The sequence below is a fragment of the Nocardioides sp. OK12 genome (assembly GCF_024341885.1).
GTDB classification, from domain to species: Bacteria; Actinomycetota; Actinomycetes; order Propionibacteriales; family Nocardioidaceae; genus Nocardioides; species Nocardioides marinisabuli.
On the sequence record NZ_BNET01000002.1, the window covers coordinates 509385 to 624490 of the forward strand.

103 protein-coding genes (1 of these 103 only partly in view) are annotated in these 115106 nt (G+C 73.1%); 68 read left to right on the top strand and 35 right to left on the bottom strand.

All coding sequences use genetic code 11. The features are described 5' to 3' along the window. The 5 genes from OCU29_RS06570 to OCU29_RS06595 form a co-directional block, all read left to right on the top strand. A partial coding sequence (locus OCU29_RS06570; RefSeq protein ID WP_261819276.1) for a TatD family hydrolase occupies nt 1-774 on the top strand: 774 nt, incomplete at its 5' end. Nucleotides 775-1120: 346 nt separating this feature from the next. Then, nucleotides 1121-2245, top strand: coding sequence for a transglycosylase family protein (locus OCU29_RS06575; protein ID WP_306799010.1), 1125 nt, complete (start codon nt 1121-1123; stop codon nt 2243-2245). 30 nt (nt 2246-2275) lie between these two features. Further along, complete coding sequence (gene rsmA / locus OCU29_RS06585) at nt 2276-3169, top strand: 16S rRNA (adenine(1518)-N(6)/adenine(1519)-N(6))-dimethyltransferase RsmA (protein ID WP_261819277.1); 894 nt, start codon at nt 2276-2278, stop codon at nt 3167-3169. Beyond that, entirely contained in the window at nt 3166-4074 is a 909-nt protein-coding gene (locus OCU29_RS06590) for a 4-(cytidine 5'-diphospho)-2-C-methyl-D-erythritol kinase (protein ID WP_179615430.1), read from the top strand. The genes rsmA and OCU29_RS06590 overlap by 4 nt, the downstream gene beginning before the upstream one ends. Next, the gene (locus OCU29_RS06595; RefSeq protein ID WP_261819278.1) at nt 4074-5885 is read left to right on the top strand and encodes an ABC-F family ATP-binding cassette domain-containing protein; all 1812 of its coding nucleotides are present in this window, start codon (nt 4074-4076) and stop codon (nt 5883-5885) included. Before OCU29_RS06590 ends, OCU29_RS06595 begins: the two co-directional genes overlap by 1 nt. A gap of 3 nt (nt 5886-5888) precedes the next feature. On the opposite strand, the gene OCU29_RS06600 is transcribed toward OCU29_RS06595, so the two are convergent. Next, on the bottom strand, nt 5889-6374 hold the full coding sequence (locus OCU29_RS06600) for a MarR family winged helix-turn-helix transcriptional regulator (protein WP_179615432.1): 486 nt from the start codon (nt 6372-6374) through the stop codon (nt 5889-5891). 308 nt (nt 6375-6682) lie between these two features. Between OCU29_RS06600 and OCU29_RS06605 the strand changes: the two genes are divergently transcribed. The 4 genes from OCU29_RS06605 to OCU29_RS06620 all read left to right on the top strand — a co-directional run bounded on the left by OCU29_RS06605 (nt 6683) and on the right by OCU29_RS06620 (nt 8889). Further along, on the top strand, nt 6683-7468 hold the full coding sequence (locus tag OCU29_RS06605) for a methyltransferase domain-containing protein (protein WP_261819279.1): 786 nt from the start codon (nt 6683-6685) through the stop codon (nt 7466-7468). Then, the gene (locus OCU29_RS06610; protein WP_261819280.1) at nt 7468-7863 is read left to right on the top strand and encodes a VOC family protein; all 396 of its coding nucleotides are present in this window, start codon (nt 7468-7470) and stop codon (nt 7861-7863) included. The genes OCU29_RS06605 and OCU29_RS06610 overlap by 1 nt, the downstream gene beginning before the upstream one ends. 171 nt (nt 7864-8034) lie before the next feature. Next, nucleotides 8035-8277: a metal-sensitive transcriptional regulator gene (locus OCU29_RS06615; RefSeq protein WP_179617330.1), complete on the top strand. Its 243-nt coding sequence runs from the start codon at nt 8035-8037 to the stop codon at nt 8275-8277. 135 nt (nt 8278-8412) lie between these two features. Then, the gene (locus tag OCU29_RS06620; protein ID WP_261819281.1) at nt 8413-8889 is read left to right on the top strand and encodes a hotdog fold domain-containing protein; all 477 of its coding nucleotides are present in this window, start codon (nt 8413-8415) and stop codon (nt 8887-8889) included. Between the two features lie 30 nt (nt 8890-8919). On the opposite strand, the gene OCU29_RS06625 is transcribed toward OCU29_RS06620, so the two are convergent. The 5 genes from OCU29_RS06625 to OCU29_RS06645 form a co-directional block, all read right to left on the bottom strand. Next, nucleotides 8920-9816, bottom strand: a complete 897-nt coding sequence (locus tag OCU29_RS06625; protein ID WP_179615436.1) for an amino acid ABC transporter permease — start codon at nt 9814-9816, stop codon at nt 8920-8922. After that, a complete protein-coding gene (locus OCU29_RS06630) occupies nt 9813-10454 on the bottom strand; it encodes an amino acid ABC transporter permease (protein ID WP_258016866.1) in 642 nt (213 codons plus the stop codon). The genes OCU29_RS06625 and OCU29_RS06630 overlap by 4 nt, the downstream gene beginning before the upstream one ends. An 81-nt stretch (nt 10455-10535) precedes the next feature. Next, nucleotides 10536-11417 carry a glutamate ABC transporter substrate-binding protein gene (locus tag OCU29_RS06635; protein ID WP_261819282.1) on the bottom strand — a complete coding sequence of 294 codons (882 nt, stop codon included), beginning with the start codon at nt 11415-11417 and terminating at the stop codon, nt 10536-10538. A 79-nt stretch (nt 11418-11496) separates the two neighbouring features. Then, the gene (locus OCU29_RS06640; RefSeq protein ID WP_370463657.1) at nt 11497-12276 is read right to left on the bottom strand and encodes an amino acid ABC transporter ATP-binding protein; all 780 of its coding nucleotides are present in this window, start codon (nt 12274-12276) and stop codon (nt 11497-11499) included. 52 nt (nt 12277-12328) lie between these two features. Continuing rightward, entirely contained in the window at nt 12329-13987 is a 1659-nt protein-coding gene (locus OCU29_RS06645; RefSeq protein ID WP_261819283.1) for a CehA/McbA family metallohydrolase, read from the bottom strand. Between OCU29_RS06645 and miaB the strand changes: the two genes are divergently transcribed. Further along, nucleotides 13986-15503 (top strand): tRNA (N6-isopentenyl adenosine(37)-C2)-methylthiotransferase MiaB, encoded by a 1518-nt coding sequence (gene miaB / locus OCU29_RS06650; protein WP_261819284.1) that lies wholly within the window; start codon nt 13986-13988, stop codon nt 15501-15503. The genes OCU29_RS06645 and miaB overlap by 2 nt on opposite strands. A 162-nt stretch (nt 15504-15665) precedes the next feature. Here the strand turns inward: miaB and OCU29_RS06655 are convergent, their stop codons facing one another. The 5 genes from OCU29_RS06655 to OCU29_RS06675 are packed head-to-tail and all read right to left on the bottom strand — an operon-like array spanning nt 15666 to nt 17211. Further along, nucleotides 15666-15947: a hypothetical protein gene (locus OCU29_RS06655; RefSeq protein ID WP_179615441.1), complete on the bottom strand. Its 282-nt coding sequence runs from the start codon at nt 15945-15947 to the stop codon at nt 15666-15668. Further along, on the bottom strand, nt 15944-16204 hold the full coding sequence (locus OCU29_RS06660) for a hypothetical protein (protein WP_179615442.1): 261 nt from the start codon (nt 16202-16204) through the stop codon (nt 15944-15946). The genes OCU29_RS06655 and OCU29_RS06660 overlap by 4 nt, the downstream gene beginning before the upstream one ends. Further along, entirely contained in the window at nt 16201-16767 is a 567-nt protein-coding gene (locus OCU29_RS06665) for an NUDIX domain-containing protein (RefSeq protein WP_261819285.1), read from the bottom strand. The genes OCU29_RS06660 and OCU29_RS06665 overlap by 4 nt, the downstream gene beginning before the upstream one ends. Nucleotides 16768-16774: 7 nt before the next feature. Continuing rightward, a complete protein-coding gene (locus OCU29_RS06670) occupies nt 16775-16951 on the bottom strand; it encodes a hypothetical protein (protein ID WP_261819286.1) in 177 nt (58 codons plus the stop codon). Further along, on the bottom strand, nt 16948-17211 hold the full coding sequence (locus tag OCU29_RS06675) for an antitoxin (protein ID WP_261819287.1): 264 nt from the start codon (nt 17209-17211) through the stop codon (nt 16948-16950). Before OCU29_RS06675 ends, OCU29_RS06670 begins: the two co-directional genes overlap by 4 nt. A 47-nt stretch (nt 17212-17258) precedes the next feature. On the opposite strand from OCU29_RS06675, the gene miaA reads away from it, so the two are divergent. The 6 genes from miaA (at nt 17259) to OCU29_RS06705 (ending at nt 22028) form a co-directional block, all read left to right on the top strand. Then, on the top strand, nt 17259-18230 hold the full coding sequence (gene miaA / locus OCU29_RS06680; protein WP_261819288.1) for a tRNA (adenosine(37)-N6)-dimethylallyltransferase MiaA: 972 nt from the start codon (nt 17259-17261) through the stop codon (nt 18228-18230). Further along, the gene (locus OCU29_RS06685; RefSeq protein WP_179615445.1) at nt 18227-18769 is read left to right on the top strand and encodes a dihydrofolate reductase family protein; all 543 of its coding nucleotides are present in this window, start codon (nt 18227-18229) and stop codon (nt 18767-18769) included. The genes miaA and OCU29_RS06685 overlap by 4 nt, the downstream gene beginning before the upstream one ends. Nucleotides 18770-18779: 10 nt before the next feature. Beyond that, nucleotides 18780-19442, top strand: a complete 663-nt coding sequence (locus tag OCU29_RS06690) for an MSMEG_1061 family FMN-dependent PPOX-type flavoprotein (protein ID WP_261819289.1) — start codon at nt 18780-18782, stop codon at nt 19440-19442. Then, a complete protein-coding gene (gene dapF, locus OCU29_RS06695) occupies nt 19439-20305 on the top strand; it encodes a diaminopimelate epimerase (protein WP_261819290.1) in 867 nt (288 codons plus the stop codon). Before OCU29_RS06690 ends, dapF begins: the two co-directional genes overlap by 4 nt. 190 nt (nt 20306-20495) lie before the next feature. Continuing rightward, nucleotides 20496-21272, top strand: coding sequence for an SDR family NAD(P)-dependent oxidoreductase (locus tag OCU29_RS06700; RefSeq protein ID WP_261819291.1), 777 nt, complete (start codon nt 20496-20498; stop codon nt 21270-21272). 75 nt (nt 21273-21347) lie between these two features. Next, nucleotides 21348-22028: an alpha/beta hydrolase gene (locus OCU29_RS06705; RefSeq protein ID WP_261819292.1), complete on the top strand. Its 681-nt coding sequence runs from the start codon at nt 21348-21350 to the stop codon at nt 22026-22028. A 100-nt stretch (nt 22029-22128) separates the two neighbouring features. On the opposite strand, the gene OCU29_RS06710 is transcribed toward OCU29_RS06705, so the two are convergent. Beyond that, on the bottom strand, nt 22129-22728 hold the full coding sequence (locus OCU29_RS06710; RefSeq protein WP_261819293.1) for a nucleoside/nucleotide kinase family protein: 600 nt from the start codon (nt 22726-22728) through the stop codon (nt 22129-22131). Nucleotides 22729-22818: 90 nt separating this feature from the next. On the opposite strand from OCU29_RS06710, the gene hflX reads away from it, so the two are divergent. Then, a complete protein-coding gene (gene hflX, locus OCU29_RS06715; RefSeq protein WP_370463658.1) occupies nt 22819-24393 on the top strand; it encodes a GTPase HflX in 1575 nt (524 codons plus the stop codon). A gap of 7 nt (nt 24394-24400) precedes the next feature. On the opposite strand, the gene OCU29_RS06720 is transcribed toward hflX, so the two are convergent. Further along, nucleotides 24401-25861: a PhoX family phosphatase gene (locus OCU29_RS06720; RefSeq protein WP_261819294.1), complete on the bottom strand. Its 1461-nt coding sequence runs from the start codon at nt 25859-25861 to the stop codon at nt 24401-24403. A 163-nt stretch (nt 25862-26024) separates the two neighbouring features. Here OCU29_RS06720 and OCU29_RS06725 point away from each other — a divergent pair, with 163 nt between their 5' ends. Together OCU29_RS06725 and OCU29_RS06730 are read left to right on the top strand one after the other, a co-directional pair. After that, nucleotides 26025-26720, top strand: coding sequence for an SGNH/GDSL hydrolase family protein (locus OCU29_RS06725; RefSeq protein ID WP_261819295.1), 696 nt, complete (start codon nt 26025-26027; stop codon nt 26718-26720). Nucleotides 26721-26951: 231 nt separating this feature from the next. Next, complete coding sequence (locus tag OCU29_RS06730; RefSeq protein WP_261819378.1) at nt 26952-28862, top strand: ATP-dependent DNA helicase; 1911 nt, start codon at nt 26952-26954, stop codon at nt 28860-28862. A gap of 80 nt (nt 28863-28942) precedes the next feature. Here the strand turns inward: OCU29_RS06730 and OCU29_RS06735 are convergent, their stop codons facing one another. From OCU29_RS06735 to lexA, 3 genes are all read right to left on the bottom strand, one after another. After that, nucleotides 28943-30262, bottom strand: coding sequence for an alkaline phosphatase family protein (locus OCU29_RS06735; RefSeq protein ID WP_261819296.1), 1320 nt, complete (start codon nt 30260-30262; stop codon nt 28943-28945). Further along, the gene (locus OCU29_RS06740) at nt 30262-32013 is read right to left on the bottom strand and encodes an alkaline phosphatase (protein WP_261819297.1); all 1752 of its coding nucleotides are present in this window, start codon (nt 32011-32013) and stop codon (nt 30262-30264) included. Before OCU29_RS06740 ends, OCU29_RS06735 begins: the two co-directional genes overlap by 1 nt. A 101-nt stretch (nt 32014-32114) precedes the next feature. Then, complete coding sequence (gene lexA / locus OCU29_RS06745) at nt 32115-32849, bottom strand: transcriptional repressor LexA (protein ID WP_179615454.1); 735 nt, start codon at nt 32847-32849, stop codon at nt 32115-32117. Nucleotides 32850-33184: 335 nt separating this feature from the next. On the opposite strand from lexA, the gene OCU29_RS06750 reads away from it, so the two are divergent. Together OCU29_RS06750 and OCU29_RS06755 are read left to right on the top strand one after the other, a co-directional pair. Continuing rightward, nucleotides 33185-33556 (top strand): LysM peptidoglycan-binding domain-containing protein, encoded by a 372-nt coding sequence (locus tag OCU29_RS06750; protein ID WP_261819298.1) that lies wholly within the window; start codon nt 33185-33187, stop codon nt 33554-33556. A gap of 185 nt (nt 33557-33741) precedes the next feature. Continuing rightward, a complete protein-coding gene (locus tag OCU29_RS06755) occupies nt 33742-34569 on the top strand; it encodes a methyltransferase domain-containing protein (protein ID WP_261819299.1) in 828 nt (275 codons plus the stop codon). Here OCU29_RS06755 and OCU29_RS06760 read toward each other — a convergent pair. Continuing rightward, nucleotides 34493-34897, bottom strand: a complete 405-nt coding sequence (locus OCU29_RS06760) for a hypothetical protein (protein WP_261819300.1) — start codon at nt 34895-34897, stop codon at nt 34493-34495. The two genes, OCU29_RS06755 and OCU29_RS06760, sit on opposite strands and share 77 nt — an antisense overlap. 368 nt (nt 34898-35265) lie before the next feature. On the opposite strand from OCU29_RS06760, the gene nrdR reads away from it, so the two are divergent. The 3 genes from nrdR to OCU29_RS06775 all read left to right on the top strand — a co-directional run bounded on the left by nrdR (nt 35266) and on the right by OCU29_RS06775 (nt 40103). Then, entirely contained in the window at nt 35266-35745 is a 480-nt protein-coding gene (gene nrdR / locus OCU29_RS06765) for a transcriptional regulator NrdR (protein WP_179615458.1), read from the top strand. A 190-nt stretch (nt 35746-35935) separates the two neighbouring features. After that, nucleotides 35936-38878, top strand: coding sequence for a vitamin B12-dependent ribonucleotide reductase (locus OCU29_RS06770; protein ID WP_261819301.1), 2943 nt, complete (start codon nt 35936-35938; stop codon nt 38876-38878). 382 nt (nt 38879-39260) lie between these two features. After that, nucleotides 39261-40103 carry an LAGLIDADG family homing endonuclease gene (locus OCU29_RS06775; protein WP_261819302.1) on the top strand — a complete coding sequence of 281 codons (843 nt, stop codon included), beginning with the start codon at nt 39261-39263 and terminating at the stop codon, nt 40101-40103. Nucleotides 40104-40158: 55 nt separating this feature from the next. Here the strand turns inward: OCU29_RS06775 and OCU29_RS06780 are convergent, their stop codons facing one another. From OCU29_RS06780 to OCU29_RS06790, 3 genes are all read right to left on the bottom strand, one after another. After that, nucleotides 40159-41967 carry a DUF2075 domain-containing protein gene (locus OCU29_RS06780; protein WP_261819379.1) on the bottom strand — a complete coding sequence of 603 codons (1809 nt, stop codon included), beginning with the start codon at nt 41965-41967 and terminating at the stop codon, nt 40159-40161. A 272-nt stretch (nt 41968-42239) separates the two neighbouring features. Next, nucleotides 42240-42611, bottom strand: coding sequence for a PH domain-containing protein (locus OCU29_RS06785; protein ID WP_261819303.1), 372 nt, complete (start codon nt 42609-42611; stop codon nt 42240-42242). Nucleotides 42612-42619: 8 nt separating this feature from the next. Next, a complete protein-coding gene (locus tag OCU29_RS06790) occupies nt 42620-45706 on the bottom strand; it encodes a DUF3427 domain-containing protein (RefSeq protein ID WP_261819304.1) in 3087 nt (1028 codons plus the stop codon). 160 nt (nt 45707-45866) lie between these two features. On the opposite strand from OCU29_RS06790, the gene OCU29_RS06795 reads away from it, so the two are divergent. The 9 genes from OCU29_RS06795 (at nt 45867) to OCU29_RS06835 (ending at nt 57011) form a co-directional block, all read left to right on the top strand. Next, nucleotides 45867-46763 (top strand): sulfite exporter TauE/SafE family protein, encoded by an 897-nt coding sequence (locus OCU29_RS06795; protein ID WP_261819305.1) that lies wholly within the window; start codon nt 45867-45869, stop codon nt 46761-46763. A 58-nt stretch (nt 46764-46821) separates the two neighbouring features. After that, nucleotides 46822-49137, top strand: coding sequence for an alpha/beta hydrolase (locus tag OCU29_RS06800; RefSeq protein WP_261819306.1), 2316 nt, complete (start codon nt 46822-46824; stop codon nt 49135-49137). Nucleotides 49138-49212: 75 nt separating this feature from the next. Next, the gene (locus OCU29_RS06805; protein WP_261819307.1) at nt 49213-49623 is read left to right on the top strand and encodes a hypothetical protein; all 411 of its coding nucleotides are present in this window, start codon (nt 49213-49215) and stop codon (nt 49621-49623) included. A gap of 65 nt (nt 49624-49688) precedes the next feature. Further along, nucleotides 49689-53036, top strand: coding sequence for a DEAD/DEAH box helicase (locus OCU29_RS06810; protein WP_261819308.1), 3348 nt, complete (start codon nt 49689-49691; stop codon nt 53034-53036). 118 nt (nt 53037-53154) lie between these two features. Continuing rightward, entirely contained in the window at nt 53155-53436 is a 282-nt protein-coding gene (locus tag OCU29_RS06815) for an SAV_915 family protein (RefSeq protein ID WP_261819309.1), read from the top strand. Beyond that, nucleotides 53433-53711: a hypothetical protein gene (locus tag OCU29_RS06820; protein ID WP_261819310.1), complete on the top strand. Its 279-nt coding sequence runs from the start codon at nt 53433-53435 to the stop codon at nt 53709-53711. Before OCU29_RS06815 ends, OCU29_RS06820 begins: the two co-directional genes overlap by 4 nt. A gap of 1 nt (nt 53712) precedes the next feature. Then, nucleotides 53713-54885, top strand: coding sequence for a hypothetical protein (locus OCU29_RS06825; RefSeq protein ID WP_261819311.1), 1173 nt, complete (start codon nt 53713-53715; stop codon nt 54883-54885). Nucleotides 54886-54894: 9 nt separating this feature from the next. After that, nucleotides 54895-55671, top strand: coding sequence for a hypothetical protein (locus tag OCU29_RS06830; protein WP_261819312.1), 777 nt, complete (start codon nt 54895-54897; stop codon nt 55669-55671). Between the two features lie 107 nt (nt 55672-55778). After that, nucleotides 55779-57011 (top strand): hypothetical protein, encoded by a 1233-nt coding sequence (locus tag OCU29_RS06835; RefSeq protein WP_261819313.1) that lies wholly within the window; start codon nt 55779-55781, stop codon nt 57009-57011. A gap of 4 nt (nt 57012-57015) precedes the next feature. Here OCU29_RS06835 and OCU29_RS06840 read toward each other — a convergent pair whose 3' ends face one another. After that, on the bottom strand, nt 57016-57771 hold the full coding sequence (locus OCU29_RS06840; protein ID WP_261819314.1) for a DUF4386 domain-containing protein: 756 nt from the start codon (nt 57769-57771) through the stop codon (nt 57016-57018). Between the two features lie 276 nt (nt 57772-58047). On the opposite strand from OCU29_RS06840, the gene OCU29_RS06845 reads away from it, so the two are divergent. Then, nucleotides 58048-58833, top strand: coding sequence for a class I SAM-dependent methyltransferase (locus OCU29_RS06845; protein WP_261819315.1), 786 nt, complete (start codon nt 58048-58050; stop codon nt 58831-58833). Between the two features lie 45 nt (nt 58834-58878). Here the strand turns inward: OCU29_RS06845 and OCU29_RS06850 are convergent, their stop codons facing one another. Further along, nucleotides 58879-59286 carry an STAS domain-containing protein gene (locus OCU29_RS06850; protein WP_261819316.1) on the bottom strand — a complete coding sequence of 136 codons (408 nt, stop codon included), beginning with the start codon at nt 59284-59286 and terminating at the stop codon, nt 58879-58881. 188 nt (nt 59287-59474) lie between these two features. On the opposite strand from OCU29_RS06850, the gene OCU29_RS06855 reads away from it, so the two are divergent. Both OCU29_RS06855 and OCU29_RS06860 read left to right on the top strand, forming a co-directional pair. Next, nucleotides 59475-60179, top strand: a complete 705-nt coding sequence (locus tag OCU29_RS06855) for a DUF4265 domain-containing protein (protein WP_261819317.1) — start codon at nt 59475-59477, stop codon at nt 60177-60179. A gap of 9 nt (nt 60180-60188) precedes the next feature. After that, complete coding sequence (locus OCU29_RS06860; RefSeq protein ID WP_261819318.1) at nt 60189-60689, top strand: mismatch-specific DNA-glycosylase; 501 nt, start codon at nt 60189-60191, stop codon at nt 60687-60689. A gap of 31 nt (nt 60690-60720) precedes the next feature. Here the strand turns inward: OCU29_RS06860 and OCU29_RS06865 are convergent, their stop codons facing one another. Together OCU29_RS06865 and OCU29_RS06870 are read right to left on the bottom strand one after the other, a co-directional pair. After that, complete coding sequence (locus tag OCU29_RS06865) at nt 60721-61383, bottom strand: hypothetical protein (RefSeq protein ID WP_261819319.1); 663 nt, start codon at nt 61381-61383, stop codon at nt 60721-60723. 29 nt (nt 61384-61412) lie between these two features. Further along, nucleotides 61413-62000, bottom strand: a complete 588-nt coding sequence (locus OCU29_RS06870; RefSeq protein WP_261819320.1) for a cysteine hydrolase family protein — start codon at nt 61998-62000, stop codon at nt 61413-61415. 84 nt (nt 62001-62084) lie between these two features. On the opposite strand from OCU29_RS06870, the gene OCU29_RS06875 reads away from it, so the two are divergent. The 3 genes from OCU29_RS06875 (at nt 62085) to OCU29_RS06885 (ending at nt 65228) form a co-directional block, all read left to right on the top strand. Next, entirely contained in the window at nt 62085-63557 is a 1473-nt protein-coding gene (locus OCU29_RS06875) for a hypothetical protein (protein ID WP_261819321.1), read from the top strand. A gap of 4 nt (nt 63558-63561) precedes the next feature. Continuing rightward, a complete protein-coding gene (locus OCU29_RS06880) occupies nt 63562-64269 on the top strand; it encodes a hypothetical protein (protein ID WP_261819322.1) in 708 nt (235 codons plus the stop codon). 80 nt (nt 64270-64349) lie between these two features. Then, nucleotides 64350-65228: a bile acid:sodium symporter family protein gene (locus OCU29_RS06885; RefSeq protein WP_261819323.1), complete on the top strand. Its 879-nt coding sequence runs from the start codon at nt 64350-64352 to the stop codon at nt 65226-65228. A 25-nt stretch (nt 65229-65253) separates the two neighbouring features. Here the strand turns inward: OCU29_RS06885 and OCU29_RS06890 are convergent, their stop codons facing one another. Both OCU29_RS06890 and OCU29_RS06895 read right to left on the bottom strand, forming a co-directional pair. Continuing rightward, nucleotides 65254-65592: an STAS domain-containing protein gene (locus tag OCU29_RS06890; protein ID WP_261819324.1), complete on the bottom strand. Its 339-nt coding sequence runs from the start codon at nt 65590-65592 to the stop codon at nt 65254-65256. Between the two features lie 178 nt (nt 65593-65770). After that, a complete protein-coding gene (locus OCU29_RS06895; protein ID WP_261819325.1) occupies nt 65771-66802 on the bottom strand; it encodes an App1 family protein in 1032 nt (343 codons plus the stop codon). Nucleotides 66803-66864: 62 nt separating this feature from the next. Here OCU29_RS06895 and OCU29_RS06900 point away from each other — a divergent pair, with 62 nt between their 5' ends. Further along, entirely contained in the window at nt 66865-67959 is a 1095-nt protein-coding gene (locus tag OCU29_RS06900; protein WP_261819326.1) for an NAD(P)/FAD-dependent oxidoreductase, read from the top strand. A 19-nt stretch (nt 67960-67978) separates the two neighbouring features. Here the strand turns inward: OCU29_RS06900 and OCU29_RS06905 are convergent, their stop codons facing one another. Further along, the gene (locus OCU29_RS06905; RefSeq protein WP_261819327.1) at nt 67979-68395 is read right to left on the bottom strand and encodes a VOC family protein; all 417 of its coding nucleotides are present in this window, start codon (nt 68393-68395) and stop codon (nt 67979-67981) included. Nucleotides 68396-68586: 191 nt separating this feature from the next. Here OCU29_RS06905 and OCU29_RS06910 point away from each other — a divergent pair, with 191 nt between their 5' ends. Next, on the top strand, nt 68587-69978 hold the full coding sequence (locus OCU29_RS06910) for a hypothetical protein (RefSeq protein ID WP_261819328.1): 1392 nt from the start codon (nt 68587-68589) through the stop codon (nt 69976-69978). A gap of 94 nt (nt 69979-70072) precedes the next feature. On the opposite strand, the gene OCU29_RS06915 is transcribed toward OCU29_RS06910, so the two are convergent. Further along, complete coding sequence (locus tag OCU29_RS06915) at nt 70073-70342, bottom strand: GlsB/YeaQ/YmgE family stress response membrane protein (RefSeq protein ID WP_261819329.1); 270 nt, start codon at nt 70340-70342, stop codon at nt 70073-70075. A 155-nt stretch (nt 70343-70497) separates the two neighbouring features. Between OCU29_RS06915 and rlmC the strand changes: the two genes are divergently transcribed. From rlmC to OCU29_RS06935, 4 genes are all read left to right on the top strand, one after another. After that, nucleotides 70498-71661: a 23S rRNA (uracil(747)-C(5))-methyltransferase RlmC gene (gene rlmC / locus OCU29_RS06920; protein ID WP_261819330.1), complete on the top strand. Its 1164-nt coding sequence runs from the start codon at nt 70498-70500 to the stop codon at nt 71659-71661. Between the two features lie 190 nt (nt 71662-71851). After that, nucleotides 71852-72337: a winged helix-turn-helix domain-containing protein gene (locus OCU29_RS06925; RefSeq protein ID WP_261819331.1), complete on the top strand. Its 486-nt coding sequence runs from the start codon at nt 71852-71854 to the stop codon at nt 72335-72337. Nucleotides 72338-72514: 177 nt separating this feature from the next. Beyond that, nucleotides 72515-74218 carry an ABC-F family ATP-binding cassette domain-containing protein gene (locus tag OCU29_RS06930; protein ID WP_261819332.1) on the top strand — a complete coding sequence of 568 codons (1704 nt, stop codon included), beginning with the start codon at nt 72515-72517 and terminating at the stop codon, nt 74216-74218. Continuing rightward, nucleotides 74215-75243 (top strand): GNAT family N-acetyltransferase, encoded by a 1029-nt coding sequence (locus OCU29_RS06935; RefSeq protein ID WP_261819333.1) that lies wholly within the window; start codon nt 74215-74217, stop codon nt 75241-75243. The genes OCU29_RS06930 and OCU29_RS06935 overlap by 4 nt, the downstream gene beginning before the upstream one ends. A 32-nt stretch (nt 75244-75275) precedes the next feature. Here OCU29_RS06935 and OCU29_RS06940 read toward each other — a convergent pair whose 3' ends face one another. Further along, entirely contained in the window at nt 75276-76568 is a 1293-nt protein-coding gene (locus tag OCU29_RS06940) for a S1C family serine protease (protein WP_179615490.1), read from the bottom strand. Between the two features lie 121 nt (nt 76569-76689). On the opposite strand from OCU29_RS06940, the gene OCU29_RS06945 reads away from it, so the two are divergent. Further along, nucleotides 76690-78339: a long-chain-fatty-acid--CoA ligase gene (locus OCU29_RS06945; RefSeq protein WP_261819334.1), complete on the top strand. Its 1650-nt coding sequence runs from the start codon at nt 76690-76692 to the stop codon at nt 78337-78339. A 170-nt stretch (nt 78340-78509) separates the two neighbouring features. Next, nucleotides 78510-81047, top strand: a complete 2538-nt coding sequence (locus OCU29_RS06950) for a collagen-binding domain-containing protein (RefSeq protein WP_261819335.1) — start codon at nt 78510-78512, stop codon at nt 81045-81047. Nucleotides 81048-81077: 30 nt separating this feature from the next. Here OCU29_RS06950 and OCU29_RS06955 read toward each other — a convergent pair whose 3' ends face one another. Next, complete coding sequence (locus OCU29_RS06955; RefSeq protein ID WP_261819336.1) at nt 81078-81734, bottom strand: HAD-IA family hydrolase; 657 nt, start codon at nt 81732-81734, stop codon at nt 81078-81080. Further along, the gene (locus tag OCU29_RS06960; protein WP_179615493.1) at nt 81725-83014 is read right to left on the bottom strand and encodes a citrate synthase; all 1290 of its coding nucleotides are present in this window, start codon (nt 83012-83014) and stop codon (nt 81725-81727) included. Before OCU29_RS06960 ends, OCU29_RS06955 begins: the two co-directional genes overlap by 10 nt. Before the next feature lie 294 nt (nt 83015-83308). Here OCU29_RS06960 and rplM point away from each other — a divergent pair, with 294 nt between their 5' ends. The 3 genes from rplM to glmM are packed head-to-tail and all read left to right on the top strand — an operon-like array spanning nt 83309 to nt 85693. Continuing rightward, complete coding sequence (rplM, locus tag OCU29_RS06965) at nt 83309-83752, top strand: 50S ribosomal protein L13 (protein WP_179615494.1); 444 nt, start codon at nt 83309-83311, stop codon at nt 83750-83752. A gap of 32 nt (nt 83753-83784) precedes the next feature. Next, nucleotides 83785-84306: a 30S ribosomal protein S9 gene (gene rpsI, locus OCU29_RS06970; protein ID WP_370463662.1), complete on the top strand. Its 522-nt coding sequence runs from the start codon at nt 83785-83787 to the stop codon at nt 84304-84306. Between the two features lie 25 nt (nt 84307-84331). Next, entirely contained in the window at nt 84332-85693 is a 1362-nt protein-coding gene (gene glmM / locus OCU29_RS06975; RefSeq protein WP_261819380.1) for a phosphoglucosamine mutase, read from the top strand. Nucleotides 85694-85779: 86 nt separating this feature from the next. Here glmM and OCU29_RS06980 read toward each other — a convergent pair whose 3' ends face one another. Then, a complete protein-coding gene (locus OCU29_RS06980) occupies nt 85780-90471 on the bottom strand; it encodes a fibronectin type III domain-containing protein (RefSeq protein ID WP_261819337.1) in 4692 nt (1563 codons plus the stop codon). 175 nt (nt 90472-90646) lie between these two features. Between OCU29_RS06980 and OCU29_RS06985 the strand changes: the two genes are divergently transcribed. The 3 genes from OCU29_RS06985 (at nt 90647) to OCU29_RS06995 (ending at nt 93220) form a co-directional block, all read left to right on the top strand. Then, the gene (locus OCU29_RS06985; RefSeq protein WP_261819338.1) at nt 90647-91579 is read left to right on the top strand and encodes an ATP-binding cassette domain-containing protein; all 933 of its coding nucleotides are present in this window, start codon (nt 90647-90649) and stop codon (nt 91577-91579) included. Beyond that, nucleotides 91576-92388 (top strand): ABC transporter permease, encoded by an 813-nt coding sequence (locus OCU29_RS06990; protein WP_261819339.1) that lies wholly within the window; start codon nt 91576-91578, stop codon nt 92386-92388. The genes OCU29_RS06985 and OCU29_RS06990 overlap by 4 nt, the downstream gene beginning before the upstream one ends. A 76-nt stretch (nt 92389-92464) precedes the next feature. Then, entirely contained in the window at nt 92465-93220 is a 756-nt protein-coding gene (locus OCU29_RS06995) for a hypothetical protein (RefSeq protein WP_261819340.1), read from the top strand. Here OCU29_RS06995 and coaA read toward each other — a convergent pair. Then, a complete protein-coding gene (gene coaA / locus OCU29_RS07000; RefSeq protein ID WP_179615497.1) occupies nt 93196-94188 on the bottom strand; it encodes a type I pantothenate kinase in 993 nt (330 codons plus the stop codon). The two genes, OCU29_RS06995 and coaA, sit on opposite strands and share 25 nt — an antisense overlap. Before the next feature lie 68 nt (nt 94189-94256). Between coaA and glmS the strand changes: the two genes are divergently transcribed. From glmS to OCU29_RS07015, 3 genes are all read left to right on the top strand, one after another. After that, complete coding sequence (glmS, locus tag OCU29_RS07005; RefSeq protein WP_261819341.1) at nt 94257-96101, top strand: glutamine--fructose-6-phosphate transaminase (isomerizing); 1845 nt, start codon at nt 94257-94259, stop codon at nt 96099-96101. A 7-nt stretch (nt 96102-96108) separates the two neighbouring features. Then, nucleotides 96109-96462 (top strand): holo-ACP synthase, encoded by a 354-nt coding sequence (locus OCU29_RS07010; protein ID WP_179615499.1) that lies wholly within the window; start codon nt 96109-96111, stop codon nt 96460-96462. A gap of 141 nt (nt 96463-96603) precedes the next feature. Then, entirely contained in the window at nt 96604-99171 is a 2568-nt protein-coding gene (locus tag OCU29_RS07015; protein ID WP_261819342.1) for an amidase family protein, read from the top strand. 38 nt (nt 99172-99209) lie between these two features. Here the strand turns inward: OCU29_RS07015 and OCU29_RS07020 are convergent, their stop codons facing one another. Beyond that, a complete protein-coding gene (locus OCU29_RS07020) occupies nt 99210-100148 on the bottom strand; it encodes a hypothetical protein (RefSeq protein WP_261819343.1) in 939 nt (312 codons plus the stop codon). Between the two features lie 123 nt (nt 100149-100271). Between OCU29_RS07020 and OCU29_RS07025 the strand changes: the two genes are divergently transcribed. The 8 genes from OCU29_RS07025 (at nt 100272) to OCU29_RS07060 (ending at nt 110704) form a co-directional block, all read left to right on the top strand. Next, nucleotides 100272-101714 carry an NAD(P)H-hydrate dehydratase gene (locus OCU29_RS07025; RefSeq protein WP_261819344.1) on the top strand — a complete coding sequence of 481 codons (1443 nt, stop codon included), beginning with the start codon at nt 100272-100274 and terminating at the stop codon, nt 101712-101714. A 25-nt stretch (nt 101715-101739) separates the two neighbouring features. Beyond that, the gene (gene alr / locus OCU29_RS07030) at nt 101740-102897 is read left to right on the top strand and encodes an alanine racemase (protein ID WP_261819345.1); all 1158 of its coding nucleotides are present in this window, start codon (nt 101740-101742) and stop codon (nt 102895-102897) included. 2 nt (nt 102898-102899) lie between these two features. Further along, a complete protein-coding gene (locus OCU29_RS07035; protein WP_261819346.1) occupies nt 102900-103985 on the top strand; it encodes an alpha/beta fold hydrolase in 1086 nt (361 codons plus the stop codon). Next, nucleotides 103982-104962: a tRNA (adenosine(37)-N6)-threonylcarbamoyltransferase complex ATPase subunit type 1 TsaE gene (tsaE, locus tag OCU29_RS07040; protein ID WP_258016870.1), complete on the top strand. Its 981-nt coding sequence runs from the start codon at nt 103982-103984 to the stop codon at nt 104960-104962. Before OCU29_RS07035 ends, tsaE begins: the two co-directional genes overlap by 4 nt. Nucleotides 104963-104972: 10 nt before the next feature. Further along, nucleotides 104973-105515, top strand: coding sequence for a hypothetical protein (locus OCU29_RS07045; protein ID WP_261819347.1), 543 nt, complete (start codon nt 104973-104975; stop codon nt 105513-105515). Between the two features lie 147 nt (nt 105516-105662). After that, nucleotides 105663-109304 carry a transcription-repair coupling factor gene (mfd, locus tag OCU29_RS07050; protein WP_261819348.1) on the top strand — a complete coding sequence of 1214 codons (3642 nt, stop codon included), beginning with the start codon at nt 105663-105665 and terminating at the stop codon, nt 109302-109304. An 81-nt stretch (nt 109305-109385) separates the two neighbouring features. Further along, nucleotides 109386-110072, top strand: coding sequence for a hypothetical protein (locus tag OCU29_RS07055; RefSeq protein ID WP_261819349.1), 687 nt, complete (start codon nt 109386-109388; stop codon nt 110070-110072). A 14-nt stretch (nt 110073-110086) separates the two neighbouring features. Beyond that, nucleotides 110087-110704, top strand: a complete 618-nt coding sequence (locus OCU29_RS07060; RefSeq protein WP_261819350.1) for a MazG family protein — start codon at nt 110087-110089, stop codon at nt 110702-110704. Nucleotides 110705-110810: 106 nt separating this feature from the next. On the opposite strand, the gene OCU29_RS07065 is transcribed toward OCU29_RS07060, so the two are convergent. Next, nucleotides 110811-112298, bottom strand: coding sequence for an amidase (locus OCU29_RS07065; protein ID WP_261819351.1), 1488 nt, complete (start codon nt 112296-112298; stop codon nt 110811-110813). Nucleotides 112299-112450: 152 nt separating this feature from the next. Here OCU29_RS07065 and eno point away from each other — a divergent pair, with 152 nt between their 5' ends. The 4 genes in view from eno to OCU29_RS07085 are tightly spaced (at most 15 nt apart) and all read left to right on the top strand, a layout consistent with a single transcriptional unit that may run on beyond the window. Beyond that, entirely contained in the window at nt 112451-113728 is a 1278-nt protein-coding gene (gene eno / locus OCU29_RS07070; protein WP_261819352.1) for a phosphopyruvate hydratase, read from the top strand. A gap of 15 nt (nt 113729-113743) precedes the next feature. After that, nucleotides 113744-114322 (top strand): septum formation initiator family protein, encoded by a 579-nt coding sequence (locus tag OCU29_RS07075; protein ID WP_179615510.1) that lies wholly within the window; start codon nt 113744-113746, stop codon nt 114320-114322. Further along, entirely contained in the window at nt 114319-114834 is a 516-nt protein-coding gene (locus OCU29_RS07080) for a DUF501 domain-containing protein (protein WP_261819353.1), read from the top strand. Before OCU29_RS07075 ends, OCU29_RS07080 begins: the two co-directional genes overlap by 4 nt. Beyond that, a protein-coding gene (locus OCU29_RS07085; protein WP_261819354.1) for a Ppx/GppA phosphatase family protein crosses the window boundary here: on the top strand, nt 114825-115106 show its start. The gene runs 663 nt beyond the window's last position; the window shows 282 of its 945 coding nt (coding positions 1-282); its start codon is at nt 114825-114827; its stop codon lies off the right edge, out of view. The genes OCU29_RS07080 and OCU29_RS07085 overlap by 10 nt, the downstream gene beginning before the upstream one ends.

The following is a 115106-nucleotide window of genomic DNA, read 5'->3' on the forward strand; positions in this document are numbered from 1 at the left end:
CGCGCCGCCGCCCCCGCGCCCCGGGCCGAGGAGCCCCGGGCGGCGGCCGCCGCGGTCGGCGTCGCCCGCGTCGTGCAGATCGGCTGCGACCTGCCGGGCGCCCGCTGGGCGGTCGAGGCGGCGGCGTCGTACGACGCCCTGGTCGCCGGCGTGGCGCTGCACCCCAACGAGGCGCCGCGCCTGGCCGCGGCGGGACTGCTGGAGGAGGCGCTGGCCGAGATCGAGCAGCTCGCGGGCGCGCACGCCGACGTGCGCGCGGTGGGGGAGACCGGCCTCGACCACTTCCGCACCGGCGAGGAAGGGCGCGCCGCGCAGGAGGAGTCCTTCCGGCGCCACGTCGACATCGCCAAGCGGCTCGACAAGACGCTGGTCATCCACGACCGCGACGCCCACGACGACGTGCTGCGGGTGCTCGACGAGGAGGGTGCGCCCGAGCGCTGGGTGATGCACTGCTTCTCCGGCGACGCCGCCTTCGCGCGCCGCTGCCTCGACCGCGGCGCGCACCTGTCCTTCGCGGGCACCGTCACCTTCAAGAACGCCGACCCGCTGCGCGAGGCGCTGGCGCTGGTGCCTGGCGACCGGCTGCTCGTCGAGACCGACGCGCCGTACCTGACCCCGCACCCGCACCGGGGGCGCACCAACGCCTCCTACCTGGTGCCGCTGACCGTGCGGACCATGGCCGAGGTGCGCGGCGAGGACCTCGAGCGGCTGTGCGCCGGCATCGACGCGGCCACCGAGGCCGCGTTCGGCGGCGCCTGGGGCGCCGGCCGGTAAAGACCACCCGGAGTCGACCTGAGCGTCCGTCGGCCCCCGGAAACCGGGCCTGACCTGCACGGACGACCGGTGAGGAGGGGTGATCACGGGAGCGAGAGCCTGCTCACGTCGTGGGCCGAGGACTTGGCCCAGGCAGCGACCTCTGGTGTGGTGGAGCACTGACAGCCGGGATCGCCGTGGTCCCGCCGGTGCCGCTGGTGGCCCCTGAGTCTCGCCGCCCAGCACACCCGTCACTCCAGCACCACGAGCGTAGAGGTGCTGTGCCGACGGGTCGCCGGTGGGGGTCGAGACCCGGACAGCTCGACCTTGGAGAACTGTGCGACGTATCAGCAGCCTTGCCTCGACCGTGGCCCGCAGCCGCGCCTGGATGGTCTCGTTGACCGCCGTGGTGGTGCTCGCCGTGGCCGGCACCACCTTCGGCTACACCGCGATGGCCGACACCGTCACCCTGACCGTCGACGGTGAGGAGCGCGAGATCAGCGCCCGTGCCGCGACCGTGGGCGACGTCCTGGCCGACGAGGGCATCGAGCTCGGCGAGCACGACCAGGTCGCGCCCGCGCTGACCGACCCGATCTCCGAGGGCAGCGAGATCAGCGTGCGCTACGGCCGCCCGCTCGAGCTGACCGTCGACGGCGAGACCGAGACCCACTGGGTCACCGCCACCGACGTCGACTCCGCGCTCGAGCAGATCGGCCGCGGCTTCGACGGCGCCGAGCTGTCGCTGAGCCGCGGTGGCGACCTCGACCGCTCCGGCGCGTCGCTGGAGGTCGTGACCGCCAAGAAGCTCACGCTGGTCATCGCCGGCAAGAAGCCGGTCAAGCGGACCCTGACCGCCGCCACCGTCGAGGACGCCCTCGACGAGCTCGGCGTCGAGGTCGACAAGCTCGACGAGGCCAAGCCCGGCTTCGGCAAGCGCGTCGAGGACGGCGACAAGATCGTCTTCACCAACGTCGAGAAGGCCACCCGCAAGGTCACCGAGTCCATCGCCTTCGGCACCGTCGAGCGCACCGACTCCTCGATGTTCGAGGACGAGGAGGACGTGGTCCGCGAGGGCCGGGCCGGCGCGCGCAACGCGACGTACAAGGTCACCCTGCGCAACGGCGAGGTCGTGGGCCGCGAGCTGCTCAAGGCCACCGTGACCCGTGAGGCCGTCGACCGCATCCTCGCGATCGGCACCAAGGAGCGCCCCGCTCCCGCCCCCGCCCCCAGCGCCAACTTCGCCTCCGGCAGCTCGGTATGGGACAGCCTCGCCCAGTGCGAGTCGGGCGGCAACTGGGCCATCAACACCGGCAACGGCTACTACGGCGGCCTGCAGTTCAACCTGCAGACCTGGCGCGCGTACGGCGGTGCGGGCTACCCGCACACCAGCAGCCGCGAGACCCAGATCGCCGTCGCCACGCGCCTGCGTGACGCCCGCGGCGGGTACGGCGCCTGGCCGTCCTGCTCGGCCAAGCTGGGCCTGCCCCGCTGACGAGGGCGGCGCCCACCTACGCTGGGCCCCATGACTGACACCTCCGCCGGCCCGAGACTCCTCGGGTCGGCGGAGGTGCGTCTGCTCGCGGCGGAGCTCGACCTGCGCCCCACCAAGCAGCGCGGCCAGAACTTCGTCATCGACCCGAACACCGTGCGCCGCATCGTGCGCGAGTCGGGCGTCACCGAGCGCGACGTCGTCGTCGAGGTCGGCCCCGGGCTCGGCTCGCTGACCCTGGCGCTGCTCGAGGTCGCCGGGCGGGTGGTGGCCATCGAGCTCGACGAGCTGCTCGCGGGCCGGCTGCCGCGGACCATCGCCGAGCACGCGCCGGCCCAGGCCGACCGCTTCGAGGTGGTCCTCGGCGACGCGATGCGCATCCGCGAGGTGCCCGGCCCCGCGCCCACCGCGCTGGTGGCCAACCTGCCCTACAACGTCTCGGTGCCGGTGCTGCTGCACCTGCTGGCGCTGCTGCCCTCGCTGGAGCGCGGGCTGGTGATGGTGCAGAGCGAGGTCGCCGACCGGCTCGCGGCCCGCCCCGGCTCCAAGGTGTACGGCGTCCCGTCGGTCAAGGCCGCCTGGTACGCCGACGTGCGCCGCGCCGGCGCGATCGGGCGCAACGTCTTCTGGCCGGCCCCCAACGTCGATTCCGGCCTGGTGGCCTGGACCCGCCGCGAGCCGCCGCGGACGACCGCCACCCGCCAGCAGGTCTTCGCCGTCGTCGACGCCGCCTTCTCCCAGCGCCGCAAGGCGCTGCGCGGGGTGCTGCGCGCGCTGGCGCCGGCCGCCGAGGTCGACGCCGCGCTGGAGCAGGCGGGGGTCTCCCCGCTGGCCCGCGGCGAGACGCTGACCATCGAGGACTACGTCCGCATCGCCGAGGCGCTGCCGGTCGAGGCCACCCGCGACCCCCAGGAGAGCGCTGGATGAGCACCACCGTCCGGGCCCCCGCCAAGATCAACCTGCACCTCGGCGTCGGCCCCCTGGGCGAGGACGGCTTCCACCCCCTCGCCACCCTCTACCAGGCCGTCGGCCTCTACGACGACGTCACCGTCAGCGACCAGCTCGAGTGGTCGGTGCACCTGCGCGGCGACGGCCGCATCGACCTCGACGAGGTGCCCGCCGACGACCGCAACATCGCGCTGCGCGCGGGGCGGGCGCTGGTGGCCCACCACGGGCTCGAGCGCGCCGCCAAGGTCGAGATCCGCAAGGGCATCCCGGTGGCCGGCGGGATGGCCGGCGGCTCCGCCGACGCCGCGGCCACCCTGGTGGCCCTCGACCGGCTCTGGGACCTCCAGACCCCCGACGACGACCTGCTGCGCCTGGCCGCCGGCCTGGGCAGCGACGTGCCGTTCGCGCTGCTGGGCGGCACCGCCATCGGCAGCGGCCACGGCGAGCTGGTCACCCCGGTCGTCGACCACGGCTCGTGGTGGTGGGTGGTCGTCGAGAACGACACCGGCCTGGCCACCCCCGACGTCTACCGCGCCTTCGACGAGCTGCACGCCGGCGCGCTGCTGCCGACCCCCCAGATCCCTCCCGCCCTCCACGACGCGCTGCTCACCGGCGACGTCGAGCAGCTCGCCCGGCTGCTGCGCAACGACCTCCAGGAGCCCGCCTTGCGACTGCGACCCGACCTCGCCGCCACCTTCGACGACGCCCTGGCCGCCGGGGCGCACGCCGCCCTGCTCTCCGGCTCGGGCCCCAGCGTGCTGCTGCTGTGCGGCGACCGGGCGCAGGCCGAGGCGGTCGACGCCGACCTCGCCGGGCGCGGCCACGGCCGTACGTCGGTGGTGCCGGCGCCGGTCGCCGGCGCGCACGTGGTGGAGTACGTCTGATGGCCGCCGCCAACCTCGTCAACCTCGAGAAGGTCTCCAAGTCCTACGGCGTGCGCCCGCTGCTGACCGAGGTCTCCCTCGGCATCGGCGAGGGCATGCGCATCGGCATCGTGGGCCGCAACGGCGACGGCAAGACCACGCTGCTCGAGGTGCTGACCGGCATCGAGAAGCCCGACTCGGGCCGGGTCTCGATGACCCGCGGGCTGCACGTGGGCTACCTGCACCAGGGCGACGAGCTGGTCGACACCCACACCGTGCGCGAGGCCGTGCTCGGCGGCATGGAGGACCACGAGTGGGCGGCCGACCCGCGCACCCGCGAGGTCGTCGAGGAGCTGCTGGCCGGGGTCGCCCTCGACCGCGCCGTGACCGGGCTGTCGGGCGGCGAGCGGCGACGCTGCTCGCTGGCCGCGCTGCTGCTCGGCGAGCACGACCTGATCATCCTCGACGAGCCGACCAACCACCTCGACGTCGAGGCGGTGGCCTGGCTGGCCGCCCACCTGGTCAAGCGGTCCTCGGCGATGGTCGTGGTCACCCACGACCGGTGGTTCCTCGACGCGGTGTGCCAGTGGACCTGGGAGGTCCACGACGGGGTGGTCGACGCCTACGAGGGCGGGTACGCCGCGCACGTGCTGGCCAAGGCCGAGCGCACCCGCCAGGCCAGCGCCTCCGAGGCGCGGCGCGCCAACCTGGCCAAGAAGGAGCTCGCCTGGCTGCGCCGCGGCGCCCCGGCGCGCACCTCGAAGCCGAAGTTCCGCATCGAGGCCGCCAACGCGCTGATCGAGGACGTCCCGCCGCCGCGCGACCGGCTCGAGCTGCAGAAGTTCGCCACCCAGCGCCTGGGCAAGCAGGTCATCGACGTCGAGCACGTCGACCTCCAGCGCGGCGATCGCACGCTGCTCACCGACGCCACCTGGCGCCTGGGCCCGGGTGACCGGGTCGGCCTGGTCGGGGTGAACGGCGCCGGCAAGACCTCGGTGCTCTCGCTGCTCTCCGGCGACCTGGCCCCCACCGCCGGCAGGGTCAAGCACGGGCGCACCATCGCGATGCGCCACCTGACCCAGCAGCTCGACGACCTCGACCCCGACGCCCGGGTGCTGCCGATGGTGGAGTCCTACCGCCGGGTCGTGAAGACCGACGGCGGCGAGATCAGCGCCACCTCGATGCTCGAGCGCTTCGGGTTCACCGGCGACAAGCTCACCGCCCGCATCGGCGAGCTCTCCGGTGGCGAGCGGCGCCGCTTCCAGCTGCTGATGCTGCTGCTGGAGGAGCCCAACGTGCTGCTCCTCGACGAGCCCACCAACGACCTCGACATCGACACCCTGCAGGTGCTCGAGGACTTCCTCGACGCCTGGCCCGGCACCCTGGTCGTGGTCTCCCACGACCGGTACTTCCTCGAGCGGGTCACCGACTCGGTGTGGGCGCTGCTCGGTGACGGCCAGATCTCGATGCTGCCCCGTGGCGTCGACGAGTACCTCGAGCGCCGGGCCCAGGGTGCGGCGACCGCGCAGTCGTCGGCGCAGTCGTCGGGCCAGTCGTCGGCCCAGTCGGCCGCGGCTGGCGGCGACGTACCGGTCTCGAAGCGGGCCAAGGCCGGTTCGGCCGAGGAGCGCGCGGCCCGCAAGGCCGTGACCCGCATCGAGAAGTCGCTCAAGCGCCTCGACGCCCGCGAGGCCGAGCTCAACGAGCAGGTCCTCGAGCACGCCCAGGACCACGCCAAGGTCGCCGCCATCGGCGCCGAGCTCAGCGCGCTGGCCGCCGAGAAGGACGAGCTCGAGGGGGAGTGGCTCGAGGCCTCCGAGCTGCTGGAGTAGCCCTCAGCTGAAGGGCTTGAGCAGGGTCCGCAGCAGGTCGCCGAGGCGCTCGCGGTCGGGGTCGGGCAGGTCGGCCAGGAAGCCGCGCTCGGCCTCGAGCAGCGCGGTGAAGGCGCTGTCGACGGCACTCTTGCCCTCGGGCGTCAGGCGGACCTTCACCCCGCGCCGGTCGGCGGGGTCGGGCAGCCGCTCGACCAGGCCGCGGGCCACGAGCCGGTCGACGCGGTTGGTCATGGTCCCGCTGGTCACCAGCGTCTCGCGCAGCAGGCGGCCGGGGGAGAGCTCGTACGGCGTGCCGGCGCGGCGCAGCGCGGCCAGCACGTCGAACTCCCACGACTCGATGCCCTCGGCGCTGAAGGCCGCGCGCCGGGCCAGGTCGAGGTGGCGCGAGAGCCGGCTGATGCGGCTGAACACCTCGACGGGCCCCAGGTCGAGGTCCGAGCGCTCGCGCGCCCACGCCTCCACCAGCTCGTCGACCTCGTCCCGCATGCGCCCAGGGTACGCCCTGTCGAGATTCTCGACATCAAGAGACCTGCTGCGGGGCGCGAAGCGGGTCGTGGTCCGGGTCGTGGCCTGGGTCGTGGCTTGGGTCGTGGTCTGGGTCGTGGCCTGGGTCGTGGTCCGGGTCGTGTGCCTGAGGACGGGCCTGGGCGCGGTCACGAACCACGACCCGGACCACGACGGAGACCACGACCCGGACCACGACCCACATGCGCCGGTCGCTCCCAGTCTCTTGACGTCAAGATAATCCTGCAGCAGGATGGAGGTATCTTGACATCAAGAGACTTGGAGCAGGCATGGACCACACCTGGGACCCGCAGCGCTACCTGACGTACGCCGACGAGCGCGGCCGGCCGTTCGTCGAGCTGCTGGCGCGGGTGCGGGCCGAGGGCCCGCGCACCGTCGTCGACCTGGGCTGCGGGCCGGGCAACCTGACCGCGCTGCTGGCCCGGCGCTGGCCGGGGGCGAGGATCACCGGCCTGGACTCGAGCGGGGAGATGGTCGAGGCCGCGACCCGCGAGGTCGAGGGGGTGCGCTTCGAGCGCCGCGACCTGCGGAAGTGGCTCGAGACCGGCGGGGAGCCCGTCGACGTGCTGGTCAGCAACGCGACCCTGCAGTGGGTGCCGGGCCACCTCGACCTGCTGCCGGCGATGCTGGCGCGGGTGGCCCCCGGCGGCTGGCTGGCGCTGCAGGTGCCGGGCAACTTCGGGGAGCCCAGCCACATGCTGCGCACCGAGCTCGCCGCGCAGGCGCCGTACGCCGAGCACACCCGCGGCGCGGCGGTCCCCGCCAGCCACGACCCGGCGACGTACCTCGACGCGCTGGCGCGGCTGGGGGCCGAGGTCGACGCCTGGGAGACCACCTACCTGCACGTGCTCACCGGCGAGGACCCGGTCTTCACCTGGGTCAGCGCCACCGGCGCCCGCCCGACTCTGCAGTCGCTGCCCGACGACCTGCGGCCCGGCTTCGAGGACGAGCTGCGCCGGCGGCTGCGCGAGGCCTACCCGCCCGGTCCGGCCGGCGTCGTGCTGCCGTTCCGCCGCGTCTTCGTGGTGGCGCACAAGCCGGGGGCGGTGGCGTGATGCGGCTGCACCACGTGCAGGTCTCCTGCCCGCGCGGCGGCGAGGACGGCGCCCGGCGCTTCTGGAGCGACGGGCTGGGCCTGGTCGAGGTCGAGAAGCCGCCGGCGCTGCGGGCCCGCGGCGGCGCCTGGTTCCGCGCGTACGACGGCGGTGCCGCCGGGGCTGCGGTGGTCGCCGAGGTGCACGTCGGCGTCGAGGAGCCGTTCACCCCCGCCCGCAAGGCGCACCCGGCCCTGCTGCTCGACTCGGTGGCCGAGCTCGACGCGGTGACCGTGCGGCTCGAGGCGCTGGGCTTCGAGGTCGACCTGGGGGAGCGGCACACCTTCGACGGGCACGAGCGTGCGCACGTGCGCGACGCCCACGGCAACCGGGTGGAGCTGCTCGCGGTGGCGTAACCCGGTCGGACCTGCGGCGTTGAGACCACGACGCCCCCGGACCGGGGGTGCGCCAGCCAGAGGGGCCTGCCGATGAACGCGACCGCCAGCCTGTCCGTGGAGACCGTCGACACCCCGGCCGGGGGCGGCCTCGAGCCGGTGCCCGACGCCGCCCCCGCCCCCTCGGTCGACATGACCGCGGTCAAGAACCGCGTCAAGCGCGCCCAGGGTCAGCTCGGCGGGGTGCTGCGGATGCTCGAGGAGGCGCGCGACGTCTCCGACGTCGTGGTGCAGCTCAAGGCCGTCTCCCGCGCCCTGGACCGGGCCGGCTTCGCGATCATCTCCGCCGACCTGCGCCGCCAGGTCGCCGAGGGCGAGACGCTGCAGCCCGAGGACCTCGACCGCCTCGAGCGCTGGTTCCTCTCCCTGGCCTGAGCAGGACCCTTGCATGAGTCCCCGGTCGACCGGGGACTCCTGCACTGGTCAGGGGTTGCAACCCCTGACAAGTGAGCGACTCGCCCGTCCGGCCCCACCCGCGGGCTCAAGTTACTGGGCGGTAATGTAGCGGTCATGACTCCCGTCCTCGCCCTGTGGCAGCGCGCCACCTCCCTGCCCGTCGTCGGCTCCACCGTCGGGGCGCGCGTCTTCAGCGCCGTCTTCGCCCAGAAGGCGCCGTACTTCGCCACGATCCGGCCGCGCTTCACCGTCATCGAGGCCAACCACGCCGAGCTGGTGCTGCCCAAGCGTCGCCGGGTGCACAACCACATCGGCACCGTGCACGCCATCGCGCTGTGCAACGGCCTCGAGGCCGTGATGGGGGCGCTGGCCGAGGCGAGCGTGCCGGCCGACAAGCGCTGGATCCCCAAGGGGATGGACGTGGCCTACACCGCCAAGGCCACCAGCGACATCACCTGCATCGCCGAGACCGACCCCGAGCAGTGGACCTCCGACGACCCCGACCTCGCGGTGCGAGTGCGCGGCGTGCGCGACGACGGCACCGTCGTGGTCGAGGGCGTCATCCGGCTCTGGGTGACCCCCAAGGCCTGAGCCGTACGCCGCCGCCGGCCGCGCCGGGGTTCAGGCGCCCTGGCCGGCCGGGACCGCCTCGGCGCCGTCGCCGGCCGACGAGCCGCTGGCCCGTCCCATGCGCCGCTCGACGTACTCGGCGAGCTTGCCCAGGCCGTAGTTGATGACGATGAAGATGGTCGCGATGATCAGCAGCGACTGGATCGGGTTGTCGAGGGTCTGCGCGATCAGGTTGCCGCGGCGCAGCAGCTCGAGGTAGCCCAGGCCGACCACCGCGGCCAGCGAGGTGTCCTTGAGGACGACCACCAGCTGGCTGATCAGGGCCGGGAGCATGACCCGGAAGGCCTGCGGCAGCAGGACCGTGCGCATCGCCTGGCCGTTGGTCAGGCCGACCGCCAGGGCCGCCTCGCGCTGCCCGCTGGGCAGCGACCCGACGCCGGCGCGCAGGATCTCGGCGATGATCACCGAGTTGTAGAGGGTCAGGCCGATGACGAGGTACCACAGGGCCGACTCGCCGGGCAGGCTCGAGACGTCGATGCCGAGCTCGACCATCGCACGCCACACGAAGACGATCGTCACGACCACCGGCAGCCCGCGGAACAGCTCGATCCAGGCCACGACCGGCACCCGCAGCACGCGGCCCAGCATCATCCTGGCCACGCCGAGCAGCACGCCGACCACCAGCGAGAACGCGATCGCGAGCACCGCTGCCACCAGCGTGGCCGACAGGCCCCTGCCGACCAGCTCCCAGACCTGGCTGAACCGGTCGTCGGAGGGGTTGAACCAGGGGCTCCACAGCTCGGAGTCGAACTGGCCGCGGTCGGCCAGGCGCAGGACCACGAGAACGGCCAGGCCGAGGAAGACGAGGACCGCGACGGCGGTGCCGATGCGGGCGCGGCGTACGGCGCGGGGGCCGGGGGCGTCGTAGAGGACCGAGGTCTGGCTCATCGCGCGATCGCCACCTTCCGCTCGATGACCGCCAGCAGGGCGCCGGCGCTCAGGGTGATGACGAGGTAGCCGACCGCGACCCCGGTCAGGACCGGGATGTAGGCGAAGCCGCGGGCGCTGGTCAGGGTCTGCCCGACCTGCCACAGGTCGCCGCCGACGCCGAAGGCGCCGACGACCGCGGAGTTCTTGAACATCGCGATCTGCACGCTGCCCAGCGGCGGCACCGTGGCGCGCAGCGCCTGCGGCAGGACCACCTGGGTCAGGGTCTGGGTGAAGGGCAGGCCGATGGCCCGGGCCGCCTCGGCCTGGCCGGCCGAGACGGAGTTGATGCCCGAGCGGATCGCCTCGCACACGAACGCGGAGGTGTAGATGATCAGGCTCAGCACACCGAACCAGTAGAAGTCGATGTTGATGCCGAGCTCGGGCAGGCCGAAGGCCATGAAGAACAGCACGATGGTCAGCGGGCAGTTGCGGATCACGGTGACCCACGCGGAGCCGAAGGCCCGCAGGGAGGCGACGGGGGAGACCCGGAACGCGGCGATCAGGGTGCCGAGCAGCAGCGAGCCCACGAGGCTCCAGCCGATGATGCCCAGCGAGCGCCAGAACCCGCTCCAGTAGAGGTCCAGGTTGTTGAACACCGGATCCACGGTGGTTCCTCTCGGTGAGCCGGTGGGGGCGCGGGCCGCGCGCCCCCACCGGTCAGGGGTGAGTCAGACGGCTCAGGCGCAGGGAGCCGGCTCGGGCAGCTCGGGGGTCTCGGTGCCCTCGACCTGGCCCGCGGTGGCCTCCCAGGCCGCCACGTAGGCGTCCTCGTTGTCGGCGAGCGTCTCGTTGATGAACTCGCAGAACTCGACGTCACCCTTCTCGATGCCGATGCCGTAGGGCTCCTCGGTGAACTGCTCGCCGACGAGCTTGAACTCGCCGTCGCTCTCGTCGACGAAGCCGAGCAGGATCACGTTGTCGGTGGTGACGATGTCGACCTGGCCGTTGCCCAGGGCGTCGGCGCACTTGTCGTAGATGTCGAAGAGGACCAGCTGGTCGTCGGAGGCCAGGTACTCGCGGATCTGCTCCGAGGGCGTCGAGCCGGTGACCGAGCAGACCTTCATGTCGGGGTTGTCGGCGATGTCCTCGGGCCCGTTGATCGAGTCGTTGTCGGCGTTGACCATCAGCTGCTGGCCGGCCTCGTAGTACGGCCCGGCGAAGGTGATGCGCTCGGCGCGCTCCTCGTTGATCGTGTACGTCGCCACGACCATGTCGACGTCGCCGTCCTCGATGACCTGCTCGCGGATGTCGGAGGAGGCCTGCTTCCACTCGATGTCCTCGGGGGCGATGCCCATCGCGCCGGCGATGATCTTGGCGACCTCGACGTCGAAGCCCTCGGGGGTGTCCTCGAGGCCCAGCAGGCCGAAGCCGGGCTGGTCGAACTTGGTGCCGACGGTCATCGAGCCGGCCTCGGCGAGCTCGGCCATGGTGGTGCCGGCGTCGAACTCAACGTCGGAGGCCACCTCGGGCTCGGGGGCGCTCTCGTCGTCGCCACAGGCGGCGAGGGACCCGGCCAGGACGACGCCCGCGAAGGCTGCCGTGAACTTGGTCAGACGCATCGTTCATTCTCCTTTGTCGGCGGAACTGAGTGGTGCTGAGTGGTGCTGAGTGGAACTGAGTGCTGCTGGGTGGTGCGGATCAGTGCTTGAGGATCTTGCTCAGGAAGTCCTGGGCGCGCTCGCTCTGCGGGTTGGTGAAGAACTCCTCGGGGGTGTTCTCCTCCACGATCGCGCCGTCGGCCATGAAGACGACCCGGTCGGCGGCGGTGCGTGCGAAGCCCATCTCGTGGGTGACCACGACCATGGTCATGCCCTGCTCGGCGAGGTCGACCATGACGTCGAGGACCTCCTTGATCATCTCGGGGTCCAGCGCCGAGGTGGGCTCGTCGAAGAGCATCACCTTGGGGTCCATGGCCAGGGCGCGCGCGATCGCGACGCGCTGCTGCTGGCCGCCCGAGAGCTGGGCGGGGTACTTCTTGGCCTGGTGGGCGATGCCGACCCGGTCGAGCAGCTCCATCGCGCGCTTGTCGGCGTCGGCCTTCTTGTGCCCGCGCACCTTGATCGGCCCGAGGGTGACGTTCTCGAGGATCGTCTTGTGGGCGAAGAGGTTGAAGGACTGGAAGACCATCCCGACCTCGGCGCGCAGCGCGGCGAGCTGCTTGCCCTCCGCGGGCAGCGGCTGGCCGTCGAGCGAGATCTGGCCCTTGTCGATGGTCTCGAGGCGGTTGATGGCGCGGCACAGCGTCGACTTGCCCGAGCCCGAGGGGCCGATGACCACGACGACCTCGCCGCGCGCGACGCTCAGGTGGATGTCCTGCAGCACGTGCAGGTCACCGAACCACTTGTCGACGTGGTCGAGCACGACCAGCGGTTCTCCCCTGGCAGCGGTGGGGCTCGACGAGGTCTGCTCAGCCGTCATACCGACTGACCCTAGCCACCCGTGGCCCCTTCGTGCCACGCTCAGGCTGCTCTCAGGTGGTCACATCTTCGTTGCGGTTCTGCGCGCGGGAGGGTGCGGGAGCCAGGAAGACGGGGTTGGTCAGGGCCACCACGGGCAGCGCCGGCACCCCCTCGACCGGGTTCACGACCGGCGCCCCGTCGAGGCGGCGGACCTCGGCGCGCACGAACGGCGCGGCCCCGGCGCGCACCTGCACCGTCACCTCGGCGCGTCCCTGCTCGTCGGTCACGGCCCCGGCCAGCGGGCCCGCCGGGCCCCACACCTGGGCCAGGCAGCCGGGCACCCCGCCGACCTCGAGTCGTACGTCGACCACGTCGGCCGGCCCGGCGTCCAAGCTCTGGCCGCAACCGGCCGCGCGCCCGCCGAGGCGCGCCTCCAGGCCCAGCTCGACCGCCGAGGACTCCGCGAGCCAGGCCCGGCCGCGGCGCAGCCCGCGCACCACCGCGCCGACCGAGAGCTGCTCGGCGTGCACGACCGTCTGGGCCCGCCCGACCTGCTGGCCGTCGTGGTGGCTGTCGGAGGAGCCCACGGCCGGCACGAAGCGCCCCGCGACCAGCAGGGCGTGCCAGGCGCTCAAAGCGGTCTGGTCGTCGAGGGTCCACGGGCCGTTCCACAGCTCGACGGCGTCGACGTCGTCGTAGCCGTACTGCCAGGTCGAGCCGGCGGTCGGCGCGAACGGGTGCGCGGCGACCGACATCCCGCCCAGGCGGCGCACCCGCTCGGTGAAGCGGCCCAGCTGGTCGTCCTCGGGGCGGTAGCGCCAGTCGATCCAGGCGCCGGCGGGCTGGCCGAGGGTCACGCAGTGCCCGGCCCGGGTGGTGACCTCCTCGCCCGGGACCACCAGGAAGTCGTCGGGCACGTGGCGGCCCCAGGTCAGGTGCGCGGAGGTGGTGTTGTGCTCGGTGGAGGCCAGGAAGTCGAGCCCGGCCTCGCGCGCCAGCGCCAGCAGCGAGGCCTGGGTGTGGCGGCCGTCGGAGTGCACGGTGTGGGTGTGCAGGTCGCCGCGGTACCAGCCGGGGCCGGTGCCGCGCACCCGCCGCGGAGCCGGGCGGGGGCGGAAGCGCCGCCCCCGCACGCCGCCGCGGTGCAGGGTCACGGTGACCGTCCACTCCACCCCGGGCGGCACGACGGTGAAGGGGCCGAGCACGACGTGCCAGGTGCCCGCGCCGATCGGTCCCGCCAGGTAGCCGGGGGTGGCGCGGCTGCGGCTGATGCTGAACCGGTCGCGCGCCCCGCCGGACCAGCCGCGGAACCCGGCCGCGTCGCCCAGGCCCTTGCCGGAGGCGTCGAAGATCCCGATGTCGATGATGTTGAAGGAGACCCCGGCGCCGGTCTCGAGCTTGTCGTAGCCGTAGGCGACGTCGATGCGGGTGGTGCCGCGCGGCACCTCGACCGGCAGGTAGTGCCAGTCGGGGTCGCCGACGCCGGTGAACCGGCCGCGGTAGACCAGCCCCGCCGCGCTCGCCCCGTCGGCGGCGTACGACGCGGTGGGCGGCACCAGCACGGCCGAGGCGCCCGCCAGGCCGGCGCCGAGGCCGGCCCCGATGACGGCGCGCCGGCCGGCGGCGGCAGGGGGAGGGGAGGGCTCGCACACACCGCTCCAACGAGCGCCGGGGGCCGGGGTGATGGATTCGGGCGGGCCCGCCGCGCCGCCGTACCCTGGGAGCGTCATGACTGCCACCACCGCCCAGCCCGAGGCCGCCGTGCCCACGACCGGCCGCACCTACGAGGTCAAGACCTACGGGTGCCAGATGAACGTCCACGACTCCGAGCGGCTCACCGGGCTGCTGGAGGACGCGGGCTACGTGGCCTTCGACAAGCAGGGCGCCCCGGCCGGCGAGCAGGCCGACGTGGTCGTCTTCAACACCTGCGCGGTGCGCGAGAACGCCGACAACAAGCTCTACGGCAACCTCTCCCACCTCGCGCCGATCAAGGCCGCGCGCCCCGGCATGCAGATCGCCGTCGGCGGCTGCCTGGCGCAGAAGGACCGCGCCACCATCACCGACCGGGCGCCGTACGTCGACGTGGTCTTCGGCACCCACAACATCGGCTCGCTGCCGGTGCTGCTCGAGCGGGCCCGCGTGGCCGAGGAGGCCCAGGTCGAGATCCTGGAGTCGCTCGACGTCTTCCCCTCGACGCTGCCCACCAAGCGCGAGTCGGCGTACGCCGCGTGGGTCTCGATCTCGGTCGGCTGCAACAACACCTGCACCTTCTGCATCGTGCCGGCGCTGCGCGGCAAGGAGAAGGACCGCCGCCCCGGCGACATCCTCGCCGAGATCCGCGCGCTGGTCGCCGAGGGCGTCTCCGAGGTGACCCTGCTGGGCCAGAACGTCAACGCCTACGGCGTGGAGTTCGGCGACCGGCAGGCCTTCTCCAAGCTGCTGCGCGCCTGCGGCGACATCGAGGGCCTCGAGCGGGTGCGCTTCACCAGCCCGCACCCGGCCGAGTTCACCGACGACGTCATCGAGGCGATGGCCGAGACCCCCAACGTGATGCCGAGCCTGCACATGCCGCTGCAGTCGGGCTCCGACAAGGTGCTCAAGGACATGCGGCGCTCCTACCGCTCCACCAAGTACCTCGGCATCATCGAGCGGGTGCGCGCGGCGATCCCCGAGGCGGCCATCACCACCGACATCATCGTCGGCTTCCCCGGCGAGACCGAGGAGGACTTCGCCGAGACGCTGCGGGTGGTCGCGGAGTCGCGGTTCTCCTCCGCCTTCACCTTCCAGTACTCCAAGCGCCCCGGTACGCCGGCCGCGACGCTGCCCGACCAGGTCCCGCCCGAGGTGGTCAAGGACCGCTACGGCCGCCTGGTCGACCTGGTCAGCGAGATCGCCTGGACCGAGAACAAGAAGATGGTCGGGCGCACCCTCGAGCTGATGGTGGCCGAGGGCGAGGGGCGCAAGGACGCCGAGACGCTGCGGCTCTCCGGGCGCGCCCCCGACAACCGGCTGGTGCACTTCGTGGCTCCGCAGGAGGAGGTGCGCCCCGGCGACATGGTCACCGTCGAGGTCACCTACGCCGCCCCGCACCACCTGGTCGCCGACCGCGTGGTCTCCGTGCGGCGTACCCGCTCGGGCGACGCGTGGGAGGCCCGCACCAGGGCCCCGAAGCCGACCGGTGTCGGGCTGGGCATGCCCTCGGTCGGGGTGCCGGCCCCGCTGCCCGACGCCCCCGCCTGCCGCTGACCCGGCGCAAATGTCGCGCTGACCCGGCGCAAATGTCGCGCTGACTCGGCACAGATCTCGCGCTGACCCGGCCCGGATCTCCCGCTGTCCGGTGCGGGCCGGGTCGACGCGAGAATCGGGCCGGGTGGACGCGAGATCTGGGACGTCTCGGCGTGAGCCTGGTCAGTCCTTGCTGCGGGGGTCGATCGAGGAGTAGCCGGCCTTGGGGGTCAGCCCCTCGGGCTGGGGCTCCTCGCCGCCGCGGGTCTTCTCGGGCTTCTCGGGGTCCGGGACGCCGTGCTCGTCGGAGACCGAGGTGTCCTTGACCCCGTCGGTGCCGTGCTGGCCCGGGCCGGTCGAGCCCTCGCGCTCGCTGCTGACGCCCATGTCGCCGGCCAGCTCGTCGTTGGAGTGCCGCGGGTCGTCGGCCTCGCGGCCGGTGCGCGGGTCGGTGGGCGTGCTCATGCCGGCGACTCCTCGGTCGGGGCGACGTCGTCGGCGTCGTCATCGTCGTCGGTGGCCTTGGTGCTGGTGTCCTCGCCCTCGCTGGTCTCGGCGGGGGCGTTCTCGGTGGCCGGGTTGGCGCTCGCGGCGAGGTCGGGCACGACGGGCTGGTCGCTGACCTCGCCGATCGCGTCGACGCCGCCGGGCACCAGCTCCGGCTCCTCGGCCTGCGGGGTGGGCATCGGGCCGAGGTCCTCGGCGCCGTTGGTGTCGCTCATCTGCTGAGTCCTTCCTGGTGGGCGGCGACGGGGAGGTCCGCGTCGAAGCCGAAGGTGCTGTAGGGACTGCTCGTGCCGGTGCGGAGGCTCTCCAGCACTGCCCGCTCGTGCGGGACGACCGGGTCGGGCAGCGCGGCGAGGTCGTCGAGCGCGCACCAGCGCAGCCCCGCGGACTTCTCCGGCTCCACGACCCTGGGCTCGCCGCTCCACGAGGAGGCGGTGAAGAAGAAGTCGATGCGCTCGTCGATCGGCTCCCCGCCGCGGGTGCGGTGCATGGCGGTGACGAAGGAGAGGTCGAGGTCCTCGACGCCGATCTCCTCGCGCGCCTCGCGGTGCGCCGCGTCGTACGCCGTCTCGCCGCGCTCGACGTGACCGGCGGCCGCCGCGGCCCAGTGGCCGTCCATGTAGCCGGTGCCGCGGCGCAGCTGGAGCAGCACCTCGGGCCCGGCCCCGCCGCTGCGCAGCAGGAAGACGTAGGCGGCGGGCACGACGACGAAGCGGCCGTGGTGCGGCGCTGGGCCGGTCGCTGGGCCGGTCGCTGGGCCGGTCGCTGGGCTGGTCATCGGGCGGTCACTGGCTGGGCTGGTCCTCGGAGGTCTCGGCGTTGCGCTCGTGCTCGGCCGCGGCGGCACCGTCGACCGGGCGCTCGGCGTCCTCGCCGGGCAGCTCGCCGGCGTGCTCGCCGGGCGGGTCCTGCTCGGTGGGCAGCGGGCTCTCGTCGCGCTCCTCGGGCACGGGTGCGGTCACGGCGTGTCCTCCGTCCGGGGGTAGGTGGTGGGCGGGTTGTCGGGCGGCATGTCGTCCTTCTTGCCGTCGAGCTTGTCGAGCCCGTCCTTGGCCTTCGAGACGCCCTTGGCGATCTTGTCGCTGTGCTTGCCGCCGGTGCGCTGGTCGGCGGCCTTGGCCGCCTTGTCGATGCCGTCGGAGATCTTGTCGCCGTGCTTGTCGACGGCGTCGGTCACCTTGCCGCGCAGCTTGTCGATGTTGCGCCTGTTGAAGAAACCCATCTCGGCCTCCTGGTCGGTGCGGGTGGGGTGATTGCCACACTAGTCACATGTCAGCACCGGCCGGGACGCCCGAGGGGATGGGGAGCAACCCCGTCGTGGTCGCGGTCGTCGGCGCCACCGCGTCCGGCAAGAGCGGGCTCTCCCTCGACCTGGCCGAGCGGCTCGGCGGCGAGGTGGTCAACACCGACGCGATGCAGCTCTACCGCGGCATGGACGTCGGCACCGCCAAGCTGCCGCCGGCCGAGCGGCGCGGCGTCCCGCACCACCTGCTCGACCTGCTCGAGGTCACCGAGCCGGCCAACGTCGCGCACTTCCAGGAGCTGGCACGCGGGCTGATCGGCGAGCTGCGCGGGCGCGGCCGGGTGCCGGTGCTGGTCGGTGGGTCGGCCCTCTACACCCGCGCGGTGCTCGACGAGTTCGAGTTCCCCGGCACCGACAGCGCGCTGCGCGCCCGGCTGGAGGCCGAGGCCGAGGAGGCCGGCAGCGCGGCCCTGCACGCCCGGCTCGCCGCCCTCGACCCGGAGGCCGCCGCGCGCATCGAGCCCGGGAACACCCGCCGCGTGGTGCGCGCCCTGGAGGTCGTCGAGCTGACCGGCCGGCCCTTCAGCGCCTCCCTGCCGCGCCTGGTCTACGTCGACCCGCGCACCGTGCAGATCGGCGTCGACATCGACCGGCCCACCCTCGACGCGCGCATCGAGCAGCGGGTGGCGCAGATGTTCGACGACGGCTTCGTCGCCGAGGTGGAGCGGCTGCTGGGCGAGGGGCTCGACGAGGGGCTGACCGCCCGCCGCGCGATCGGCTACCGCGAGGTGGCGGCGTACGTCGCCGGCGAGCTGGGGCTCGAGGAGGCCCGCGAGCGCACCGTGGTGGCGACCCGGCGCTTCGCGCGGCGCCAGGACTCGTGGTTCCGCAAGGACCCGCGCATCGTGTGGGTCGACCACGACGACCCGGCCCGCGTCGAGGTCGCGGTGGCCGCCGTCGAGCGGGTGTCGGCGATCGGTGGCAGCATCGGAGCATGACCCGCACCACCTACTACGTTGCCTCGACGCTCGACGGGTTCATCGCTGACGAGCACGACTCCCTCGACTGGCTCTTCCGCCAGCAGATCGACGACGACGGCCCGATGGGCTACCCGGCGTTCATCTCCGGCATCGGGGCGCTGCTGATGGGCTCGACGACCTACGAGTGGATCCGCACCCACGACGAGGCTGGGGACGGCTGGCCCTACGAGCAGCCGTGCTGGGTCTTCACCCATCGCGACCTGCCGCGCATCGAGGGCGCCGACGTCCGCCTCGTCAGCGGTGCGGTCACCGAGGTGTGGCCCGAGGTGCTGGCCGCCGCCGGCGGCAGCGGCGTGTGGGTGGTCGGCGGTGGCGCGCTGGCCTCCCAGCTGGCCGCCGAGGGGCTGCTCGACGAGGTGGTCGTGGCGATCGCGCCCGTCGTGCTGGGTGCCGGGCGTCCGCTGATGACCGAGGCGCTCGACCTGCGCCTGGTCGACCTGGCGCGCAACGGCGACTTCGCCTGCGCCCGCTACGACGTCGTACGCCCGCCCGCGTAGGTTGGTCCGGGTGAGCAGTCCGCGTGCGCAGCAAGGTCCTTGGCGCGAGATCGGCGACGTCGACGAGCTCGCGCTGCTGCTGGGCGAGCCGACGCCGGTGGTGCGGGCGAAGGTGCACGCCACCCTGACCGACGTCGATCGGGCCTGGTTGGCGGCGACGCCGTTCTGCATGCTCGCCACGGCCGACGCGGAGGGCCGCTGCGACGTCTCGCCGAAGGGCGACCCGGCTGGGAGCCTGGTGCACGTGCTCGACGAGTCGACGATCGCGATCGCCGAGCGGCCTGGCAACCGGCTCGCGGACGGCTACCGCAACATCCTGGCCAACCCCCACGTCGGGCTCGACTTCGTCATCCCCGGGCGCGGCGACACGCTGCGGGTCAACGGGCGGGCGCGGCTGGTGCGCGAGGCGCCCTTCCTCGACGAGCTCGAGGTCCGCGGCCACCGGCCGCTGCTGGCCGTCGTGGTCGAGGTCGAGGAGGTCTTCTTCCACTGCTCCAAGGCGTTCCTGCGCTCGCGGCTGTGGGAGCCGGAGAGCTGGGCGCCCGAGGCGCACGTGCCGCGGCGCGCGGTGCTGGCGGCCGCCGCGGAGCCCCCGGTCGAGGAGGGCGGGCGCAGCCCCGCCGAGCTCGAGGAGTACTACGGACCGTCCTACGCCGAGAGGCTCTACCGATGACCTACCCCTTCCTCAAGGGCCACGGCACCCGCAACGACTTCGTGCTGCTGCCCGACCACGACGGCTCGGTGCACGGTGGGCTGGCCGTCGAGCGGGTGCGGGCGCTCTGCGACCGGCGCGCCGGCATCGGCGGCGACGGGGTGCTGCGGGTGGTGCGCACCGCCGCGCTGGCCGCCACCGACCCCGGTGCCGCGGCGCTGGCCGAGGGTGCGGAGTGGTTCATGGACTACCGCAACGCCGACGGGTCGGTCTCGGAGATGTGCGGCAACGGGGTTCGTGTCTTCGCCCTGCACCTGCTCCAGGAGGGCCTGGTCGAGCCGGGTACGCCGATCCCGGTCGGCACCCGCGACGGCGTCAAGGTCGTCACCCCCGCGGGCGGCGCCCCCGAGGACGGCCTGACCGTCGACATGGGCGCGCCGCGCCTGGTGGGTCGCACCGAGGTGTCGGTGGGGGAGCGGGCCTGGCCCGCCCGTCACGTCGACATGGGCAACCCGCACGCGGTGGCCTTCGTCGACTCCCTCGACGACGCCGGCGCGCTGACCGAGGCGCCCGGCCACGACGCCGGGGTCTACCCCGACGGGGTCAACGTCGAGTTCGTGGTGCGCCGCGGGCCGCGCCACGTCGCGATGCGGGTCCACGAGCGCGGCTCGGGCGAGACCTCCTCCTGCGGCACCGGCGCCTGCGCGGTGATGGTCGCCGCGGCCGAGGCCGACGGCGCGCTCGGCTCCGACGACGACGCCGCCGGGGCGGCGTACCGGGTGGACCTGCCGGGCGGCACCCTGACCATCGCCCTCGACGAGCGCGGCCACGTGCTGATGACCGGCCCCGCCGTGGTCGTCGCCCGCGGCACCACCGACCTGTAGGGCTGCCGGGCTGGCCCGGAGGTTCATCGGGCACCCGATGGAACTGGCGGCACCTGGCTGAACCTTCGTGGTGGTGGCGCGAGTTCTGTCGGGTACCCGATGAAACTCCCGGGCCCGACCGTGACAGTGGAACTGTCTCGTTCGGCGGGTCCCTGTCGGCGCGCGACGACGGCCCCCTAGGCTCCGCTGCATGGACATCTCCGGAGCATCTGCCATCGTCACCGGCGGCGCGTCGGGCATCGGCGCCGCCGCGGCCCGCCAGCTCGCCGCCAAGGGCGCGACCGTCGTCATCGCCGACCTGCAGGCCGACAAGGGCGAGGCCCTGGCCGCCGAGATCGGCGGCGTCTTCGCCCAGGTCGACGTCACCAGCACCGACCAGATCAAGGCCGCGGTCGAGGCCGCCGCCGAGATCGCGCCGCTGCGCGCCGTGGTCAACTCGGCCGGCATCGGCTGGGCGCAGCGCACGATCGGGCGCGACGGCGACTTCGACTCCGCGCACGACCTGGCGGCGTACACCAAGGTGATCGCGATCAACCTGATCGGCACCTTCGACATGACCCGCCTGGCCGCCACCGCGATGAGCCGCAACGAGCCCGACGCCGACGGCTGCCGCGGCGCCATCGCCAACCTCACCTCGGTCGCGGCCTTCGACGGCCAGATCGGCCAGGCGGCGTACTCGTCGTCGAAGGGCGGCGTCGTCGGCATGACCCTGCCTGTCGCGCGCGACCTGTCGGCCGCCGGCATCCGCCTCAACACCATCGCCCCGGGCCTCATCGACACCCCGATCTACGGCGAGGGCGAGCAGGCCGAGGCGTTCAAGGCCAAGCTCGGCGAGAGCGTGCTGTTCCCCAAGCGGCTCGGCAACCCCGACGAGCTGGCCTCGATGGTCGTGGAGACGATCACCAACTCCTACATGAACGCCGAGGTCATCCGGGTCGACGGCGGCATCCGGATGCCCCCCAAGTAGCCACCGGCACTCGTGCCCCTGGGGGTGACCAGCAGGTCACCCCCTGGGGCACGACCCATTTGCAACACTCGACGCGTGGACCTCGCCCCTCGCCTCCTCGACACCGCCACCCCCGACGACCCGCGCGCCGTCGTGCTGGTGCTGCACGGCGGCGCCGACCGCCAGGACAGCCCCGGGGTCAGCCCCACCCAGCTCTCGGTGCTGCGGATGATCCCCACCGCCAAGGCGGTCGCGCGGGCCGGGCGCGGCGAGCTGGCCGTGCACCGCGTGCTCAACACCCGCCGCGGCTGGGACACCCACACCACCCCGGTCGACGACGTTGCCTGGGCACTGGAGCAGGTGCGCGAGCGGTACGGCGACCGCCCGGTCGGCCTCGTCGGGCACTCGCTCGGTGGTCGGGCCGCCCTGCTCGCCGGTGGGCTCGACTGCGTGCGCTCGGTCGTGGCGCTCAACCCGTGGGTCTACCCGACCGACGGCGTCCCGATGCCGGGGCGCAGCGTGCTGGTCGTGCACGGCATGCGCGACCGCATCGCCCCGCCCGGCCGCGCCGAGACCGTCGCGCGGCGCATCGCCGCGCACACCGGGGTGGGCTTCATCCGCATCCCCGACGGCAAGCACGCGATGCTGCGCCACGGCCGCTCCTTCGACTCGTACGCCGCCCAGTTCAGCGCCGCCAGCCTCCTGGGGCCCGACGGGGTCGAGGTCTCCGAGCCGGTCGCCGCGGTGCTGGCCGGCGAGCCCTGGGTCACCGCCTGACGCCGACCCGGCCCGTTCGAACCGGCCGGCTCGCGGTGAACTGGCGCCGGCTCGGCGGTGAAGTGGCGCCGGCTCGGCGGTGAAGTGGCGCCGGCTCGCGTCAGGGGGTGAGGTCGAGGACCAGGTCGGCGCGCTCGGCCGCGGCCTCGACGAGCGCGGCGTTGGGCTCGTCGACGCGGGCGACCCAGGCGCGGGCCTCGTCGGGGGACTTGCCGTGGGCGACGTGGCGGGCCAGCAGCCGCTCGAGGCGCACGTCGGTGTCGACGTGCACGTGCCACACCGTGTCGAGCAGGGCGCGCACCGCGCGCCAGCGGGGCTCGTCGAGGAGCAGGTAGTTGCCCTCGGTGACGACCTGGTCGGCCGTCCCCGGCACCGGCAGCGCGCCGGCGAGGGGCTGCTCGAGGTCGCGCTCGAAGGCCGGCGCCATCACCAGCTCCTCGCGCTCGCGCACCCGCCGCAGCAGGGCGGCGTACCCCTCGGCGTCGAAGGTCTCGGGCGCGCCCTTGCGGTCGAGCAGCCCGCGGCGGCGCAGCTCGACGTCGGCGAGGTGGAAGCCGTCCATCGGCACCACCGCGGCGCCGGTGTGCTCGGCCAGCCAGGCCGCGACGGTCGACTTGCCGGCCCCGGGGGCGCCGGTGAGGCCGAGCAGCCGGCCGCGGGGCAGGTGCTCGAGCGCGGCGAGGACGTCGGGGCTGGGCACGCCCTCCATCGTGGCACGTGGCGGCGTCCCGGGTGTGCCGGGATGAAAGTCGTTCGTGGTCGCGTTGGAACAGACATACCCTGGAGGCATATGACGAACGCACCTGACTTCTCCCTCGACGACGAGCTCGAGGCCACCGCGGCGTGGGACGCCGACGACTTCGAGTCCGGCTACGCCGACGATGACGACCGGGCCGACGACCGGGCCGACGAGCCCGCCGTCGACCTCGACGCCCCCGACCCCGAGGACGACGACCCCACGGTCGGCGCCATGGAGCTCGCCGAGCGCCACCAGCTGCGCCGCGTGGCCAGCCTGCGCACCGAGCTCGAGGACATCACCGAGGTCGAGTACCGCCAGCTGCGCCTCGAGCGGGTCGTGCTGGTCGGCGTGTGGACCGAGGGCAGCGTGCAGGACGCCGAGAACTCGATGGCCGAGCTCGCCCTGCTCGCCGAGACCGCCGGCTCCGAGGTGCTCGAGGCGCTCTTCCAGCGCCGCCAGAAGCCCGACCCGGCCACCTACATCGGCCGCGGCAAGGTCGAGGGCCTGGCCGAGATCGTGGCCGCGACCGGCGCCGACACCGTCATCTGCGACGGCGAGCTCGCGCCGAGCCAGCTGCGCAACCTCGAGGACAAGATCAAGGTCAAGGTCGTCGACCGGACCGCGCTGATCCTCGACATCTTCGCCCAGCACGCCAAGTCGCGCGAGGGCCAGGCCCAGGTCGAGCTGGCCCAGCTCTCCTACATGAAGCAGCGCCTGCGCGGCTGGGGCGGCAACCTGTCGCGCCAGGCCGGTGGCCGCGTCGCCGGCGGTGCCGGCATCGGTGGCCGTGGCCCCGGTGAGACCAAGATCGAGACCGACCGCCGCCGCATCAACACCAAGATCGCCAAGCTGCGCGCCGACCTGAAGCAGATGAAGGTCACCCGCGACGCCAAGCGCTCGGGCCGCGCCCGCAACGAGATCCCCTCGGTGGCGATCGCCGGCTACACCAACGCCGGCAAGTCCAGCCTGCTCAACCGGCTGACCAGCGCCGGGGTGCTGGTCGAGGACAGCCTGTTCGCGACGCTCGACCCCACCACGCGTCGTACGACGACCGCGGACGGGCGGGTCTACACGATGAGCGACACCGTCGGGTTCGTCCGCCACCTGCCCCACCAGCTGGTCGAGGCGTTCCGCTCGACGCTGGAGGAGGTCGCTGCGGCCGACCTGATCCTGCACGTGGTCGACGGCTCGCACCCCGACCCCGAGGGCCAGCTGAGCGCGGTGCGCGAGGTGCTCGCCGAGGTCGACGCCGCCAAGATCCCCGAGCTCGTGGTCATCAACAAGGCCGACGCCGCCGACCCGCTGGTGCTGGCGCGCCTGCAGGCCCGCGAGCCGCACTCGGTGGTCGTCTCGGCCAGGACCGGCGAGGGCATCGCCGCGGCGCTGGCGGTCATCGAGTCCGAGCTGCCGCGCCCGTCGGTGGAGTTCGAGGTGCTGCTGCCCTACAGCCGTGGCGACCTGGTCAACCGGCTGCACCAGGAGGGCGAGATCGACACGCTCGAGCACACCGCCGACGGCTCCCTGGTGCGCGGGCGCGCCAACGAGTCGCTGGCCGGCGAGCTCGCGGCCTACGCCGTGCTGCCCAGCGCCGTGGCGCCCAGCGTCGAGGGTGGCTCCCCGTCCTGAGCCCGGCCTAGACCCCGATCCGGCCCCAGGGGCCCCAGATCGCGAACGTCATGCCCTTGCTGGACTGGATGTTGACGTAGAGCGTGCGGCCGTCGGGGCTGAAGGTCGAGCCGGCGAACTCGTCGCCGAACCGCTCGGCCCCGCTGCTGCTGCGCAGCCGGTTGAGCGCGATGTCCCAGATCTTGCCGCGCCGGGTCAGCCCGCGCAGGTAGTTGTCGCCGCTGGAGTCCTCGCAGACCACCAGGGTGCCGCGCTTGGACGTCGTGACGTTGTCGGGCAGGTCGAGCACCATCGGGCCGGGTGACTGGAAGACGCAGCGCAGCTGCTGGCGCCGGGTGTCGTAGGCCCACACCTGGCCCGAGCCGTTGCCGTAGCCGGAGGGCCCCTCGGTGCCGGGCATCGCCGCCCCGCCGCCCTGGGTGGAGGTGAAGTAGACGACGCCGCGGTCGTAGACCTGGCCCTCGAGCCGCGAGAAGTACGCCGCCCCCTGCGCCCAGCCCTGGCTGGCCACGTGGGTCAGCGCGGTGGCCTGCTCGGTGGGCGCCGGCTCGCCGGGGGTGTGGTCGTACTCGACGTCGGGCTGGGCGATGTCGACCCACTCCACGTCGTAGGTCGCGCCCTGCTCCTGGTGCGCCTCGAGGTGGGCGTTGTCGACGCCCTTGACCTTCAGCATCTGCAGTCGGCCGCCGTCGCGCAGCTCGCCGACCTCCATGGGGTGCGCGGGCGGGCGGTAGCGGTAGAAGCCCGAGGCGAAACCGAAGTCGTCCTCGGTGAGGTAGAGGTGGCCCTTGCGGGGGTCGAAGGAGACCGCCTCGTGGGCGAAGCGCCCGGCCGAGCGGATCGGCTCGCGGTTCGACTGGCCCCGGCCCGGCTGGTGGCTGACCGGCACCTCGAAGACGTAGCCGTGCCGCTTCTTCAGCGGCACGTTGGAGGTGCCGGTGAAGTCGGCCTCGACGTCGGGGCCGTTGACGGTCTCCTCGCAGGTGATCCACGCGCCCCACGGCATCTGCCCGCCCGAGCAGTTCATCATCGTGCCGTTGAGGCTGGTGAACGAGCCGAGCACCCCGCCGCGGCGGTTGACCTGCACCGTGGTGGTGCCGCCGCCGGCCATCTCGTCGTACGGCGTGCCGGGGCCGAAGGCGGGCTGGGGGTTGTTGACCTCGTGGTTGCGCACCAGGAGCGTGGTGCCGCGGGGGCCCTTGAAGGCGCCCATGCCGTCGTGGCGCCCGGGCAGCGCGGTGCCGTCGGTGAGCACGACGGGGCCCTCGGTGTCGTGGAACGAGCGGTACTTGAAGCCGCGGGGCAGGTGCAGGCGCACGGTGCCGTCGCGCAGGTCGCGCACGGGCACCAGCTCCTGCTGGCGGGGTGGGCGCCCCGCCTCGGCGGGCATCGTGACCAGCCCGGCGAAGGGGCCGACGGCGGCGCCGGCGGCGCTGGTGCGGAGCAGGGTGCGACGGTCGAGCGACATGCGGAGACTCCTGGTTCCGAGAGGCGGGACGGGCGTCCAACGTAATCCAGGTCACACCCGCTGACCACCCCGTCTGCACCGGCGCGTAACGATCCCCGCACGGGCCGGTCACGACCTGCGCCGAACCGCTGCGCGGGCCCGTGTGCGCGCGCACGATGGGGGTGTGCTCGGACCACTGGCGGTGCCGCGGCGGCGCACCCTCGGGGTGGGCCTGGCCGCGCTGCTCGTCGCGCTCGCGGTCGTCGTCGTGGTGCTGGCCCCCGAGCGGGCCACCGGCTCGTACGCCGAGCGCTGCGACCGCTTCGCCGCCGACTCGAGCGCCCGCGCGGGCCTGGTGACCGGTTCCGGCGAGCCGGTGCTGGTGATCGGTGACTCGTGGAGCGCCGGGCTGGGCCTGGCCGACCCGGGCGCCTCGTGGCCGGTGCGGCTGCCCGGTCGCGTGCACGTGGCCGGCTTCTCCGGCTCGGGCTTCTCGGCGCGGGCCTCGGGCTGCAGCGCCGTCTCCTTCGCCGCCCGCGCGCCCGCAGCCCTGGCCGGCCTGCCGGCCGACGCCCTGGTCGTTGTGGAGGGCGGCCTCAACGACTGGGACCGCAGCGACGCCGAGGTCACCGCCGGGTTCGACGACCTGCTGGCGGTGCTCGAGGGGCGCCGCGTGGTCGTCGTCGGGCCGGCGAGCGCGCCGTCGCGGGCGGCGTACGTCGCCCGGGTCGACGCGCTGCTCGCGGAGCTGGCGGCGGGCCACGGCGTCACCTACCTCTCGGCGCTCGACGTCGAGCTGGGTTACCTCGACGACCGGCTGCACCTGACCCCCGCCGGGCACACCGCGTTCGGCGACTGGGTGGCGGCGCGCCTCGGGTGAGCGGCCGCCGTGACCCGCGGCACCCGCCCTCCACAGCCTCGGGGCGGGCCGCTGGGGAGCGTCGGTGGGCGCGGCTAGGGTGCTCGGGTGCCTGAGACAGCCGACGCCGCCGCGACGACCGACGACGCCACGCCGCCGCTGCTCAGCGACGCCCCCGTCGGCGCGGTGACGACCCTGCTCGGCGAGGCCGTGCAGGCCCTGGGCGGGGCCGAGCGGGCCGGGCAGGTGCAGATGGCCGAGGCGGTCGCGCGCGCGTTCGTGGAGGAGGAGCACCTGCTGGTGCAGGCCGGCACCGGCACCGGCAAGTCGCTGGCCTACCTGGTGCCCTCGCTGCTGCACCGCGAGCGGGTGGTGGTCGCGACCGCCACCCTGGCGCTGCAGCACCAGCTGGTCGAGCGCGACATCCCGCGGCTGATGGCGGCGGTCAAGGGCTCGCGGGCCGGCAAGGACGTCGACACCTCCTTCGCGGTGCTCAAGGGCCGCTCCAACTACGCCTGCCTGCACCGGGTGCGCGAGGGCGTGCCCGACGACCAGGGCGCGCTGGTGCAGCTGCCCGAGGGGTCGATGGGCCAGAAGGTCCTCGAGCTGCGCGAGTGGGCCGAGAAGGAGGCCGAGGGCGGCGGGTCGGGCGAGCGCGACGGCGCCCCGCGCCACACCGACCGCGAGTGGCGCCAGGTCAGCGTCAGCCACCGCGACTGCCTCGGCGCCGCGCGCTGCCCCTTCGGCCAGGAGTGCTTCGCCGAGCTGGCCAAGGAGAAGGCGCACCGCTCCCACGTCATCGTCACCAACCACTCGCTGCTCGCGATCGACGCGATCGAGGGGGTGCCGATGATCCCCGAGTACGACGCCGTGGTGATCGACGAGGCCCACGAGCTGACCGCGCGGGTCACCCAGGCCGCCACCGACGAGCTGTCGGCGCTCGACGTCGAGCGTGCCGCGAAGCGCTCGGGGCGCCACGTCGACGGCTCCGAGGCCGACGACCTGGCCGACGCCGCCGACGCGCTGCGCGACGCGATGGCCGAGTGCGACGCCGGCCGGTTCGAGCGGCTCCCGGTGCACCTGGGCGACGCGCTGCAGCTGGTGCGCGACGCGGCCCGCGCGTGCGTGTCGGCGTACCCCAAGGACAACCCGAAGGACGGCGAGGCCGATCCGGGCAAGCAGCAGGCCAAGGGCATGGTCCAGGACGTCTTCGTGGTCGCCGAGCGGATGGCCGCCGACCTGGAGTCCGACGTGCTGTGGCTGGGCGAGGCCCGCGAGCGGATGCCGGCGCGGCTCTACGTCGCGCCGCTGGCCGTGTGGGGCCCGATGCGCGACAAGCTGCTGAGCGAGAAGACGGTGGTGCTGACCTCGGCCACGCTGATGCTCGGTGGCGACTTCGCCTCGGTGGCCACCAGCGTCGGCCTCAAGCCGACCGAGCGGGTCGGGGTGGGTCGCGAGATCGCGCCCGGCGACGGGGTGCTGCCCTGGCGCGGCCTCGACGTCGGCAGCCCCTTCGACTACGGCCAGCAGTCGATCCTCTACGTCGCCCGCCACCTGCCGCAGCCGGGTCGTGACGGGCTGGGCAAGGCCCAGCTCGACGAGATCGTCGAGCTGGTCGACGCCGCCGACGGCCGGGCGCTGGGGCTGTTCTCCTCGCGGCGGGCCGCCGAGGCCGCGGCCGAGGCGGTGCGCGAGCGGCTGCCGCACCTGACGATCCTGGCCCAGGGCGACGCGCAGCTGCCCGAGCTGGCCAAGCAGTTCGTCGAGGACCCGCACACGGTGCTCTTCGGCACCTTGAGCCTGTGGCAGGGCCTCGACGTGCCCGGCGACACCTGCCAGCTGGTGCTCATCGACCGCATCCCCTTCCCGCGGCCCGACGACCCGCTGATGAGCGCGCGGCAGAAGGCGGCAGACAAGGCCGGCGGCAACGGGTTCATGCAGGTCGCGGCCACCCACGCCGCGCTGCTGATGGCCCAGGGCGCCGGCCGGCTGATCCGCACCACCTCCGACCGCGGCGTCGTCGCGGTGCTCGACCCGCGCCTGGCCACCGCCCGCTACGGCTCGTTCCTCAAGGCCAGCCTGCCGCCGATGTGGACCACCACCGACCCGGCGGTGGTCCGCAAGGCGCTGGCCCGCCTGGCCGCCTCCGCGAAGGACGCCTGAGCGCCCCCGCGGCGCCGCGGGACGTCATACGGGCGGGACGTCATCGAGCCGACGGCTCGTATGACGTCCCGCGCCCGCGCCTAGAGCCGCGGCTTCCCGTCGTACCCGCCCCGGGGCGGCTTGAGCCCGAAGAACGCCCCGACGGTGGGGGCGACGTCGGTGGTGCGGGCGTGGCGCGGCGAGACCTTGCCGGGGGTGACCGCGCGGTGCCCGCCGCCGATGAAGAACGGGATCGCGCGGGTGGCGGGGTGGCCGTGGTTGCCGGGGATCGGGTTGGAGTAGACGTCGGGGTCGCTGAAGCGCCAGCCGGCCTGGCAGAAGACCACGACGTCGCCGGACTCGGGGCCCAGGCGCAGCCAGTCGGCGCGGCGGTCCCAGGCCTTCAGCACCCCGGGCACGTCGGAGGCGATGCGGCGGATGCGGCGCACGGCCTTGTCGCGCTCGGAGCGCGGGCCGGTGAAGTAGACCAGGTCGGCGCCGCCGTTGTCGGCGATCACGAACCGGTCGGCCAGGAACGGGTCCTCCGAGAGCGGTCCCTGCAGCGAGACGATCCGGTCGGGGTAGGACCAGTCCATCGAGTGGTCGGCCAGCACGATGACGATCGAGTGCTCCCAGCGCCCCGAGCTCTTCAGCTCGGCCACGAAGTCGCCGACGAGCCGGTCGGTGTTGACCAGCGCCAGCTTGCGCGCGGCCTCGAGCGTGGTGGGCCCGGTGAGGTCGGTGTGTCCGAGCCGGTCGACGTCGCCGAGGTTGACGAAGACCAGGTGGGGGTCGAGCTCGCCGATCATGTCGAGGGTGGCGCGCATCGTGAAGTCGTCGGGGGCGTGCCCCGAGATCGGGACGATCGGGAACGGCTCCCAGCGGTGCGTGGCCCGCTCGCCGAAGATCCCGTAGAGGTACTCCTTGCTCAGCACCGTGCCGGTGGTCAACCCGCGCCTGTTGAGCCGCTCGATGACGGTGGGGAAGCGCAGGTCGGAGGGCTGGTCGAGGGTGCGGATCTCGCCCAGCGCCCGGTCGTAGACCGCGTTGGCCGGCACGCCGCTGCGGTCGGGGCGCACCCCGGTCATCATCATCGTGTGGTTGGGGATGGTCTCCATCACCGGCATCGAGGTGGCCCGCGGGTGGTGCACCCCGCCCTCGCGCAGCGCGAGCAGGTTCGGCGTCAGCCCGCTGTCGATCTCCTCGGGCCGGCAGCCGTCGACGACCAGCACGTAGGCCCGCTTGCGGGTCGAGGCCCGCGCCGCGAGCGCCGCCGGCTCGAGCCCGGCCACGGTCGAGAACGCCAGGCCCGAGGCCGCCGCGGTCAGGACCGTGCGCCGACCGGCGCGGATCTCACCGAGGCCGCGGGCGAAGGGGGCGGGGCCGGCCGCGTCGCAGTGGCCGCTCGTCGGGTCGCACATCAGCGGTCTCCTACGGGGGTGCTCACGCGCTGCACCGTGCCGGTGCCGGCCAGGGTGCGGAACGACGCGTCGTGGGTGGCGGTGGTCTGCTGGTCGTCGCGGGCCCCGATGACGTACCAGTCCATCTGGGTGCGCTCGGCGGTGATGTCGAGCACCGAGAAGCCGTGGTCGTCGAAGTTCAGGTACTTGATGTGGCGGTTGTTGGCCTTGATCGCGGTCTCCACCAGCGGCGTCAGCGCCGGCTGGCCGGTGATGTCCTTGAGGTTGTTGGAGGTCACCGAGGAGCACACGAACTCCACGCCCACCGAGTCGCCGAGCAGCGGGTAGAGCGAGGTGTCCATCGGCAGGTCGCAGGCCCACCCCGAGTGGATGTCGCCGGTCACGAAGACCACGTCCTTGACCTGGTGGTCGTCGATGTGGCGGAAGACCTCGCGGCGGTCGGCGGTGTAGCCGTCCCACTGGTCGACGTTGTACGGCGAGCCGTCCTGGGGCAGCAGCCCGGTGACGTCGTTGACCGGGTCGACGAGCTCGTTGGGCAGATCGGCGAAGGTGACCGGGGCGATCATCACCGGGTTGCCGACGACCTTCCACTGCGGGGCGTGGTTGCCGCGGGTCAGGGAGTCCTTGAGCCACTCCATCTGCCGGTTGCCGGTGATCGAGCGCGCCGGGTCGTTGACCTCGGCGTCCACCAGCGGGGTCGCGACCTGCTGGGACCGGTAGGTGCGCAGGTCGAGCATGCTGACCTCGGCCAGGTCGCCGAAGCGCAGGCGGCGGTAGAGCCGGGCGCCGTCGCCCAGCGAGGCGGTGCCGTCCATACGCACCGGCATCCACTCGTCGTACGCGCGGTGGGCGCGGGCGCGCCGCTTGAGGTAGTCGCCCTCGGAGTCGTCGTGGTTCTCGGCGTTCTTCCTCCACTGGTCGTTGGTGACCTCGTGGTCGTCCCAGGTCACGATCCAGGCGTACCGGGCGTGCAGGGCCTGCAGGTCGGGGTCGGTCTTGTACTGCGCGTGCCGGCGGCGGTAGTCGGAGAGCGAGACCATCTCGCGCGCGGGGTCGTGCGGGCGGATGTCGACGTTGTCCTGGCCCATGCCGTACTGGCCGGGTGCGTACTCGTAGAGGTAGTCGCCCAGGTGCAGCACCGCGTGCAGGTCGTCGCGCTCGGCGAGCAGCCGGTAGGCGCTGAACCAGCCGGCCTGCAGGTTGGCGCAGGACACCACGCCGAAGCGCAGGTTGTCGGGCGTGGCGCGCTTGGCCGGGGCGGTGCGGGTGGTGCCGACCGGGCTGCGCTGGCCGCGCGCGGTGAAGCGGTAGTGGTAGACGGTCTCGGGCTGCAGGCCCGTCACGTCGAGCTTGACGGTGTGGTCGCGCGCGGCGCTGGTGACGAAGCGGCCACGGCGCACGACGTTGCGGAAGCGGCGGTCGGTGGCGACCTCCCAGCGCACGCCCACCCGCGGGCCCTTGCCCGAGCCGGGGGTGGCGGCCCTGGTGGGGGTGACCCGGGTCCAGATCAGCACCGCGCGCGGCAGCGGGTCGCCGGAGGCCACGCCGTGGGCGAAGACGTCGTGGCGGGCCTTCGCAGCGACCGCGTGCGGGCTCGCGAGCACGCCGGCGCCGGTGATGGCGGCGCCGCCGGCCCCGACGGCACTGGCGGCCAGGACCGTACGGCGTCCGAGGGCGGCGAGGCGGGCCCGCTCGGCGTCGGCGGGGCGCACGGCGTCAGCGGCGGTGGTGGGGGTCAGTGGTGGGGTCACGCCTCATCCAACGACACACCGCCGTCCACGTGACGTGGACGGCGGTGTGAGCACCGTCTGTTCACCGTCGGTTCGGTCTCCCGACGGGCGGGTGCGGGGCCTCAGAGGCTGCGCAGCACCGCGGTGACGACCCCGAGGATCGAGGCGTGGGTGCCGTCGATCGGCTCGTAGGCGTCGTTGTGGGGCAGCAGCCAGACCTTGCCGTCCTTGCGCTGGAAGGTCTTGACGGTGGCCTCCTCGCCGATCAGGGCGGCGACGATCTGGCCGTTGCTGGCGGTCTGCTCCTGGCGGATCACCACGTAGTCGCCGTCGCAGATCGCGGCGTCGATCATCGAGTCGCCGGAGACCTCGAGCAGGAAGAGCTGGCCGTCGCCGACCAGCTGCTGGGGCAGCGGGAAGACGGCCTCGACCCGCTCCTCGGCCAGGATCGGGCCACCGGCGGCGATCCGGCCCACGACCGGCACGTAGGAGGCCTGCGGCATGGTGTTGCCGATGTCGGTCTCGTCGACCGAGCTGTCGTCGGCCGAGGAGATCGCCTTGCGGCGCGCCATCAGCTCGGGCAGGAAGACCTCGAGGGCGCGCGGGCGGTGGGGGTCGCGCTTGAGGAAGCCCTTCTCCTCGAGCACCTTGAGCTGGTGGGAGACGCTGGAGGTGCTGGTCAGGCCGACGGCCTGGCCGATCTCGCGCATGCTCGGCGGGTAGCCGCGGGTCTCGATGGCCTCCTTGATGCACGCGAGGACCTTGATCTGGCGCGGCGTCAGGCCGGTCGCGTCGGGAGGGCCGTCGGGCAGCTCCGCGACCCCGCGCTTGCGGGGGCCGCTGTTCTTGGTGGCCATCGTGTGCCTTTCGTGCGCGAGGCCCGAGCCGGGGAGTCCGCTCGGATGGGTCGTGGACCCACGCTATCGCCGCGCGGGCCCGACTTCAAACATCTGTTCGAAGGGCGTGTCGCGCTCGTGGAGGCGGCGACGGGCTGCTCCGGAGTGACGTCGGGGATCTCGAACAATTGTTCGCTGCACCCCTTGCGCGGCTCGAACACCTGATCTAGTCTCGCTCATGTGTTCGATCGAACACCTGGTCGAAGCAGGATCTCGACCGGGACTGTCGGTGGCTGTCCGTAGACATCTCCCTGACCGAGCACGACGACGACCACCCCCTTCCCCAGGAGGTCCCGATGAGCACCATGACCCTCACCGCCGCCCCGGCCCCGATCCGCCTCGGCGCCGTCCGCGCCACCCGCCGTACGACGCCGGGCTCGCTGCGGCTGACCCGCCGCGGCCGGCTCGCTGTGCTGGCCGCGGGCCTGCTGCTCGTCGCCCTGGTGGGCGTCGTGCTGGCCGGCGTCTCCGTTGCCACCAGCGAGAGCGGCACCGCCCCGGCGACCGAGACGATCACCGTCGGCGTCGGCGACACGCTGTGGGCCATCGCCGCCGAGCGCGCCGAGTCCGGCGACGTGCGCGAGGTCATCGAGCGCATCCAGCAGCTGAACTCCCTCGACGGTGGCCTGGTGGTCACCGGCCAGCGCCTGGTCGTCCCGGCCGGCTGAGGAACGGCCCGCGACCGCGCTGCGGTCCGGGCACGGCGGCCCCTGCGGCCGCCCACAGATTTCGTCGGTCGCCTCGACCCCGGCCGGCGAAACCAGGGGAAAGACGAGGGGCGGGCCCGCAGTGGGCCCGCCCCTCGCGCTGTGTCGGGCCCTGTCTTCCGCGTCCGGTGCGGGAGGCTGTCGTGGTGAGCGACGACGTCTTCGAGAGCAGGCTGGCCCAGCGGCAGGCGTGGTGCGAGGCGCCCTGGGGCCGCCTGCGGTTCGCGGTGGTGCGCGAGACGCTGCGCCGCCAGGTCGAGGCGCTGGAGGCCGACCTCGGGCAGCCGCGGGCGCTGCGGGTCCTCGACGTCGGCGGGGGCGACGGCCGCGACGCCCTGGGCCTGGCCGTCGCCGGCCACCACGTCACGGTCCTCGACCCGGCGCCCTCCTGGCTCGCCGAGGCCCGCCGCCGCGCCGAGTCCGCGCGGGTGGGGGAGCGGGTGGTGACCCTCGAGGGCTCGATCGACGACCTGAGCGGGGCCGGCGGCGGGTTCGACCTGGTGCTGTGCCACAACGTGCTGCACTACCGCCCGGCCGAGACCGGCGCGGCCGACGTACGACGTCTGGCGCAGGCGGCGCGGCCGGGCGGCCGGGTCTCGGTGATGGCGCCGAACCCCGCGGCGCGGGTGATCGGGCGGCTGGTGCGCGAAGGGCCGGAGGCGGCGCTCGACGAGCTCGGCCGCGACGACATGGAGTCGGCCACCTTCACCACGACCGCGCGGGCGGTGGCCCGCGACGAGGTCGAGGAGCAGCTGGTGGCGGCCGGGCTCGAGGTGGTGGGCCGCTACGCCGCCCGGGTCGCCAACGACTACGTCGCCGACGACGGCCTCAAGGTCGACCCCGACTTCTACGCGGTGCTGGAGCGCCTCGAGCTCGCGCTGTGCGACCGGGAGCCGTTCATCTCTCTCGGGGCGCTGTGGCAGCTCGTCGCCGCCCGCCCGGTGGGGGAGCCGGGGCCGCGGGGTCGCGGGTGAGGCCGAGCGCCCGGCCCAGGCGCGCGACGAGCATCAGGCCCACGAAGAGGCAGGCCACGGCCCCGACGGAGGCGAGGGCCAGGAAGAACCAGGCGGCCGACTCCCCACCGCGGGCCTGGGTGCCAAAGTCGATCGCGGCGTAGACCAGGTACCCCCAGGCGACCACCGCGGCGGTGACGGCCAGGGCCAGGCCGAGCAGCCGCGGCTGGAACGAGCGCTCCGGGCGGGCCGCACGGCGCGAACCGGCCCGCTTGCCGGCGGTGGCGGGAGCCGGAGTCGGCGCGCCGGCCACCTGCTCGTCCACCTGGCCGCCCGCCTCGCCGCTCACAGCGTCATTGTGTCCGACCGCACCCAGCCCCGGCGACCGGGTGTCGATACCGGTGCCGGCATCCGGCAGCCCCTCCGGCGCCGCTCGGCGCCACCCCTTCGGGGCGGTCCCGGTGCGCTGACCTGCAGCGATGCATCGAGTGTGATCTGGGTCGCAGGAAATTTTCGGGACGGCTTGCGCGGCTCGTGGTCCCGGGCGTACGGTTCCACTACATCTAGTAGTTACACCGCTGTAGTTATCCACATCTAGTTCACAGATGGATGCGGGATGGTGCACAGGTGACCGGTTGTTCTCCACAGGGAGAGCAACGATATCCACACCCAGCAGCCCTCGCGGGGGCTGCGCGGCGCGCCCGAGAGGAGGACCCGATGCACTGCCCGTTCTGCCGTGCCACCGACACCCGGGTCCTCGACTCGCGGGTCTCCGAGGACGGCGGCTCGATCCGCCGCCGGCGTACCTGCTCGGCCTGCTCGAAGCGGTTCACCACCGTCGAGCAGATGCAGCTGAGCGTCGTGAAGCGCTCGGGGGCCAGCGAGCCCTTCGTGCGCGAGAAGGCCGTGGCCGGCGTGCGCAAGGCGTGCAAGGGCCGACCGGTCACCGAGGACCAGCTGGCCTGCCTGGGCCAGGTCGTCGAGGACACCCTGCGCGGCGCGGGAGCCGCCGAGCTGCCGGCCCACGAGGTCGGCCTGGCCATCCTGGGCCCGCTGCGCGAGCTCGACGAGGTGGCCTACCTGCGCTTCGCCAGCGTCTACCGCCAGTTCGCCTCCGCGGCCGACTTCGAGGACGAGATCGCCATGCTCCGCGCCGAGCGCCTGACGCTCGACACCGAGCCCCAGCCCACGGGCTGACACAGACCGCCCGGCAGGTAGTGGGGAAGCTGCCTGCCGGGCGCACCACCTCTTCCCTCACCGCATCACCCGGTGTCACGTCCGATGTCGGTGGTCGCAGCGACCATCGGGACGGGCGCCGACACAGCACCCCCCAGCAGCAGACCGCACCAACCAGCACCCCTTAGACCGGGACACAGAGGAGCACGGCATGACCGAGACGGTGAGCGGCGCAGGAGCCGACGCAGCGACCAAGGGCCAGGGCAAGGGCCTGACGATGGAGCGCGTCTTCAGCACCGAGGGGGTGCACCCCTACGACGAGCTGACCTGGGAGAGCCGCGACGTCGTCCAGACCAACTGGAAGACCGGCGCCACCGTCTTCGAGCAGCGCGGCGTGGAGTTCCCCGCCACCTGGTCGGTCAACGCCTCGACCATCGTCACCACCAAGTACTTCCGCGGCGCGGTCGGCACCGACGCCCGCGAGCGCAGCCTCAAGCAGCTCATCAACCGCGTGGTCGAGCAGTACGTCAAGGGCGGCGTCGAGCACGGCTACTTCGCCACCAAGGCCGACGCCGAGGTCTTCGAGCACGAGCTGACCTGGCTGCTGGTCAACCAGTACTTCTCCTTCAACTCCCCGGTCTGGTTCAACGTCGGCACGCCCTCGCCGCAGCAGGTCTCGGCCTGCTTCATTCTCTCGGTCGACGACTCGATGGACTCGATCCTCAACTGGTACAAGGAGGAGGGCTTCATCTTCAAGGGCGGCTCCGGTGCCGGCCTGAACCTCTCGCGCATCCGCTCCTCCAAGGAGCTGCTCTCCTCCGGCGGCACCGCCTCGGGCCCGGTCTCGTTCATGCGCGGCGCCGACGCCTCGGCCGGCACCATCAAGTCGGGCGGCGCGACGCGCCGTGCGGCCAAGATGGTCGTGCTCGACGTCGACCACCCCGACATCGAGGAGTTCGTGGCCACCAAGGCGCGCGAGGAGGACAAGATCCGCGCGCTGCGCGACGCCGGCTTCGACATGGACCTGGGCGGCGAGGACATCACCTCGGTGCAGTACCAGAACGCCAACAACTCGGTCCGCGTCTCCGACGAGTTCATGCGTGCCGTCGAGGAGGGCACCGAGTTCGGGCTGCGCTCGCGCGGCACCGGTGAGGTCATCGAGACCGTCGACGCCCGCGAGCTGTTCCGCAAGATCTCCACCGCCGCGTGGGAGTGCGCCGACCCGGGCCTGCAGTACGACGACACCATCAACGACTGGCACACCAACCCCGAGACGGGTCGCATCACCGCGTCGAACCCGTGCTCGGAGTACATGAGCCTCGACAACTCCTCGTGCAACCTGGCGTCGCTGAACCTGCTGAAGTTCCTCAAGGACGATGACACCTTCGACGCCGAGCTGTTCGCGAAGGCCGTCGAGGTGATCATCACCGCGATGGACATCTCCATCTGCTTCGCCGACTTCCCGACCGAGCCGATCGGCCAGACCACCCGCGACTACCGCCAGCTCGGCATCGGCTACGCCAACCTCGGCGCGCTGCTGATGGCGATGGGCCTGGGCTACGACTCCGACGGCGGCCGCTCGATGGCTGCGACCATCACCTCGCTGATGACCGGTGTCTCCTACAAGCGCTCGGCCGAGCTGGCCGGCGTGGTGGGCCCCTACACCGGCTACGCCCGCAACGCCGACGCCCACAAGCGCGTGATGCGCAAGCACCAGGCTGCCAACGACACCGTGCGCACCCTGCACATCGCCGACTCGCAGGTGCACAAGCTGGCCACCGCCGCGTGGGCCGACGTGCAGAAGCTCGGCGAGACCAACGGCTTCCGCAACGCGCAGGCCTCGGTGCTCGCGCCCACCGGCACCATCGGCTTCATGATGGATTGCGACACCACCGGCATCGAGCCCGACTTCTCGCTGGTGAAGTTCAAGAAGCTCGTCGGCGGCGGCTCGATGCAGATCGTCAACCAGACCATCCCGCGGGCGCTGAAGAAGATGGGCTACCAGCCCGAGTCGATCGAGGCGATCGTCGCCCACATTGCCGAGCACGGCCACGTGATCGACGCCCCCGGGCTCAAGACCGAGCACTACGAGGTCTTCGACACCGCCATGGGCGCCCGCGCCCTGGCGCCGATGGGCCACGTGCGGATGATGGCGGCCTGCCAGCCGTTCCTCAGCGGGGCGATCAGCAAGACCTGCAACCTCCCCGAGGATGCCACGGTCGAAGAGGTCGAGGACATCTACTTCCAGTCCTGGAAGCTCGGTCTGAAAGCGACCGCCATTTATAGAGATAACTGCAAGGTCGGACAGCCGATGTCGACCGGCAAGGGCGAGAACAAGGGCACGGACTCCAACAAGACGGCGGACGCCCCGGCGGAGACCAAGGTCGTGGAGAAGGTTGTCTACGCCCCGACCCGCAAGCGCCTGCCGAAGTCGCGGGTCTCGCGCACCACGTCGTTCACCGTGGGTGGCGCCGAGGGCTACATGACCTCCGGTGCCCACGAGGACGGCCAGCTCGGAGAGATCTTCCTCAAGCTCGGCAAGCAGGGCTCGACCCTGGCCGGCGTGATGGACGCCTTCTCGATCGCGGTCAGCATCGGCCTGCAGTACGGCGTCCCGCTGGAGACCTACGTCTCGAAGTTCACCAACCTGCGCTTCGAGCCCGCCGGTCTCACCGACGACGCCGACGTGCGGATGGCGCAGTCGATCATGGACTACATCTTCCGTCGCCTGGCCCTGGACTACCTGCCCTTCGAGGAGCGCGAGGCCCTCTCGATCTACTCGGCCGACGAGCGCCAGCGCTACCTCGAGACCGGCTCCTACGAGCCCGTCGAGGAGACCGGCGGTGCCGCCGAGCTGGTCGACACCCCTTCTGTGGGGCGCGACGGGGGCTCCTCCGTTGGTCGAGCAGCGAGCGAAGCGAGCGTCGTCGAGACCGCCGAGGTTGTTGAGACCCACGACACCGAGGGCAGCAACCAGCGCGAAGTCCCGGCCCAGCGCGACACCTCCGGTGCCCACACCTCGGCCGAGTTGATGGAGAAGATCACTGGCACCGCCGTCGACTCCCCGCTCTGCTTCACCTGCGGCACCAAGATGCGCCCCGCTGGCTCCTGCTACGTCTGCGAGGGCTGCGGCAGCACCTCCGGTTGCAGCTGATCCGTAGCGCCCATCAAACGGCCCCGACGTCTCCGGACGTCGGGGCCGTTTCGTCGCACGTACATGTCGGTGGCCGCTGATAGGAAGAACGTGTCCATGAGAGCCCAGGGTCGGGGTTGGAGCAATCGCGATGGCGCACCCATGCGAAGTCAGCCTGCAAGTGCGCGGCCGTGCCCATAGGGTGATGCAAGGCGAGGAGCTCGTGCTCGCATCAGCAGCCGGGCTAGTACCGCCCGCACTGGTCCAGGCTGCCGACCTACGGCCTGGGGACTTTGTTGGTCTCGCGTACGGCGGCGCGTGGGCGGCGACCGCCGCGGCGCTGCCCTTGCCGGACACTTCGCCGCGAACGGGGTCCGAGAAGGCCATCTTCGTACCAGATCGCATGACCGACGAGCTTGCGTTTCTCCTCGGTGCGTATCTATCCGAAGGGCATACCACTCGGAGCAACTGGTCAGTCATCCTCACCAACTCGGTTGAGGAGGTCCTCTTGCGTGCTCAAGAAGCTTGGTGGTCGGTCTTCGGCTTGAGTTCGCGCCTCACGCGTCAGCGTGACCGGTGCCCCGGACTTGTGGTCTCTAGCAGGCGGCTCGTCCTCTTCCTCGATTCTCTCGGATGCGGCAGTCGCGCGCGCAATAAGGTCGTGCCGGGTCCGATCCTTAATGGCACCCGCGAACACGCCCTCCTGTTCTTACAGGGAGCTGCCTTGGATGCGTACACCACCCACACGTCGGCCGGTAAGTGGGCGATCTGCTTGGAGAGCCGCGCGGCGATAGATGGACTGCAGGAACTGGTGACCCATCTCGGCATCGTCAGTGCCCAGATCCCCAAACTGAACAGGCAAAGGGGCAAGACTTACTACGAGCTCTACGCGCCGGGTGCTTGGGGTCAAGAGTTGTCTGCGCTGGCGCCCTTCCTGGAGCCGGACAAAGCGATCCGAGCAGCTGCCTATCGGCGGGTTCGATACCGGACCAAAGAGACCGATGTGGTTCCAGGAGCCCATGGGCCAACTCTGTACCGGCTGCTAGCGGCTGGCACCTCAGGCCGTTACGGCCGCGGATCAGGGCGCCAGCGATTCCGGCACCTGCTCGACCCACGGACCGCTCGTGTGAGTCGAAGTAGCGTGATGGCGGTGAGAGACGCCGGGGGCGAACTGCCTAGCTGGCTGACCACGATCCTCGACCAGCAGATCCGTTTCGCTCCGGTGACCAGCATTACTGTTCGTTGAGTCAACTCCGCTTCGCTTGTGACGACGAGCGCGCGGAACCCGAAGGACTAGAGGCTTAGAGGTCCGTTCCACTTGCCCCGCCTTGCCCTTGTATTAATCCTTTCAAGAGGGCTTGCGTCTCGGTGTCCGTCGACATGACGGTGCTGCCACGGAGGCCGCGGGTGAGGAGGACCTTGTATGTATTGCGTATCGCACTGTCGAATTCCGTGTATGAGCCGCGTTTGACCTGTCGGTCGTGACTGCGCTCAGGTTGTGCGACCCATTGGCCTGATCGCCACACTAGATCGGGACCCATGATGACCCCGCTGTAGTCGTACTCGAAGCCTTGAGCCGTGTAGATGCATCCAACCTGGTCGAATCCGGCCGGATCGGTGGCCCAGAAAGGCCTGCCCGGCGCTTCGCCGATCTTTGTGTCCTTGGGGTTATTCCAAGGGCGCTCCCAGGCGCCGATCTTGATGTCGGGAAATAGAAAGTCGGCTTTCGGTTTGCTCCAGTCCCAGCAGTATCCCGCTGAGATCCGAGCAGAGTATCCGTCGGCAATCTTCGACCCCAGGCGGGCCTCCATGGCTTCGGCGGAGTCAACCGCGTCAAGGTCGAAGGACTCGGCGCCAGCCCACGTCATCGGGCCGCCGGGGGCGAGGCCGAGGAGTCTCAGCACCCACTCTTCGTAAGCCCGGCTTCCGCCAAGGCGAAACTGGTCGTTGAGGTCGACCCGAATGATCTCGCAATGAAGTCGTTCAGCTGCTGCCGCTATTTCAGAGACGCTGCCGCGTTCCCCAGGTTTAACAACTTGGTGTTCGTCGAGTAAGAAAACGGATACACGCGCCGCGTCGATAAGGTCCTCGACCTGTGGCCGCCCTGAGCGCTTGGCGGCAGGCGTCCACCTGTTCGTGGACGTCTCACGGATGCGGTGGGCCTCGTCGTTGATGAGAACTTCCAAGCCGTTAGGCTCGGAGTCGATAAAGTTGTTGTAGTAGCTAAATAGTGCCTGGACTCGAGGGGCTCTAGCACCTGCTACTTTTCGGAGGGTCTGGGTGAAGGCGGATGAGCCGGTCGCGTGCAGCACTGTGCGACCTTGCCTGGAGAGTTCGCCAAGCAGGCTGAGAGCGATGACGCTCTTTCCTGAGCCGGGTCCGCCCGTGACGATGACGACATGCTTGGTACTGGCGCGCCTAGCCCGCTCGACGGACCTCAGGACTAGCGAATAGGCCACCTGCTGCTGATCTATGAGTACGAACTGCTCGCGCTCCCTAATCTCTCTTGCCGCGAGGTCCATCAGTTGTTTGCTCGGCCTAATTGCGGCGCTCAGTAGCTCATCGGCCGCGCTGGCTCCGGACGCAGGCGCAAGCGAGTGTCGAAGTAAGGACAGGAAGTCGGCACGGCGCTGGCCAGTGAACATGCGGCGAGTGGAGGTTTGGGGATACGCCCATAGCCCAGCTATGCCTTCATCGGTTGCGTTATGGAGGTACGCGACTCCAGTCAGGCGACGGGTGGACCCACCAAGTGCAGCGTTGAAGTCCGCTATGTAGTCACAGTAGGCGCCGACTTGTGCGGCCGGGTGCAGCCGCTGGCCACGACCATCGTCAAGGACAACATCGTCCGTCCCATCGACCGGGTACGCCCGACTCCATTGCTTGAGCTCGACGACCACGAACGAAGACTCGGCCGTTCGTGGGTGCAGCCCGCACAAGACCGCATCTACCCGCCGACTGCTCAGTGGAAGGCGGTACTCGAGCAGCATCTCGACCTGTTCCAGTCCCGCGTCGTGCAGGTCGTTCGTGAGCGCAGTCAAACTGCGTTCCCACGATGAAATTTCCGCGGGGGAGGGGCGGAAGCCGTATTGATGGCTGAACTGGTCGACCATGGTGGACACCAGTGTGCTGCTGGCGATCCGCGAACGAACGCCGGCAGCGGAGTCCCGAATGAGGGGCACGACAACTCCAGGAAGGCATGACTGACTTCCCGTGCGGGTGGAGGCTTGTCGAAAATGACTCGCGCTGTCGGGCCGAACGGATTACCCACGCATGCTAGCCACCGAAGCCTGTCTTAGAGACTAGGAGGATCGCTGTGTCGACAAGGTTGCCTACGCGCAGCCGCGCAGCCAAGTGCTGCGGTGTCGGAGAGGCGGGCAGGCATTCAGCTGCGTTGCAGTACTGCCCAGGCGATGAGGCTGTCGAGGCGCCGGACGTCTGCGCCCTTGCTGAGTTTGATCTTGATGTGGCCAGCCCGCGTCCACAGCTCGATTTCAGAGTTGAAGTCGAGTCGCCCGGCGTTTTCAGACGACCACATGTTGATGGCGCTGTAGGGCAACGAGTAGATCTCCACCTTCTTTCCGGTGATGCCCTGAGCGTCGCGAACGATGAGGCGCTTGGTCGTGAAGACGGCGCTGTCGCGGAAGGTTTTGAAGGCGGCGACGGCTTCTTCCCCAGCGACCAAGAGAGGTGTCACGTCCTGCGGAATAGGGATCTCCTGTGCCAGGGGCCAGGCCGTGATCGGGGCTGTTTCCATTTTCTCTCCTAGTTTGCGATGAGGCGGGCCGAGGCCAAGAACTCGGCAGGCATGGGGTGCTGCAGCGACCAGGTGATGGCGATCGGGCGGTCACCGGTGTGCCCGGCGTACGACACCGGGCCGAGGAAGAGGTAGGGCGAGGTGCCGAATTCGTCCTTTTGGTCGTGTCGCACGAACAGCAGCACAGTGCTGCTGCCGTTCAAATAGCGCTGGCCGGTGGGGGAGGAGACCGATGTGGTCGACTGCGACTCCCAGTGGAAGGTCTTAGCGTCGATCGGGTAGTCGCGATACATCGTGGTCGGAGAGAAGTCCGACTCCGACTTCTTCAGTGTTACGAACAGCATGTCGACGTTGAGGTCGGGGGAGTAGGCGACACCCTGCATGACACTGGTCGGCTTGCGACTCAACGATGCATAGTCCAACCCGGCCAGGATTTCCTCGCGCTGGTAGCGGCCATGAATGCGCAGCGGCACCTGGCTCAGTTCGCCCTCGAGCTCCACGGTCTGGTGTCGGGCGGCGTCGAAGGACAGGTCCACGATGGCACTCGCCTCACCGACCACGTGGGTGAGCGCTCGCGCCTGGCGGAGCCCCTCGTCGTACGAGCCTGGGGCGCCGCTGGGGTAAAGCGAGAAGAACAGCATGCGTGCCAGCCGCTGCTCGCCCGGTGACAGTGCGCCTACAGCGCCGACATCACCACCCAGCAATCGCTGGTAGGTCGCGGCCCGGAGAGGATCGTCGACGTGGGCGAGCGCCCGCATCCGCTTCAATAGCTCACTCTCGCCCGGCTCCGGCTGTCCAGAGATGAGATTGGCGTCGCGCTGCAAGGTGGTCCAGGACTTAGACCCAGCCTTCAGGACATCAGACAGTTCGAGGCCTGACTCGTCGAGGAAGGTGGCAAGGTCGTGCTCGGGGTGACGTCGCAGTTCGGCGACGATGTCCCTCCAACGGTTGGCGACCTGGCCGCGGATGTTGTCAAGCACGATCTGTTGGGCCTGGCGATCCATGACGATCTGGCAGCCCGACGGCAGCAGGGGGAAGCCGCGTTCCACCTCGCGCTCGAGACCCTTCCTCGTCTGCCCCGTCAGCGCGCGCAACTTGAGATCGAAGCGAAACTCCTGGCGGTGATAGCCGACGAAGTCGAGGACGGTCAGCACAGCCTTGTCCTTCGTGCGCCGCAGCCCCCGACCCAATTGTTGTAAGAAGATCGTGGCGCTTTCGGTGGGGCGCAGAAACAGCACAGTGTCGACGTCAGGGATGTCGATGCCCTCGTTGAAGACGTCGACGGTGAAGACCGTCTGGAGGCGGCCGTCGCGAAGATCCTGCAGAGTCCGCTCACGCTCGGTCTGAGGCGTGGCGCCGCTGACCGTCGCGGCACGAACTCCGGCCTCGTTGAAGGCGGTCGTCATGAACTCTGCGTGTGCAACGCTGACGCAGAAGCCGAGGGCCCGCATGACGGCCGGGTCAGAGACCTTGTCTCGTAGCTGTCGTAGGACCAGCGCCGCCCGAGCCGTGTTGCCGGTGTAGACGTTCCCCAACTCAGAGTCGTCGTACCGACCGTGTTTCCAGCCCACCCGCCGTAGGTCGGTGCCGTCGGCCACCGCGAAGTAGTGGAACGGGCACAGCAAATCGGCACCCAGCGCGTCCCACAGGCGCAGCTCGGCTGCGATGCGGCCGTCGAAGAATGCGCGTACGTCGACCCCGTCGGCTCGCTCGGGAGTCGCGGTCAGCCCCAGTAGTTCCCTCGGGGTGAGGTGCTCGATGAGACGCCGATAGCTGGCGGCCTCTGCATGGTGGAACTCGTCGATGACCACCACGTCGAACGCATCGCTGGGGATGGCGGCCACACCATGCGAGGAGAGGGACTGGATGCTGGCGAAGACGTGCCGCCCGCGCTCGGGCCGAATGCCGCCGACGTACAGCTCGCCGAACGTGGCGTCGGTCAACACTTCGCGATACGTCCGCAGCGCCTGATCGAGAATTTCTCGGCGGTGCGCGACGAAGAGCAGCGACGGCCTGTCGGTGCCATGACACAGCCGCCGATAGTCCAGGGCGGCGATCACGGTCTTGCCCGTGCCGGTGGCGGCGACCACCAGGTTGCGGTGCCGGTCGTGGACCTCGCGTTCGGCGTGGACCGCGTCGAGCATCTGCTGCTGGTAGGCGAAGGGCCGGACTTCGAGGCCGGACAGGTTGATGGTCACCCTGCTGTGCTCCGCGCGCCCGGACGCCTCGTTGAGGGCATCGTCGAGTCGGTCGGCATCGCGAGCGGGGTCGTAGACCTCGAAGCTGGCGTCGTTCCAGTAGGTGTCGAAGGTGGCCCGGAACTTGTCGATCAGCGGCCCGGTCCCGGTGGTCGAGAGCCGCACGTTCCACTCCACGCCGTCGAGCAATGCCGCTCGCGACAGGTTCGAGGAGCCCACGTATGCCGTGTCGAATCCCGTCTCTCGGCGAAACATCCATGCCTTGGCGTGCAGTCGCGTCCGCGCGGCGTCGTACTGGATGCGGACCTCGGCGCCGAAGTCGTTGACCAGGCGGTCAAGAGCTCGCCGCTCGGTCGCTCCCATGTACGTCGTCGTCAATACCCGGAACGGTGCCCCGCGATCGCGCAGGCGCGACAGCTCGGTCTCGAGCAGCCGGAGGCCATGCCACTTCACGAAGGCGCACAACAGATCGACCTCGTTGCTGCTCTCGATCTCCGCGCGCAGCTCGGAACCGAGATTGGGCTCGCCTCTGGTGTTCGTGAGGAGGGCTGGCTCGCTCAACGGAGTGCTGGGTCGGACGTCGGGAAGTCCGGGAGTGTCCAGAGGTCCCGATCGGTGGATCCGGCGCAGCTGTCTGGTCGGCGCCGACACTTCCGCGTCGTGCGCGTGGAGCACCGCCAGCAGGTCGTTGACCATCGCCACGCGGCGACCGGGGTCGGAGGTGGCCGACAGGGCGCGGTGGGTCGCCTGCTGCACGTGGCGAGCCAGAATGTGCGGCTGATGTGCGGCGTCGATGTCCTCGACTGTCGCCGCCTCGCCGATGAGACTCAGCGTTCGCTCGAGTTCGCTGCTGACCAGTGCCTCGTAGAGACCATCAGGCAAGGGGTTGCGTGTCATCACGGACAGCTTCCCTGAGTAAAGGCCTCCTGTCTTCCGATGTGCGGGTTCATCCGCAGCGTCGTCCTGGCGGAACTTGCCGCACTCCCAATGCACCAATCTATACAAACTTAGGTTACTTTGGCTACTCACTCACTTTGAAGTACATAGGAGCACGCTCATGTGGTTGGTCGCTGCCTTCGCCCTCGCCGGTGGTCTGGCCCAGCTCGTCGACGGGACGTTGGGGATGGGCTTCGGTGTCACCTCGGCGACCGTGCTGCTCGCGCTCGGCGTCGCCCCCGCTACGGCCAGCGCGGCCACGCACGCCGCCAAGCTCCCCACGACGCTGATCTCGGGCCTGTCGCACTGGCGGGTCGGCAACGTCGACAAGGCCGTGCTGGTCCGGGTGGCCATCCCCGGCGCGATCGGCGGCTTCCTCGGCGCCGTGGTGCTGACCTCGATCAGCCTGGCCGCCGCCAAGAGCGGCATGGCCGCGCTGCTGCTGTTCTTCGGTGCCGTCATCCTCGTGCGCTTCGGCTTCGGCCTGCGCATCATCCCGACGCCCAAGTCGGGGCACACCGCCCGCTGGCTCTCCCCGATCGGCCTGCTCGGTGGCTTCGTCGACGCCACCGGTGGCGGCGGGTGGGGCCCGGTCGTCACGCCCAGCCTGATGACCGTCACCAGCCACGAGCCCCGCAAGGTCGTCGGCACCACCAACGCCGCCGAGTTCGCCGTGGCGGTCTCGGTCTCGCTCGGCTTCATCACCGGCGCCGCGCACCAGGACATCCCGTGGCTGCCGGTGCTGGGCCTGGTCCTCGGCGGCGTGATCGTCGCGCCGATCGCCGCGCGGCTGGCGGGCCGGCTGCCGCACGCCCCGATGGGCGTGATGGTCGGCGGCCTGATCATCCTGGTCAACAGCATCGTCGTGCTCGCGGCCGTCGGCGACCTGCCGTTCGTGGTCGACCTGGCGCTGATGGTCGCCTGGCTGCTCTTCGTGGCCCGCCTCGCCCGGACCGCGTGGCACAAGGAGCGTACCGAGCGGGCGGCGGCCGCGACCGCCGAGCCCGTCCTGGTCTGAGCGGTCCCCACGCCCCGCCGGTGGCGTAACGACCGTCACCTCCCGCCGTTGGACGGGCATGCTCCGGAACCTGCGCGTCCTGCTCGCTCCCGCTCTCGCGGCGGGGTTGGTGCTCGGGGTGGGGGCTCCGGTGCAGGGGGTCTCGACCAACGGAGGGGGAGGCCTGCCGGAGGGGGCGCCGGCGGCGGCGACCCGGGCCGAGCCGCGGCTCGGCACACCGAAGGGCTGGCCGTTCGCCCAGCGGATCAGCCGCACCTCGGGCACCGAGCGGCTGCACGGCGGGGCGTCGTACTGGACCGACTTCGTGTACGACGCCCACGGCGCCGCGCTGCCGAGCGGCTTCAGCCTCGACAACATCGCGACCCTGGCGCCCGAGCAGGGCGTCTACGAGCAGCCCGACGGCGCGGCCGGCAACGGCGCCGACGTCTTCGTCGCCGCCACGGGCAAGGACCGGCGCGCGACGTACTGGCGGGTCGACTGGACGACGCTGGCCAACCCCGACGTGCCGCTCGCGGTGTGGGTCTTCGACACCGACCGCGACGCCAGCACCGGCGTCGACGACTGGCCGGCCGCCGCGGGCGTCACCTCGCCCGGGCTCGAGCAGGCGCTCGTCGTCTCCAGCCGCGGCGCCTGGCTGCACGATCTGGTCACCGGCGACGTCACCGACGTGACCCGCCAGGGCGGGCGGCTCACCGTCGACGAGTCGACGCGCTCCTTCACCGTGCGGGTCCCCAAGCAGCTGCTCCGCGCCCGCGGTTCCTGGCGGGTGCGGCTCGCCGCCGGCCTGGCCGACGCGACCGGCGAGGCGATGGCGGCGCCCACCCTCACCGGCGGCGTGCCGCTGCCGCCCGGGTCGACGCACGTCTACAACCTCGCCTTCCGCACCCCCGAGCAGGAGACGCCGGTCGTCACCGACAGCCGGACCGCTGGGCTGGTCGCCGCCTTCCAGGCCGTCGCCGCCGGCAACCCGCTCACCGACCAGCTCGGCGCCGACGGGCTCGCGCGCTTCGTCACCGGCAACTTCTGGATGGAGGACGCCCAGGCCGACGCGCTCGCCGGTGGCGACGCCTCACCGTTCTCCCACGTCGTGCGCTGGGCCGACCTGCGCCGCAAGGAGCGCACCCGCGAGCCGCTCGTGCACGGCCCCAGCAACCGTTGGTACCTCTCCCGCCTCGACCTCGGCGAGGGCGTCGTCGCCGACGAGGGCCAGGGCAGCGGGGACGGCGCCCCCAACTACCTCTCGCCGGTGCAGCCGTACGCCGTCCACGTCCCCACCTCCTACCGCCGCGGCGACGCCACCCCGCTCACCTGGACGCTGCACTCGCTCGGCGTCAACCACAACCAGTACGCCGCCTACGACCCCGAGCTGCTCCAGAGCCTCTGCGAGGACCGCGACTCCATCTGCGCCGGCACCCTCGGCCGCGGCCCCGACGGCTGGTACCTCGACGAGGCCGAGGTCGACTACTGGCAGGTCTGGCGGGCCCTGGCCGACGGCTTCACCCTCGACCCCCGGCGCACCGTCCTGACCGGCTACTCGATGGGCGGCTGGGCCGGCTACCACCTCGGCCTCGCGCACCCCGACCTGTACGCCGAGACCGTCGTGCTCGCCGGTCCGCCCCAGTGCGGGGTCTCCGTGGACGCCGACCAGATCGTCTCGCCCGCCTTCGGCGGCCGCTGCACGAGCGACGGGACGGCGTACGACCTGGTCGGCAACGCCACCTGGCTGCCGTTCCGGATCGGGCACGGCACGCTCGACCAGCTCGTGCCGTTCACCTCCGTCGAGCGCCAGGTCTCCCGCTTCGCCGACGCCGGCCTGCGGCACCGGTTCGTGCGCTACCCCGCCGAGGACCACCTCGTCTTCGCCATCCAGGACCGCTTCGCGACCGTCATCGACGGGCTCGGCCTGCCGACGGTCACCCGCGACCCCCGCGACATCGACTTCACCTGGCGCCCCCACCTGACCCGGCGCGGGCTCGGGATCGGCGCCACCACGGCGTACTGGACCGGCGACCTCGCCGCCCGCGACTCCGGGCCCGGCAGCCTCGCCCGGGTCGAGGCGACCTCCGAGCGCATCCCCGACCGCGTGCACCTGCCGGTCACGACCGGCCCGAGACCGGTGGTCAGCCCGCTGCCCGCGGTGCTGCAGGAGACCGCCTGGGAGGACGGCGAGCGGCTGCCGGTGCGCAACCGGCTCGAGCTGCGGCTGACCAACGTCTCCCGCGTCAGCGTCGACCTTGACCGGGCACGCTGGCGCTGCGGCAGGCTCGCGGTGACCTCCGACGGTGACGCCGTCGTCCGGCTGGTGCGCGGCGAGCGGGTGGTCCGGGCGGTGCGGGTCGGCGGCGGCAGGGCCGTCGTACGCCGCTCCTGCTGAGCCTGTCCACAGGCCCGCGGTCGGCGGTGGGCGGGTGTCGGCGCCCGCTCCTAGCGTGCTGAGCAGGAGGCCGACATGAAGGTACTGGTAGCGACGAGCAGCACGCAGGGCGAGGTGGACGGGGACTACAGCTTCTGCGTCCCCGGGGAGATCCTCTGGATCACGATGGTCTGCGACACCGACCGGCTGTACCCGGAGAAGGGGTGCGGTTGCGGGCGCGGGTTCGGCGGCCTGACCAGCCATCGCGCGACGACCACCGCGGAGGTGGCCGACCTGGACATCACCGAGGCCGACCTGGGGCTCGCGGTGAGGACCAGCCTGACCGACCAGGGCTGGCTGGCCCCCGAGATCGCGGAGATGCACGACGAGATCGTGGCCGAGACCGTCGAGCTCGTCCGCGCGCTCGCCGAGCCGCTGCCCGAGGGCACGATCGTGCGCCGGCGGCTCGACGAGTTCCACGCCTTCGCCCCTCCCGCCGCCCCCTGAGCTCGGGCGCGCGCGAGCGCGGCCCTGGGTCGCCCCGGCGTGGCTGGGTTCGGCAGACTGCCGGTGTGCCCACCCCCGACCCGGTCGCCGCCTTCGCGCCCTGGCTGAGCGCCGAGGGCCTGGCCTCCGTCTACGACCCGGCCGCCGTCGGGCGGGCGCGCTCCTACGCCCGGGACGGCTCGGTGCTGCGGCTCGAGGTCGACGTCGTCGACGGTGAGTTCCTCACGGTCGACGGCGAGGTCGCCGGCACCGGGCCGGCGGCGTACCGCACATCGGTCAGCCTCGACCTCGGCCGCGGGCGGCCCGCCGTCACCTCCAGCTGCTCGTGCCCGGTCGGCTGGGAGTGCAAGCACGGCGCGGCGCTGCTGCTGCGCCTGGGCCGCACGCTGACCCCCCAGGACGCCGACCCCGCCACGGGGCCCGACGACGGCGCGGCCGACTGGGCGGACGCGCTCGACACGGCCCTGCGCGACCTGGAGGCCTCGCGGGGCGACGAGGCGGGCCACGACGCCCTCGCGCTCCTGCTCGACCTGCACCTGCCGCGCCACCGCGGCTTCACCGGCCTGGTCGCGCCCGTGGTGCGGATGCGGCCGGTCCGCCGCGGCGCGAGCGGGCGCTGGGTGCGCGGCGGCGCGGCCTGGAAGGACTTCAGCCCGCACGGCGTCCACCTCGGCCGCACCCAGCACGATCCCGCCCACGTCGCCGCCGTGGGCCGGCTGCGCGGCGAGATGGGGATGGCGGCGTACTGGAACGTCGCCGACCTGCCGCCCCTCGCCGACTTCGGCCCCCAGCTGTGGCAGCGCCTGCGCCAGGCCCGCGACGCGGGCATGGCGCTGGTGCCCGGCGACGGGCTGGGCGAGGTGCGGCTGCTCGACGAGCCGGTCGAGGTGGTCGCCGACGTGACGCGCGACGGCGAGGAGCCGGGGGCGGCCAGCCTGCGCTTCGGGGTCCGGTACGCCGAGCAGTGGTGGCCCGCCGACCGGCTGCTGCTCGTCGGCGACGAGGCCCACGGCGTGGTGCTGCTCGACCGGGCGCCGAGCGCCACGACCCGTGACGCCACCGCCCTGCTGGCACCCCTCGCGGCGCCGGTCCCGCCCGCGCTGGCCAGGCTCGTCACCGGCGGCGACACCACCGTCCCGCCCGAGCACCTCGACGCCCTCGTCGGGGCCCGGCTGCCCCGGCTCGCCCGGCACCTCCCGGTCGTCTCCAGCGACGACTCGATCTCGGTCCCCGCCCCGCCCACCCCGCGGCTGGTCCTCGTCGTCGAGTGGGACCGCCGCCCGGCCGCCGAGCTGCGCTGGCAGTGGCGCTACCGGGTCGGCGACGCCGACCTGACCTGCGCCGCCGGCTCGACCGCCCGGCTCGACGGGGTCCGCGACCGCGCCGCCGAGCGCGCCGAGCTCGCCCGGCTGACCTCCGCCGGAGTCCTGGCGGGCCCCGGGGCGCCGCCCGACCGCGGCGTACCGACCAGCGGCGTGCTCGACCTGGCCGACGAGCTCGCGCGCCTCCGGGAGGCCGGCGTCGAGGTCGAGGAGGTCGAGCGGCCCGACTTCCGGCCCGCGACCGGTCCGGTCGAGATCAGCTTCGGTCAGGTGGGCCCCGACGACCCCGGCGATCCGGACGACCCCGCGGCCGAGGGCGACGCGGCGGCCGCCGACGGGGCCACGGACTGGCTCGACCTGAGCGTCGACGTCAGCGTCGACGGCGAGCAGATCCCGCTGGCGTCGGTGCTGGAGGCGCTGACGCTCGGCGACGAGCGGATCGTGCTGCCCAGCGGCCTGCACGTCGACGCCACCGCCGCCGAGCTCGAGAGCCTGCGCGGCCTGGTCGCGGCCGCCGCCGAGGTCCGCGAGCCCACGCGCGACGACCGCGTCGGCGTCGGCGGCCACGACCTCGGCCTGTGGGCCACCGTCGGCGACCTCGCCGAGACCGACACGCTGCCCGCGCACGCCCAGGAGTGGGTGCGCCGCGCCCACGCGCTGCGCGACCTCACCGACCTGCCCCGCCCCGAGCCGGTGGGCGTGGTCTCCACCCTGCGGCACTACCAGCACGACGGGTTCCGCTGGCTGGCCTTCCTGCAGGACCATGGGCTCGGCGGCGTCCTGGCCGACGACATGGGCCTGGGCAAGACCCTGCAGGTGCTCGCGGCCGTCGCCCGCGCCCGCGCCGGCGGCGCCGCCCCGTTCCTCGTCGTGGCGCCCGCGAGCGTCGTGGCCAACTGGGCGCGCGAGTCCGAGCGGCACACCCCGGGGCTCGTGGTCCGCACCATCACCGCCTCGGCCCGCAAGCTCGGCACCTCGGTGGCCGCGCTCGCCGACGGCGCCGACGTCGTGGTGACGACGTACACGCTGCTGCGCCTCGACGTCGAGGAGTACGCCGCGCTCGGCTGGGGCGGGCTGGTCCTCGACGAGGCCCAGCACGTCAAGAACCACCTCGCCAAGACCCACCAGGCCGTACGCCGCGTCGAGGCGCCGTTCCGGCTCGCCGTCACCGGCACGCCGTTCGAGAACCGGCTCATGGAGCTGTGGTCGCTCCTGGCCCTCGTCGCCCCGGGCCTCTACCCGACCGTGAAGGGCTTCGTCGACCACGTGGTGCGCCCGGTCGAGAAGGAGGGCGACAGCGCCGCGCTGAAGCGCTTCCAGCAGCGGCTGCGCCCCTTCCTGCTGCGCCGCACCAAGGACCTGGTCGCCGCCGACCTGCCGCCCAAGCAGGAGCAGCTGCTGCAGGTCGACCTCGGCGCCCGGCACCGCAAGATCTACGACACCCACCTGGCCCGCGAGCAGCAGAAGATCCTCGGCCTGGTCGACGACTTCGACCGCAACCGGGTCGCCATCCTCAGCGCCCTCACCCGGCTGCGCCAGCTCAGCCTGGACCCGGCGCTGGTCGACGCCGAGCACGACGCCGTGGGCTCGGCCAAGACCGACGTCCTGGTCGAGCACCTGCTCGAGCTGGCGGCCGAGGGCCACCGGGCGCTGGTCTTCAGCCAGTTCACCGGCTTCCTGCGCCGCGTGCGCGCCCGCCTCGACGCCGAGGGCGTCAGCTACAGCTACCTCGACGGGCGCACCCGCAAGCGGGCCGAGGCGGTCGAGGGGTTCCGCGACGGCGAGAGCACCGCGTTCCTGATCAGCCTCAAGGCCGGCGGGGTCGGGCTCACCCTCACCGAGGCCGACTACGTCTTCGTGCTCGACCCGTGGTGGAACCCGGCGGTCGAGGCGCAGGCCGTCGACCGCGCGCACCGGATCGGCCAGACCCGGCCGGTGATGGTCTACCGGCTGGTCTCGCGCGACACGGTCGAGGAGAAGGTGGTGGCGCTCAAGGAGCGCAAGGCCGAGCTGTTCGCCCAGGTCGTCGACGGTGACGGGGCCCTGGGCGGCGTGATCGACGCCGCCGACGTACGAGCGCTCTTCGAGTGATCGTCCGGACGACCCCTGGGTGACCCCTGGGTGACCCCGCGTGGTGGCCGGAGGGGGGTTATCCACAGATCGCGGATCGGTGGTGTCGCCGCCCGGCGAACGCGGGGAGCCTGGGGTCATGACCGACACCCGACCTCCCATGCCCCCCGTGGTCTACGCGCCGACCGTCGAGCACGCCGACGGGTCGCCGCGCCTGGCCATGCACCGCACCCACGACGGCCGCGTCGCCCTCTTCGTCTACTCCGCGCTCGACCGGCTCGCCGACTTCTACGACGCCGACAGCGCCTGGGTGCTGCTCTCCGTCGCCGACCTGCAGGCGGCCCACGACCAGGCCCCCTACGACCTGCTCTACCTCGACAAGCGGCCCAGCTCGGCCCCCGTCGTGGCGGGTGCGCGATGAGCGTCGAGCTGCGGTGGTCGACCGCGGACGACATCACCGCAGGCCTCGAGCGGGCCCGCACGTCGATCGAGGAGTGTGCCTCCTCGGTCCCGTCGACCATCGACGGCGGTGATGTCGCCGCGCTGCTGCTCGAGATGGTGGCCCACCTCGTCGAGGCCGCCGCCGAGGTCAGCGAGGGCCTGCTCGGGGCCTCCGACAACGTCCGGTCGGCGGTCGCGGTGCTCCAGAGCGCCGACCGGGTCTCGCAGGAGACCTTCACCTCCGGGTGGTGGTGAGATGAGCGTCGACACCGAGCTGCCGGGCTCGCCGCGCTCCATCGAGTCCGCGGCCGCCTGGCTCGAGGGGTCCCTCGCCGCCGCGGTCGACCAGGGCGTCGAGCGGGTCGCCGCCGCGCGCCGGGTCGCCTCCTCCGACTGGGAGGGCGCCGCCGGCACCGGCTTCGCCGACCGGATGGGCGTGGCCGTCGACAAGATCGACCACGTGCACCGGGCGACGGCCTCGGTCGCCCGCGAGATGACGGCGTACGCCGACACGCTGCGCCGCCAGCAGGAACGCATGGCCGAGATCCGCGGGACGGCCCGCGCCGCCGGCCTCACCGTGACGGCGTACGTCGTCGAAGCGCCCGGCGCGGCCCCCGCCGACCCCGGCGACGCGCCGACCGGGCGGGTCAGCCCCACCGCCGTCGACGCCCACGCCGCGGCCGTCGAGGCGTGGGCCGACCACCAGGCGAAGGTGCTGGCCTACGAGCGGGTGGTCGCCGAGGCCGCCCAGGTGCGGGACGGGCTGCTGACCGCCACGCGGTTGCTCGAGGACGAGTACCGCGGGCTGAGCGGGCCCGGGATGCTGCTGACCGCCCTGGACATCGCTGGCGGCTTCGGCGCAGCAGGGGTCGTCGGGCACGCGTCGGTGCTGAAGGCGGAGGGCAGACGGCTCGTCCGGGAGGCCGAGGAGTACATCGACCTGATCAGGAGGAAGCCGGGCGGCTTCCACAACGGCGACCTGAACCACTGGGACGCGCGCAAGCTGGAGGGCGGTGACATCGTTCGGCGGGCCGGGGAGATCGAGACCCGGGCCAAGCTCACCTCGATGAAGCTCGGCGGAGCCCTGTCGGTGGTGGGCATCGGTCTCGACCTCGTCGCAGGCGAGAGCCCTGCGCAGGCGGTGACGTCGGGAGCAGGTGGACTGGGGGCGTCCATCGCGGCCGGAGCGCTGGTCGGGGCGGGCGTCGGCAGCCTCGTGCCTGTCCCGGGAGTGGGCACCGTAGCCGGGGCCGTGGTGGGCGCGGGCGTCGGCATCGTCACCTCGGGCGCGATCGACGCGCTCTTCGAGGAAGGCCCCGACGTGATGAATGCTCTGGACGAGGGGTGGGAATCACTCAAGGACACCGGCGGTGCGATCGGTGGCGGCGTGGGTGCCGTCGTCGGCGGCATCGGCGGGTTCTTCGACTAGGAGGCACGTGTGTCCAGCACCCGAAGAGACGTGCTGCTGGCCGTCGGTCACGGCTGGCTGCTGCTGATGGGCGTCGGCCTGGTCGCCGTGGGCGAGACCAGCTCGATCATGTTCGGCTCCCTGCTCTGGATCATCGCCGTCCTCGGTTCGGTCACGCTCGTCGTCGAGCGCCGGCTCTCCCGTCGGCGCCCCGACCTCGAGCTGGGCACGGCACCGTCCGGAGCCGCGGCCCTGGTGTTCCCGTACTCGGTGGCCTCGATCGTGATGTCGGCGGTGGGCACCGCGTCACTCATGGTCTGGTGCCTGGTCGGGGCGCTGCTGGCGGGCCGGGCAGGCCACCCGGGCGGTGCCTGGCTGCTGGGACTGCTCGGGCTGGGTCTGGCGGCGCCGTTCGTCCCGCTGCTGCGGGGCAAGATCGTCGCGGGCGGGCTGTACGTCACCTCGTTCGGGGTCGAGCTCCGCCGTGAGGGTGTCGGGTGGTCGGTGCCCTGGGACGACATCGACGTCGTCGCGCCGGCGGACGACGTCGTCCTGGGGCTGCACCGCCCTGCCGCGCGTCACGACACGACGAGGTTCATGTGGCGGCGCACACCGCGGGGAAAGGCCGACCTGCTCGTCGTGCCAGGTCGCCACCTCGCCGGTGGCACCGCCGCAGTCGCGATGGTCGTCGCCCGCGGCCGAGCGGTGCCGGAGTCGCGCGGCATGCTGGCGCAGGCCCACGTCGTCGACGAGATCAACGGCCTCCTCCGAGCACGCGCCACCGCTTCCGCGACCCCGGCTCCCTGAGCCGACCCACGGCGCTCGGTCGCGGCGTCCATCGACTGTCCGTCCTCGCGTCTAGCGTGGGGCCCTCGGGTCGGTGGAGCCGACCGGGTCGAGACACCGGGAGCGACGTGACGATCGAGCAGGAGCACGACGAGGCGTGGCGCGAGCTGCGTCGCCGGGTCGCCGACCACCTCGCGGCGATGGGCCCGGGCGACGAGCTCGGGGTCGCGGTCGACGACGGGTCCGGCGAGGTGCCGGCGTACGTCGTCGCCGACGTCGACGGTCAGCAGCGGCTGCACCTGGAGTCGGTCGGCACCGGTGGCCTCGACCACCCGTGGGCCGTCGGGCCCGAGCACGAGGACGACGACCCGGCCTTCGAGACCGTGCTCGGCCAGCGCGAGTGCGACCTCGCTGCGGAGCTGATCGTGGCCGTGCTGCGCTCCGGCTGCCTCCACCCGGCCTTCCTCACCAGCCGCGAGCTCGACCTCGACGGCCTGCGCTGGCGTCGCCCGACGAAGCCGCTGCCGCCCGGGCGCGGCACGGTGCTCGGCGACGACGCGCCGCTCGCGGTGCTCGTCGAGGACCGCGAGCACCTGCAGCGGCTGGTCGACGCCACCCTCGCCGAGGTCCTCGACCAACCGGTCGCCCACGACGAGGACGGCGACGTGCCGGTGCCGGTCGGCGAAAGCGTCGTGTGGGTCCAGGTGCTCGAGGACCGGCCGGTAGTGGCCCTCTTCGCGATATTCGTCGACGACATCGCCGACACCGGAGCAGCCTTCCGGGAGGTCGCCGGGCTCCAGGCGCGGCTGCCCTACCTGCAGGTGCGCGTCGTGGGTGACCGCATCCTGGTGCGCCACGAGATCTGCGCGGTGCCCTTCGCGCCCCGCCAGCTCGCGGGGGTGCTCGCGCGGCTCTGCTCCGAGATCGACGACATCGCCGGCGAGGTCGCTGAGCGGGTCGGCGGCCGCCGGTTCCTGGAGGGCATGGGCGTCGACGAGGAGGGCGACGAGCTCGCCGAGCCGGCGCCGACCGTCCTCGACGAGCACCTGGCCACCGTGGTCGAGCTGCTCCTCGACGGCCAGGTCGAGCCCGCCCAGGTCGCGGCGGCGTACGACGGCGACCGGTCGCTGCTGGTGCGGTCCCTGGTGGGGCTGCGCACCGGCACCGTCGTGGTGCCCGACGTCGACCTCGACCTGCTGCTGCACACCGTCCGCTCGGGCCTGCGCCACCTCGTCGACCGGCTCGCCCGCCGCGACGACGGCCCGGCCCGCCCTCGCGGCCCCCGCACCCAGCAGCTCTCGCTGCTGCCCGAGGACGAGCAGGGCCTCGACCTGCCCGACCCCGGGCGCTGGGTGGGTTGAGCCGTCAGGGTGTCGCCGCGGACTCGGCCCCCGGCGCCGGCGTCGCCGCACGACGGCGTACGCCGAAGATGACCAGGTAGCCCATGATCCAGGCCTCGCCGACCGACGCGGGCACCGTCATCAGGTCGATCGCCGACGCGGCGTCGGGGAACAGGTAGGTGAGCAGCGCACTGCCCAGGTAGAGGACGCCGGCCACCACCAGGAGCCAGCCGAGGACCCGAGGCATCCAGCCGGAGCGGAGCACCAGCCACCCCATCGGGATCAGCCACAGGCCGAAGAAGAGGGCGCCCACCCCCCAGAGGTTCCCGCTCAGCGCGTAGAGCATCTGGACGGTGACGGCCGGGTCGCCCTGCCCGCTCAGGGACTCGTCCTGCGCGACGTCGAGGGCCGTGGCGAGCACCGCGGCGCTGCTCAGGATGACCACCGCGTTGACCAGGCCGAAGCCCGCCAAGGCACCCGCGGCCACGCGGTCGACCCGGCGGAAGAGCCGGTAGAACCACACGGCGACGAGCGCCTGGCTCAGCACGATGCCGAGCTCGAGCACGATCCCGAGGCGCGCCAGCGCCTCGCTGCCGAGCAGGTTGTCCAGCGTGCCCTGCGGGTCGTCGGCCACGTAGAGCTGCGGTCGCACGACCAGGAACCCCAGGATGCCCACGACGAAGAACGCCAGGTAGATCAGCCCGGTCGTCCGGGCCACCCGGACCAGGTCGTCGTCGATGTCAGGTGGTGCGCTTGAGCCGGTGGTCGTCGTCGTCGTCATGCGGTCCTCCCTCGGTCGAGATCGGCCCGTCCCTCCCGAGGTCGGGCCGCCAGTGGAACGACGGGCGCTGCGCGTCGTCGTGGGTCCCAATCTGCGTGCGGGAGGTAGCCCCTCCCAGGGTCCAAGGACCCTTTCGCGCCCGGCGCCCCCGGGACAGGCGTCCCGTTCGGCGGCGAAGTCCCTGACGTTCCTCACCGCGACACGCCGGTCGGTCGTGTGGAAGGTCAGGGACTTTCCGCGCGGGCGACGCGGGCCCCTAGTCCCTAGCCTGGGGTGATGGCCGCCTTCGACGTGTCCGCGGAGACCTACGACCGGTTCATGGGCCGGTTCTCGCGACCGCTCGCGCCGGTCTTCTGCGACGCGGTGCTGCCCGGGGGACGGGTGCCGGCGTCGGTGCTCGACGTCGGGTGCGGGCCGGGGGCGCTGGTCGAGCAGCTGTCGCGGCGCCGTACCGCCGCCGGTGCCGACGTACGACGGTTGGCCGCGGTCGACCCCGCCCCGACGTTCGTCGCCGCGGTCTCGGACCGCCACCCCGACGTCGAGACGCTGCAGGCCGGGGCCGAGGAGCTGCCGTTCGTGGACGACGAGTTCGAGGCGACCCTGGCCCAGCTGGTCGTGCACTTCATGGACGACCCGGCGGCCGGGGTCGCGGAGATGGTGCGGGTGACGCGGCCGGGCGGGCTGGTCGCCGCCTGCGTGTGGGACCACGGTGGTGGTCGGGGGCCGCTCTCACCGTTCTGGTCGGCCGTCGAGTCGCTGGCTCCGGGCACCGCGGCTGCGCCCTCGACCGGGTCGAGCGGCGGTGACCTGGAGCGCCTCTGGCGGGCCGCCGGGCTGGCCGCGGTGCGCGAGGAGCGCATCGGGGTCCGGGTCGACTTCACCGGCTTCGAGCAGTGGTGGGCGCCCTTCGAGCAGGCCGCCGGATCGGTGCGCGCCTACCTCGACCGCTTGGAGCCGTCGGAGGTGGCGCGGCTGCGCGACCTCCTGCGCACCCGCCTCGGCGAGGGGCCGTTCGCGGTCGAGGCGGAGGCCTGGTGCGTCAGCGGTCAGGTGCCCGGCTGACGGTGCCCGCGTCTGCCGTCCTGGCCGCCCTCAGCGGTCGGTCGCTCAGACGGGGGTGACGCCGGGCGCCGGTGCGGCGGCGACGTCACGGAGCAGACCGTGGGTGCCGGTGAGCTTCATCAGGCGCAGCGCGGCCGGGCTGGCGTTGTCGACCATGCAGGCCCGCCCGGCGGCGAGGGCGCGGCGGCGGCACCACATGACCGCCCCGAGGCCGGCGGCGTCCATGAAGGTGACGCCCGCGAGGTCGAGGTCGAGCGCGGAGGAGTCGGTCGGCACGGCGAGCGCGGCCGAGAAGCTCAGGCGCAGGTCGTGCACGGTGGCGAGGTCGAGCTCGCCGCTGACGGCGTGGCTGGTGGTGCTGGTGTGCGGTGTTGCCACCGAGGTGGCGAAGTCGTTGCCCATGGCGGGCCCCCAAGCGTGGTGGTGCAGCGCCGAGTCTCGACGCCTGTTCACTCCTTCGAGAGTAGGCGCCGACACCTAGTACGGCCAGGCGGCGCCGCACAAACCCCCGTAGGGGTGGTCTGGACGGCGCCATCCGGTGGGGGTGGGGCGCCCGGCCCGAGCCCTCGAAAGAAAAGCCACCTCGGCGTCACCGTCGGTGCCGGGTGCTGTGCTGGGTGACACGACGAGAGGAGACAGCGATGAGCAGTGCCCAGGGCAAGGTGAAGCTACGACTGCGGTTCAAGGAGGAGGGCGGCGGGCCGGCAGGGGAGAGCCTGTGGGCCGAGCCGGTGGCGGCCCACAGCGGCGGCGGGACCTACCGCTTGGCCAACCACGCGTTCCTCGCGCCACTCGTCGTGGGCGACCTGGTCGAGGCCCGCCTCGACGGAGACAGCATCCTGCAGGTCGTCGACGTCCTCGAGCCTGCCGATGCCGTGCTCACCGTCGTCTCCTTCGACCGGGACGAGGGTGACCGTGTGTGCTCGGTCGCCGACGGCTGGCGCGACCACGGCGCGCAGTGGTCGGAGGGGCACGGTGGGCTGCTGTGCACCAGCTGGCCGGGCATGTCCACGACGGACGTCCTGACCGCTCTCACCCCTGCGGCGGCCTCCGGTCTCGTCACCCTGGTCGAGCTGCTCCTGGCCGACGAGCGGGCGCCAGCGGCCCGGGAGTGCCTCGACCTGGCTCTCGACACCCGGCAGCACTTCCCGCCCGTCGCGACGTCGTACTGGGCGCCGGACGACCCCTGGTGGGCCGAGCACGGCCTGGGCGACCCCGATGTGCTGGCCAGCGTGCAGATCCTGGCCGCACAGGACCAGCGGCTCGCTCGGGCGCTCGAAGCCGGGCGGCACGAGGAGGTCGTCCGTGAGCTCGAGCGGACGAGACCGATCGAGCGCGACGGGTAGCCTCCCGGCGTGCAGGTGCTCCCCGACCTCGTCCCCGACCAGCCGCGCGTCGTCTTCTGCGGGCTCGCGGGCGCCGAGAGCACCAAGCACCGTGACCACTACTACGAGACGCCCGGCAACAGCTTCTGGGAGTCGCTGCACCTCTCGGGGCTCTCCCCGCGGCGGCTGCAGCCGCACGAGGACCACCTGGTGCCCGACCTCGGCCTGGGTCTGACCGACCTGGTCGGCCACTGGGACCCGCGCTGGGTCGAGATCAGCGACCTGGCCGAGAAGTGCGAGCGCTGGCAGCCGGAGTGGCTGGCCTTCACCAGCAAGGCCGTCGCCCACGAGGCCGCCCGGGCATCGGGGCGACGGGGTCGGCCGGGTCTGGGCGTCCAGGACTGGTACGTCGGGCCCGCCCAGGTCTTCGTCCTGCCCGGGGTCTCCGGGGCCAACCAGCGCCGCGACTACGACGGACGGCCCAACCGGCTCTCGTGGTGGCGCGACCTGGCGATGATCGCCGCTGCCTGACCGGGTACCCGTGCCGACCCGCGGCGCGGGCTCAGCGGCGGGCTGCTGCCCTGCCGCGCTCGATGTCCTCGACCAGCTGCTCGGCCGGCACCGTGAAGGCCGTGATCGGCACGACGACGTCCTTGCCCGCGCCCTTGACGTCGATCAGCACCCCCGCGGGGCCACGTTGTTGGACCCGGGCGCCGCGGATCGTCGACCAGGGCCACGTCTCGTCGGTGCGGTAGCCGCGGTAGGTCAGGGACTCGGGCCCGATCTCGAGCTGCCAGCGGTGCAGACGGCCGGTGAGCAGACGCAGCAGGTCGGGCGCGGAGCCCAGGGCACCCACGACGGTGACCAGGATCCAGCCGTGGCCCTCGAGCGCGGAGAAGTCCGTGACCGCCAGGTAGACCCAGGACGCCGCCATCGCCAGCGCGGCGAACCAGGCACCCAGCAGCGGCCACACGGTCGCCGCCGGCGCCCGGTGCACGCCCACCCCCGCGGCGGTGGTCCTCATCGGGCGTCGCCGCCGAGGGCGCGCCAGCGCCGAGCAGGCGGCGACCAGCAGCAGACCGGCCGCGAGCGCGGCCAACCGCAAGGACCAGCCCACCGCCCCGTCCCGGACGAGGGCGACGCCGGTGGTGGCCGCCGTGGAGACGACCAGCACCGCCAGGACGGCCGCGACGTACCACCGGGGGACCAGCGGCCGATCGGGCACCGTCCGGTGCTTGTTCCGCTGCGGCCCGCTCACGCGGGGAGGCCCCCGGCGAGCGCGTCGAGCACCTCGGCCGTCGACAGCACCGTCGCGAACTCGCCGTGCAGGTTGGTCGCGGTGGCCCGGGCCAGCTCGGCGGCGCTCATCGTGGTGCCGTCCGGGCCGGTGCGGTCGAAGGTGTGGGTCGCGTCGAGCACGAACGTGACGGCGTACCCGAGGTTGCCGCCGACCCGCGCGGTGGTCTCGCAGCAGTGGTTGGTGGTGATGCCGCAGACCACGATCTCGCCGATGCCCTCGCCGCGCAGCCACGCGTCGAGGTCGGGGGAGCCGTGGAAGGAGGAGTTGACCTGCTTGGTCACCAGCAGCGCCGGCTCGAAGCCCTCGAGGTAGTCCTTGAGGGCGTGGCCGGGCTGCCCGGGGAAGAGCGGGCTCTCGGGGCTCAGCGAGGAGTGCTGCACGTAGACCAGCGGCCGCCCCGAGGCCGCGAACGCGCCGACCAGCGCGGCGACGTGCTCGTCGCAGTCGGGGTTGTCGCGTGGACCCCACCACGGCTCGTCGAAGCCTTCCTGCACGTCGATGACTACGAGGGCGGCGTCGGCACCGATGGGGAGGTGGGTCACCCGGCGGACGCTAGCGGCGCCCGGCGTCTCACCGCGTCACCCCTGGTGTTTACCCCGACGTGTCGGCGGGGCAGGGTGAGGCGCATGGCTGATGCCCCGCACGGACTCGTCTTCCCGCTCGACCCCGCCGGCCAGAACCGCACCGACGGGCCGCCGCGTCGCAGCACCACCGCGACCGGCCGCGGCGTCGTCGCCGACGCGCTGCGCCCCGTCGACGCCGTCGGCGCCCGCGCCGCCGAGCGCGAGACCGCCTGGCGCACCCAGTACCTGCCGTGGTTCCGGCTGCTGGTCGAGGCCGGCCTGGCCACCCCCGACGACGCCGTCGCGGTCGCCCGCGGCGGCCTCGACTCGCTGCACGCGCGGATGCGGGTCATGACCGGCGAGGACGACGGCTCCGACGTGGCCCTGGCCGACTGGCCCCGCAGCACCGCCGGCTTCGGCCAGGTCGAGATGCACGGCGCCGGCGAGCCGCTGCGCGAGCTGGTGCTGCCCTACCGCGGCGAGCGGCTGCGCGGCGACGACGTACGCCGCCGGGTCGAGCAGTGGGTGCTGGCCGGCGTCGTGGAGCCGACGCTGGCCGAGGCCGTCGACGCGGTCGTGGCCAACCCCGACTGGCTGCGCCTGGAGGGCCGCACCGTCGCGGTCGTCGGCGCCGGCTCGGAGATGGGGCCGTTGCAGGCCCTGACCCGCTGGGGCGCCCGGGTCGCGGCGATCGACCTGCCCCGCGAGGACGTGTGGGAGCGGGTCAGCGACACCGCGGTCGCCGGCGCCGGCACCGTCGTGGCCCCCGCCGTCGAGGGCCGCCCCGGCGCCGACCTGCTCGCCGACGTGCCCGCGCTGGCCGACTGGCTCGCCGAGCAGCCCGGCACCCTGGTGCTCGGCAACTACGTCTACGCCGACGGCGCCACCAACGTGCGGGTCTCCACCGCCGTCGACGAGCTCAGCCGCCGCCTCCTCGAGGCCCGCGACGACGCCGCCCTGGCGTTCCTGGCCACCCCCACCGACGTCTTCGCGGTCCCCGGCGACGCCGTCGACCAGGCCCTGGCCGCCTACTCCGGCCGCGGCCGGCTCAGCAAGGGCCTGGGCCGCCCGCTGCGCACCGTGTCGGGCGGCCGCCTGCTCCAGCGCCCGTACGCCGGCCCGGCCGACCCCGGCCTCAACGACTCGCTGGTGCCCCAGCAGGGCCCCAACTACGCGCTGGCCAAGCGGCTGCAGCGCTGGCGCGCCACCGTGGCGCGCCACGAGGGCCGGCTGGTCTCGATGAACGTCGCGCCCCCGACCCGCACCCGCTCGGTGGTCAAGAACCGCGCCCTGGCCGCGGCGTACGCCGGCGCGCACCGCTTCGGCGTCGAGGTCTTCGACCCCTCCACCTCCAACGTGCTGATGGCCGCGATGCTGGTCCACGACCTGCACACCGGCGGCGGACCGCGCCACGAGCACCCCTGGCAGGACGAGGCGTACGCCGCCGCGCACGGCGGGCTGTGGCGCGCGGCGTACTCGCCCCGCAGCGCCCTGGGCCTGGCCGCGCTGCTCGGCGTCGGCGGCGCCCGCGGCTGAGCCGGTGAGCACACCGCCCGACGACCCGGACGCGGTCTACCGCGCGCCGGGCCGGTACGCCGTGATGGGCCTCGCCGCGTTCCTCGTGCCGGTCGGGGTGTTCCTCGTGGTCGGCGGGCTGCGGGCCGAGGCGCCCGCCTTCCCGGTCGCCCTGGGCGTGCTGCTCGCGGTCCTGGGGGCGACCGGCGTCGGCAGCCTCACGGCCCCGCGGCACGGGCCACGAGCCGACCCACCACCCGCGGTCGCCGTCGCGGGCGGCCTCGCGCTGCCGCTGCGGCGCACGCAGGCGCTGCTGCGCGCCGTGGCCGGCGTCGCGCTGGCGCCGCTGGGGGTGCTGATGGTGCTGGTCGCCGACTCGGCCGGCCCGCGCGTCCTGGGCGTGCTGGTCGTCCTGGGGGTCGTCGGAGCGGCCGTGCTGGCCGTGCGCACCGAGACCCGGCTGGTCGTGGGCCCCGACGGGCTGCGGGTGCCGGGCGGGGTGACCCGGGCGCAGACGGTGGCGTGGCGCGACCTCGTCGAGGTGGCCGCCGTCCGTGGGTGGCAGCCGCACCTCGTGGTCACCACCCGGGGCCCGGGGCTGGTGGCCTGCCGGCTGCTGCCGCAGGCGTGGCCGGCCTCCGCGCTGGTGGCCCTCGTCGAGCACCACCGGCGCAAGGCCGGCGACCGGTCGGCCCTGGTCGAGCCCGACGCCCTGGAGCGTTTCCGCTCCTGACCCGCCACGGGACTGCTTGACTGTGGCCGCCGTCACAGGGGCGGTGGCGCAGGCGCCCAGGTCGAGCCGGGAGAGTGGTCGTGAACGACTCCGCACTGATCAGCGTCGGGCTGCCCGTCGCGCTGGCCATCATCATGTTCGGTCTCGGCCTGTCGCTGCAGGTCGACGACTTCCGCCGGGTGGCGCGCAGCCCGCGGGCCGTGGCGGTGGCGCTGGGCCTGCAGGTGCTGGTGCTGCCGGTGATCGCGTTCGTGCTGGTGCTCGGCTTCGACCTCGACCCGCTGCTGGCCGTCGGCGTGATGCTGCTCGCCGCCTCGCCCGGCGGCACCACCGCCAACCTCTTCAGCCACCTCTTCCGCGGTGACGTGGCCCTCAACGTCACCCTCACCGCGATCAACTCGGTGCTCGCGGCCTTCACCATCCCGCTCATCACCAACCTGGCCATCGGGTACTTCGACGCCGACGGCGAGCTGGGCCTGCAGGTCGGCAAGGTGCTGCAGGTGATCGCCATCGTGCTGGTCCCGGTCGTGCTCGGGATGGCCGTGCGCAGCCGCAGCCCCCAGCTCGCGGCCCGCTCCGACAAGCCCGTGCGGATCTTCTCGATCGTGGTGCTGGTCGTGGTGGCGGTCGGCGCGCTGCTGGGCGAGCGCGAGAACCTCGCCGACTACGTCCGCCAGGTCGGCCTGGTCACCGCCCTCTTCTGCGCCGCGAGCCTGACCCTGGGCTACGTCGGCGCGCGGGCGCTGCGCCTCGACCAGGCCCAGGCCATCGCCAGCTCGATGGAGGTCGGCATCCACAACACCACCGTGGCGCTGACCATCGCCCTCAGCGTGCTCGACAGCACCGAGGTCGCGATCCCGAGCGCGGTCTACTCGGTGATCATGTACGTCTTCGCGACCGCCTTCGGGTTCCTGGTGACCCGCGGGGCGCGCGGGCGCGAGCCGGCGCGCGTGGCCTGAGCGGGCGCCGTACGCCGCCGCGGGCTCAGGCGGGGTGCGCCACGGCGGGCAGCGCGACCAGGAGGTCGTGGGTGCCGGTCAGGTGCAGCAGCCGCTCGACCACGGCGCTGCTGGCCACGACCCGGCACTCGCCGCCCGCGGCGCGGGCGCGTCGCTGGCACCAGACCAGCGCGCCCAGGCCGGCCGCGTCGAGGAAGACGACCCCGGCGAGGTCGAGGTCGAGGCACTGGGTCGCGAAGGGCAGGGCGCGCGCCAGCGCGTCGCGCAGCGTCGGGACCGAGCCCAGGTCGAGCTCCCCGGTGACCACCAGGCGCGCGTGGCCCGTCGCGACGGGGGTCGCGACGACCGCGAGGTCGTGCTGCACAGCGATCCCTCCCCAGGCCGGCTGCGGGACGCCGGTCCCGGCGCCATGTCCTACCCAACGCCCCGACAGCCGCTCGGGTGCCCGTGCGCGCCGAGAACGACCCGAAGATGACCCGAACGTGCGTGGCGCATGGCCCGTCCGGACCATGCCCGCCGCCGTCGCGGTTCGGGAGAGAGGGTCAGCCCAGCAGGCCGAGCTCCCGGGCCCGGGTGCGCAGCTCGTCGCCGTCGTCGCCGTACGCCGTCTGCGGGCCGGTGTGCTCGCGGGGGCCCTCCAGGTTGCCGTAGCGCGCGACCTGCTCGCCCAGGCTGAGCCGGCGGATCAGCACCGCCTCGACCCGGTCGGGGTGCTCGGCGGCGCAGTCGGCGTAGATCGCCGGGTCGTGCTGGCCGTCGTCGCCGACCAGCGTCCAGCGCAGCTGCGGGAAGTCCTCCATCAGCCGGCGCAGCTCGGTCGTCTTGTGCTGTCGCCCGGAGCGGAACCAGCCCCGCGGGGTGGGGCCCCAGTCGGTCAGCAGCGCCGGGCCGGCGGGGTAGCCGTGGCGCTCCAGGAACCGGCCGATCGCCCCGGCGACGTTCCAGGCGCCCGTCGAGAGGTAGACCACGAACGCGTCGGGCCGCTCGGCCAGCAGGTCGCGGTAGAGCCCGGCCATCCCCGGCACCGGGAGCCGGTCGACCTCACGGCTCACGAACGCGTTGCGGAAGGCCACCAGGGGCCGGGGCAGCATCGTGACCATCACGGTGTCGTCGACGTCGCTGACCAGCCCGTGGCGCGCCGACGCCGCCACCACCCGCAGCTGCGCGGTGGTCACCGGGTCCTCCGGGTCCTCGGTCGTCAGCCGGGCCGTGGCCCACCCCGGCGCCAGGTCGGCCGGCAGCCGGACGTCGACGTACCCCTCGCGGTCGGACTCGACCCGGGTGCCGACCCCGCCCACCTCGATCGTGACGGGCACGCCGGCCGCCGACTGGGTCGCGAAGCGGCGCCAGCCCCGGGCGTCCTCGGGGTGCCGCGCCGCCAGGCTGCCCTCGGGCACCAGCACCACCCGGGCCAGCACCCGCACCCAGCTGCCCTCGAGCCCGTAGCCCACGTGCGCCACGACCCGCGGCACCCAGCCGGCGCGACGCAGCCCGCCGCCGACCAGGCGCTGCACGGCGTCCTCGGCGCGCATGGCGAGGTGGTCGGCGCGCTCGACGGGTCCGGGCCTGCTCATCGGCCCAGCGAAGCACATCGCGGCGCCCAGGTGGAGTGGGTGGGCCTGGATAGGCTGCCCAGATGCCCGGGCCCCCGACGCTGCTCCTCGTCGGAGCCGGCCACACCCACCTGCACCTGCTGCGCCACGCCGACCGGCTGCGCGCCGCGGGCTGGGCTGTCGAGCTGCTCGCGCCGCGCTGGTTCGACTACTCCGGGGTGGGCTCCGCGGTCGCCACCGGTGCGCTGCCGCTGGCGGCCGGCCGGCTCGACGTGGCCGGGCTGGCCGCGCGCAGCGGCGTACGCCACCACGAGGACGTGCTCGCCGACCTCGACCCGGTGGCCCGGGTCGCCACCACCGCGAGCGGGCAGCGGCTGTCGTACGCCGTGGCCTCGCTCGGCATCGGGTCGGTGACCTCCGACCTCGGGGTGCCGGTCGGGCCGGACGTGGTGACGGTCAAGCCGCTGGCCGGGCTGCAGACCCTGGCTCAGCGGCTGGGGCCCGACGGGGCGGCGGTCGTGACCGTCGTGGGCGCCGGGCCCTCGGGGCTCGAGGTGGCAGCGCAGCTCGCGGTGCGCCCGGGCGTGGCCCGGGTGCGACTCGTCGACGGCGGCCACGAGATCGGCACGTCGCTGCCCGCCGGGGCACGCAGGTACGTCGAGCGGGTGCTCGCGGGCCGCGGCGTGGAGGTGCTCACCGGTCGCGGGGTCGCCCGGATCGGCGCGGGCAGCGTCGTGCTCGACGACGGCGCGGTGCTCGAGCACGACCTCGCGGTCCTCGCCGGCGGGCTCGCCGCCCCACCGCTGCTCGCGGCCACCGGTCTCGGCGACGCAGCCGGGGCGCCGGTGCGCGCCACCCTGCAGCACGTCGAGCACGACGACCTCTACGCGGTCGGCGACTGCGCCCACTTCACCCCGGCGCCGCTGCCCCGGATCGGGGTCCACGGGGTGCGCCAGGCGCCGGTGCTGCTCGCCGCCCTCGAGGCCCGCGGGCGCGGCGAGGACGCCGGAGCCCACGTCTACGAGCCCCGGCGTCACTTCCTGTCGGTCGTCGACCTCGGCGGTGGGGTCGGCGTTGCCTGCCGCGGTCGCTGGTGGTGGGGCGGGCGGGCCGCGCTGCTGCTCAAGCGGCGCATCGACCGGCGCTGGATCGAGTCCTACCGCGCCGCCGGCGGCTGAGGCCGGCTGTCGCGAGAGGTCAGCCGGGGGTCCCGGCGGAGCCGATGTTGACCAGCCAGATGATCCCGAACCGGTCGACGCACTGCCCGAAGACGTCGCCCCAGGCCTGCTTCTCCAGCGGCACGTGCACCTCGCCGTCCTCGGCCAGCGCCTCGAACCACCCGCGCAGCCGGTCCTCGTCGTCGCCGGAGAGGCTCAGGCGCACCGTGGTGCCGTGGTCCACCACCTCGCCGGGGCCGATGTCGGAGGCCATCAGCGCGACGCCGTCGGGCGACGTGAGCTGGGAGTGCATGACCAGGGACGCGAGGTCGCCCTCGGCGCCCATGTCGCCGTACGTCATCACGCTCAGCTCGCCGCCGAAGACGGACTGGTAGAGCGTCATCGCCTCGCGCGCGGTGCCGGTGAGGGTCAGGTAGGGGTTCAGCAGGACGGGCACGGCATCTCCTCGTGTGGGGTGGGCGGCCCGCTGTCGCCGACCGCTGCACCTCCGACCACCGCGGGCCCCGGAAGTCATCGCCCCATCCCTCGTTCGGGTGATCTTCCCCGACCCCGTGGTGGGGTGAGGCTGCTGCGCCTACAGTTCGTGGTGCGGGCAGCGGGGCCCGCGGGACGATCGGAGACGAGCACGTGCGGGCCGGCATCCAGCAGAGCGTCGCGGCGATCAGCGCCGCCGCCTGCGTCGTGCTCGCGAGCGGGGCGGCCGTGCCCGCCCAGGCCGTCGTCCCGACCACCCGCGGCGTCGTCGCGGAGCAGTCCACCGTCGTGGTCCGCGGTCTCGCCTTCCCCGCCGGGCGCGCGATGCGCCTGGGTCTGGTGGGCTGCGAGAGCGTCTACGACCGGGTCGCGGAGACGCCGCAGGCGATGATCGGCACCGGCCCGGCCACCGCGCCGGCGGGGGAGCGCAGCCTGCGCTACGACCTCGTCGGCGGCAACGCGCTCGGTCCGCTGAGCTACGTCTCGTCGGTCGCGCAGACCCGCAGCGCCGGGCTGACGGCGTACGCCGCCGAGGGCACCACCGGCGTCGTGTGGGCCGGCTACCAGGAGCCCGCGGACCGCCACACCGGGCGAGTGTGGTTCGGCCGCGCCGAGGTGGTCGTGCCGGCCGGGCGGTGGACCCGCATCGAGGCCGTCGACCTGACCTACAGCTGGACCAAGTGGGACATGTACGAGCAGGCCCCCGTAGCCGACGCGCCCAGCGAGGCCGTGCCCGACGGCACGCTGGCCGACATGGTGGTGCGCCACCGCGGCGACGGCGCCGGGTTCGTGATGAGCGGGCTCGGCTGCGACGGCAACGAGTTCGCCATGGACGCCCTGCGCCTGGAGACCGCCGGCACCGCGACGACGTACGACCTCGAGGGCCTGGCGACGACCGCGTCGATGCTGGCCCCGCCCGCGAACCGGGCCGCGGCCGGTCAGCCCGTCGAGCTGCGCGGCGCCCTGGTCGACAGCACCGGGGCCGCGATGAGCGGCGTGACGATGATCCTCGAGAAGCGCGTCGTCGGCACCACCGGCTGGACCGTCGACCAGGTCGTCGAGGTCGACGGGGGCGCTGCGGTGGCCGAGGTGGCCCCCGAGAAGGCGACGAGCTACCGCTGGCGCTTCGCCGAGCGGCCGATGGCCGAGGGCAGCGTCTCCCGGGCGGTCACCGTCGAGGTGGCCCCGGGTCCCGGCGCGGGTGACGAGCCCACCGAGGGGCCCTCCGAGGGGCCCTCCGCCGGGCCCGCTGACGAGCCGTCGTCCAGCGCCGGCCCCAGCGGGAGCGCCGCGCCGAGCGCGAGCGCTGCACCGGGTGCGAGCGCCGGTCAGAGCCAGAGCGCCGGCCCCAGCACCAGTCCCAGCCAGGGCGCGAGTGGGAGCACCAGCCCGAGCACCAGCCCGAGCGGCAGCGCGAGCGCGGGTGCCGGTGCGTCGACGAGCGCCGAGGTCGACCCGACGCCGTCCGAGTCCGTCACCGCGAGCGAGACCCCCACGACCTCGCCGTCGGCGTCCGCCACGGCGACCTCGACCGATCCTTCCTGAGACACCCCCCGCAACAGCGACGAGCGCCGACGAGGGGGTGCCTCCTCGCCGACGCTCGTCCCGCGTGCCGACCCCTGACCGGGGCGTGGTGAGGTCAGACGCGAGCCTTGCCCTTCGACGACATGCCCTCCGCCACGCCGATGAGCAGCACGGCGGCGACCACGGCGACGACGAAGCCGATCACGTTGAGCTCGAAGATGTCGCCCTTGCCCAGCGCGCTGGCGACGATGCCGCCGATGAGGGCGCCCACGACGCCGAGCGCGAGGGTGCCGAGCAGCCCCAGGGCCTGCTTGCCGGGCTTGATGAGCCGGGCCAGCGCGCCGATGATCAGGCCGACCACGAGCAGTCCGATGATGTTGAACATGGTGTGTCCCTCCTAGTCGTCCTTGTCCCGTCCGATGCCCGGACGGCAGATCGACGTTACGCGCACCTGTGGCGCTCGGGGTTCACCCGTTGGGGGTGCCCGCGAGTCGACGCGGCGCGTCCGCGGCGCACGGCGCGCACGTAGGCTGACGCCCCGTGCAGTGCGACTACTTCGACGCGGGGGCGTGCCGGTCGTGCACGTGGATGGGCCGGCCCTACGCCGAGCAGGTCGCCGACAAGCAGCGCCACGTCGAGGGCCTCCTCGCCCCGGCGCTGGCCGGCCGTCGCCCGGTCGCGTGGCTGCCCGCGGTCACGGGCCCCGAGGAGGGGTTCCGCAACAAGGCCAAGATGGTCGTCGCCGGCACCCTCGACGCGCCCACGCTGGGGATCCTCGGCGCCGACGGACGCGGCACCGACCTGCGCCACTGCGGGCTGCACGAGCCGGGGCTCCACGACGCCCTGCCCGTCCTGGCCGAGCACGTCGTCCGCGCCCGGCTGGCGCCGTACGACCTCACCACCCGCCGCGGCGAGCTCAAGCACCTGCTCGTCACCCGCTCGCCCGCCGGCGAGCTGATGGTGCGCTGGGTGCTGCGCTCCACCGAGCCCGAGGCGCGGCTGCGCAAGCACCTGGGCTGGCTGACCGACCGCCTGCCGGTCGCGGTGGCCTCGATCAACGTGCAGCCCGAGCACAAGGCGGTGCTCGAGGGGGAGCGCGAGATCGTGCTCACCGACGCCGCCACCCTCGAGATGCGGCTCGAGGTCGGCGCCGGGCTGCGGCTGCACCTGCGGCCGCAGTCGTTCTTCCAGACCAACACCGCGGTCGCGACCGCGCTCTACGAGCAGGCCCGGGCCTGGGTCGACGAGACCGCACCCGCGTCGGTGTGGGACCTCTACGCCGGCGTCGGCGGCTTCGCGCTGGCGCTCGCCGCGCCCGGCCGGGCGGTCACCGGCGTCGAGATCGCGCCCGAGGCGGTCGCGTCGGCCCAGCAGTCGGCCCAGCAGTCGGCGGGGGAGGCGGGGCTCGAGCAGGCCCGCTTCGTCGCCGCCGACGCGACCGCGTGGGCGCTCGAGCAGCCAGCCGCCGACCACCCCGACCTGGTCGTGGTCAACCCGCCGCGGCGCGGCATCGGCCCGGCCCTGACCGGCTGGCTGGAGTCGTCGCGGGTGCGGCACGTCCTCTACTCCAGCTGCAACGCCGCCACGCTCGCCCGCGACCTGGCCGCGCTGCCGTCGTACGACGTCGAGGCTGCCCGGCTGCTCGACATGTTCCCCCAGACCACCCACCACGAGGTGCTGGTCCGGCTGCGCCGCCGGGGGTGAGGGCGGCGCGGGAGTTTCATCGGGTACCCGATGGACCTGTCGCCACCCTGCTGAAGGTTCGTGGTGGTGGCGCGAGTTCTGTCGGGTACCCGATGAAACTTCCCCGGCCGCCGTGCGCCACGTCTCGTCCACAGGCGGGGTGGGGGCGGGGGGTTCCACAGGGGCGGTGGGGCGTGGGTACGGTCGGCACGTGAGCGCCACCGACTACTGCGACCTGTGCGACCTCCCGCTCTCGACCTGCGTGCACGGGATGCCCAAGCCCGTGGAGCCGCCCCCGGCACCCCCGAAGGCGCCGCCCAAGGCCTCGCCCGTCACCCGGCGTCGTACGACGACCGCGGCGGCGGCTGGCTCCACCGCCCCCGCGGCGCCCGCGCGGCCGCGCCGGCGCACGCCCTCGGTCGACTTCAAGCCGTGGATCGTCAAGCTGCTCCAGGAGGCCGGTGGCCAGGCGGAGTCCGACGACCTGCTCACCGAGCTCGCCGAGCGTCTCGGCGACGTGCTGCGCCCCGGGGACCTGGAGAAGGGCCCGACCGGCGAGGTGCGGTGGCGCACCGCGGCCCGTACGGCGCGCAAGGAGCTCGCCGACGACGGCCTGCTGCTCGCCCCGCGCCCCGGCACCTGGGCGCTGACCGACCGCGGTCGCGTCGAGTGGGTGCCCGACCTGCCCTCCGCCTAGGCCACTGCTGCGGGGTCGTGGTTCGGGTCGTGGCCCCTGGCCGCGCCAGGGCGCGTCCTCAGGCACACGACCCGGACCACGACCCGGACCACGACTCAAGCCACGACCCGCACCACGACCCGGGGCGGGCGACAAAGGAAGTGACCCGCGGCCCCTGATCGGGGAGCATGGTCGCTCGTGGGTCACGTGGATGTCGCAGGTGTCAGGTACGAGCTCCCCGACGGGCGGGCGCTGCTCGACGACGTGTCGTTCCGGGTGGGCGAGGGCGCCAAGGTCGCGCTGGTCGGCGCCAACGGCGCGGGCAAGACGACCCTGCTGCGCATCGTCACCGGCGAGCTGACCCCGCACGCGGGCGTGGTGACCCGCTCGGGCGGGCTCGGCGTGATGCGGCAGGACGTCAAGGCCGGGCTCCGCGAGGGCGCGACCGTCGCCGACCTGCTGCTCAGCGTCGCCCCGCCGCGGGTCCGCGAGGCCGCCGCCCAGGTCGAGCGGCTCGAGCTGGCGCTGATGGAGACCGACGACGAGGCCACCCAGATGCGCTACGCCGAGGCGCTCTCGGAGTACGCCGACGCCGGCGGGTACGACGTCGAGGTCACCTGGGACGTGTGCGCCACGGCGGCGCTGGGCGTCTCCTACGACCGCGCCAAGTACCGCGAGCTGGCCACGCTCAGCGGCGGCGAGCAGAAGCGGCTGGTGCTGGAGTTCCTGCTGCGCGGCCCCGACCAGGTGCTGCTGCTCGACGAGCCCGACAACTACCTCGACGTGCCCGGCAAGATCTGGCTCGAGGGCCGCATCCGCGAGTCCGACAAGACGGTGCTGATGATCAGCCACGACCGCGAGCTGCTCGACAACACCGCCACCCGCGTGGTGACCGTCGAGCTGGGCAGCGGCCACGGCGTCGGCAACAGCGTGTGGACCCACCCGGGCGGCTTCTCCTCCTACCACCAGGCGCGCACCGACCGGTTCGCGCGCTTCGAGGAGCTGCGCAAGCGCTGGGACGAGGAGCACGCCAAGCTCAAGGCGCTCGTGCTGCGCCTGAAGATCAAGGCCGAGTACAACGACGGCATGTCCAGCCAGTACCGCGCCGCCCAGACCCGGCTGCGCAAGTTCGAGGAGGTCGGCCCGCCGACCGAGCAGCCGCGCGAGCAGCAGGTCGCGATGCGCCTCAAGGGCGGGCGCACCGGCAAGCGCGCCGTGGTCTGCGAGCAGCTGGAGCTGACCGGGCTGATGAAGCCCTTCGACCTCGAGGTCTGGTACGGCGAGCGCGTGGCGGTGCTGGGCTCCAACGGCTCCGGCAAGTCGCACTTCCTGCGGCTGCTGGCCGCCGGCGGCACCGACCCCGACGTCGAGCACCGCCCCGTCAGCGAGGTGCCGGTCACGCCGGTGCCGCACACCGGCAAGGCCAAGCTCGGCGCCCGGGTGCGGCCCGGCTGGTTCGTGCAGACCCACGAGCACCCCGAGCTGGTCGGTCGCCCGCTGCTCGACATCCTGCACCGCGGCGACGGCCACCCCGACGGGCGCCGCGGCCTGGGCCGGGAGCAGGCCGCGCGGGTGCTGGACCGCTACGAGCTCGCGCACGCCGGCGAGCAGACCTTCGACTCGCTGTCGGGCGGCCAGCAGGCGCGCTTCCAGATCCTGCTGCTCGAGCTCTCGGGCGCCACCCTGCTGCTGCTCGACGAGCCCACCGACAACCTCGACGTGCAGTCGGCCGAGGCGCTCGAGGAGGGCCTCGAGGCGTTCGAGGGCACCGTCCTGGCGGTCACCCACGACCGGTGGTTCGCCCGCGGCTTCGACCGTTTCCTGGTCTACGGCGCCGACGGCGAGGTCTACGAGTCGCCCGGGCCGGTGTGGGACGAGGGCCGCGTGGTCCGGTCGCGATGAGCGGCCCGCTGCGCATCGAGCCCGTCGACCCGTACGACGACGCGGCGTTCGACGCCTGGCACGAGGTCTACCGCGCCTCCCAGCACCACGGGCGGCCCGCCGCGGCGGTGACGGCGTGGACCCGCGAGGAGATGCGCGCGGCGCTGCAGCGGCCCGGTCGCCGCACCTGGGCGGGGGCCTGGCTGGGCCGCGTCGACGGCGAGCCGGTCGCGACCGGCCACCTGCAGACGCCGCTGCTCGACAACCTGGCCCAGGCGCAGCTCTCGGTCGACGTGGCGCCGGCCCACCGGCGCCGCGGGCACGGCTCGCGGATGCTGGCGCACCTGGGCGACGAGGCCGCCGCGCGGGGGCGCGACCTGTGGATCGCCGAGGCCAGCTGGCCGATGGGCGCCCCGGTCGACGGGGCCGGGGAGCCCGGGCCGTCGCTGCTGCGCGGCCACGGCTTCCGGCTCGGCCTGGTCGAGGTGCTGCGCGTCCTCGACCCGCTGCCCGACCCCGACCACCTGCGGGCCCTGGCCGCCGAGGCGGCGCCGCACCACGCGGCGTACGAGGTGCGGTCGTTCGTGGGCCGGGTGCCCGACGACCTGCTCGACGACTGGGCCCGGATCACCGCCAGCCTCAACACCGAGGCGCCGGTGGGCACCCTGAGCCTCGAGGCCGACGTGGTCGACCCGGCGCTGGTGCGCGAGGAGGAGAAGCTGCTGGCCCGCCAGGCCCGCACCCGCCACGCCACGGTGGCGCTCGGCCCCGCGGGCGGGGTGGTCGCCTACACCGAGATCATCACCACCGAGCACGAGCCCGGGCTGGCCTACCAGTGGGGCACGGTCGTGGACCGCGCCCACCGCGGCCACCGGCTCGGGTTGGCGCTCAAGGCCGCCAACCACCTGCTGCTGCACGAGCAGGTGGCCGACCTGCGGATGGTGCGCACCTGGAACGCCGAGACCAACACCCTCATGGTCGCGGTCAACGACGCCCTGGGCTACCGGCCCCTCGAGCGGTACGGCGGGTTCGAGCGCCGCGCCTGACCCGTGCGGGTCAGCGGGAGATCTGCGCCGGGTCACGACGTCTCGGCGTCGGTGTCGAGCTCGAGGTCGACGCTCTGCTCCTCGCCGTCGCGCACGAAGGTCAGGGTGACGGTGTCGCCGGGGCGGTAGGAGCGGATCGTGGCGACCAGCGAGTCGGAGCCGGTGATCATCGTGTCGTCGACCCGGACCACCACGTCGCCCGGCTCGAGGCCCGCGTCGCCGGCCGTCGAGCCCTCGCCCACCTCGCGCACCAGCGCACCGATGACGGCCTCGGCGCCGCTCTGGCCCTCGGCGGCGGTCGCGTCGCTGACCGAGATGCCCAGGCGGGCGTGGGTCGGGGTCTCGCCGGCGGCCATCTGCTCCACGATCGGCAGCACCTCGTCGATCGGGATCGAGAAGCCCAGGCCGATCGAGCCGCCGCTCGCGCCCGAGGTCGAGCCCGAGGTGCGGATGGAGGAGTTGATGCCGACCACGTGGCCGTTGGTGTCGACCAGCGGGCCGCCGCTGTTGCCGGGGTTGATCGCCGCGTCGGTCTGGATGGCGGGGTAGATGGTGGCGTCGCCCGAGGCGTCGCTGGCCACGCCCACGGGGCGGTCCAGGGCGCTGACGATGCCGCTGGTGACGGTGGCGTCGAGACCGAAGGGGGAACCGATGGCGACCACCTCCTGGCCGACCCGCAGGTCCTCGGAGCTACCGATCGTCGCGGGGGTCAGGCCCTCGACGCCCTCGGCCTGGATGACCGCGGTGTCCGTGAGCGGGTCGGCGCCCAGCACGGTGGCCGTGGCGCGCGAGCCGTCGTCGAAGGAGACCGTGATGTCGGCGCCCTCCCCGGCGGCCGCGATCACGTGCTCGTTGGTGAGGATCTGCCCGTCGGAGGAGAGCACGATCCCCGAGCCCGAGCCACCCTCCTGGCCGCTGCTGACGTCGATGCGCACCACCGAGGGCAGCACCGTCTCGGCGACCTGCTGCACCGAGCCGGGCTCGGCGTCGCTGACCGGGGTGTCGACGACCTGCGAGGTCTGCACGCCCGAGGGGGAGCCGGTCCCCGCCCCGTCGTCCTCGAGGGCGCTCCACGTCGCGGCGCCACCGAGGCCGGCCGCGCCGCCGACGACCAGCGAGGCCGCCACCACGGCAGCGGCGAACCCCTTGCGCCCCCGCGCAGGCGGGGCTGCGGGCGCAGCGGCGTACGCCGGCGGGACGACCTGCTGGGTGGCGGTCTCGTCGTCCGGCGCCCAGGTCGGCTGCGGGCCGAGGTCGTAGGCGCTGGTGTCGTCGTACGGGCCGTGCCCGGTCGGGTGCTCGGGGTCGCGGGGAGTCTCGTTCATGGTCCCCATGGTGCCGACCGCGGCTGTGAGCCACCTGAGACCCCGCTGGACGCGCGGCAAGAACTGAGACGATCCAGCACACCTCTTGATGGGCCCTGTGGGCTCGGTCACACTCGGCCCCATGACTGCCACCCCGACCGACACCTCCACTTCGGCCACCCCGGGCACCTCGACCACCGGCCCCGCGCCCGGTCCGACGCCCCGCTTCGTCGACGACCGCCTCGCCCACTGGGCGGCCACCAAGCCCGACGAGGAGGCGATGAGCTACCTGGGCCGCAGCTGGACCTGGGCGCAGTGGGACGAGCGCGTACGCCGCTGCACCGGCATGCTGGCCGGGCTCGGGGTCGGCCGCGGCGACGTGGTGGCCTTCCTCGACAAGAACCACCCGGCCTGCGTCGAGCTCAGCCTCGCCGCGGGGGCGCTGGGGGCCGCCAACGCGATCATCAACTTCCGCCTCGCCGGGGAGGAGATCGACTACGCCGTCAACGACTCCGGCGCCAAGGTGCTGCTGGTCGGCTCCGAGCTCAAGGGCCAGATCGAGCAGATCCGCGACCGGCTCACCGGTGTCGAGCACGTCATCGAGGTCACCCCCGAGGGCGGCGACGACTCAGGGCCCGACGACTACGAGACCCGCCTGGCCGCGGCCACGCCCACCGGACGCTCCGCCGACGTCGAGCCCGACGACACCTGCCTGGTGATGTACTCCTCGGGCACCACCGGGCACCCCAAGGGCGTGATGCTCACCCACGCCAACATGATCGCCCACACCATCAACTCCCACGACGGGTGGGGCTTCGAGCCCGGCGACAAGTCGATGGTCGCGATGCCGCTCTTCCACGTCGGCGGGTCGTCGTACGTGCTCTTCGGGCTGCACGACGGCATCCCCAGCATCATGACCCGCGACCCCGACGGCGCCTCCCTGGCCGGTGCGATCCTGGCCGGCGCCAACCGCACCTTCCTGGTGCCGGCGGTGCTCGCCCAGGTGCTGCAGTCGGGCCCCGACGCGATCAAGCTCTTCGGGGCGCTGAAGACCTACACCTACGGCGCGGCCCCGATGCCGCCGCCGCTGCTGCGCGCGGCGATGGAGGCCTGGCCCGACACCGACTTCATGCAGGTCTACGGCCTGACCGAGGTCTCCGGGGTGGCCACCCACCTGATGCCCGAGGAGCACCGCACCGCGATCGCCGACGGGCACCCCGAGCGGCTGGTCTCGGCCGGCCGCGCGGTGCCCGAGGTGGAGGTGCGCATCGTCGACCCCGCGACCCTCGAGGACCTGCCCACCGGCGAGCACGGGGAGATCTGGCTGCGCACGCCCCAGCTCTTCAAGGGCTACCTCAACCGCCCCGAGGCCACCGCCGAGGTGATCACCGAGGACGGCTGGTTCCGCACCGGCGACATGGGCAAGGTCGACGCCGACGGCTACGTCTTCGTCGAGGACCGCCTCAAGGACATGATCATCTCGGGCGGGGAGAACATCTACAGCCCCGAGGTCGAGCGGGTGCTCGCCGAGCACCCGGCGGTGATGGAGGTCGCGGTCATCGGCATCCCCGACGACACCTGGGGCGAGTCGGTCAAGGCGGTGGTGGCGCTCAAGGAGGGCGCCTCGGCCACCGAGCAGGAGATCATCGACCACTGCCGCGAGCACCTGGCGCACTTCAAGTGCCCCAAGAGCGTCGACGTCATCGAGATGCTGCCGCGCAACCCGACCGGCAAGATCCTCAAGCGCGAGCTGCGGGCGCCGTACTGGGCCGACCGCGACCGGGGCGTCTGACCCGCCGACGACCGCTGACGACGGCACCGCCCGAGGGCCCGGTCCTCGGGCGGTGCCCGGTTCGTCGACGCGGCGGTAACGGCTCCTCCACAGCCGTCCCGCGCCCCCTCCCGGGCCCCTAGCGTCGGGGCGGGGGTGCCGAGCGGCGCCCCCGGAGGCGGGGGGCCACCATGCTGCGACACCACCACCAGCTCGTACGACGCGGCGCCAGGGCCACGGGCGCGAGCCTGCTGGCCGGGGCCCTCGCGGCCGCCGCGATGATCGCCCTGCCGGGCTCGTCGGGCGCCGCGGCCGGCACCGGCGGGGGAGCGGCCTGCGAGACGCTGACCCACCCGCTGGGCGCGGCCACGCCGTACACGGAGTTCGTCGCGACCCACGGCACCCGCGGCTCGGAGTCGGAGGGGGCCATCGCCTACGGCGGCGACCTCGCCGCCAGCGGCATGACCGTCGGCACCCGGCTCACCTCCGAGAAGACCGCCCCCACGCTGGTCGTGGCCGGCTCCCACGGCCAGTGGTTCAACCTCCAGCGCGGCAGCGCCTGGGTGGTGCCCCGCAGCGGGGTCAACTTCAACGGCGGCGGCACCTACCTCGACGCCAACCCCGTCGACGTCCCGGCCGCCTTCGTGGGGCTGCGCGCCCTGGCCGCACGGATCGCCGCGACACCGAGCACCGCCACGGTGCTGGAGAACAACGAGATCAGCGCTCAGCCCAGCCTGGTGCTGCGCGGCACCGACCCCGTCCTCAACGTCGTGCGCCCCACCGCGGCGCAGCTCGCCTCCGGACGCAACATCGGCTACGACGTGCCGACCGGCTCGACGCTGCTGGTGGTCGTCGACGGGGCCGACGTCACCGTCCGGGGCCAGGTCTGGGTGCGCGAGCCGGGAGGCTGGCAGCAGGCCAACGACTCGACGATGGCCACCCGCCCCGGGGTGCTGTGGAGCCTGGCCGACGCCTCGCGGGTGACCCTCGACATCGGCAGCGCCTGGGGTGGCAGCATCCTGGCCCCCGCCGCCCACGTGGTCGTCGCCCGGGCCGGCCACACCATCGGCCAGGTGCTGGCCCAGCGGTTCAGCTCCGCCTTCGAGACCCACCAGCGGCTGTTCTCGCCCACCCTGTGCCTGCCGCCGACCTCCCCGCCCACGACGGCACCGCCGCCCACCCCGGAGCCGCCGGGGACGACCGACGTCACGCTGACCAAGACCGCGTCCGCGACGTCGGTGCGCGGCGGCGGGCGGACGTCGTACACGCTCACCGCCCGCAACCTCGGGACGGCGACGGCGACCGGGGTCGTGCTCCGCGACCCGCTGCCGGCGGGGGTGACCCTCGAGTCCGCGAGCCCCGGGTGCTCGGCGGCCGCGGGCGTGGTGACCTGCCAGGTCGGTGACCTCGCGGCCGGCGCCACGCACGGTGTGCGGCTCGACGTGCTCGTCGACCCGGTCGCCGGGTCCGGGCGCACCGCGCACCCGCAGGCCCACCACCACCTCACGCCCACGAAGCAGGAGGTGCACGTCGACCTCGAGGCCGGGCAGACCCGCTCGGTGACGCTGGGCTGCCCGGGCGGCATCGTCTCCGACGGCGCGGTCCGCGTCGACCACGTCGACCAGGGCACCGGCACGCTCGCCGACGTACGGGTGCTCTCGGCGCGGAGCACCGGTGTCGGGACCTGGAAGGCGGTCGTGCGCAACGACGCCACCGGCCGCGCCCAGGCCAAGGCCTTCGGCGTCTGCCTGCCCGGCAGCACCGAGCCCGCCGACCGGCAGACCGGGCACGCCGACGGCCACGCCCACGACCTGGTCGCCGACACCGCGCTGGTCACCGAGACCCGGGCCCTGGCGCCGGGACGGCACAGCACCCGGCTGACCTGCCCCGCGGCGACCACGCCCGTGGCCCCCGGTCACGACCTCTCGGGCGGCACCGCCCGGCTGGTGGCCTCCGAGCCCACCGCGACCGGCTGGCGCCTCGACGTGCTGGTGCAGGAGGCGACCACGCTGACCGCGTCGGTGCGCTGCCTGCGCACCGCCACCACCGCCGCGCAGGGCCACACCCACCAGCTGCGCACCACCCACGTCGAGCGCCGCGTCGTGGTGCCGGCCGGGGCGGTGGTCGAGGAGCAGGTGGTCTGCCCCGACGACGCCAAGGGCGTGGTGGCCACCTTCGACCTGCCCGACGGCCTGGTGGGCCTCGGCCACGACCCGCGGCTCAAGACCCGCGCCTTCCGGCTGCTCAACCCCACCGGGTCGCCGCAGGAGGCGCTGCTCGACCTGGTCTGCCTGCACGACCGCACCGAGGTCGAGACCCCCGGCACCGACGATTCGGCCGAGCTCGTCAACACCGCCACCGTCAGCTCGGCCTCGACCGACGTCGACTTCACCAACAACGCCGCCAGCACCACCATCACGGTGCTCCCCGGCCGCGCGACCCTGGCGCTGCCGCGCACCGCCGGCGTCAGCGGGCGCACCCTGTCGTTGCAGGTGCTGAGCTCGCTGCCGGGCGCGGCGCGGGTCACCGCGACCGCTCCCGGTGCGAAGGGCCGGGTGGCCCGCGGGCGCGTGCGGCTCGACCCCGACCGTCCTCGCGCGAGCGGCGTACGCCTGACGCGGCTGGGTCAGCGCCTGGTGCGGGCCGGCGAGGCCGACCGGCTGCGGGTCACGGTCGTGCCGACGAAGGGCCGGAAGGCCCGAGGCACGCTCGCGCTGGGGGGCTCCTGAGCACGGGTTCAGACCGGGTCCAGACCGTCCTCAGACCGGGAGCCCGAGCCCCCGCAGGTCGAGGCGCAGCGCCTCGGCGCCGGTGAAGACCAGCCCGGTCATCCCCAGCGCGCAGGCGGCCGCCACGTTGTCGGCGCGGTCGTCGACGAAGACCAGGTCGGCCAGCGGGCGCCCGGTGCGGGCCACCAGCAGCTCGTAGACCCGCGGGTCCGGCTTGGCCAGCCCCTCGGTGCCCGAGACCACGACGTCGTCGAGCAGCGCGAGCACCTCGAACATCCGCGGGGCGTGCGGGTAGAGCTCGTGCGACCAGTTCGTCAGCCCCCACTGGCGTACGCCGCCCGCGTGCAGCTCGCGCACCAGGTCGCTGCTGCCGGGGACCTCGCCGACCAGGGAGGCGGGGAAGTGGGCGCGGTAGGCGCGGGCGTGCTCGAGCCAGTGCGGGTGGCTGCGCGCGACCGCGGTCTCCGCCTCGTCCCACGACAGCCCCGAGTCGGGGCCGTGGTTGTAGGCGCGGAAGTCGAAGTCGTCGGCGGCCAGGAAGCGCGCCGCCTCGTGCTCGCCGACCCCGGCCGCGATCGCCCGGGAGGCGTCCCAGTCGATCAGCACGTTGCCCAGGTCCCACACGACCCCGGCCCCCACGTGGGGGACCGGGGTCGTGGCGGGACCGTGGGTGGGGCTCAGGCCCACCGCTCCGAGGCCGGGGTGAAGTCGAGACGACGCTCACCGGTGTAGATCTGCTTCGGGCGGGCGATCTTCTGCTCCTTGTCCTGGACCAGCTCGAGCCACTGCGCGAGCCAGCCCGGGGTGCGCCCGATGGCGAAGAGCACCGTGAACATCTCGGGCGGGAACTGGAAGGCCTCGTAGATCAGGCCCGAGTAGAAGTCCACGTTGGGGTAGAGCTTGCGGGAGATGAAGTACTCGTCCTCGAGGGCGATCTTCTCCAGCTCCTTGGCGATCTCGAGCAGCGGGTTGACCCCGGTGACCTCGAAGACGTCGTCGCAGGCCTTCTTGATGATGGTGGCGCGCGGGTCGTGGTTCTTGTAGACCCGGTGGCCGAAGCCCATCAGCTTCTCGTTGCCGTTCTTGACGCCCTCGATAAAGGCCGGGATGTTCTCCTTGGTCCCGATGCGCCGCAGCATCCGCAGCACCGCCTCGTTGGCGCCGCCGTGCAGCGGGCCGTAGAGGGCGCCGATGCCGGCCGAGACCGCCGAGTAGGGGTCGACCTGCGAGGAGCCCACCGAGCGCACCGCGTTGGTCGAGCAGTTCTGCTCGTGGTCGGCGTGCAGGATGAACAGGATGTCGAGGGCCTTGACCAGGCGCTCGTCGGCCTCGAACTTCGACTCGCTCATCTTGAAGAGCATCGAGAGGAAGTTCGCGGTGTAGGAGAGGTCGTTGTCGGGGTAGATGTAGGGCTTGCCCTGCGCGTGGCGGAACGACCAGGCGCCCAGCGTCGGCATCTTCGCGATCATCCGCACGATCTGCATGTGCCGGTTGTCGGGGTCGGAGATGTTGCGCGCGTCGGGGTAGAAGGTCGACAGCGCCCCGGTGGAGGCCATCAGCATGCCCATCGGGTGCGCGTCGTAGCGGAAGCCCTGCATGAAGGTCTTGACGTTCTCGTGCACGAAGGTGTGGTAGGTGATCTCGTGCACCCACGCCTCGTACTCGGCCTTGGTCGGGAGCGCGCCGTGGATCAGGAGGTAGGAGACCTCCAGGAAGTTCGACTTCTCGGCGAGCTGCTCGATCGGGTACCCGCGGTACTCGAGGATGCCCTTCTCACCGTCGATGTAGGTCACGGCACTGCGGCAGGAGGCGGTGTTGACGAAGCCGGGGTCGTACACGGCCAGGCCGGGAGTCTCCTCGTCGGCCTTGATCTTCCCGATGTCGGCGGCCTTGATGGAGCCGTCGGTGATCGGGACGTCGTACTCCTGTCCGGTGCGGTTGTCACGGACTGTCAGAGATTCGGTCACGCTTCGCGACTTTAGCCCGCGTCCGCAGCGAGTGTTAACCCGGTGTCCGCGGAGCGGGCCCCGTCACGCATTTGGCCGTACGCCGCGCGCCACCGTAGTCTTACCGGTCGCGACCCCTGCCGCGCCCCGACGTCCTCGTCGAGGTGCTGATCCGGACGTGAGCCGAGCCCCACCCAGACCACTCGTGGTCCGGGGCTGGTCGGTGCGAACCGGGCCGTGTTCGTCAGAGGCCGTGCTCCACCACCCCGCCGAGCAGCTCGACGGGGACCAACGAACGAAGAGAGTAGATCAGCCGTGCGTACCTACAGCCCGAAGCCTGGGGACATCCAGCGCGAGTGGCACGTCATCGACGCCACCGACGTCCGCCTCGGACGCCTCGCCGTCCAGGCCGCGACCCTCATCCGTGGCAAGCACAAGCCGACCTTCGCCCCGCACGTCGACGGTGGCGACTTCGTCGTCATCATCAACGCCGAGAAGGTGTCGCTCTCGGGCGACAAGGCGACCAAGAAGATGGCCTACCGCCACTCCGGCTTCCCGGGTGGTCTGTCCGCGACGCCGATCGGTGAGGTCCTGGAGAAGGACGCTCGCCGGGCGATCGAGATGGCCGTGTGGGGCATGCTCCCCAAGAACAAGCTGGGCCGCCAGATCCTGAAGAAGCTCAAGGTCTACTCGGGTCCCACCCACCCGCACCAGGCCCAGCAGGCCGTCCCGTTCGAGATCAGCCAGATCTCCCAGTAATCGTCGTCGTCGAGAAAGACTGAGTGAGGAACATCGTGGCTGAGACCACCGAGAACGAGAACAGCACCGAGGTCGAGGAGACCTTCACCCCCGACGAGCAGGGCGTCGCCTACAGCTCCGAGAGCGCCCCGAGCGCCGAGGCTGTCGCCGAGCGTCCCGCGACCATCGCCCCCGGCGCGGCCACCGGCCGTCGCAAGGAGGCCGTGGCCCGCGTGCGCATCGTCCCGGGCACCGGCGTGTGGACCGTCAACGGTCGCACCCTGGACTCCTACTTCCCCAACAAGCTGCACCAGCAGGTCGTCAACGAGCCCTTCGCTGCGCTGCAGCTCGAGGGCCGCTTCGACGTCATCGCCCGCATCCACGGCGGCGGCATCACCGGCCAGGCCGGCGCGCTGCGCCTGGGCGTGGCCCGCTCGCTCAACGCGATCGACGTCGAGGCCAACCGCGCGACGCTGAAGAAGGACGGGCTGCTCACCCGCGACGCCCGCGTCATCGAGCGCAAGAAGGCCGGCCTGAAGAAGGCGCGCAAGGCGCCGCAGTTCAGCAAGCGCTGATCCGCGAGGACGCGTGAGCACTTCTGTGACACGCCTCTTCGGCACGGACGGGGTCCGGGGTCGGGCCAACGGTGTCCTCACCGCTGGCCTGGCCCTGGACCTTTCCGTTGCTGCGGCGCGCGTGCTGGGTGACGCCGGCGAGTTCGAGGGCCACCGGCCCCGGGCGGTCGTCGGGCGCGACACCCGCATCTCCGGCGAGTTCCTCGAGGCCGCCGTCGTGGCCGGGCTGGCCTCGGCCGGTGTCGACGTGCACCTGGTCGGCGTGCTGCCGACCCCCGGGGTCGCGCACCTGACCGACGTGCTCGACGCCGACCTGGGCGTGATGATCTCCGCCTCGCACAACCCGATGCCCGACAACGGCATCAAGTTCTTCGCCCGCGGGGGCCACAAGCTCGACGACGCCCTCGAGGAGCGGATCGAGGCGCGCCTGCACGCCGACGAGCCGCTGCCCACCGGCGCCGACGTCGGCCGCGTGCACCCGCACCCCGAGGCCGTGCAGCGCTACGCCGACCACCTGGTCGCCACGGTGCCCGCCCCCGACGGGGCCCGCCCGCTGGCCGGGCTCCGGCTGGTGCTCGACTGCGCCGAGGGTGCGGCGTACGACGCCGGGCCGCGCGCGCTCGAGGCGGCCGGCGCCACCGTGGTCGCGATCCACGCCAGCCCCGACGGGCTCAACATCAACGACGGCTGCGGCTCCACGCACCTCGAGCCGCTGCGCAAGGCGGTCCTCGAGCACGGCGCCGACGCCGGCTTCGCCCTCGACGGCGACGCCGACCGGATGCTGGCCGTCGACGCCGCCGGCGACGTGGTCGACGGCGACCAGGTGCTGGCGATCCTGGCGCTGGCCGGGCGCGAGACCGGCTCGCTGGTCGACGACACGGTCGTGGCGACCGTGATGAGCAACCTCGGCTTCGTGCAGGCCATGGAGGCCGCCGGCATCACCGTGGCGCGCACCAAGGTCGGCGACCGCTACGTGCTCGAGCAGATGCGCGCCTCGGGCTTCGTGCTCGGCGGCGAGCAGTCGGGCCACGTCATCATGAGCCGCCACGCCACCACCGGCGACGGCCTGCTGGCCACGCTCCACGTCGCCGCCCGGATGGCTTCGACCGGTCGCTCGCTGGCCGACCTCGCCGGGGTGATGACCCGCCTGCCGCAGGTGCTGGTCAACGTGCCCGGCGTCGACAAGGACCGCACGGACGACGAGGTGCTCACCGCCGCCGTCGCCGAGGAGGAGGCCGTGCTGGCCGGCTCCGGGCGGGTCCTGCTGCGCGCCTCCGGCACCGAGCCGCTGGTGCGCGTGATGGTCGAGGCCCCCTCGATGGAGCAGGCGCAGGGCGTCGCCGACCGGCTCGCCGGCGTGGTGCGCGAGCGGCTCTCCCTGGCCTGAGAGCGCCTACCTCTCGCCCTGCTGCAACAAGTACGGCGCCGGACCCACGGGGTCCGGCGCCGTCCTTGTTCGGCAAGCTCAGTGGCTCACCAGCGCAGCCGATCGCTCCACCTGCCGTTGCGAGAGGTGCCGACTTCGTTGACGGCCCGCACCCGGAACTTGTAGGTACGTCCCTCGTCGAGGCCCTTGAAGACCAGCTTCAGCCGCTCGAGAGCGTCGCCCGCGACGGTCCGCTGGTGCCCGCGGTTGCTGGTGACGACGTACGACGTCACCTCGGCGCCGTTGTCGTCAGGGGCGGTCCACCGCACCCGGATGCCTCGACGCATGCGATCGGCCTCAGGCGCCTCGACCCGGTCGGGTACCGCGGCCACCAGGACCGGATCCGACGTCGTCGGCTCGCTGTCGCCGAGATCGCTCGACGTGACGACGGTGGCGGCGTACGTCGTACCCGGCTCGAGGTCCTCGAAGCGCACCGACGAGCTGCCCGGTGCTGCGACCTGGGTGTGGTCACCGGGGGAGAGGGTCACCCGGTGTCCGGTGACCTCGGCGCCGTTGGTGTCTCCGGACACCCAGGTGACTTCGAGGGTGGACGCGCCGTCACGGGTGACGGTGACCGACGTCGGGGCGGTCGGTGCCGAGGCGGTGTCGAGCTCGACCGAGGCGCCCTGGCCCGTGCCGATCTCGTTCTCGGCCCGCACGGACAGGGTGTAGGACCGGCCGGTGGCGAGGCCACTGACATCCGCGGACGTGCTGTCGCCTGGCACGGAGATGCTCCGGTCACCCGGGCTCACCGTCACGACGTACGCCGTGACGGGCGTGCCGTTGGGGTCGGCAGCCGCCCAGTCGAGGGTGGCGACGCCATCCTCGAAAGAGCTCGCCAGGTCGGCGACGGCGCCGGGGCGCCCGGCCGGGACGACCGGCTCCGAGGCCGCCGACGCGGGCCCTGTCCCGGTCGCCGTCGATGCGGCCACGGTGAACGTGTGCGCTGTGCCGTTCTCGAGGCCAGAGATGACCACGGAGGTGGCGGGCGCGGCCACGTCGACCACTCGTCCACCCGGCGACACCGTCACCCGGTAGGTGCTCACGTTGCCGGTCACCGCCGACCAAGACACCGTCGCGCTCTTGTCTCCACGCTCGGCCGAGACCTCGGTCGGCGCCGCGGGCAGCGCTGGCGGAGGCGGCGTTGCGCCGCCACCGCCACCGCCACCGCCACCGCCACCGCCGCCGCCACCGGTGGACGGTGCGGGCGGGGTGACCGGGCCGGAGGGCTCGGACGCCGGGCTGGTCGTGGAACCGTTGGATGCGGTGACCGTGAAGGTGTGGCTCGTGCCGCGCTCCAGGTCGGTGAAGGTGGCGGAGGTGGCCGGGGCAGCGACCTCGACCGACTCGCCGGACGGCTCGACGACGACCGTGTAACCGGTGATCCCGTCCGTCTTGTCCTCGGGCATCCGCCACGTGACTGTCGCGGTCGTCGCGTTGAGGGTGGCGGTCACGTCGACGGGCGCCGGCGGCGCCTGCTGCTGCCCCAGGAACGACTCGGTGGTGGCGGTCATCGAGCGGCCGATCTCGTTGATCGCCGTGGCCTCGAGGCGGTAGAGCGTGCCCTCGACGAGACCGGCGAAACGCTCGGAGAACTCGTCGCCGGGGGAAGTGCTCTCGATCGTGCGCGTCTCGACGACATCACCGTTGTCGCGGTTGACGAGAGCGACCATCAGCTCGGCGGCTGCTCCACCATCGGAGGCAAGCGTGCCGTGGGCGACCGCGTCCCCCTGGTCGGTGATCTCGAGATCGATCTGCGGCGTTGCGGGGCTGAGGCGCGGGGTCTCCTCGGCGGACATGGGTGCCGATGGCAGGGTCACCGCGCGCTTGGCTCCGTCGATGCGGCTGTTGATGTCCCCGTCTGGGGCTTCCCAGTGACTGCTGCGTACGTCCAGGATGCAATCGCCGTAAGAGAAGAGACGAGTCGACCGACGCTCAAAAGTGTTGTGCCGGGCGTCCAAACGCCCAGCACCTGAGCAGCCGACGTAGCCGTTCCGGAAGCGGTTGTTGCGTACAACGGTACGAGCGTGCGGATTCGAGACGTGTATGCGCGATTGGCTGCTAGAGCGAACGATATTGATGTCGGTTGTCTTTGCGCCATCGATGTCGATGCGCGTCTGACCAAGCGCGGTGTCGGCCACAGACAACGAGATCGGGCTACCAAACGCGCTGTCCGCGTACCAGAGCGACACCTCGGGGCCGCGCACCTCGACGTGATCCATCGACAGGGCTCCGCCCGCGGCTGCTGCACTGGTGAACAGCACACCAGACCTCATGGCGAAGCCGTCGCTGTCGATGGTGACAGGCGCGTCGTCGGTGCCGAACAGCTTCACCGTGCCATTGACGAGGAACCCAAGGTTGTAGCAGCAGACGTACGAGGCACGGATGACGACACCGGGCTCGACTTCCAGGGTCACGTCGTGAGGGATAGTCAGTAAGCCGGTAAGCGTCACTGGGCTGTCGTCGATCGTCCAAGTGGTGTCCTGGGTGAGGGTCCCGGAGACGAGCGTGCCCTCAGTCGGCTCGGGCTCCGGTGCCGGTTCGGGCGCCAGGAACGATTCCGTCTCGACTGTCTCGGTGCGGCCCCGCTCGTTCTCCGCATAGGCGGACAGCCGGTACAGCCCGCCCGGCGTGAGGGTGGTGAACCTAATCGACAGATGGCTCTCGTCCCGCCAAGTCGGCAGCGCGACGGTGTGTGCCTCGACAACATCGCCGCTCTCCCGGTCGGTGGCCGTCGCAGTGACCGTGCCGGGCGCCCCACCGTCCGATCCGGTGTAGACACCGAGTCGGACCCGTCCGTCCCGGGTCTCGTTGCCAGCGCTGATCGAGTACGGCGCCAGCGCCGGAGTGCCCGCGGTCGGCTTGTCGGTGGTCGGTAGCGCCGTCACCCGTCCGGCCCCTTGGATGCGGTTGCCGAGCGAGGAGTCCGGAGCCTCCCAGAAGTTGCCCGACACGTCGAGGACGCAGTCGTCGTTGCTGGCGACCCCCGAGGTGCGCTCGAAGGTGTTGCCCGAGACGTCCAGCCGACCCAAGCCTTCACAAGACAGCCGAGAGTCGCGGAAGCGGTTGTCGGTGATGTTGACGCGCTCATCATCCGCGTCGAGGAGCGTGACTGCGGGCCCGTTGTACTCAGGTCCGAGCACCAATGAACGAGTCAAGTCCAAGGAGGACTGGGTCACGTCGATGCTCAGGGACAGGCCGCGCAGACGCGAGCGGGTGATGCGCACGGACTGCATAGCTGTGGTTTCACTCGCCTCGACCAACCCCCCGTAGTAGCCGCCGCGGATGTCCAGTCCAGTTGCCTCAAAGACACCCGATTCGCCGAGCGGACGGATGAACGAGCCACGCTCCGAGTCCACGAGGACTGGGGCTCCCGCCTCGCCCTGGACGTTGATGGTCCCGCCCAGGTGAAAGAGCGGCGTACGGCAGCAGACTTCCTCAGACATGGCGACGGAGACGCCGGCTTCGATCGTCAGGGTGACGCCCTTAGGGACGGTGACCGTCCGCGTCAGCTCGACGGGGCTCATCTCCGCGGTCCACGTGGTGTCCTCGGTGAGCGTGCCAGGCGTCGGCGCCGGTCCCGGGTCAGCCAAGGTGGGTGCGATGAACGACTCGGTCTCGCTCACCGCGCTTCTTCCCTGGTCGTTCTCGGCGTAGGCCGACAGACGGTAGAGAGCGCCGGGGGTGAGGTCGGTGAACATGAAGCTCAGCTGCGCGTTGTCACGCCACGAGAGCATGGGCAGCTCGTGCGTCTCATCGACCTCGCCGGTCTCGCGGTTGGTGGCGATGGCGACGACGGTGGCCGCCTGCCCACCGTCGGAATCCACCTGCACGTCCGCGACGGGGGCATTGCCGGCACCACTGCTCCGGTAGATCGCTGGCCGCGAGGGAGGGAGCGCAGGGGTGTCGGCAGAAGGTGCGTCGGCCAGGGGAGTGACCACGACGCGAGCTGCACCTTGGACGCGGTTGCCGACCTGCTCGGCCGTCGCCTCCCAGTAGTTGCCGGAGGCGGTGAGAAGGCAGTCGTCCTGGCTGCTGATCCGGGAACCCTGCCAGTTCGTCCGTTCCAACGTGTTTCCCGACATCGTCAGCCGGCCGGCGCCGCCACACGTCAAGGAGGAGTCCCGCAGCCGGTTGTCGGTGATGCTGATGGCGCTCTCCACCGGGTTGTTGATGGTGAGCTGGCTGGAGAGCAACCGGTTGCGTCTCAGCTCGATGGTCCCGGACGCGCCGCTGAGGTGGAGCTGGCCGGTGAGTCGTGAGTCGACGGCACGAACCTGCGCGAAGGCCGCGGGGGACGCGTAGTAGCCGGAGCCGGTCAGATATCTGGCCGAAAGACTTTCCACGTGGGAGAGGTCAAGCCGAGCCAGCGCCCCCACGGGCCGGAGCAGGTCGTCGTACTTGTCGCTCCATGATGAGTCGAAGACGACCGGCTCAGACTCGATGCCCAGCGCTTCCAGGGTGCCAGCGACGTCGAAGCCAGATCCGTAGGCGTTCGACGTGCCCACCGTGACCCCGTCGCCGATGGTCAGGGTGACGCCCTCCGGGATGGTGATCCGCCCGGTCAGCACGTACGGGCTGTCCTCGGCACTCCACGTCGTGTCGACGTCGATCGTGCCGGAGACGGGCGTACCCGGTTCCGCAGCGACGGCGGGGGCGGAAGCGCCGAAGGCGACCAGGCCTGAGGTGGCGAGGAGGGTGGCGAGGCCGGCAGCGACTCGGCGCTGGCGTAGAAGCACGGTGACTCCACTGTCGAGGTGATGAGGACGGCTCAAGGTAAAGGAGTAGGGCCGCCTGCGCGGGCTTAGTGCTGCTCTCGGAGGAGAGCGCAATATGTCCCCGCGGACGGTCACTGTGTGCATCAGCGCGATACCCCGGGTCGCATCTAGTCACCCCTGCTGATTGGGTGGGCGCATGATCGACGCGCCACCGCTGGTCCTCGAGGGACTGGGCAAGAGGTTCGGGTCGGTGCAGGCGGTGGAGGACCTGTCCTTCACGGTCGCGCCGGGCCGGGTGACCGGGTTCCTGGGCCCCAACGGCTCGGGCAAGACCACGACGCTGCGGATGCTGCTGGGCCTGACCAGGCCCACCACCGGCCGGGCGCTCGTGGGGGAGCGGCCGTACGCCGAGCTGCCGGTGCCGGGCGCCGTGGTCGGCGCCGCGCTCGAGCCCGGCTTCCACCCCGGGCGCACCGCCCGCGGCCACCTGGAGGCCTGGGCGCCCCAGGTCGGGGCGGGCCGGGCGCGCTGCCGCGAGGTGCTGGCGATGGTCGGGCTCGACCAGAGCGCCGAGCGCCGGGTCGGCGGCTTCTCCCTCGGCATGCGCCAGCGCCTGGGCCTGGCGGCCGCGCTGCTGGCCGACCCGCCGGTGCTGGTGCTCGACGAGCCCGCCAACGGCCTCGACCCCGAGGGCATCAAGTGGCTGCGCGGGATGCTGCGCCACCTCGCGGCCGAGGGGCGCACCGTCCTGGTCTCGAGCCACGTGCTCGGCGAGGTGCAGCACACCGTGGACGACGTGGTCATCATCGCGCAGGGCCGGCTCGTGCACGCCTCCCCGCTCGAGGGCCTGGCCGCGCTCGCCGAGCCCCGCACCTACGTCGAGTCGCCCGAGGTCGAGCGCCTCACCGGCGTGCTGGCCGAGCAGGGCTGGGCCACCTCGCCCGGCGCGAGAGGGGCCACCGGCGTGGTCGTCGAGGGGGTCGCCGCCGCCCGGGTCGGCGCCGCCGTGCACGCCGCCGGCCTCGAGGTGCACCAGCTCACCTCGCAGGGCACCGACCTCGAGGACGTCTTCTTCCACCTCGTCGAGCAGGCCGGCGACCGGCCCGAGCCCCAGGAGGTCGTGGCATGAGCACCCCGCAGCGGCTGCGCGTCGCCCTGGTCGCCGAGCACCGCAAGCTCGTGAGCACCCGGATCTGGTGGATCCTCGCGCTCGCGATGGCCGCCTACCTCGCCTTCGTCGGCGGCGTGCTGGCCCTCAGCGCCACCGTCACGCCGCCCGGCGAGGGCACTCCGCAGCTCACCGGCATCGACGCCGCGCTGTCGACGTACGGCGTGCTCAACGCGATCGGCTACGTCTTCCCGCTCGTCGTCGGCACCCTGGCCGTCACCACCGAGCACCGCCACCGCACCATCGAGCAGACCTACCTCGTCGAGCCGCGCCGCGGTGTGGTGCTGGTGGCCAAGCTGCTCGGCACCGTGCCGGTGGGGCTGCTGCTCGGTGCCGTCGGCACCGCCGGCCTGGTCGCCACGGCCGCGCCGGTGCTGGCCTGGCAGGGCGACGGCGCCTTCCTCACCAGCGGCCGCGTCTGGGAGACGCTGCTGCTCGGGGTGGTCGTCACCGCGCTGTGGGCGGTGCTGGGCGCGGCGTTCGGAGCCGTGCTGACCAACCAGGTCGCCGCGATCGTGGTGGTCCTGGCCTTCACCCAGTTCGTCGAGCCGATCGCCCGGGTCGCGCTCGCGGCCTTCGAGTCGCTCTCGGGGGTCTCGGCCTACCTGCCCGGTGCCGCCGCCGACGCGGTCGTGGGCGCCAGCTTCTTCAGCGGCTTCGGCGGCGCCGACCTGCTGCCGCGCTGGGGCGGCGCCCTCGTGCTGCTGGCGTACGTCGCCGCGCTGGCCCTGGTGGGCTGGTGGCGGGCCCGCTCCAGCGACGTGGGCTGACGCTCCGCGCGGCGCTCCTCCACAGGCGGGGGCCGGGCGAGGTGTGCGCGGCGGCCGGGTCGGGTAGGCACCGGCCATGACCTCGCGCACCGACCGGCCGCCGGCGCCGCTGCTGGCGCTCGCCGCGGTGGCGGTCGCGCTGGTGCTGGTGACCGGCGGTGTCGTGGTGGCCGGCTGGGCCGGTCGCGTCGGTGGCCCGGCACCCGCAGGCGACCCGGGGGAGGGGGCCGGCGCCGTGCAGCTGGTGCGCGGCGGCGAGCACGACGCGGCCGTCCTCGAGGTCGGCGACGGCTGGACCCTCCGCCCGCGCGGCACCTCGCTCTTCTACACCGACGCGCAGGGCCGGATCAGCGCCGGCATCGACGGCGCCGCGGTGTTCCGCGACGGGTTCTGCGAGGCGGACGGCCCCGGAGCCTCCGGCCGGCCCTCCAACCGGGCGATCGCCGGGTTCGGCCGGGTCTCGCGGCTGGCGCCACGGCCCACGAGCCGCGAGCTCGCGCGGCAGTGGCGCGACGCCGTCGCCTACGACCACCGCACCGCCACCACCCACGAGACCGGCCCGCTGCGCACCCGCGAGGTCGAGCTCGCCGACGGTTCTGCGGCGGTGCGCACCGACGTGGCGCTGCGCGTCGCCGACCCCGGCGTCTGCGAGGCGGCCCGGGTGCAGGTCAGCGTGGTCAGCCTCGACACCGGCCGCTGGACCTCCAGCGTGGTGCTGGTGCGCGACCGGGGCGTGCCCGACGCGCTCGGCGACGCCGCCGCCGACCGGCTGCTGGGCAGCCTGCGCCCCACCTCGGGCGAGCCGGCTCAGAGCTTGCGCAGCCGCACGTAGCGCACCGAGTGGTCGATGTCCTTGCGCAGCACCAGGGTGGCCCGCGAACGGGTCGGCAGCACGTTCTGCACCAGGTTGGGCCCGTTGATGGTGTCCCAGATCCGCTCGGCCTCCGCGACCGCCTCGTCGTGGCTCAGCGCGCCGTACTTGGAGAAGTAGGACCCCGGGTCGCGGAACGCGGTCTCGCGCAGCCGCAGGAACCGGTCGACGTACCACTGGCGGATCTTGTCGCGCCCCGCGTCGACGTAGACGCTGAAGTCGAAGAAGTCGCTGAGCACCAGCCCGGCGGTGCCGTCCTCGCGGATGCGCGGCGGCTGCAGCACGTTGAGGCCCTCGATGATCACGATGTCGGGGCGCTTGATGACGACCTTCTCGTCGGGCACCACGTCGTAGACCAGGTGGGAGTAGGTCGGCGCCTCCACCTCGTCCTTGCCCGACTTGATGTCGACCACGAAGCGCAGCAGCGCGCGCCGGTCGTAGGACTCGGGGAAGCCCTTGCGCTGCAGGATGCCGCGGCGCTCCAGCTCGGCGTTGGGGTAGAGGAAGCCGTCGGTGGTCACCAGCGCCACGTTGGGGTGCTCGGGCCAGTGCGCCAGCATCTGCTGCAGCACCCGCGCCGTGGTCGACTTGCCGACCGCCACCGAGCCCGCGAGCCCGATCACGAACGGCGTGCGCGGCGGGGTGCGGCGGTGCAGGAAGTCCTCCTGGCTGCGGTGCAGCTCGCCGGCCGACTCGACGTACAGGCTCAGCAGCCGCGAGAGCGGCAGGTAGACCTCGCGCACCTCGTCGAGGTCGAGCTCGTCACCCAGCCCGCTGAGCTCGTGGATCTCCTCCTCGGAGAGCGGGTCCGCGGTGGCCGTGTCGGCCAGCGCCGCCCAGGCCGAGCGGTCGAGCTCGATGTACGGCGACGTCTCGCGGCCGTTGTCGTCGTGGCCGCCGTTGAGGTGGCCCCGGCCAGGCGAGGACATGGCCGCGATTGTTGCAGCCCCCGCGCCGCGCGCGTCGGGCGGTCCGCGCCTCGATAGACTCACCACCCATGTGCGGGATCGTGGGGTACGTCGGTCAGCGGCCGGCCGAGCTGGTCGTCATCGAGGGGCTGCGGCGCCTGGAGTACCGCGGCTACGACTCGGCCGGCATCGCCCTGGTCGACGAGGGGGCGCTGGTCACCCGCAAGAAGGCCGGCAAGCTCGCCAACCTCGAGAAGGTCGTCGACGACGACCCGCTGCCGCCCTCGACGATCGGCATCGGGCACACCCGCTGGGCCACCCACGGCGCCCCCAACGACGTCAACGCCCACCCCCACGTCGGGGCGACCGGGCGGGTGGCGATGGTGCACAACGGCATCATCGAGAACTTCGACGACCTGCGGGCGCGCCTGGAGGACGACGGCCACCAGCTGGTCTCCGAGACCGACACCGAGGTCGTGGCCCACCTGCTGGAGCTGCAGGTCGCCTCCGGCGTCGACCTGACCACCGCGATGCAGCGGGTGTGCAGCCGCCTCGAGGGTGCCTTCACGCTCGTGGCCGTCGACGCCCAGGACCCCACCGCCGTGGTGGCCGCGCGCCGCAACAGCCCGCTGGTCGTGGGCCTCGGCGAGGGCGAGAACTTCCTCGGCTCCGACGTCGCCGCCTTCATCGAGCACACCCGCGAGGCGCTCGAGCTCGACCAGGACCAGGTCGTGACCATCACCGCCGACGGCGTGGCCGTCTCGGGCTTCGACGGCACCCCGGCGCAGGGCCGGCCCTACCACGTCGACTGGGACCTCTCCGCGGCCGAGAAGGACGGCCACGACTGGTTCATGCGCAAGGAGATCTTCGAGCAGCCGCGCGCCGTGGCCGACTCGCTGCTGGGGCGCCGTACCCGCGAGGGGGCGCTGCACCTCGACGAGATGCGCCTGTCCGACCAGGAGCTGCGCGACGTCGACAAGATCATCATCATCGCGGCCGGCACCTCCTTCTACGCCGGCATGGTCGCCAAGTACGCCATCGAGCACTGGTGCCGGATCCCCGTCGAGGTCGAGCTGTCCAGCGAGTTCCGCTACCGCGACCCGATCCTCGACTACTCCACGCTCGTGGTGGCGATCAGCCAGTCCGGCGAGACCGCCGACACGCTGCAGGCGATCCGCCACGCCCGCACCCAGCGCTCGAAGGTGCTGGCGATCTGCAACACCAACGGCTCGACCATCCCGCGCGAGTCCGACGCGGTCATCTACACCCACGCCGGCCCCGAGATCGGCGTCGCCTCGACCAAGGGGTTCCTGACCCAGCTGGTGGCCTGCTACCTGCTCGCGCTCTACCTCGCGCAGGTCAAGGGCACCCGCTACGGCGACGAGATCGCCGAGGTGATGAGCCAGCTGGAGGAGATGCCCGGCCACATCGAGACGGTGCTCTCGCGCGCCGACGACGTCTACGCGCTCGCCGCCGACCACGTCGGCACCCGCTCGGTGCTCTTCCTGGGCCGCCACGCCGGCTACCCGGTCGCGCTCGAGGGGGCGCTGAAGCTCAAGGAGCTGGCCTACATCCACGCCGAGGGCTTCGCCGCCGGCGAGCTCAAGCACGGCCCGATCGCGCTGATCGAGCAGGACCTGCCGGTGCTGTGCGTGGTCCCGCCCCGCGGGCGCGACCAGCTGCACGGCAAGATGCTCAGCGGCATCCAGGAGGTCCGCGCCCGTGGCGCCCGCACGATCTGCCTGGCCGAGGAGGGCGACGACTCGATCTCGTCGTACGCCGACGTGCTGGTCCGGCTGCCCCGGGTGCCGGTGCTGCTCCAGCCCCTGGTTGCGGTGGTCCCGCTGCAGCTCTTCGCCTGCGAGCTGGCCACCCAGATGGGCCACGACGTCGACCAGCCGCGCAACCTCGCCAAGTCCGTCACGGTCGAGTGAGCGCGCCGTGCCCGTGATCGGCGTCGGCATCGACGTCTGCGACATCGAGCGCTTCGCCGAGTCCCTGGAGCGCACCCCCGCGCTGCGCGAGCGGCTCTTCACCCCAGCCGAGGCGACCCGGCCGCTGGCCTCGCTCGCCGCCCGCTTCGCGGCCAAGGAGGCGCTGGCCAAGGCCCTGGGCGCCCCGGTGGGGATGGCCTGGCACGACTGCGAGGTGGTCAACGAGTCGTCGGGGCGTCCGCTGCTGGAGATCCGGGGCAGCGTGCGCGCCCGCGCCGACGAGCTCGGGGTCGCCCACCTGCACCTCTCGCTCTCCCACGACGCGGGCATCGCCTCGGCCGTGGTGGTCCTCGAGGCGTGACCCGCCGCGGGAGCGCGCCGACGTGATCCAGGTCTCGTCGGGCTTAACACGCTGGTGACCGGGGAGGTAAAGAACGGTCTTGCCGCATAACACGCGGCAGCGATGGTTCACCTGCCTACCTGCCCGTTCGAGAGGAACAGCGTGAACAAGAAGAAGACCACCCGGGCGTCGTTGCTCGCCGCCGGCTCGATGGGGATCGCCGTGCTCGCGGTCGGTCCCACCGCCGCCCCCGCGCTGTCGACCCCGGCGCTGTCCACCGCGGCGGCCCCGGCCGCCGCCGGCGGCGGCTACCTCGCCCCGTACTTCACCGCCGCCGACCTGACCGGTGACCGCGAGGTCACCGTCGACGACCTCGACCTGCTGGTCGAGGCGATGGGCACCACCAGCACCGACGCGTCGTGGCCCGACGTGGCGCCGGCCGACCTCGACGGCGACCTCGTCATCACCGTCTCCGACCTCGCGGCCCTCTCGCAGCGGGTGCTGCACGACGACGGCGACTTCGCGCTCGTCGAGGCCAGCGCCGTGGAGATGCAGAAGGCGATGAACGCCGGCGTCGTCACCTCGGTGCAGCTCACCCAGGCCTACCTCGACCGCATCGCCGCCTACGACCGCACCGTCGTGGACACCTCCCCGACCGGGCGCGCCCTGGCCTCGATCATCGCCACCAGCGACGTGGCCCTCGAGGCCGCGGCCGCCAGCGACGCCGCCCGCGCCGTCAACGGCGGGCCCTCGAGCATGCTCGACGGCATCCCGGTGCTGCTCAAGGACAACTACGACACCGTCGACATGCCCACCACCGCCGGCTGCGGGTGCTGGGAGGACAACCAGACCGAGGACGACGCCGCCATGGTCGAGGGCCTGCGCGCCGACGGCGCGATCATCCTGGGCAAGGCCAGCCTCGACGAGTTCGCCTTCGGCTTCACCTCGCAGTTCAGCGCCGGCTCCGAGCCCGGCGACACGGTGTACGTCGCCAGCCCGTACGCCACCGACAAGACCGCGGGCGGCTCCAGCGGCGGCACCGGTGCCGCGATCGCCGCCAACCTCGGCGCGATCGGCTTCGGCACCGACACCGGCGGCTCGATCCGGGTGCCCTCGAGCTACAACCAGCTCGTCGGCGTGCGCCCCACGGTCGGCCTGGCCAGCCGCGACGGCATCGTGCCGCTCGCGCTCAGCCAGGACACCGGCGGCCCGATGACCCGCTCGGTCTCCGACGCGGCCATCGCGCTGGACGCCGTGGTCGGCAGCGACCCCGCCGACCCGGTGACCGCCGACGCCGACGACCGCGCGCCCGAGTCGTACACCTCCTACCTCGACCCCGAGGCGCTCGCGGGCGTGCGGATCGGCTACCTGGCCTCGATGCTGCCCAACGACCTCGCGGTGCAGCGGCTGTGGGCGCAGGCGGTCGAGGACCTCGAGGCCCAGGGCGCCACGGTCGAGGAGATCTCCATCGACGGCATCGACCCGGTGCTCGGCGAGGGCAGCGGCTCGACCAACGAGTTCAAGCACGACCTCGACGACTACATCGAGGCCCACCTCGGTGAGAGCGTCGCGGCCCGCTCGCTGCGCGCCATCATCGACACCGGCCACATCGTCCCCTCGCGCGCCTCGACGTACGAGCGTCGCGAGCAGGTCACCGAGGCCGAGTACGAGGCCTGGATGACCACCCACACCGCCGTCCTCGAGGGTGGGCGCAGCCTGGTCACCTCGGCGCTCGACGACAACGACCTCGACGCGCTCGTCTACCCCTCGGGGCGCCCGTACGGCACCCACAGCACCAACATGCGCCTGAGCCCCAACACCGGGCTGCCGGCCGTGACCGTGCCGATGGGCCAGGCCGTCGCGACCGACCTGTCCGTCACCGGGGCGGGTGTGAACCTGGAGTTCCTGGGCCGTGAGTACGCCGAGGGCGACCTGCTGGGCATGACCTACGCCTACGAGCAGGCCACCGCGCACCGCACCACCCCCGAGCTCTACGGCGCCCTCGCCGGCGACGTGCTCGAGGGCGTCGGCAGCGACGAGTCCGCGACCCCCGGCGACGGGACGGTCACGATCTCGGCGCCGGCCAAGGTCAAGGCGGGCCAGGAGTTCACGGTCACCGTCGAGCAGGACGCCGCCGACCTCTACGCCTACGACCTCAGCATCGGCTTCGACCCCGGTGCGGTGACCTACGTGGTCGACAGCGCCGGCACCGACGACACCGGCGCGACCTACGAGTCGACGGGCGAGGGCGAGGTCGCGGTGACCCACACCAAGCTCGGCACCTCGCCGGCGACCTCGGGCGAGACGACCCTGGCCACCCTCACCTTCGTGGCCACCGCCTCCGGGCCCACCGGCCTGGTGGTCGAGGAGCTCGAGACCGTCGACTCCGAGGGCACCGCCACCACCGTGGTCGAGGCCGCCGACGCCGAGGTCGACGTGCGCAAGGTCCCGACGTCCCTCGACGTCGACCTCAGCGACGACAAGGTCTCGAAGGGCTCCAAGGTCTCGCTGGTCGCCACCGTCGGCGCCGCCGGCTCGATCGCCCCCGCCGGCAAGGTCAAGGTGCTCGTCGACGGTGACGTCGTGCGCCGCGCCGAGGTCGTCGACGGAGTCGCCGAGACCCGCTTCAAGGCCCGCTCGCTGGGCCGCAGCAAGGTCATCGTCCGGTTCCTGCCCGCCGACCCCTTCAAGAAGAGCAAGGGCAAGGCGGTCTTCCGCACCGTCCGCTGACCCCAACCGTGCCCCTGGGCGTGGCCGCGAGGCCACGCTTAGGGGCACGACCCTGTGGCGGTGCCGGGCACGCCCAGGCGGAGCAGGTCGGCCAGCAGGCTGCGGGGCTCCTCCCGCAGCTCTCGCGCCGTGCACCGCACCACCACCCGGTCGCTGGCGACCAGCGACCGCTCCCGGGCGATGTCGTCCTCCCAGTGCTCGGCGTGCATGTGGAAGGCGCCGTCGATCTCGAGCACCAGCACACCGCCGTCGGCCAGGTCCCACTCGCAGTCGGTGTAGCGCAACCGGCCGTCGGAGCCCCGGCGGCGCACCTGCCGGTGCGGGGGCACGAGGCGGTGGTCGCGGCACAGCCGTGCCACGTCGAGCTCGGAGACCGAGCGTGCTCCGCCGTCGATCTCGTCGAGCGCGGTGCGGAAGAGGCCCGCCCACCGCAGCGGCCGCATCCGGCGTACCCAGTCGCGCAGCCGGTCGGGGGTCGTCAGCTGCTGCTGGACCACCGCGGCCAGCACTCCCTGCGCCGTGCGCCGGGACGGCTGGTAAGCGGCGAAGTGCAGGACGGCCGGCTCGAGTCGCATGGTGGGCAGGGCCGTGGGTGCCGTCATCGGCTCCAGTGCTCTCCGGGTACGCCGGAAGACCACCCCCTCGACGTCCTCGTCGAGCTCGAGGGCCTGAGGTACGACGACCGTGACGTCGTCGCGGTGCCAGCGCTCCAGGCCGTGCACCTCCGCGGCGCTCAGGTCGCCGAGCACCGCCGCGGGACCGGCGTGCAGCACCCCCATCCACCGGGTCTGGGCGCGGTCGAGCGGGCCCGTCGTGGTGGAGACGACCATCGGGGTGCGCGCGACCCAGCGCTCGGCGCGCACCTGCGCACGGACGCCCCACCGGTCGACGCCGAGCGCGTGGAGCTGCCGGCGGCTCAACAGCCCCTCCTGCCGACGCGCCAGCCCGCGCCACGCCGCCTCCGGTCCTCTGTCCATGCCCCGAGGGTGCCCGGAGCAGGGGGTCGCGGGCGGTCGTCCTCCACAACCTCGGCGTCGTGCCGGTGTGGGTGTCTCCGGGGTCACCCTCAGGGGCACGACCCGGGGCTAGGTTGGGGCGGCATGAGGCAGGCGCACACGGTGGAGCAGGTCAGGGCGGCGGAGGCGGGGCTGATGGCCCGGCTGCCGGAGGGCGCGCTGATGATGCGGGCGGCCCACGGGCTGGCGCAGGCGGTGGCCGACTGGCTCGGCTCGACGTACGGCCGGCGAGTGCTGCTGCTGGTGGGCTCTGGCGACAACGGGGGCGACGCGCTGCACGCCGGGGCGCTGCTGGCGCGGCGCGGGGCCGGGGTGGAGGCGTGGCTGCTCTCCGAGACCGTGCACGAGGGCGGCCTGGCGGCGCTGCGGGCCGCCGGTGGCCGGGTCGTGCCCCCGGGCGGGAGCCAGGAGCCACGCCGGGGGGCACGACCGGAGGTGGTGGTCGACGGGATCGTGGGCATCGGCGGCAAGCCCGGGCTGCGCCCCGACGCGCAGCGAGCGCTGGCACGGCTCGAGGGGGTCCCGGTGGTCGCGGTCGACGTGCCCAGCGGGGTCGACGTCGACACCGGGGAGACCCCCGAGCCGCACGTGCGGGCCGCGCTGACGGTCACGTTCGGCACCCACAAGTCCGCCCACCTGGTCGACCCCGCGGCGGGCGCCTGCGGCGCGGTGCACCTCGTCGACCTCGGCCTCGACCTGCCCGAGCCGGGCGTCGAGAGCCTCCAGGGCCACGACGTCGCCCGGCTGCTGCCGCGCCCGGCCGACGACGCCCACAAGTACACGCGCGGCGTGGTCGGGGTGCGCGCCGGCTCCGAGGAGTACCCCGGCGCCGGGCTGCTCAGCGTCGCCGGCGCCGCGACCGGCCTCGCCGGCATGGTCCGGTACGTCGGCGACGTCGCCGTGGCCGACCGGGTGCGCCAGGCGCACCCCGAGGTGGTCGGGGCCGGCCGGGTGCAGGCCTGGGTGGTCGGCTCCGGCGCGGGCGAGGGCGCCGCCGGCACCCTGGCCGAGGCGCTCGACGACGCCCGCGAGCACCACCTGCCGGTGCTCGTCGACGCCGACGCGCTGCACCAGCTCGGGCCCCACGAGCCGCTGCTGCGGTCGGGGGAGGTGCCGGCGGTGCTCACCCCGCACGCCGGCGAGCTCGCCGCGATGCTCGGCGAGGACCGCGCCGACATCGAGGCGCGCCCGCTGCACTTCGCCCGGGCGGCCGCGCGCCGCTACGGCTGCGTGGTGCTGCTCAAGGGCCGCCACACCCTGGTCAGCCGCCCCGACGGGCGCACCCGCGCCACCACCACCGGCACCCCGTGGCTGGCGACCGCCGGCGCCGGCGACGTGCTCGGCGGGCTCATCGGCGCCCTGCTCGCCGCGGGGCTCGAGCCCTTCGACGCCGCGAGCGTCGGGTCGTGGCTGCACGGCGCCGCGGCCACCGCCGTCTCGCGCGGCGGGCCGATCGTGGCGGGCCAGGTCGCGGGGGCGGTGGCCGACGTGGTGCGGACCCTGCCCGCGCCCCTGAGCAGTCCCTGAGCCGTCGGGTGGAAGGATGGACCCGATGAGCCTTCCGCACGACGCACGGCGCGCCGAGATCGTCGTCGACCTGGCGGCGGTCCGACACAACGTGCGCCGGATCGCCGACGAGGTCGGCCCCGACGTGGCGCTCATGGTCGTCGTCAAGGCCGACGCCTACGGCCACGGCATGGTGCCCGTCGCCCGGGCCGCCCGCGAGGCGGGGGCGCCCTGGCTGGGCGTGGCCACCCTCGACGAGGCGCTGGCCCTGCGCGAGGCCGGCGACACCGGCCGGCTGCTGGCCTGGCTGACCGTCCCCGGCGAGGACTGGGCGGCCGCGGTGGCCGCCGACGTCGACGTGACGGCGTACACCACCGCCGAGCTCGACCACCTCGTCGACGCCGTGGCCCGCGCCGGCCGCCCGGCCCGCCTGCAGCTCAAGATCGACACCGGCCTCAACCGCGGCGGCTGCGCCCCCGCCGACTGGCCGGCGCTGGTCGCCGCGGCGCGCGCCGGCCAGGACGCCGGCCACTGGCGCGTCACCGGCATCTGGTCGCACCTGGCCGCCTCCGACGACCCCGACCACCCCGCCAACCCCGCGCAGCAGCGGGTCTTCCGCGAGGCGCTCGACGCCGCCGAGGCGGCCGGGCTCGAGCCCGAGGTGCGCCACCTGGCCAACTCGGCCGCGGCGCTGCTGCAGCCGGAGTCCCGCTTCGACCTGGTCCGCGTCGGCCTCGCGTCCTACGGCCTCGACCCCGCCCCGGGCCACACCCCCGACCTGGGCCTGCGCCCCGCGATGACCGCCACCGCGACCGTGGCGATGACCAAGCGGCTCGCGCCCGGCGACGGCGTCTCCTACGGCCACACCTGGGTCGCCGACCAGCCGGTCACCGTCGGCCTGCTGCCCGTGGGGTACGCCGACGGGGTGCCGCGCCACGCCGGCAACACCGCCGAGGTCGGCGTCGCCGGCACACGCCGACCGGTCCGGGGCCGGGTGTGCATGGACCAGCTCGTCGTCGAGCTGGCCGGGCCGGGCGAGGAGCCGGCCGTCGGCGCCGGCGACCGGGTGGTGCTGTTCGGCAGCGCCCCCGACCCGACCGCGCAGGACTGGGCCGAGGCGTGCGGCACCATCTCCTACGAGATCGTCAGCAGGATCGGCGGCCGCTTCGCGCGCCGCTGGGTCGACAGCGAGGAGCAGTCGTGAACATGCGTCGTCGTGTGGCCGGGCTGGCCGGCGCCCTCGCGGGCGTCGCGGTGGCCGGCACCGCCGCGGAGGTCGTCCGCCGCCGCCGCGTCATCGCCCGCCGGGGCGCGGGCGACCGCGCCCCCCTGGGCACGCTGCGCTCCGTGGCGCGCACCGTGGTGGCCGACGACGGGCTGCCGCTGCACGTCGAGGTCGACGAGCCCGACGCCCACGACCCCGCCGACCCGACCGGCCCCGACCACCAGCCGCTCACGGTGGTCTTCGTGCACGGCTACGCCCTCAACCTCGACTGCTGGCACTTCCAGCGCGCCGGCTACCGCGGCCTGGTGCGCACCGTCTTCTACGACCAGCGCTCCCACGGCCGCTCCGGGCGCTCCTCGCTCGAGCACGCCACCATCGACCAGCTCGGCCACGACCTGGCCCGGGTGCTCGAGGCCGAGGCACCCGAGGGGCCCGTGGTCCTGGTGGGCCACTCGATGGGCGGGATGACTATCATCGCGCTGGCCGAGCAGCACCCTGAGCTCTTCGGCGACCGGGTGGTCGGCGTGGGGCTGGTCTCCACGACCGCCGGCGGTCTCGACGTGGGCCGCCTGCTGCTGCCGGTCGTGCCGGCCAAGCTCGCCGGGCCGTTCCTGGGCCGCGCGGTCGGGCGGGCGATGGTGCCGCTGGCGCGCGGGCACCGGCTCATCGACCTGGCCCGCCGCCTCGGCGGCTCGTTGGCGATCGTGGCCACCGACCTGTTCTCCTTCGGCGGCGACGTGCCCGAGTCCTACGTGCGCTTCGTCGACCAGATGCTGGCCCGCACCCCCTTCGAGGTCGTCGCCGAGTTCTTCCCCAGCTTCGAGTCGCTCGACAAGTTCCACGTCGTGGAGGTGCTGAGCCGGGTGCCCGTCTCGATCATCTGCGGCACCTCCGACCGGGTCACCTCGATCGGCCACAGCCGCAAGCTGCACGCCCACATCGACGGTTCGCGCCTGGTCGAGGTCGAGGGCGCCGGGCACATGGTCGTCATGGAGAGCCACGACCAGGTCAACGCCGAGCTCGACCAGCTCCTCGCGGCCGCCAGCGAGCGGGCGGAGCAGCGGTGAGCACGGCGCGCGAGGAGTCCCGCCCGCGTCCCGACGTCGTCGTACGACGCGTGGGGCCGGAGGCCGCCGAGCACGTGATGCACGTGGTGCACGAGGCGTTCTCGGCGCGCCCGCCGCTCGACCCGCCGCCGGGGGCGCTGAAGGAGACGGTGCACACCATCCGCGGCAAGCTCGCCGACGGCGGCGGGCTGCTGGCCGTCATCGACGACCAGCCCGTGGGCACCCTGATCCTCGACCCGATCGGGTCCTCCACCTACATCCGTCGCTTCGGAGTGGTGCCCGGGATGCAGGGCATGGGCATCGCCGGTCGGCTCATCGACGCCGCCGTCGACGCGGTCGCCGACTCCGGTCGGGGCACCGACGACCTGATCGTGCAGGCGCGCGAGGAGCTGCCGGCCACGGTGCGCTTCTGGGACCGCCAGGGCTTCCGCGAGATCCGCCGCTACTCGCCGCTGGTCGAGATGCGCCGCCCGCTGCGCACCGCCGTCTTCCAGGCCCCGACCGCCGACGCGATGCGCGGCATCGGCCGCTCGCTGGCCGGCCAGCTCAGCCACGGCGACCTGGTCGTGCTGACCGGCGACCTGGGTGCCGGCAAGACCACCTTCACCCAGGGTCTCGGCGCCGGGCTCGGGGTGCGCGGCAACGTCACCTCGCCGACCTTCGTCATCGCCCGCGTGCACCCTTCGACGGTCGGCGGCCCCGAGCTGGTCCACGTCGACGCCTACCGCCTCGACGGGCTCGAGGAGCTCGACGACCTCGACCTCGACACCTCCCTCGACGAGGCCGTCACGGTGGTGGAGTGGGGCGAGGACCTCGCCGAGGGGCTCTCGGAGTCGCGCCTGGAGATCCGCATCGTGCGCGCCATCGGCGACCCCGACGACGACCGGGACCCGGTCTCGATGTTCGACCCGCGCCGGGTCGAGGTGACGCCCGTCGGCCCGCGCTGGCACGCCCTGTCCTTCCGCGCGCTGGGCTGAGGCGAGCGCGGTGGCCGGCGTCGAGGTCCTCGACGGCGGGCGCCCGCCCCGGGGCCCGCGCGCCGTACGCCGCCTGAGGCTCCTGGCCGCGCTCGCGGCGCTGCTGGTCGTCGCGGGCGCCGTGCTGGCGGTCCTCGACGCCCGCTGGCGCGACGACGAGCGCGACCGGTTGGCGGGCTGCGAGGAGCGGGCGCTGGCCGCGGCCCGGCGCACCGACACCGTGCTCGCCGCGATGGTGGCCTACCTGCGCCCGGCGTTCGCGGCCGTGCCCGAGGGCAGCGGCCGCGACAGCTTCTACGCGATCGTGGCCGCCGAGGCCGAGGAGGTCCGCCCGGTGCTGCGACGGGCGCTGGAGGTCTGCCGCGGCGTCGAGGTGCGCTCCTGGCACCGCGACCTGGGCGAGCAGCAGCGGGCGTACGTCGCCTACCTCGCCGCTCGCGAGCAGCTGGTGGCCGAGGTGGCCGCCGACGGGCGGGTGCTCTACACCGCCGACCAGGCCCGCTCCGACGAGCTGGCCGCGCTGCGCGAGGAGGCGTTCGGCGCCCGCCGCTGAGGACAACCGGCTTTCGGCCGGTGTCGGTGGCCGGTCGTAGACTCGAGCGCGCTGCACCGCACCCCCGTCTCGCGCCCGAGCGGGGGCGTTGCCCGTGCGGCGCCCCCTGTGCTTGACGCACCAGCGACCACCCAGGAGCCAGCGCACGTGTCGACCACGACCCTCGAGACCCACCTCGCCCCCGGCCCCGCCGGGATCGCCGACGCGGTGCTGGCCGACCCGACTCTCGCCGAGGTCCTCGCCGACGCGGGGGAGGGGCGGGTCCGTGCGCTCGACCTGACCGGCCCCGAGGCCCTGCGCCCCTTCGTGGTGGCCGGGTTGGTGCGCGCCGGTCGCAGCGTGCTGGCGGTGACCGCGACCTCGCGCGAGGCCGAGGACCTCGTCGCCGCGCTCGGCGACCTGCTCGACCCGGCCGCGGTCGCCTACTACCCGTCGTGGGAGACGCTGCCCCACGAGCGGCTCAGCCCGCGCTCCGACACCGTCGGTCGCCGCCTGGCGGTGCTGCGCCGCCTGCAGCACCCCGGCACCGACGCCACCAACGGCCCGCTGCAGGTGGTGGTGGCGCCGGTGCGCTCGGTGCTGCAGCCGCAGGTCAAGGGGCTCGGCGACCTCGAGCCCGTCGAGCTCGTCCCCGGCGGCACCGCGCCCCTCGACGACCTGGTGCGCCGCCTCTCCGACGCGGCGTACTCGCGCGTCGACCTGGTCGAGCGCCGCGGCGAGTTCGCGGTGCGCGGCGGGATCATCGACGTCTTCCCGCCCACCGAGGAGCACCCGCTGCGCGTGGAGCTGTGGGGCGACGAGGTCGAGGAGATCCGCTCGTTCTCGGTGGCCGACCAGCGCACCCTCGAGCCCGTCGAGCGGCTCTGGGCGCCGCCGTGCCGCGAGCTGCTGCTCACCGACGAGGTACGCCGCCGCGCGGCCGCGCTCGGCCAGGCCCACCCCCAGCTGCTCGAGCTGACCGACAAGATGGCCGAGGGCATCGCCGTCGAGGGCATGGAGTCGCTGGCGCCCGCGCTCGTCGACGACATGGAGCTGCTCGTCGACCTGATGCCCGTCGACACCCACGTGCTGGTGCTCGACCCCGAGCGCGCGCGCCGCCGCGCCCACGACCTGGTCGCCACCAGCGAGGAGTTCCTGGGCGCCAGCTGGGCCGCGGCCGCCAGCGGCGGCAGCGCCCCGATCGACCTGGGCGCGGCGTCGTACCGCACCCTCTCCGACGTGCGCGAGCACAGCCTGGGCCAGGACAAGCCCTGGTGGACCGTGAGCCCCTTCGGCATCGACGACGCCGACGGCGCGGCGGCCGGGCCGGTGCTGCGCGACGAGTCGGGCGCGGTCACCGGCATCGACGTCGACGTGACCGTGGGCGCGGTGCCCAGCCGGGCGCTGCCCGCCAAGCCGGTCGACGCCTACCGCGGCGACGTCGAGCGGGCGATCAAGGACCTCGAGACCTGGCGCTCCGAGGGCTACCGGGTGCTGGTGCTGCACGAGGGCCACGGCCCCGCCCAGCGCATGGTCGAGGCGCTGGCCGAGCACGACGTGCCGGCCCGGATGGTCGAGCCGCGCCCCGGCGACGGTGGCGAGCAGGTGCGCCTGTCGCCCGACGTGGTCACCGTCAGCTGCGGCGCGCTCGCGCACGGCTTCGTCGACGAGACGAACCGCTTGGTGCTGCTGACCGGCGAGGACCTCTCGGGCCAGAAGTCGTCCACGCGCGACATGCGCAAGATGCCCACGCGCCGCAAGAAGCAGATCGACCCGCTCGAGCTCAAGGCCGGCGACTTCGTCGTCCACGAGCAGCACGGCGTGGGGCGCTTCGTGGAGATGAAGCAGCGCCAGGTCGGCGGCGCGACCCGCGAGTACCTCGTGCTCGAGTACGGCGCCTCCAAGCGCGGCGGCCCCGCCGACCGGCTCTACGTGCCCGCCGACGCCCTCGACCAGGTCACCCGCTACGTGGGTGGCGAGCAGCCCAGCCTCGACCGCCTCGGCGGCGGCGACTGGGCCAAGCGCAAGGGCCGCGCCCGCAAGGCGGTGCGCGAGATCGCCGCCGAGCTGATCAAGCTGTACGCCGCCCGGCAGGCCACCCAGGGCCACGCGTTCGGCCCCGACACCCCCTGGCAGCGCGAGCTCGAGGACGCCTTCCCGTTCCAGGAGACCCAGGACCAGCTGACCACGGTCGACGAGGTCAAGCAGGACATGCGCCAGGTGGTCCCGATGGACCGCCTGGTCTGCGGCGACGTGGGCTACGGCAAGACCGAGATCGCGGTGCGCGCGGCGTTCAAGGCCGTCCAGGACGGCAAGCAGGTCGCGGTGCTGGTGCCCACGACGCTGCTGGTCACCCAGCACCTGTCGACCTTCAGCGAGCGGATGGCCGGCTTCCCGGTGGTGCTGAAGGGGCTCTCGCGCTTCCAGACCGACAAGGAGGCCAGGGAGGTCCTGGCCGGGCTGGCCGACGGCACCGTCGACATCGTGGTGGGCACGCACCGGCTGCTCAACCCCGACACCCGGATGAAGGACCTGGGGCTGATCATCGTCGACGAGGAGCAGCGCTTCGGCGTCGAGCACAAGGAGCAGATGAAGCGGCTGCGCACCTCCGTCGACGTGCTGTCGATGAGCGCGACGCCGATCCCGCGCACGCTCGAGATGGCGATCACCGGCATCCGCGAGATGTCCACGATCACCACCCCGCCCGAGGAGCGGCACCCGGTGCTGACCTACGTCGGCGCCTACGAGGACCGCCAGGTGGTGGCCGCCGTGCGCCGCGAGCTGCTGCGCGAGGGCCAGGTCTTCTACATCCACAACCGGGTGCAGTCGATCGAGAAGGCCGCGGCGCGCATCAAGGAGCTGGTGCCCGAGGCGCGGGTCGCGACCGCGCACGGCCAGATGGGCGAGCAGCAGCTCGAGCAGGTGATGCTCGACTTCTGGGAGAAGCGCTTCGACGTGCTGGTGTGCACCACGATCGTGGAGTCCGGCCTCGACGTCTCCAACGCCAACACGATGATCATCGAGCGCTCCGACACCCTCGGCCTCTCCCAGCTGCACCAGCTGCGCGGTCGGGTCGGCCGCTCGCGCGAGCGGGCCTACGCCTACTTCCTCTACCCCTCCGAGAAGCCGCTGACCGAGACCGCGCACGAGCGGCTGGCCACCCTGGCCCAGCACTCCGACCTCGGCGGCGGCATGGCGATCGCGATGAAGGACCTCGAGATCCGCGGCGCCGGCAACCTGCTGGGCGGCGAGCAGTCGGGCCACATCGCCGACGTCGGCTTCGACCTCTACGTGCGCCTGGTCGGCGAGGCGGTCGCGGAGTTCAAGGGCGACGGCGGCGAGCCCGAGCTCAACGAGGTCCGCATCGAGCTCCCGGTCGACGCGCACCTGCCCCACGACTACATCCCCACCGAGCGGCTGCGCCTGGAGATCTACAAGCGCCTGGCCGAGGTGCGCTCCGACGACGACGTCGACGCGATCAACGAGGAGCTGCTCGACCGGTACGGCGAGCCGCCGGTCGAGGTGGTCTCGCTGCTGCTGGTCGCGCGGTTCCGGGCCCGGGCCCGCAAGGCCGGGATCGGCGAGGTCACGATCGCCGGCAAGAACGTGCGGTTCGCGCCGGTCAGCCTGCCCGAGTCGCGCGTCGTGCGGCTGCAGCGGATGTACCCGAAGTCGCTGGTCAAGCCGCAGGTCGACACGATCCTGGTGCCGCGACCGCAGACCGCGGTCATCGGCGGGCGCCCGCTCGACGGCATCGCGCTGCTCGAGTGGGCGCGCGGAGTGATCGACCAGGTGATCGACCCGGCGTGAGCGGCTGGTTCAATGTGACCAGTCGAGTGTGACCCGGCCCTCACTTCTCATCCCACGCTGCCGTCATCCCAAGGAGCTCCCGTGCGTCTGTCCCGTCCCCTCGCCGGTCTCGCCGCCGCGGCCCTGCTGGGCACCGGTGTGCTCTCCGGCTGCGGTGTCTCCGAGATCCAGGCGGCGCCCGGCGTGGCCGCCGAGATCGACGACCGGCAGATCAGCGTCGCGGAGGTCGACGACCTCTCGGTGGCGACCTGCGAGGTGCTGCGCAGCAACCCCGAGCTCCTGGGCCAGGGCTACACCGGCTCGACGGTGCGCGACACGGTGCTGGCCCAGCTGGCCCAGCGCGAGATCGCCGACCTGATCGCGGCCGAGAACGACATCGACGGCGACGTGATCTACGGCAGCGCCGCCCAGCAGGCCCGGCTCGGGCTCGCCCAGGCCGACTCCGAGGCCCTCGAGGAGGTGCTGCCGGTCTTCGCCTCCAGCGGCTACCTGCGCGCGGTGGTCGCCGAGGTCGTCGACCCGGCGCTCGACGGCGACGCCGACGACGCGACCCGCACGGCGGCGTACCAGACCTACCTGTCGGCCTGGCAGGCCGCGCACGACATCTCGACCAACCCGCTCTTCACCGAGGTCGACTTCACCGCGCCCGAGGAGCGCCGCAACGAGCTCTCGGTCGCGGTCAGCGACCAGGCCGTCGAGCTGCTGACGCTCGACCCGGCGGCGGTGCGGCTCGAGGAGCGGCTGCCGGCCTCGCAGCGCTGCACCTGAGCGGGGCCCGCCCCGTGGACGCCGCCGACGAGCCGCTGCTCGAGCTGCGCGCGGTGATGGCGCGCCTGCGCGCCGAGTGCCCGTGGAAGGCCGAGCAGACCCACCGCTCGCTGGTGCGCTACCTGCTCGAGGAGACCCACGAGACCGTCGAGGCGGTCGACCGCCTCGAGGCGGGGGAGCCCGGCGCGCTCGAGCACCTGCGCGAGGAGCTCGGCGACCTGCTGCTCCAGGTCTACTTCCACGCGGCCGTCGCCGCGCAGGCCGGCGGCTTCGACATCGATGACGTCGCCCGCGGCATCACCGACAAGATGCTGCGCCGCAACCCGCACGTCTTCGGTGACGAGGTTGGGGGGACGCGCGACGCCGCCGCCGTCAACGAGCGCTGGCAGCAGATCAAGGCCGCCGAGAAGTCCGGGCGCACCACCGTCGACGAGGGCGTGCCCGCCGGCCTCCCGGCGCTGCTCTACGCCGACAAGGTGCTCGACCGGCTCCACCGCGCCGGGCGCGACGTCGACCTCCGGCCCGGCTCCGAGGACCTCGGCGAGCGGCTCCTGGCCCTGGTCGAGGAGGCCCGCGCCGACGGCGTCGACCCCGAGCAGGCCCTGCGCGACGCCGTACGCCGCCGCACCTGACGCGAGCCGGCGCCAGTTCCCCGCCGAGTCGGCGCCAGTTCCGGAACTGGCGCCGACTCGGCGGGGAAGTAGCGCCGGCTCGCGGGGGAAGTAGCGCCGGGTCGGGTCAGAGGGGCGGGCGGCGGTCGAACCAGGGGGCGGCGTCCTCGAGCTGGGCGGCCAGGCGCAGCAGCATCCCCTCGCTGCCCAGGCGCCCGACGAGCTGCACCCCCATCGGCAGGCCCTCGGGCGTCCAGTGCAGCGGCACGCTCATGGCCGGGCGGCCGGTGAGGTTGGCCAGCTGGGTGTAGGGCACCCAGCCGAGGTTCTCGCTGATCATCTGGTCGACCAGCGGGGTGAAGCGCAGCAGGCCGCCGACGCGGGCGGTCAGCAGCGCCTTCTGGGCCAGCTGCACCAGGGGCGGCTGATCGAAGGCGCCGATGCGCGGCGGCGGGGTCGCGGTGGTGGGGGTCAGCAGCAGGTCGTGCTCGGCGTGCAGCGCGGCCAGCCGGCGCACGTGGGTGTGGCGGTTCTCGGTGGCCCGCACGTAGTCGGTCGCGGCGGTCGCGCGGCCCAGCGCGGCCATCACCCGGGTGTCGGGCTCGAAGTCGTCCTCGCCCGCCCCGGTCAGCTGTCGGGCCTGGTCGACGGCCACCGCGCAGTTGACGAACCAGGTGGTCAGGAAGTCCTCGGCCAGCTGCGCGTCGTCGACCGGGGCGGCGTCGAGCTCGACGACCTCGTGGCCGGCGGCGGCCAGCAGCTCGGCGGCGTGGTGCACGGCCGCCTTGGCCTCCGGGTGCGGGTCGGGGTTGACGCTGCTGTGCCAGCTCACGGCGACCCGGAGCCGGCCCGGGTCGCGGCCGACCTCGGCGGCGTACCCCTCGGCCGGGCCGGGGGCGGCCAGGAACGGCGACTCGGGGGTGGGGCCGGCGAGCACGTCGAGCATCGCGGCGCTGTCGCGGACGCTGCGCGAGACCACGCCGTCGGTGCTGGTTCCGCCGATCGACTCGCCGAACTCGGGGCCGTGGGGCAGCAGCCCGCGGCTGGTCTTGAGACCGAAGAGCCCGCAGGCCGAGGCCGGGATGCGGATCGAGCCGCCGCCGTCGCTGGCCGCGGCGCAGGGCACGATGCCGGCGGCCACGGCCGCGGCCGAGCCGCCCGAGGACCCGCCGGGGGTGTGCGCGAGGTCCCACGGGTTGCGGGTGGCGCCGAAGACGTGCGGCTCGGTGACGCCCTTGGCGCCGAACTCGGGGCTGTTGGTCTTGCCGAAGATCACCAGGCCGGCCTCGATCCAGCGCTGCACCACCGCGGCGGTCTCGGCGGCCGGGTGGCCGGCCAGGGCCCTGCTGCCGCCGCTGGTCGGGACACCGGCCAGGCGCTGGTTGAGGTCCTTGAGCAGGAACGGCACCCCGGCGAAGGGGCGCCCGCCCTCGGGCTCGGGGCCCGAGGGCACCGGCGGCTCGACGTCGTGCACGATCGCGTTGATCCGCGGGTTCACCTCCGCCGCGCGGGCCCGGGCCGCGGCGAGCAGCTCCTCGGCGGTGGTGGAGCCCTCGCGGACGAGGGCGGCGAGGGCGGTGGCGTCGTGGTCGGCGTAGGCGGCGTAGTCGAGCATGGCCACACCGTAGTGACCGGGCGGTGCTCCCGGGGGCCGGACCGCGCGACTCGCGGGCCGCGCCACGCACTAGGCTCGGCGCCGGCGAGATCGTCCGCCCCCGCAGCACAGCCCACCACGCAGCACCCCCGAACCGTTCAGGAGCACCCCAAGTGGCATCCATCGAAGCAGTCGGCGCCCGCGAGATCCTCGACTCCCGGGGCAACCCCACCGTCGAGGTCGAGGTCGTCCTCGACGACGGCACCTTCGCCCGCGCAGCCGTGCCCAGCGGCGCCTCCACCGGCGCGTTCGAGGCCGTCGAGCTGCGCGACGGCGGCGACCGGTACGCCGGCAAGGGCGTCCAGCAGGCCGTCGACAACGTGATCCGCGTGCTCGGCCCCGCCGTCGAGGGCCTCGACGCCGACGACCAGCGGCTCGTCGACCAGGCGATGCTCGCCGCCGACGGCACCCCCAACAAGGCCGAGATCGGCGCCAACGCCATCCTCGGCGTCTCGCTGGCCGTGGCCCGCGCCGCCGCCGACTCCGCCGGCCTGCCGCTCTACCGCTACGTCGGCGGGCCCAACGCCCACGTGCTGCCGGTGCCGATGATGAACATCCTCAACGGCGGCTCGCACGCCGACTCCAACGTCGACATCCAGGAGTTCATGATCGCGCCGGTCGGCGCGTCCTCCTTCCGCGAGGCGCTGCGCTCGGGCGCGGAGGTCTACCACGCGCTGAAGGCCGTGCTCAAGGAGCGCGGGCTGGCCACTGGCCTCGGCGACGAGGGCGGCTTCGCCCCCGACCTCGACTCCAACCGCGCCGCCCTCGACCTGATCGCCGAGGCCGTCGAGCGCTCGGGCCAGAAGCTGGGCACCGACATCGTGCTGGCCCTCGACGTGGCCGCCACCGAGTTCTGCACCGACGGCGTCTACTCCTTCGAGGGTCAGTCCAAGACGGCCGCCGAGATGACCGCCTACTACGCCGAGCTGTGCGAGGCCTACCCGATCGTCTCCATCGAGGACCCCCTCGACGAGGACGACTGGGAGGGCTGGAAGACCCTCACCGACCAGCTCGGCGACAAGGTCCAGATCGTCGGCGACGACCTGTTCGTCACCAACGTCGAGCGCCTGCAGCGCGGCATCAGCGGCGGCCAGGCCAACGCCCTGCTGGTCAAGGTCAACCAGATCGGCTCGCTGACCGAGACCCTCGACTCCGTCGACCTGGCCCACCGCAACGGCTTCCGTTGCATGATGAGCCACCGCTCCGGGGAGACCGAGGACGTCACGATCGCCGACCTGGCCGTGGCCACCAACTGCGGCCAGATCAAGACCGGTGCCCCGGCGCGCTCCGAGCGGGTCGCGAAGTACAACCAGCTGCTGCGCATCGAGGACGAGCTCTCAGATGCCGCGCGGTACGCCGGTGTGTCGGCGTTCCCGCGCTACACCTCCTGAGCGACCCTGGGACACATGCCCGAGAACCGACGCACCCCGTCGCGGGGCAGCGGCCCGCGCGGGCGCACCGGCCCCGGCCGGGGCGGTGCCCCGCGCCCGGCTGCGCGCCCCGCGGCCGGGTCGACCCCGCGCCCGGGCACCTCGCGTCGCCGCCGGCCCCGGCTGACCGGCCGGGCGGCGGTGCTGGTGCTGGTGGTGGCCGTGCTGGCCGTCTCCTACGCCAGCTCGGCGCGCGCCTACCTCCAGCAGCGCGGTGAGCTCGACGCGCTGCGCGCCGACATCGCCGAGAAGGAGGCCAGCATCTCCGACCTCGAGCGCGAGATGCGGCGCTGGGAGGACCCGGCGTACGTCACCCAGGAGGCGCGCGAGCTCGGCTACGTGATGCCCGGTGAGACGTCGTATGTCGTGCTCGACGAGGACGGCGAGCCGCTCGAGCCGGCCGCCGAGCTCGCCGACCCCGACGAGGTCGGCCCCGAGGTCGAGCCGGCCTTCTGGGAGGACGCCTGGGCCTCGGTGCTGCTGGCCGGCAACCCGCCGCGCAACCCCGGCACCCCGCCCCTGACCGAGATCGACGGCTCCGAGGAGCAGCAGTGAGCACCCCCGACCTGCCCGGCATCAGCGAGGCCGACCAGGCGGTCGTCGACGCCCAGCTGGGCCGCTCGGCCAGCGGGATCGCCGAGGTCGGGCACCGCTGCCCCTGCGGCAACCCCGACGTGGTGACGACGGTGCCGCGCCTGCCCAGCGGCACGCCGTTCCCGACGACGTACTACCTGACCTGCCCGCGCGCCGCGTCGCGCATCGGCACCCTCGAGGGCTCCGGGCTGATGAAGGAGATGGAGGCGCGCCTCGCCGACGACGAGGAGCTCGCCGCGGCGTACGCCGCCGCCCACGAGCGCTACCTCGCCGCGCGAGACGAGATCGGCCGGGCCGCCGGGCTCGACGTGCCCGAGATCGAGGGGATCTCCGCGGGCGGGATGCCCGACCGCGTCAAGTGCCTGCACGTGCTGGCCGGCCAGTCCTTGGCCCAGGGCCGCGGCGTCAACCCGCTCGGCGACGAGGTCCTCGACGCCCTCGGTCCCTGGTGGGAGCCGGGCCCGTGCGCGTAGCCGCCATCGACTGCGGCACCAACTCGATCAAGCTGCTCGTCGCCGACGTCGACGTCACCGCCGGCACCACCACCGACGTGGTGCGCGAGTCGCGGATGGTGCGTCTCGGTGAGGGCGTCGACCGCACCGGCCGGCTCTTCGAGGCCGCGCTCGAGCGGACCTTCGCCGCCGTCGAGGAGTACGCCGCGCTGGTGCGCGAGCACGGCGTCGACCCCGCCCACACCCGGTTCTGCGCCACCTCGGCGACCCGCGACGCCGACAACGCCGAGGAG

Coding starts and splice junctions, on each gene's coding strand:
- rsmA (WP_261819277.1), top strand. CDS start 2,276: ATGACTGACACCTCCGCCGGCCCGAGACTCCTCGGGTCGGCGGAGGTG.
- OCU29_RS06590 (WP_179615430.1), top strand. CDS start 3,166: ATGAGCACCACCGTCCGGGCCCCCGCCAAGATCAACCTGCACCTCGGC.
- OCU29_RS06595 (WP_261819278.1), top strand. CDS start 4,074: ATGGCCGCCGCCAACCTCGTCAACCTCGAGAAGGTCTCCAAGTCCTAC.
- OCU29_RS06600 (WP_179615432.1), bottom strand. CDS start 6,374: ATGCGGGACGAGGTCGACGAGCTGGTGGAGGCGTGGGCGCGCGAGCGC.
- OCU29_RS06605 (WP_261819279.1), top strand. CDS start 6,683: ATGGACCACACCTGGGACCCGCAGCGCTACCTGACGTACGCCGACGAG.
- OCU29_RS06610 (WP_261819280.1), top strand. CDS start 7,468: ATGCGGCTGCACCACGTGCAGGTCTCCTGCCCGCGCGGCGGCGAGGAC.
- OCU29_RS06615 (WP_179617330.1), top strand. CDS start 8,035: ATGACCGCGGTCAAGAACCGCGTCAAGCGCGCCCAGGGTCAGCTCGGC.
- OCU29_RS06620 (WP_261819281.1), top strand. CDS start 8,413: ATGACTCCCGTCCTCGCCCTGTGGCAGCGCGCCACCTCCCTGCCCGTC.
- OCU29_RS06625 (WP_179615436.1), bottom strand. CDS start 9,816: ATGAGCCAGACCTCGGTCCTCTACGACGCCCCCGGCCCCCGCGCCGTA.
- OCU29_RS06635 (WP_261819282.1), bottom strand. CDS start 11,417: ATGCGTCTGACCAAGTTCACGGCAGCCTTCGCGGGCGTCGTCCTGGCC.
- OCU29_RS06640 (WP_370463657.1), bottom strand. CDS start 12,276: ATGACGGCTGAGCAGACCTCGTCGAGCCCCACCGCTGCCAGGGGAGAA.
- miaB (WP_261819284.1), top strand. CDS start 13,986: ATGACTGCCACCACCGCCCAGCCCGAGGCCGCCGTGCCCACGACCGGC.
- OCU29_RS06645 (WP_261819283.1), bottom strand. CDS start 13,987: ATGACGCTCCCAGGGTACGGCGGCGCGGCGGGCCCGCCCGAATCCATC.
- OCU29_RS06655 (WP_179615441.1), bottom strand. CDS start 15,947: ATGAGCACGCCCACCGACCCGCGCACCGGCCGCGAGGCCGACGACCCG.
- OCU29_RS06660 (WP_179615442.1), bottom strand. CDS start 16,204: ATGAGCGACACCAACGGCGCCGAGGACCTCGGCCCGATGCCCACCCCG.
- OCU29_RS06665 (WP_261819285.1), bottom strand. CDS start 16,767: ATGACCAGCCCAGCGACCGGCCCAGCGACCGGCCCAGCGACCGGCCCA.
- OCU29_RS06675 (WP_261819287.1), bottom strand. CDS start 17,211: ATGGGTTTCTTCAACAGGCGCAACATCGACAAGCTGCGCGGCAAGGTG.
- miaA (WP_261819288.1), top strand. CDS start 17,259: ATGTCAGCACCGGCCGGGACGCCCGAGGGGATGGGGAGCAACCCCGTC.
- OCU29_RS06685 (WP_179615445.1), top strand. CDS start 18,227: ATGACCCGCACCACCTACTACGTTGCCTCGACGCTCGACGGGTTCATC.
- dapF (WP_261819290.1), top strand. CDS start 19,439: ATGACCTACCCCTTCCTCAAGGGCCACGGCACCCGCAACGACTTCGTG.
- OCU29_RS06700 (WP_261819291.1), top strand. CDS start 20,496: ATGGACATCTCCGGAGCATCTGCCATCGTCACCGGCGGCGCGTCGGGC.
- hflX (WP_370463658.1), top strand. CDS start 22,819: ATGACGAACGCACCTGACTTCTCCCTCGACGACGAGCTCGAGGCCACC.
- OCU29_RS06720 (WP_261819294.1), bottom strand. CDS start 25,861: ATGTCGCTCGACCGTCGCACCCTGCTCCGCACCAGCGCCGCCGGCGCC.
- OCU29_RS06730 (WP_261819378.1), top strand. CDS start 26,952: ATGGCCGAGGCGGTCGCGCGCGCGTTCGTGGAGGAGGAGCACCTGCTG.
- OCU29_RS06735 (WP_261819296.1), bottom strand. CDS start 30,262: ATGTGCGACCCGACGAGCGGCCACTGCGACGCGGCCGGCCCCGCCCCC.
- lexA (WP_179615454.1), bottom strand. CDS start 32,849: ATGGCCACCAAGAACAGCGGCCCCCGCAAGCGCGGGGTCGCGGAGCTG.
- OCU29_RS06750 (WP_261819298.1), top strand. CDS start 33,185: ATGAGCACCATGACCCTCACCGCCGCCCCGGCCCCGATCCGCCTCGGC.
- nrdR (WP_179615458.1), top strand. CDS start 35,266: ATGCACTGCCCGTTCTGCCGTGCCACCGACACCCGGGTCCTCGACTCG.
- OCU29_RS06770 (WP_261819301.1), top strand. CDS start 35,936: ATGACCGAGACGGTGAGCGGCGCAGGAGCCGACGCAGCGACCAAGGGC.
- OCU29_RS06775 (WP_261819302.1), top strand. CDS start 39,261: ATGACCGACGAGCTTGCGTTTCTCCTCGGTGCGTATCTATCCGAAGGG.
- OCU29_RS06780 (WP_261819379.1), bottom strand. CDS start 41,967: ATGGTCGACCAGTTCAGCCATCAATACGGCTTCCGCCCCTCCCCCGCG.
- OCU29_RS06785 (WP_261819303.1), bottom strand. CDS start 42,611: ATGGAAACAGCCCCGATCACGGCCTGGCCCCTGGCACAGGAGATCCCT.
- OCU29_RS06790 (WP_261819304.1), bottom strand. CDS start 45,706: ATGACACGCAACCCCTTGCCTGATGGTCTCTACGAGGCACTGGTCAGC.
- OCU29_RS06795 (WP_261819305.1), top strand. CDS start 45,867: ATGTGGTTGGTCGCTGCCTTCGCCCTCGCCGGTGGTCTGGCCCAGCTC.
- OCU29_RS06800 (WP_261819306.1), top strand. CDS start 46,822: ATGCTCCGGAACCTGCGCGTCCTGCTCGCTCCCGCTCTCGCGGCGGGG.
- OCU29_RS06805 (WP_261819307.1), top strand. CDS start 49,213: ATGAAGGTACTGGTAGCGACGAGCAGCACGCAGGGCGAGGTGGACGGG.
- OCU29_RS06815 (WP_261819309.1), top strand. CDS start 53,155: ATGACCGACACCCGACCTCCCATGCCCCCCGTGGTCTACGCGCCGACC.
- OCU29_RS06820 (WP_261819310.1), top strand. CDS start 53,433: ATGAGCGTCGAGCTGCGGTGGTCGACCGCGGACGACATCACCGCAGGC.
- OCU29_RS06825 (WP_261819311.1), top strand. CDS start 53,713: ATGAGCGTCGACACCGAGCTGCCGGGCTCGCCGCGCTCCATCGAGTCC.
- OCU29_RS06840 (WP_261819314.1), bottom strand. CDS start 57,771: ATGACGACGACGACGACCACCGGCTCAAGCGCACCACCTGACATCGAC.
- OCU29_RS06845 (WP_261819315.1), top strand. CDS start 58,048: ATGGCCGCCTTCGACGTGTCCGCGGAGACCTACGACCGGTTCATGGGC.
- OCU29_RS06855 (WP_261819317.1), top strand. CDS start 59,475: ATGAGCAGTGCCCAGGGCAAGGTGAAGCTACGACTGCGGTTCAAGGAG.
- OCU29_RS06875 (WP_261819321.1), top strand. CDS start 62,085: ATGGCTGATGCCCCGCACGGACTCGTCTTCCCGCTCGACCCCGCCGGC.
- OCU29_RS06895 (WP_261819325.1), bottom strand. CDS start 66,802: ATGAGCAGGCCCGGACCCGTCGAGCGCGCCGACCACCTCGCCATGCGC.
- OCU29_RS06900 (WP_261819326.1), top strand. CDS start 66,865: ATGCCCGGGCCCCCGACGCTGCTCCTCGTCGGAGCCGGCCACACCCAC.
- OCU29_RS06915 (WP_261819329.1), bottom strand. CDS start 70,342: ATGTTCAACATCATCGGACTGCTCGTGGTCGGCCTGATCATCGGCGCG.
- OCU29_RS06935 (WP_261819333.1), top strand. CDS start 74,215: ATGAGCGGCCCGCTGCGCATCGAGCCCGTCGACCCGTACGACGACGCG.
- OCU29_RS06940 (WP_179615490.1), bottom strand. CDS start 76,568: ATGAACGAGACTCCCCGCGACCCCGAGCACCCGACCGGGCACGGCCCG.
- OCU29_RS06945 (WP_261819334.1), top strand. CDS start 76,690: ATGACTGCCACCCCGACCGACACCTCCACTTCGGCCACCCCGGGCACC.
- OCU29_RS06950 (WP_261819335.1), top strand. CDS start 78,510: ATGCTGCGACACCACCACCAGCTCGTACGACGCGGCGCCAGGGCCACG.
- OCU29_RS06985 (WP_261819338.1), top strand. CDS start 90,647: ATGATCGACGCGCCACCGCTGGTCCTCGAGGGACTGGGCAAGAGGTTC.
- OCU29_RS06990 (WP_261819339.1), top strand. CDS start 91,576: ATGAGCACCCCGCAGCGGCTGCGCGTCGCCCTGGTCGCCGAGCACCGC.
- OCU29_RS06995 (WP_261819340.1), top strand. CDS start 92,465: ATGACCTCGCGCACCGACCGGCCGCCGGCGCCGCTGCTGGCGCTCGCC.
- coaA (WP_179615497.1), bottom strand. CDS start 94,188: ATGTCCTCGCCTGGCCGGGGCCACCTCAACGGCGGCCACGACGACAAC.
- glmS (WP_261819341.1), top strand. CDS start 94,257: ATGTGCGGGATCGTGGGGTACGTCGGTCAGCGGCCGGCCGAGCTGGTC.
- OCU29_RS07020 (WP_261819343.1), bottom strand. CDS start 100,148: ATGGACAGAGGACCGGAGGCGGCGTGGCGCGGGCTGGCGCGTCGGCAG.
- OCU29_RS07025 (WP_261819344.1), top strand. CDS start 100,272: ATGAGGCAGGCGCACACGGTGGAGCAGGTCAGGGCGGCGGAGGCGGGG.
- alr (WP_261819345.1), top strand. CDS start 101,740: ATGAGCCTTCCGCACGACGCACGGCGCGCCGAGATCGTCGTCGACCTG.
- OCU29_RS07035 (WP_261819346.1), top strand. CDS start 102,900: ATGCGTCGTCGTGTGGCCGGGCTGGCCGGCGCCCTCGCGGGCGTCGCG.
- OCU29_RS07065 (WP_261819351.1), bottom strand. CDS start 112,298: ATGCTCGACTACGCCGCCTACGCCGACCACGACGCCACCGCCCTCGCC.
- OCU29_RS07075 (WP_179615510.1), top strand. CDS start 113,744: ATGCCCGAGAACCGACGCACCCCGTCGCGGGGCAGCGGCCCGCGCGGG.